The following is a 93,616-nucleotide window of genomic DNA, read 5'->3' on the forward strand; positions in this document are numbered from 1 at the left end:
ACTGCTCCTCGGCGATCTTGGCCTCCTGGAGGCAGAGCACGTCGGTGCCGCTGCTCTCCAGCCAGGCGAGCAGCCTCGGGAGGCGGGCGGTGATCGAGTTCACGTTCCAGGTAGCGATGCGCATGCCTCACAACCTACCTGGCGGGTGTGACAACCGGTCCGGCTCAGAGGTCGGCCGTCCCGCCCGGGGCGAGCCGCAGGTGGTCCGTGCCGCCCAGGGCGCCGATCTGGCGGTCGTAGATCGGGCGGGCCAGGTCGGTGAGCAGGGCGTCGTGGACGTCGTAGGCGCGCTGCGGCTTGACCTCGCGGACGTACTCGATGACCTCGGCGATCTTGTTCCAGGGGGCCATCACCGGCAGCATCAGCGTCTCGACCGGCTGGTCGGGAACGGTGAGCGCGTCGCCGGGGTGGAAGACCCTGCCGCCGTCGATCAGGTAGCCGACGTTGGTGATGCGCGGGATGTCCGGGTGGATCACCGCGTGCAGCTCGCCGTGGACCTGGACGTCGAAGCCCGCGGCCGTGAAGGTGTCGCCGTGGCCGACGGTGTGCACGCGACCGGGGAAGGCGGCCGTGATCTGCTCCGCCACGGACCTCAGGGTCCAGATCTCGGCGGCCGGGTTCGCCTCCAGCGCGGCCCGCAGCCGGCCCTCGTCGAAGTGGTCCGGGTGTTCGTGCGTGACCAGGATCGCGTCCGCGCCGATCGCCGCGTCCTGCTCGCTGAACCCTCCGGGGTCGATGACGAGGGTCCGCCCGTCCTTGTCGAGGCGGATGCAGGCGTGTGACTTCTTGGTGAGCTTCATGGCTCCCCATCCTGCCGGGTACGGCCCGCATCCGGGCTCACTCGGCGGGCGTGGTCTCCTCGCGGATGACCTGCTGGGCCACCCTGAACGCGCTGTTCGCCGCCGGGACACCGCAGTACACGGCGGCCTGGAGCAGCACTTCCTTGATCTCGTCGGGGGTGAGGCCGTTGCGCAGGGCGGCACGGGTGTGGAAAGCCAGCTCGTCCAGGTGGCCGCCGGCGACCAGTGCGGTGAGCGTGATGCAGCTGCGGGTACGGCGGTCCAGGCCCGGCCGGTCCCAGATCTCCCCCCAGGCGTAGCGGGTGATGAACTCCTGGAAGTCGCCGGAGAAGTCGTCGGCCTGCGCCAGCGCCCGGTCCACGTGCGCGTCACCCAGCACCTCCCGGCGGATCTTCAGCCCGGTCCCGTACCGGTCCGGCGGCCCGAGCGGCTGCGGCGGCACGACGGCCGGGGCGATCTCGGCGACGGGCACCACCTGCGGCGGCGGGGCGATGGCCGGGTTGACCGGGGCGGCCGGCAGGGCCGTCTGGCCGGTGTCGAAGGGCTGCTGCCAGGCGGTGGAGAAGTGCCGCACCAGGAGGTCGGTGACGGCGGCGGGCTGCTCGACCGGCACCAGATGGGAGGCACCGGGCACGACCGCGAGCCGGGCGTCCGGTATCCCGGCGACCAGGGTGCGGGCCTCGGCCGGACCGGTGACCTGGTCGTCGGACCCGACCAGCACCAGGGTCGGCACGCCGACCCGGCCCAGCTCGGGGCGGACGTCGAACCCGGCGAGGGCCTCGCAGGCGGCGATGTAGCAGCCCGGGTCGGTGGTGCGCACCATCTGGACGGCCCACTCGGTGATCGCGGGCTGGGCGGCGGCGAACCCGCCGGTGAACCAGCGGTCGGGCGCGGTCCGGGCGATCGGTTCGAGCCCGTTCGTCCGGACGATCACCCCGCGCTGGCGGAACTCGTCGGCGGTGCCGAACCGGGGCGAGGCGGCGACCAGGGCGAGCGAGGCGAGCCGCTCGGGGTGGCGCAGCGCCAGCTCGATGCCGACCGCGCCGCCCAGCGCACAGCCGCCGAAGCCGAAGCGCTGCACGCCGAGCGCGTCCAGCGTGGCCAGCAGGCGGGACGCCAGCTCGCCGACGGAGCCGGCCGCGTGTGCGGGGGCGCCGCCGTGGCCCGGCAGGTCGAACCGGAAGACCCGCCACTGCTTCGTCAGCTCCGGGACCTGGCGGTCCCACATGTGCCATGTGGTACCCAGTGAGGGACCCAAGATCAGGACCGGAGCGTCTTCTGGCCCGTCAAAGCGGTATTGCAGGGTGTTCGGGGGTGTCTCACTCACGCCCCAGACCCTCTCACGTCTCACGACTGCCCCTATGACGGGGGTTGCGACTGCACAGGTCTGACCAGGTGAAAGACCTCCCTGGCCGCGTAGCGCTTGAGGCTGCGGACTATCTCGCGCCGGGTCTTGCCCTCCTTGCCGCGGCGCTCGTAGTACTCCTGGGTGCGCGGGTCGACGCGCAGGCGGGTCTGCACGATCCGGTGCAGGGCCGCGTTCGCTTGCCGGTCGCCGCCGCGGTTGAGACGACGGTACTGCCGACTGCCCGACGAACGCTCGACCGGGCTGACCCCGCACAGCGCCGCGAACGACGCCTCACTGCCCAGGCGTTCCGGGTTGTCCCCGATCGTGATCAGCAAAGTGACGGCGGTGTCCGGACCGATGCCCACCACCTCGAGCAGCTGCGGTGCGTGGCGTTCCACCAGCCGGGTCAGGCGGCCTTCCAGGTCCTGGATCTCTTCGCTGAGCTGCCTGATGCGCCGGGCCAGGAGGCCCAGGGGCACGTGGGTGGCGTGGAGCACCGATCCCTCGCCGGTCTCGTGGTTCAGGTTGTCGTCGACGAGCCCTGCGCAGGTGCGGAGGAGTTCTGCGTTGCCCAGCCGGGCCAGTTCCTCCCTCAGTGGCGGATCGGCACGGATGAGGACGGCCTTGAGCTGGTTGATCGCCTGGGTGCGGGCCTTGACCGCCGAGTCCTTGGCCAGCTTGTACATCCGGGCGATCTCCACCGGCCCGTCGCCCGTCTTGGCCTGGGCACGCGCCCGTCCGCTCAGCACCGCCCGGGCCGCGTTCTCGGCATCGAGTGGGTCGGACTTGCCGCGCCGACGGCGGTCGGCCCGGTCGAACCGATTGACATCGAAAACGTCCACGCCCTGGGCCAGCAGGTAGCGGGACAGGGCCGCCCCGAAGGAACCGGTCCCTTCCGCTCCGGCCCGCCGCACCGTACCCGACCGCCCTGGCCCACCCCAGCAGGTTGCGGTAGCCGGCCGCGCTGGCCGGGAACTCCTGGGTGCCGATCACTTCCCCCACCAGGGAGAGCACGGCGGCCACATGGGCATCCCGGTGCGTGTCCACTCCCAGGACCACCTCCCTCGCCAGCCGACGCCAACGAGGACGCGAAGCGGTGGACGTGCCGGTCATGCTCGTTCCCTTTCAGGCCGACGGTTTATCGCGTGGCCGGTAGCGGGCCGTGCGGACGGTCACAATCGTGATGACGCCTTTCCGGCAAGCCCCTATCGAGACACGTCCATCAGCCCGAGACCAACAGTGCGCAGTCCCATGGCCGGCGGTCGACACAGTGTGATCAGGACACCTCGGTCAGAGATCTCAGGAGTCAGACTCCGCCGTAGGACAGGCACCCACTTACGGTTCTCGGCCCAACCGGCCTCCAGCCACGTCAGCCCGCTCGTTCGAGCGAATTGACTCGAAGCACCGGTCGCCTACCACCGGAACTGGCACCATGCCGCCGTCGTGCGTCACTTCGAGTCGAAGGCGGACCATTGGAACGGCGGGTCAATGAGCGGCAGCTGTCGGTGTTGCAGTGGGTGGGAGCCGGGTGCCCTGCAGGCGTATGGAACACAAGCTCCTACAAGACCACCTGCCAGGCACTCCACAACCGTGGCCTGGTGACGGTCTCCCGGAAGGCCGGGCAGTGGAGCGTCGCCCTGACGAGCGCCGGCCAGCACTACCTGGCGCACGGCACGTACCCTCCCCGCGGATCACGCCCGCGGAAGCCCCAGGCCGCCGCTCCACGGCCCCAGTCAGCCCGAACTCAGGAAACGTCGGCCGCCGAGCGGAAGCCAAGCCCTCCCTCACAGCCTCGTGTGACGCTCACGGAGCAGCTGTTACAGGAGCTCGCGGAGGCTGGCGGCAGGATCGTCAAGAGCGGCAGCGGTCCCGGCTTGGAGAAGTGGCCGTCCCGCGTCGCCGCCGCACGCAGGTCCGGAAGGGTTCCGGAGACGAAGGAGCTGTACGGAAACTGGTGCCGCGACGGGTACGAGATCAAGCTCGTCGACATCCCCGCCTGGCGCCTTGCCGTCCTCGACCCCGTCCCCGTGCCCTCGCGGCTCACTCGGCCGCACACCGTTATCCGGGCCATGCAGAACGAACGCCAGCCGCTCGGCCTGACCAAGCCCGTCCAAGGACGCGCTCTCCGACTCATCCAGGCACTGATCACCACTGCCGAGGCCGAAGGACACACCTGCTCGGCGGGGCAAACCGGCTTCGCACCCCCACCGCATCGCCGCCGCAGGGCAAATCCCCACTTCACCATCACCGCACAGGGCCAGCCAGTGGGGTTTCTCGTCCTCCAGGAACAGGATCGGGCCGAGCACGTCGCCACCGAGAAGGAACTCGCCGACGCCAAGAAGCACTCCTGGGTCAGGATCCCCCGCTTCGACTACACCCCGTCCGAACGCCTCCGCATCATCCTCAGCGGCGGCCAGCCACACCGGGCGAGCGAATGGGCCGACGCTCCCGGCCGCCCCCTCGAAAGGCAGCTCGCCGAGATCGCACAGGAGGTCACGCTTCGCGGCGAAGCCGCCGAACGCAGACGCCAGGACAAGGCCGAAGCGGCACGCCAGAAGCGCATCCGCTGGGAAGCCGCCATGGAACAAGCCCGCATCCGGTACGCAGAGGCGTACCGCGTCCGGCACCTCGAAGCCCAGGAAGCGGCATGGCGACACGCCACCCGACTGACCGAGTACGTGAGCGCGGTACGCACACGAGTCGAGGCCATGCCACCCGGGCAGACCAGAACCGAAGCCGAAGCATGGATCAGCTGGGCAGCCGCCACCGTGGAGCGCCTCGACCCACTGAACACACCGCCCCGACTGCCCGACATCCCCAACCCACGGGCCGACGACCTGAAACCCTTCCTCGGGCACTGGAGCCCCTACGGCCCCACCCACTGACGCCCGCTCCGCCAACCGTCCGGCCCGCCGCGCAGCCGAGGGGCCCCGCCGGACCGGGACGTGCAGGGTCCGGCCGGGGACGGATCGGAGGGCTCGGGGTGTTCGCCCTAACGGAGTTCTGCCATGGGGTGTCTCCCGACAGGCAGGGAGCGAGGGATCCGGGGTGCCCCGGACGCGGGGAGGCGGACCGGGGCCCAGGCCCAACGGTATGCCCGGTCTTCCCGGGTAGCGGCGTCCCTGACGGGATGCTGATGGTGATCGGGACAACCCTGACGGGATGCTGACGCCCCGGTGCGGGGGTGTGGAAAAGGGCCGCCAGAAGGCCACCAAGAAGCCGCCTACAGGCTGTTCAACGTCTTTGACCGGCCGGAAGCGGGACCTGTACGGAGCGCCCGCTCCTCTTCTACCTTACGGTTTCCCGTCATTGCGGCATACTCGCGGGTCAACGCACCCTTTCCCATGGCTTGAGCGGAATCCCAACGCTACAAACCGATGCACCCTATCGTGAGACTGTGGATGTGGAGTTGAAGGCAAAGAGGGGCATCGCCCGTGTCTGCGCAAGCCCGGATGACCTCCGCCAGGTCCTTGACGATTCGGCGCCGCTGGACGCGGTCCTGGATCTCCTGCGGTCCGCCCCAGGGGATCTGGCTTCACTGATCGGTGTACTCGACGCCCTCCACAGCGCCCTGCAGCAGGCCGGTGACCAGCTTGGTCTGTACGGGGTGGCGGCCCGGGGTGTCCCCAGCGGGCTGGGGCCAGGGCGCCGTACGGACGTCATCTTCCACTGCCCGCAGGGACGCTGTGCGCGGTCGGAGCGGCCCGGCCCGGGTGTGACTGAGCGCCCTCGCTGCACTTTGTTCGACGAGGATCTCCGCTGGATCGCCTGGACCGCCTCATGACCGTTCTGCTCGAGGAATTGGGCAAGAAGTTCGCCGAGCGTTGGTTCACACTGCTGGTCCTGCCCGGTGCTCTCTACGTGTGCGCGGTGGCAGCCGCGCGTCAGCTCGACGGTTTCGCCTTCGGACCTTTGACAGCATGGGTCAAGGGGCTGTCTGTACCGCACAACGGTGCCTCCGCGTTGCTGTACGTGGTGGTCTTCGGGGTGGTCGCGGCTGCCGCTGGACTCGCGGCCTCCGCCGTCGGCGCGCTCATGGAGCGCCTGTGGCTCGCCGAAGACTGGCTGTCCTGGCCGGGTCCGCTGCGTCGGGCGGCCCAACTGCGGGTCGAGGCGCGGCAGACTCGGTGGGTTGTGGTGGAGAGGAAGGAAGCCGACCTGCGCCAGCGCTACGGAGACGGCCTCACCCCTGACGCCACGCCCTCCGATGTCACCGAGCTGGATGTGCAGTTGGCCCTGCGCCGGGTCCTCGCCATCGCCGAAAGGCGGCCCGCACGCCCCACGTGGATGGGTGACCGCATGCACGCCGTCGTGGCCGGCTACTTGCAGGAGTGCGGCCTGGACCTGCCCAGTGTCTGGCCTCATCTGTGGCTCGCGCTGCCCGATACCGTGCGCGCCGAGATCAAGGAGGCGCGAGAAGCGGTCAGCAAGGCCACGACGCTGGCCGGCTGGGCCGTGCTCTACGTCGCCGTGGCCTATCTGTGGTGGCCCGCTTTCCTCCTGGTCGCCGGCCTGTTCCTCACGGCACGGCAGCGAGGGCGCCGGGCAGTGGAGGCGTACGCCCTGCTGGTGGAGGCGGCGACCCGACTGCACGCGGGCGACCTGGCCCGCAGTCTGGGCTTCGACCACACCGGTCCCCTCGATGCCCGGACCGGGCAGGCCATGACCCTGCTCGTCCAGGGGCAGGGTCATCTCATCCCGCTGACGATCGGCTGGCCCCGGCAAAGGTAGCCGGGACGAGTGCGGGATGGTCTGCCAAATCCTGTCATGGGATGATTGGTCATCGTTGTGACCGGGGGGTGACGGCGCGGTGGAACAAGACTTCCTCGCGGATATGGAAGCGCGGTTGCAGCGCTTCCGGACCAGTGGTGATCCTGCGCATCTGCTGGACGAACGCGCCCAGGGCGAGGCGACTGCGTTGGCCGCTCTCCTCCATGCCGATGCCGACCTCAGGTGCCACTTCACGCTGGGGTTGTTCCACTGGTACCGCAGTCGCCTCCTTCCTTGGCGCGACGCCATGGAAAACGCCGCGAAGGCCCATGACTTGCTGTTGCCCTGCTACGTCGCTGGACGGGAAGACCTCCCGGCATCCGTGGTGCCGGTCCTGGCCGCGCGCGTTCTCCGGTCGGTGACCGGCCGGCTGGAGGAGACGATCGCCGGTTCGGCCGGTCCTCCGCCCAGCGAGCTGGTGTCGCTGTGGGCGCGCAGCTTGGAGCTGGCGGCGCCCGGGGCTCGGGAGGAGATCATCGCCCGGGTGCTGCCCGCGGGCGGAACGTATACGCCGGAGCAGTTGGACCTCCTGATCGACGTGGGCCGCGCCATCGTCAAAGCCACTCCGCGGGGCCATGGCCTCGAAGCCCCCGGCATGTCCGTACTGGCCAGTTGCCTGATCGAGCGCTTTCGCGCCAATAACGCCACAGCGGACCTCGAAGCGGCCGACGAGGCGTTCCGCACGGCTCAGGGGATCACACCGCCAGACCACCCGATGGCCACCCAGCTTGAGCTCCAGCGTCGCCAGACGCGGCGCCTGCGACTAGCGCACATGGCAAGGAAGACAGAACTCGACGAGGCCGTCCGAGCCGCGCGCAACGCCCTGGCGGCTGACGAGTCCGCCCTCGATCGACAGTCCCGGCTCCACGACCTCGCCACCGCGCTGAACAGCCGTTACCAACGATTCCGGTCTGCCACCGACCTGCAGGACGCCATCAACGCATTCCAGGAGCTGAACGACCGTGCACCGGTCGACTACCCGGACGTGCTGCGCATCGACGAGATCAGCTCCTTGGCCGAGTTGTTGTCCGCGCGATACCAGCTTCACCAACGGTTGCCCGATCTGGACAAGCTGATCGACGCACTCACCGCGCTCGTCCACACCGTCCACATCACGTCCCCGCTGTACATCCCCTCCCTGCGCCATCTCGTCACCGTCATGGCGGGCCGCTCCGAGATCACCGGCCAGCCAAAGGACCTCGACGCAGCAATCACGCTACTCGAGACCATCGAGCGTGCTCTGCCCGCCAACGCGCCGCCGACCGCCGACGTTCTCATGCTCCACGGCCGCATCCTGCAGACACGGGCGAGCCGCCTGGCATTACCAGCGGACCTTGACAAGGCCATCGAACTGTACGGGTCGGCCGCGGCGGCTTCGGCGCCCGGTCGGACCGTACGACTCGACGCCCTGAAACATCTGGGGGCGGCCCTGGGCCAGCGGGCGCAATGGTCGGGAAGCCGGCCTGACGACATGGATAAGGCGGTGGCCGCCGCCCAGACGGCCGTCGACGAAGCTCCGCCCGATCACCCCTTACGTCCCTCGCTCCTGCACGACCTCGCCGGCGCCCATCATCTCCGACACCAGCTAACGCGGAGCACCGCGGACCTCGACGCGGAGATCCGCATCAACCGGCTGCTGCTGGATGCCGGCGGCACGGAGGACCCGGAATACCCGCTGCACGCCCGAAACCTTGGGATCGCACTGCTGTTGCGGTCCGAAGCCGTGAACGATCCGTCCGACGCGAACGAGGCGGTGGACGTACTGAGCGCGGCCCTCCAGTGGGCCGAAGAGGGCACCCCGCAGGTCGGTGTGCTGGAGCACATTCTTCGTGGGGCATACCGGTGGCGCTTCACATTCACCCGGGACTGGCGGGACGCGTGGGCCGGGGCCATGGCCACGAAAGGAAATCCGTCTCCTGATGAGTCATCCGCCGACCGGCTCTTCATGCAGGCGGACAGCTGGCCACAGTCTCCCTACCCCGTCCTCGTCGATGGACTGGGGGTGGCGCATACGGAGACGCCCGGCTGGAACGAAGGTCTGATTCCCTTCCTGACCCAGGTGGGTGAAGCTCTGGACAACGTGCCTCCAGGGACCCCCGGATGGCTCTACGCGCAGCGCTTCAGGCAAGTCCTGCGTGAGTCGCCGGCCGCCCTCGGCAGCCTGGCCGGGGTAGAGGAGCTGATCAACGCCTACAGAGCCGTTCTGCAGCCGATCAACCTACCAACCACGACCGCCGGCCACTTGGACTACGACGCCTCACTGGAGGCGCTCAGGCACGAGCTCCGTGACCCCGCCGTCCGCCCGTACGGCGCGCTGCGCGTCCAGACGCTGATCGACGCACAGCACAAGGCACTCGAAGAACCGGAGCCATCCGTGCCTGCGCGGTACACACACCAACTGCTGGCCTGCGCTCTGCTCACCACCTACGAGCGCTCCGGTGACCTGCACGAGCTCGACGCGGCCGTACGCGCCATGCGCACTGCACTGGCGGCCACCCCTTTCAACAACCCGGAGCGGGCCGCGCACCACTGCTTCCTGGCCGATGCCCTGTGGCAACGGTACGAGCGGACGGGCGAACAAGAGGACCTCACCGGCGTGATCGCCTCGCTGAGACACCTGAGCGAGCTGCTTCCACGCGGCGGCTGTGGGCAATGCCGGCGGTGCCGCCTGCGGGGCCGGCTCCACTTCAACCTCGCCTGCGCGCTGCGCCGCGTCTTCGAACAGACCGGGCGTGAGGAGGACGGGGCGACGGCCCTCCTGCAGGTGTACCTGGCACGGGCCTACGTGCTCCCGGGCCATCCCGACTGCGACCTGTACGGGGCACTGATCAACTGGTGGACCCCGGACTCCGCACAGTCCACAGAGGACTTGAAGGAACTGATCTGTGCCTACCGCGCCGTGATCGACGACCTGCCCGAGGGAGATGCCGATCGGACAGTGTGTCAGTCAAGTCTCGGAGAACTGCTGCGGCTGCTTCACCTACGCACCCAGGACAGCACGACCTTGGACGCGGCCATCGAGGCTACCCAGTGTGCCGTAGCGGGAACCGTGGTACCGCGGGCGGCGCACGCCCGCGACCTGACACGGCTGGCCGCACTGCTGCTCCAACGCCACCAACAAGAGCGCGATGAGGCCGACCGCGAAGCGGCGATCCAGGCGTACACGCAGGCGGCGGCCGTCCCCACAGCGCCCCCGTCCCTGCGCATTCACGCCGCCCAATCCGCCGCCGCACTCTGCGCCCCCGACCGCCCCAAAGATGCCGCCCAACTGCTCACCAATGCGATGCGACTGCTCCCCGACACGGCCCCTCGGCATCGGCCGCGTGCGTTGCAGGAAAGCGCCCTGTCCGCTTTCCCCAGCCTGGTGGCCGACGCCGCGGCACTCACGCTCCGCACCGCGGATGCGGACACCCAGGAGCCGCCTGCCTACCAGGCGTTGACCCTGCTGGAGTCGGGCCGTGCGGTACTGATCGGCCAGGCCCTGGAGGTCCGGGGCGACATCGCTCTCCTGCGGCACCACCATCCACAACTGGCCCACCATTTCGTAGAACTGCGCGCCGCGCTCCATCTCCCCGACGGCGAAGGCGAGGTGGAAGGAGAAGCAACCAGCTCAGCGACCCGAGCCTCCCAGCACAGTCGCCGCCTGACCGAAGAGCTCACCGAGGTGCTACAGGAGATCCGCAGGCAGCCCGGTTTCGCCTCGTTCGCGCGGCCGCCGACCCTGCGGCAGCTGACAGCCCAGGCAGCCCAAGGTCCCATCGTCGTCTACAACATGAGCGACTACCGCAGCGATGCCCTGATCATCACTGAAGACGGCATCACGAGTCTTGCCCTACCGACGCTCACTCCGCATGCCGTGAGACAGCAGGTGCGGGCTTTCCAGCAAGCACTGAGGCACGCCGCTGACCCGCAGCTGAGACCCGTGGATCGCAAGGACGCCCAAGGACGTATGCGGACCGTTCTCGCATGGCTCTGGGACAATGCGGCCGGTCCCGTGCTGCACCACCTCGGCATCGCCTCCGCGCACCGCACCTCGGCTCCGTGGCCCCGAGTGTGGTGGATACCGGGCGGCCTACTCGGGCAGCTCCCCTTGCACGCAGCCGGCCATCACGACGAGGCCCTCGACGCCCCCGATCGCCGCACGGTACTGGACCGGGTGGTCTCCTCCTTCTCGCCCAGCGTCAGGGCACTCGACCACTCCCGCACGCGCGACAGAAGCCAGCACCGGCCACTCGACAAGGCGCTGATCATCTCCATGCCGACGACCCCCGGCATGAACGCCCCGCTCCGCGCCGATGAGGAAGCCCGCCTACTGAAGTCCCGGCTCCCCGCGTCCCTCCGACTCACGGACGCCACGAGCGCCGAGGTCATGGAGCACCTTTCCGACTACCCGATCGTCCACTTCGCCTGCCACGCCGTGTGCCATCCGACGCATCCCTCGCAGAGCACACTGCTCCTCACCGACCACGCCTCCGCTCCCATGACCGTGCAGCGCCTGAATACCCTTCATCTCGGACAGGGCCGGCTCGCCTACCTCTCCGCCTGCAGTACGGCCGTCACCGCCGCCGATACCCTGCTCGACGAAGCCATCCATCTCACATCGGCTTTCCAACTCGTGGGCTTCCCACATGTCATCGGCACCCTGTGGCAAGTGGACGACACGACCGCCCTCCAGGTCGCCACGGCCTTCTACGGCCATCTCGCCGAGTCCGGCCCCCAACCCGGCGACATGGCTCTGGCACTGCACAATGCCCAGCGCGACCGCCGCGATGCCTATCCTCTGTTGGTCAGCACCTGGGCCGCCCACCTGCACACCGGCGCCTGAGCTTGTTCTTTATGGTCGGCGGCTTCATTGAGGCCAGCAGCGCACGCGGGCGGTGTCGCCGTCGATACGGACGATGCACTCTTTGAAGAGCGCCATGGGTCGACCTTCGTCTTCCGGAGCCAGCGCTAGTCCGAGGTCCATGATGGGCTTGATGGCCTGCGCTGTTCGAGAGCCGTCGGGGTCCGGGCCGTGCAGGTGCGCCCAGCTCTTGAACAGCACACGGACCCCTTCCCATCCAGGCCCGGGATGAAGTGGCAGAGGAACGTCGGCTGATCAATTGCGTACTGCCGTAGCTCGCCGATCCGGGTGTCGCCCTGTGTGAGCCACCAGGTCCCGTTCACTACCGCTCTCTTCAGCCACGGCTTCAAGCGGATTGTCTGAGCTCCCGAGCGCCGTAGTGTCAAATTGTCCGTCGAACCCCACGCGGAAGTTCATCAGACGGGTGGGCGGCCCCCGTCCGGTTCTGTGCTCCGCCCAAGGAATGCACCGAACCAGAACGAAGGCCGTGGGGATGAGCCTGCCGCACGTAGATGTCCCGGGAGAAGCGTTCGCCGAAGCGTCAGGCTTCCGGGACGACTTCTTCGACTGCCTGAGCGCCCGCGGGGACGAGCTGTTCGAGCTGGCCGACGCGTTGCTGTGTGCGGACGGGCCGGTAACCTCGCTGGTGGACCTGACGCTGGTGGCCGAGCACCGGCGTGGGCACGGCGCGATGTACGAGGCGTTGAACCACGGAAACGTGGACGTGCCCCCGCTGCGGCAGCTGGCCGGTCTACCGATGCCACAGTCCGCCGACGGGCGCCTGGTCCTGGCGGTCGACGTCAGCAGCTGGCTTCGCCCCGACGCACCGACCAGCGCGGACCGCCTGTTCTGCCACGTCTAGACCGCAGCGGACGGTCCTCGGACCAGTTCATCCCCGGCTGGCCCTGCTCCTTCGTCGCCGCCCTCGAATTGGGCCGGACGTCCTGTGCCAGCTGCTGGATGCTGTCCGTCTCGAGCCCGCGGACGACGTCGTCGAGGTCACCGCCACCCAACTCCGCCGTGTGGTCGCGGACCTGATCGAGATGGGCCGCTGGCAATTCGGCGACCGCGACATCCTCATCGTCTTCAACGCCGGTTACGACGCCCCGCGGAAGTCGAGGTAGTCCATCTTGGCCTCGTCCGCCCGCTGGACGTACTGGTTCAGAGCCTCGGCCAGGTGCGGTAGGCCGAGCTTGGCGGCGGTGGTGCGGGTGCTGGTCAGCTCGCTCAACGGGCCTCCTTGGTCGGGTGAAAGGGACGGGTGCCGGTCAGCTCGTCATAGACCGACAGCGGACGGCGGCCGACCTTGACGTTCGCGGCGGCAGCCCGATTCAGCAGAGCCTGCAGCGGTCCGGCCTCCGCCTTCGGCAGCTGGCCGCGGCGGGGAGAGGGCAGAACGTCGTCGCCGGTGGTGACGCGACGGCCGGCGCCGGTGGGCAGCCCGTCCCAGTGCGTCTCATCCACGATGCGGGCACCTCGGTGAACTGCCCGCGGATGCACGGCCAGCAGCATCTGGCCTTCGGCGTCGGCGACAGTGGAATGGAGGCTGATCTGCGATTTCGTGGTCCGGATCTCGACCAGCTGGCGGGGACGGACCTTGCGGGCGGGCACCGAGTAAAGGTTCGCGTCGAAGGCGACCAGGCAGTCCTTGCCGACATGTCGAAGACGCCGCTGAGTGACCACATAGGGCGTCTGCGGCATCGGACGGAGGGCCATGTGATCGCGCAGGGCCCGGTGCCCGATGAGGACGGTCTCTACAACCTGACAACTGTTGTGCCCTGTCGTCGCAAACGTCCGGCACGTACGACCGAGTCCGGCGTGCGTCACATGTTCAGCACCAACGGACGGTGAGCTCCTACTGCTCCCTGGGCCATCAGGCGCCAACGTGGAGATATGCCGCCCAGAAGGAGGGCAGCCGGGGCAGTTCGTCCCGCGCGGCGCGCACAGCATGATGCAGAGCGAGAGCCGATTTCTCGGTCGCGAGCGCCTTGTCATGTGCGAAGAGGTACTTGTAAAAGCGCTCAGCGAACGTGCAGGCGTAGGCATCATTGATCTCCCAGAGCGTGCCCACCACATGTGCGAAGCCTGCCAAGTGGAAGGCGCTGGTGAGATGAATTGCTTCGTCCTGCAGTTCAGGCACGGCTGAGAGTGCCGTGCCGCATGCGGAAAGGTAGGCAAGACGGGCGTGTCCTAGCTTTAGCTGTGCTAGTCGGGCCACGGTGAGCGGGCTCGTCTCGTGGTCAAGGAGGAGCAGTCGACTCAGGGAGGGATCCGAGGGATGGTCGTCACCGTGGCAGGCGAAGTGGACGATGGAAGACCGGGGCAGCTGTGCCAAGACGTTCTCGCCAGTAGGACGGAGATCTTGGGCTACCGTGCGATTGCCTCGTACCGTGTCGCTGTCCGCGCAACGTCCGCGTTCCTTTTCCATGAGCAGCACATGGGCGGACAGGAGGCCGCCCACGATGGACACTTCGGCGGAAACGTGTTCCAGGCGCCCGGGGACGCCTGGTGTGACGGGCATGGCGACGATTAGCGCGCGGTCCTGTGCGTACTCTGTTGCGGTGCCTGTGTTCCGGCGGGCGTGCCGCAGGGAGCGGACGGTCGGGGTGTAGGAGGAAACGACCCGGTCCATCACCGTCCGGCACCGCGGATCGTCCGATGGGTCGGAGTGATGACCTGCGGCGTGCAGAGGCAGGACGCTCAGCAGGCCGCCGGGCGCCCACCAGATGCGCGGCCACTCCACTCCGGGCGCGGGCGGCCCATGATGGCCCAGAGCGAGGAGCACCGGCTCTGCCACGGCGTCCCAGAGCCAGGCGAGCGTGTCAGTGATGTCGGCCTGGGCACGTCGTCTGCTGGTCGGCGTCGTTCCGTCCGTCGCGGAACGGAGTGCGTGGCGGAACGCAGTGATCCGCTCCACCACCTCTGAACGTGGCAGGCCAGGAAGCTCAAGGGACGTGATGCCATCTGCCGTGAGAAGCAGAGCGTCGCTGCGGTAGGTACTGACGTTCAGGGCGACGATGGACCCGTCCTTGGTTTGGGCGATCAGTTCTTCTTCGCTCAGAGGGAGTGCGAAGTCGGCGAAGCCGTCGATATCGCGGATCAGGGTCAGCATCGTCTCGAACTCGGCTGTGATATTTCGCCGCTGGTCCGCCGAGCGATGCAGCCAGGGTGGGGTTTTTTCGGTGTCGACGGACACGGTGTCGGAGAGGCTGTCCAGCAGATCGCGCAATTGCACGAACCGCGCCGCGAGCTCAGGGTGTTCCCGGCGGAGGGTACTGAGGTCGCTTCGAGTGTCGAGTGACTGGTTAAGGAGAACGGCTCTGCCCGTTTCCAACAGGTGCAGGGCTCGGGCAGCTCGCCGGTCCTCGGACCGTCGCCCGTCGGACAGGGCATGTGCCGCGGCTTCCGCGGGTAGCCCGGTGAAGATTGCGAGAGCGTGCTGTTGGTCCCCTCGTTGGAGGTGCCGAGGCGTCAACAGCGGGAGCAGCGTGATCGCGTCTTCAAGCAGGTCGGATGCCCGACCGAGGTTGGACGGGGCGATCAGCTGCGCCGCGGTGATGCCGCTGAACACGCGCAGGAGCGGCACGGCGGTGGCGCTTTCGAGTACGCCCGCGAGGACGGTCGACGCGACATCGCGATCTGCCTCAGCCCGGGCCGCTGCGTATCGAACGCTAAGGGCCAGACCGAAGTTGAACTGCGCCGCGTCTCGGTGCGGGTGGTCGCGTTCACCGGTGGCGGCGGCCAAGGCGGCCCTGGCCGTGTCGACGGCCTCGTCCATATCCCGTCCAGCGCCGGTCCGAACGGCGCGCTCCCGCAGAGCCCCGGCGAGGTTGTCCAGCCACTTCACCTGATCGGGGTGACCGGAGGGGGTTTCGTCGACAGCGCTACGAGCAGTATCAACGGCCTCGTCGAGGTCCGCCTGGTCCCCGAATCGCGTGAACCGGGATTCCAGCGCCACAGCGAGGTTCGACAGGCGTCCGGCGCGGCGAGGGGAGCCGTCCGGGGTGGCGTCGATGGCCATTCGAGCTGCCTCGACAGCTCCGTCGATGTCCGCCCGATGACCGAGTCGCGCGAACCGTGCCTTGAGAGTCATGGCGAGGTTGGACTGACTGCCCGCCCATGCAACGTGATCGGCCGGCATCGCGGCGATAGCGGCGTGCATGGCCTCGACCGAACCGTCGAGGTCTGCCAGGGCTCCGTTCAGCCGATATCGCCGTTCCAGAGCCACGGCGAGGTTCGACAACCATTCGGCCCGGACGGGATCGTTGTCCGGGATGTTCGAGAGTGCTGCCCTGTTCGCCTCGACAGCGGCGTCCAGGGCGGCTGGGTCGCCCTTGGCCTCCGATTGGAGCCGTAACGTGGTTGCCAGGTTGAGCAGCCGGGCGGTCCTGTCCGGATGGCCATCGGGGGTGGCGTCCAAAGCCGCCTGGTCCGCCTCTAACGTGGCTTCGAGGTCGGCTGGGTCCTGAGTCAACTCGAATCTCGCCCTGAGGGTCCCGCCGAGGTTGGAGAGCAGCGCCGGCCGGTGCGGGTGTCCGTCGGGCGTGATCAGGAGTGCCTCGCGACCGGCCTCGACGGCAGTAAGGAGGTCTTCCGCATTCCCGGTACGCTCGAACCGCGTTGACAACGCGAGGCTCAGATGGGTCAGGTTCGCCGCGCGGTCGGGATGGCCCGGTAGGGCGGCGTTCACCCCTGCCCGGGCCACGGCGATCGCTGCGTCGATGTCCGCGAGAGCGTCCGTCCGTTCGTACTGGGCTATGAGGGCGCTACCGAGGTTGACCAATCGTCCGGATGCCCTCGGATGGTCGTTGGCCGTCGCATTCACGGCGGCCCGCCCTGCCGCGACCGCTGCCGCCAAGTCGTCAGGTTCACCAGTCTTTCGGTATCGGCCGGCGAGCGCGATCCCCAGGTTCGACAGTCGCTCGGGCAGATCGGGGTGGTCTGCCCGGGTGACGGCCACGACGGACTGCCAGAGGGTCACGGCAGCGGTGAGGAGGCCGGGGTGCTGAGCGTCGACAGCTTGTTGGAGCACGGTGCGGGCCACAGGCTGCACGGCGTCCGCGACGTCTGGCAGCAGAGGAGGGGGGATGTCGTGGGCTCCCGATACGAAGCACAGCACGAACAAGGCGACTGCCGCATCGCGATGTCCTCGAGCCTGCTCGTCGGGCAGGGCGACCGAGCGGTACCAGTGGAACCAGGCCAACGCGTACCGGGCCCGCACGTCGTAGTCGTCATCGCTCAGCAGCGCGGACAGCCGTCGGGCTGCATCTGCAGCGGCCGGATCCAGTATGGCGGTTAGGTCGTGCTGTGCCACTACCCGTGCAAGCCTGGACTCAAGGTGCACTGTCCAGTGATGCCGCTCGTCCACACGCCCCCCACATTTTCGCCATATGACAGCGACGCTAGCCGAATCTGACCTAGGATTCGATGACTTGGGCGGATGTGATCGGATGATTCGTCATCTGATGCGTTTCACAGACCTGGCCTTGTCCGGGCCCAGGCCGTCGGAGTCCGTGTACGTCGGAGGGGGAGATGATGAGGGCTCTGCCGCAGCGTGCTGCCGATGGCCTTGCGGTCGTGTGTGCGACCCGGGAGGCCATTTGTGAGGTCCTGCGGGACGCCAATAACGGTGACGGCACGCCGCTGGGTCTGTGCTGAGCGCTGACAGCCACCGCTCGGCGAGCTTCTTGCCGAGTTCGGACAGGAGCTCGCCCACCGCTTACAGCCGTCCCCGGCGGAGCTTCTGCCCACTGATCGTACATGGGGGTACGGATGTGGCGACCTGCGGCCACCAATAGCGCGAACACCGGGCGGCCGGGCATAGGTACACGACTTCGGGCGGGCTCGACGAATCCACCCCGGCCAGGGGGAGACCACGGCCAACTGCACCCTTGCGGATGTTCCCGTAGATGCCCATGGCATCGCCGTCCGCCTGCAGGCGAGCGTGCAGCCGCTCGAGCGGACCGGCGAGGTCCCTACTGTCGCGTATCGCGGCCAGCAAGTGGTCCAGTGGCGCCTCGTCCCCGCCCGCACCGGCGCGCAGGTCCTCGCGAATCTGCTCCAACTTCGCGCACACGTAGGCCAAAGCTGCGGCCGTGCGCTGCGCCACCTCGTTCGGCCTGTCTGCCATGGCGTCCTCCCCCATACGGTGCCCTTGGCCCACCGGTAGATCGCTCCTGGTACCCAAAAAGACCGTATCGGGGAAACATCCCCTGATCTACCGATTGTGCGACTAACCTCATCATGCGTGAGTGAGCAGACGGAAGAGCGAGCGCGCAGACTCGCCGTCATACAGGCGCGGCTACACCGCATTATTGCGGGGGATCTCTCCGCAGCGGTGGAGCCTAAGGCTCTGACCGAGGCGCGACAACTCGCCGAACTCCTGCGGGGTAGCGACGAGGATTCCCTTGATGCCTTACGTAGTCTTGGATGGTTGCACTGGTTCCGGTACCAGGCGCTCCCCGAAGGCGAGGATCAGGCGGACTGGGAGGAGGCGGTGGAGTCGTTCGCGCCGATTTTCCTCGCTGGCGTTGACGACCTGCCCGAACCGCTGGTGCCACTTCTCGCCGACACGGCCAGGCCAGTTGCTGTCCACTTGCTCGAGCAAGCACTCGTCTCCACCGAACTGACCGTGATGTCCGCTGCCGTAGAGCTGTGGCAGCGTATTCTGCACGCCGCTCCCGCAGGCCATCCCGACCGGGCAGCGACGCTGTCCAACCTGGGCCTCGCCCTGCGGGTGCGGTTCGGGCGCACCGGGAGTCAGGAGGATCTGGACAAGGCGATCCGCGTCGGCCGGGAGGCGGTCCAGACCACCTCCGACGACCACCCCGACCGGGCAATGTACCTGTCCAACCTGGGAGCCGCACTGGCGGTACGGTTCGGGAGCACTGGGGCTCAGGAGGATCTGGACGAGGCCATCCGCGTCGGCCGGGAGACGGTCCAAACCACCCCTGACGACCACCCCAACCGGGCGGGGTACCTGTCCAACCTGGGAGATGCGCTGCGCGAGCGGTTCGGGCGCACCGGGAGTCAGGAGGATCTGGACGAGGCGATCCGCATCGTCCGGGAGGCGGTCCAGACCACCCCCGACGACCACCCCAATTGGGCAACGATGCTGGCCAACCTGAGCCTCGCCTTGCAGGAGCGGTTCGGTCGCACCGGGAGTCAGGAGGATCTGGACAAGGCGATCCGCGCCGGCCGGGAGGCGGTCCAGACCACCCCCGAGGACCACCCCAACCGGGCGCTGATGCTGTCCAATCTGGGGGTTGCGCTGCGCGAGCGGTTCGGGCGCACCGGGGGTCAGGAGGATTTGGACGAGGCGATCCGCGTCGGCCGGGAGGCGGTCCAGACCACCTCCGACGACCACCCCGACCGGGCAATGTACCTGTCCAACTTGGGAGTTGCACTGGAGGAACGGTTCGGGCGCACCGGGGCTCAGGAGGATCTGGACGAGGCCATCCGCGTCGGCCGGGAGGCGGTCCAAACCACCCCCGACGACCACCCCCTCTCAGCAATATTCCTGTCCAGTCTGAGCCTCGCCCTGCAGGAGCGGTTCGGGCGCACCGGGGCTCAGGAGGATCTGGACGAGGCCATCCGCGTCGGCCGGGAGGCGGTCCAGGCCACCCCCGCCAAGCACCCCAGCCGGGCGGGGTACCTGTCCAACCTGGGTGGGGCGCTGCAGGAACGGTTCGAGCGCACCGGGGATCAGGCGGATCTGGACGAGGCGATCGACGTCGTCCGGGAGGCGGTCCAGACCACCCCCGCCGACCACCCCAAACGGGCCACGATGCTGTCCAACCTGGGAATCGCATTGTGGGAGCGCGTCGTGCGCACCGGGGGTCAGGAGGATCTGGACGAGGCCATCCGCGTCGGCCGGGAGGCGGTCCAGACCACCCCCGCCAAGCACCCCAGCCGGGCGGGGTACCTGTCCAACCTGGGTGGGGCGCTGCAGGAACGGGGGCGCACCGGGGGTCAGGAGGATCTGGACGAGGCGATCCGCGTCGGCCGGGAGGCCGTCCAGACCACCCCCGCCGACCACCCCAAACGGGCAATGTACCTGTCCAACCTGGGCCTCGCCCTGCGGGTGCGATTCGGGTGCACCGGGGGTCAGGAGGATCTGGACGAGGCGATCCGCGTCGGCCGGGAGGCGGTCCAGGCCACCCCCGCCGACCACCCCAGCCGGGCGGGGTATCTGTCCAACCTGGGAGCCGCACTGCGGCAGCGGTTCGAGCGCACCGAGAGCCAGGCGGACCTCGACAATGCAGTGTCCGCATATCTAACTGGCCGTTCTCTATCCGCTTGTGTGCTCGGTCTGTTTCGAACGGGGTCCTGGATCGGGTGAGTTGGCCGACGGCGGGGCATGAAGGAAGGGCCTCTTGGTAGCTCGCGGTTGTCGAGTCCAGTGAGAAGCAAGAGGCCCTGTTGTCGAAGTGTCGCGTGGTCGTGGGTGCCGGGTCCAATCCGTCCACTCCTGGGTGTGACTGTCTCGCCCATCGGTTCGGGAACGCGGCGGACCGGCCAGAACGCCAATCCCGGTACGGCTCGGACATGAGCGAGGCCGAGTGGACGGCGGTGCGGGATCTGCTGCCGGTGCCGGGATGGCTGGCGGGCCGGGGCGGGCGGCCGGAGGGTTACTGCCACCGGCAGATGATCGACGCGGTGCGCTATCTCGTCGACAACGGCATCAAATGGCGGGCGATGCCGTCCGACTTCCCGCCCTGGCCGCGGGTGTATGCCTTCTTCGTCCGCTGGCGGGATGCGGGATTGGTGGCCGAGCTGCATGAACGGCTGCGTGAGGCCGTCCGCCGGGCGGAGGGCCGCAGCCCGGAGCCGAGCGCGGGGGTCGTGGACTCGCAGTCGGTGAAGGCGGACGCCACGGTCACCCTCGCTTCACGGGGATACGACGCCGGGAAGAAGATCAACGGGCGCAAGCGCCACCTGCTCACCGACACCCTCGGACTCCTGCTGGCTGTGCTGGTCACGCCGGCCTCCACGACCGACCGGGACGCCGCCCGGATCCTGTTGCCCGCAGCAAAGAAGCACTTCCGACGGCTGGCGCGGGTCTGGGCCGACGGCGGTTACACCGGCCACCTCACCGACTGGACCACCCAGCACCTCGGACTCGTCCTCGACATCGTCCGCCGCAGCGACGACGCCAGCGGCTTTCAGGTCCTGCCCCGCCGCTGGGTCGTCGAAAGATCCTTCGCCTGGCTCTTGCGCAGCCGGCGCCTGGTCCGTGACTACGAACGGCGCACCGATACCAGCGAGAGCGTCATCCTGTGGTCAATGACCATGCTCATGAGCCGCCGCCTGGCCGCCCAGCGCCGGCAGCGGCCTGCTCCGGCGCGGGCAGCATGAACCTGCCCGGCTTCTCCTCGACCAGCCAGCCCCGTTCCACCAGCCGTTTCAGCCGGGCCCTCGCGCCCTCGACACGGGAGGCGGAGGCGCTGTCCCAGCCCAGCACCACCGCTGCCCGTCGGGCACCCAGCCCATCGGCCCCCGCCTCCAGGGCGGCGGCCATCAACGCCTGGTAGTCCACCGACAGCACCTCGGTTCCTGCCGCTTCCTGGCGGTGAGGCACCGCCCGGCGCGGACCCACCTGCTTCCTCCGCGACGCGACGGCCTCGGCGGGCGCCTCCTCCTCGGCCAGCGCCTCCAGATATTGCTCCAGGCCGATCACCCGGCGCCTGAGCACTTCTTCCGCCTCAGCCAGAGCCGCCCGCACTCGCTCCAACTCGGCTTCGAGGTCCTCCACCCGCACCGCCGCGGTCTTCTGCCGCGCTTCCAAAACCGCCCGCATCGACGGCATCCGCCACCCCCACGACGTCTCGGTCAGCAACGGACCGAGACTTCCGTGCCAGCCGCCATCCCATGCCGGACCAGCGGAAACCGCACGTGAGGTTCGGAAAGAGAACGACCTCTAAGGGCGTGGGAGTCTGGGTCGGCGGCGCCTTCAGTGCGTGTGCGTGCGGCCAGGGCGGCGGCTCGGCTCCTGGCCCAGTCGGAAGCCGGGCGTGTACGGGCAACGGACATGTTAGAAGCGGCGGTGCGGCTGTTGCCGGAGGTGGCCCCGCGCCAGTTAGCCCGTGGTGACCAGCAGTATGCGCTCGGCGGGTTCGCTGGCCTGGCCGGCGATGCCGCCGCGCTGGCTCTCGCAGACCGCAGGAGGACGAATCAGGAATGCGCGGCCCGGGCGCTGCAGTTGCTGGAGACGGGCCGAGCAGTGCTGTTGAGCCAGGCCCTGGATACCCGCAGCGATCTCACTGACCTCCACGAGCAGTACCCGGAGCTGGCCGCACGGTTCGTTGAGCTACGTGACCAGCTCGACCAGCCGGAGACCTCTGCTCCCGCCGTCGTGCCAATTGATAACCCAGATACCCTGCACGAAGGCCAGGACCGTCTCATACAAGACCGGCATCGACTCACCCGCGACATCGCCGCCACCCTAGCCGCGATCCGCACCCAGGACGCGTTCGCCTCCTTCGGGCTCCCCCCCACGACAGAGGAACTTCTCACCCAGGCAGACCAGGGCTCGGTGGTGGTGTTCAACATCAGTGACTACCGCAACGACGCCCTGCTGCTCACCAAGACCGGCGTCACCGCCGTCCCTCTGCCCGGGCTCGGCTACACCACCCTGATCGACCGCATCAACATCTTCCGCCAGGCCCTGTACACCGCGGGCGCGGGCGCGAACGGAGCGCTGCGGCGCGAGGCCCAAGCCACCTTGTCCCGGACCTTAGAGTGGTTGTGGGATGTCGCCACCGAACCGGTGTTGACCGCGCTGGGCCACCATCGCCAGCCCTCACCGGAGGTCATCTGGCCTCGGGTGTGGTGGGCACCGGGCGGTCTGCTTGGCCTGCTGCCCCTCCACGCCGCCGGCTACCACACCGATCCAGTCGATGCCCCGCAGCGGCGCACCGTCCTCGACCGGGTCATCTCCTCCTACACCCCTACCGTGCGCGCCCTGCGCCACACCCGCCAACGCAACCCCGCGCCACCCTCACCCGCCCACGCGCTCATCGTGGCGATGCCCACCACCCCCCACCTCCCCAACGAAGGTCGGCTGGACCACGTACCCGCAGAAGTCGAGAAGCTGCATCACCACCTGCCCGATCCCGTGCTGCTGCGCGAACCCGACCCCGACCGCGATCCCGCCGACCTCTCAGCCACTCTCCCGACTAAGAACAACGTCCTAGCGCTCCTGCCCATGTGCCCGATTGCGCACTTCGCCTGCCACGGTGACAGCCACCCCACGGACCCGTCGGAGAGCCTGCTGCTGCTCCACGACCATGACACCGACCCGCTCACTGTCGCCAGCCTTGCCCCGGTCCAGTTGGGCCAGGCGCAGCTGGCCTACTTGTCAGCCTGTCGCACGGCGGCTATCGATGCCGCCGAGTTGCTGGATGAGGCCATTCACCTGACCTCGGCGTTCCAGCTAGCCGGTTTTCTCCACGTGATCGGGACCCTGTGGGAGATCGACGACCAGATCGCCGTCACCGTCGCTGACGCCTTCTATACCCACCTCACCACCGACGAGGGCGCCTTAGATGTCAGCCGGGCTCCCCACGCCCTACACGTGGCGGTCCAGGCTGTCCGCGATCGTTTTCCCCGCACGCCGTCCCTGTGGGCCGCGTACCTCCACGCCGGCGTGTGACCACGAACGCTCTGAACGCGATTGACGGGGCTACGAGGGTGGCGATCCCCTCGCTTGAGCGACTGGCAGATGTCCTCGGCCTGGCCCGTTCTTGCCGGATCAGCCGGAGTGGGCAGATTGGCACCTACTCCTACACGATTCATGGAGCGGGCTGCCGCTTCGTGTGCGACAACGGCACTGAGGTCGATGGGGACCTCGCAGCCGCCGGGAGCTTCGACCTCTAGGGCCAGAGGCCGCCGTCGGTTCAGTCCCGCAGTCGGCACTTCTCCGCGGGGGCATCACGCCACGCGACACCGGTCCGCAACACGTTACATGACGTCGGCGGTTGCCGGTCCACCAGGCAGCGATTTCGGCATACGAGCCCGTATTTCTAGATGTTTGAGCCACACTGAGAAGGGCCTTACGGCAGCATCTTGCCGCGCCAAGAACTGAACATGAGGGGGGCGCTGTGAAAGACGCGACAGGTGGCGATGCGCGGTATGTGGAGGAGCATGCCAAGGACGCGATCGACCTCATTGAGGAGGTCCTTCGTTGTTTGGCTCATGCCATTGAGTTGAAGATCAACTGGAGTGGGCATCCAGATCGCGAGGCGGGTTCTGTCCGTGCCGTGACGAACCAGCTGAAAGCCGTCCGGCAGGGCGAGTTGCGGATGGCCGTCGTCGCCCCCATGAAGGCCGGGAAGTCGACTCTGGTCAATGCGATCGCCGGCTACGAGCTGCTGCCGGCGCGGGCGGCGGCCATGACCACCCTGCCCACCCGGATCGTGCTGGAGCGAGCGGTCGGCCAGGATGCGCTGCGAAGCGGGGGCAACGACCCGTTCGGCCCCGTGCTGGAGGTGGCCGAGGAGGATGCGGAGCTGTTCGGAGTGCTGCTGGCGGCACTGCGGGAGCAGCTGAGGACCGATACCGCCGCCGTGAAGGATAAGTTCCCGCATTTGGAGGAACTGCTTCAGGACATCGCCGAGGGGCGGGTTTCCCCGGTGAGCACCCACTATGAGGGCAAGAGGGCTGTACAGCAGGCGCTGATGCTACTCAACGACCTGGTCAGACTGGCGGGTGTACTGCTTCCCGGCGACAGGGTCCGCGAACTCTCGGACAGCCCGGTCGTCCGCACCCCCTACTGGACGCCGGAGGCGGTCGAGGAGACCGGTCCGGGCCAACTGGTCATCGTGGACACTCCCGGTCCGGACGAGGACGACCTGTCCGCAGTGCTCGGCGACATCGTGAGCCGTCAGCTCAGCGAGAGCCACATCGTCCTGGTGATCCTGGACTACACCAAGATGGGCGGGCAGTCCGACGCCTTGATCCGGGACCTGATGGAACCGCTCCTTCGCGCCGTCGGCCAGGACAAGCTCTTCGCGGTCGTCAACAAGATCGATCAGCGGAAGAAGAAGAGCGACATGAGCGACGAAGAGCTGGCTCGCTCAGTCGCATTCAACCTCGGGCTGGGGGACGCCGCCCACGATCGGATCTTCACCACGGCGGCCGACCGGGCGCTGATGTCGGTCGGGGTCCTGGCTGACCTCGAGCGTCGCGGCTCCTCCTTCGAGGCCGCGCAGAGCGAGAGCGCACTGCAACTGCTCCAGCTGGCACACCCGCTTACCTGGGAGGACGATCTCGAGGAGGCGGACGCCGACGAGATGCGGAACCTGGCCCGGGTCGCATGGAAGCGAAGTGGCCTGCCGCGCCTGCTCTTCACGGACGCCCCTATAACGGGGGAACGCCGGGTACCGTTCTGACCAGGTTGAAGACCTCTCGGGCGGCATACCGCTTGAGGCATCGGATGATCTCACGGCGGGTCTTGCCTTCCTGGGTGCGGCGTTCGAAGTACGCCTGGGTGCGCGGGTCGTGGCGCAGGCGGGTGAACACGATGCGGTGCAGGGCGGCGTTGGCCTGCCGGTCGCCGCCGTGGTTGAGCCGTCGCGTGATGCGCCGCCCGGAGGAGTACTCGATGGGGCTGACTCCGCAAAGGGCAGCAAAGGATGCCTCGGAGTTCAGCCGCTCGGGGTTGTCTCCCATGGTGATCAGGAGAGTGACGGCGCTGTCCGGACCGATGCCCACCGGTACGAGCAGCTGTGGGGCATGGTGTTCGACGAGCTGGGTCAGGCGTTGGTTCAGCTCATCGATCTGCCCGGTGAGCTGTTCGATACGCTCCGCGAGCATTCTCAGGGTCATGTGGGTGGCCTGGGCTACCGCGCTCTCGCCGTCCTCGCCATCGTCTGGGCCGAGGCGTCTGCAGGTGCGGAACAGCTCGCGGTTGCCCAGTCTGGACAGTCGTTCCCGCAGTGCGGGATCGGCGATGACCAGGACGGCTTTGAGCTGGTTGATCGCCTGGGTACGGGCTTTGACTGCGGAGTCCTTGGCGAGTTTCAGTATCCGGGCGCTGTGCACCGGACCGTCGCCGGACTTGGCCCGGGCCCGGGCGCGACCACTGAGCACGGCCCGCGCGGCAGCCTGCGCATCGAGCGGATCCGACTTCCCCAGCAGCCGACGGGCCGAGCGGTCGGGGCGGTTCACCTCGTACACCTCGACCTGCTGCGCCAGCAGGTAGCGAGACAAGGCCGCGCCGAAGGTGCCGGTGCCCTCCACACCGGCCCGCCGCACCGTCCCCCGCCTGCGTGCCCACACGAGGAGCCGCCGGTAGCCGGCCGCCGTGGCCGGAAAGGTCTCGGTGCCCAGCATCTTCCCCAGCGGGGACATCACGGCGGCGATGTGCACCTCACCGTGCGTGTCCACGCCCAGCACGACCTCGCTCCGCACGGGAGGATCCGTACTGGAGGGGATGCTGCGTTGTCTGGTCGTCATGGTGGTTCGCCTCCCGCGTGGTGACGTGCTGGGTGAATGGCACCGGCCTGCTCGGGCGGTCTGAACCGTGATGGCGCCTGAAACTCGGCAAGGCCCCTATTGGGACACGCCCTGTGGCTCGGTGGCAGGCAGCATCCCGCAACGGCAGTCGACAGGTCCGTGACTGGACACTTCGGTCATAGATCTCATGAGTCAGACCCCCGTGCGGGACGGCACTGCGTAACCGTCCCATTGATCTCGGCACAACGGCATGACTCGATCACTGTCGGATGGCTTCTTCCGAACCAGCGCTCAACCTGGCCTGGGCAGGCTGACGATGGTTTGGCTAGTCGCCCACTAGTGACCGGCATTGACGGCCAGTCATTGCCGCTGCCTTACCGGCTGTCCTTCGTCGGCCACGGCACGAACGCAGGGCAGTCCTGAACGGTCCATGGTCGCAGCGAACTCGTCCGGTGAAGCCAGCCAGCAGTCGAATTCGGCGTTGCGGCAGCTGGCCGCAGGAGGCGTGGCGACTGGGTGGCGCTGGGGACCCGGGCCGAGGCCGCCTTGGCGTCGCGGCTGGGGATGATGCCCAAGGCGTCGGGATCGGCCGCCCCGGCGACGACCGAGGCGATCAGGCGGTGCGACGGCTGGTGCCGTCTCGTAGGCTGCGGGCCATGAGCGATATCCCCACTGCGACGCCCTCGGAAGGGTTCGAACTGCTGCTGGCCGGTAACCAGCGCTTCGTCACCAACGCCCCCGAGCACCCGAACCAGGACGCCACCCGCCGCGCCGAGATCGCCCCGGGCCAGCAGCCCTTCGCCGTGCTGTTCGGGTGTTCCGATTCCCGGCTGGCCGCCGAGATCATCTTCGACCGCGGCCTGGGCGACCTGTTCGTGGTGCGCACCGCCGGCCACGTGGTGGGGGCGGAAGTGCTGGGCAGCATCGAGTACGGCGTTGACGTGCTGGACTGCCCGCTGGTCGTGGTGCTCGGCCACGACTCGTGCGGGGCGGTCGGCGCGGCGTGCGCCGCGCTGGAAGACGGCATGGCCCCGGCCGGCTACATCCGGGATGTGGTCGAGCGGGTGACCCCCAGCGTGCTGGCGGCGCGAGCCGCCGGACGGGTGGAGCCACAGGAGGTCCTCGCCGAGCACGTAAGGCACACTGTCGACCTGCTGCTGGACCGCTCTCGCGTCCTCGCCGAGAAGGTGGCCGCCGGCCAGGCCGCCGTGGTGGGCCTGTGCTACCGGCTGGCCGACGGCAGCGCGCAGCTCGTTGCGGCCCGCGGCCTCGACACGCACGTCGCCACCGCGTCCTGACCACCCCGGCTGCGGCTGCGGCTGCGGCTGCGGCTGCCCCGAGAATGTGCCGCGGCCGGAAGGGACTCCACGGGCGCCATCAGGGTTGGTCGCGCCGACGGGAACACCGAGCGGCGTGGGTGCTGGTCACACCGTGGGCCGGGGCCCGGCGGCGCGGCGCAGCCGGTTGGCGATCGCCAGTCCCAGCCCCTCCTCCGTCGGCAAAGACACGATGATGAGGTCGCACCCTCGCTGGTCGAGTTCGCGCAGGAACCCGTACAGCCCGCGCGCGTAGGCAGGCGTCGAGGCGGGAAGGGCCACCACGGCGTGCACCTTCACGGGGGCGTCGGTGAGGGAGGGCGGAAGGAAGACGCCGACCTGGTGGCCCAGCTCCTGGGCGAGCTCCGCTTCAGCGACGACCTTCTCCGGTTCGACGAGGACGACCCGCGCCCGGGGCGCGTAGTGCGACGGATGCTGGCCCGGCACGCGGACCTGGCTCGTCGAAGGGACCGTGATCGGGCGCTTCAGCACCGCTTCGAGGTCCTCGCGGGTCACCCCGCCGGGCCGCAGGATGCTCGGGATGTCGCCCGTGGCGTCGACGATGGTCGACTCGACACCCACCTCGCAGGGGCCACCGTCCAGCACGAAGTCGACGGCATCACCGAGCTCCGCCCGGACGTGGTCCGCGGTGGTGGGGCTGACGGAGCCGAAGCGGTTGGCGGACGGAGCGGTGACACCGCCACCGAAGGCCGACAGCAGCGCCAGCGCCACGGGGTGGTCGGGGACGCGCACGGCCACCGTCTCCAATCCGCCGGTCGCTTCGAGCGGCACCCGTCGGCCGCGCCGCAGGACCAGCGTCAGCGGTCCCGGCCAGAAGTGCTCGGCCAGCAGGCGCGCGGTGGCGGGCACCTCCTGGACCCAGTCGTCCAGGTGCTCCGCGCCGCCGATGTGGACGATCAGCGGATGGGACGGCGGGCGCCCTTTGACCCGGAAGATGCGGGCAACGGCGACGGGATCTTCGGCGTTGGCGCCTAGACCGTAGACGGTTTCGGTCGGGAGGGCCACCAGGCCGCCGGTGCGCAGTACCTCGACTGCCTTCTCGATATCGGGGGTTCTTGCCATCACTCGAGCAATCCTCCCACCGCGCCCTCCGCGTCGTGCCTATCAGCGATCGCCGATCCGGACCGGCCGTCCTGGCGGCCATTCACCAGCTGCAGGGGCACGGACGAAGCCGCCTGATCTGCGACGTCCCTTGGCCGGTTACCGGGCCGGTGACGGCCAAGGGACGTCTGCCATGGCCCAGGCGCGACAGCAGGAAGCAAGGGGGGACCTCGGAGCGCCGGTGCACGCGCTCCGCCCAGCCCAACGTTGCCCGGACCGATCGGTCACCGGAGCGTCAACCGGCCGCGTCACCCTCTCCTGCTGGTCAGCGTCGTCAGCCCGGGCGGCCGGCCGTGTCTCCGAGGGCATCGTCGGCCAGCATCACCGCCGCCATCACCCGCTTGCCGACCGGCTCGCGGTGCACCTCGAAGTGCGAGCAGACGGCCATGACCAGCTCCAGCCCGTGCTGACTCACCCGGCCCGGATCCGGCGCATGCACCACCGGGAGGTGCGCCAGGAGGTGTCCACGGCCTGACACCGCGGCGGACTGTCCGCCCACCGACCCGGGTAACTCTTATTGCGATTAATATGCAACAGCTATAGATCAGCAATAAGGGTGTGAGGTCCATGACGGTCCGACGGATACGGACAGCCGCCGCGGCGGCGATACTCACGGGTGTCGCCGCCTGCTCGGCCCCCGGCAACGGCACGGGAGGCGGCGAGGCGGCCGACTCCGTCGTGATCGGCGTGGCTTCCGAGCCGGACACGCTCAGTCCGCTGCTCGGTTACGGCAAGGACGGCAACTCGAAGATTTTCGACGGTCTGCTGGCCCGGGACGCCAGCTTGAAGTTGAGACCGGCGCTGGCGAAAGCCCTGCCCGAGGTCACCGCCGACGGCCTCACCTACACCTACACCCTGCGCGACGGCGTGAAGTTCTCCGACGGCAAGCCGCTGTCTTCCGCCGACGTCGTCTTCACGTACGACACGATCCTCGACGCGAAGACCAACAACACCAACCGCAGCGAACTGGACGCCATCAAGGACGTGCGGGCAGCGGGTGACGACAAGGTGGTCTTCACCCTCAAGTACCCGTACGCGCCCTTCGCCGGGCGTACGGTGCTGCCCATCGTCCCCGAACACGTCGCGGGCAAGCAGGACCCCAACACCGGCTCCTTCAACACCAAGCCGGTCGGCACCGGCCCCTATCTGCTCGCCTCCTGGAGCAAGGGCGAGAAGCTCACCTTCAAGGCCAACCCCAACTACTGGGGCGGTGCACCGAAGGTGAAGAAGGTGACCATGGCGATCATCGAGGACGACGACGTGCGGGCCACCCGGCTGCGGTCCGGCGACCTCGACGGCGCGATCCTGCCGCCCAACCTCGCCGCCACCTTCAAAAACGACAAGGCGAAGAAGACGTACGACGCGAAGACGTACGACTTCCGCACGGTCACCCTTCCTCAGGAGAACAAGGTCACCGGCGACCGCGCCATCCGCCAGGCCCTGGACGCGGCCGTGGACCGGCAGGCCATGGTCGACAAGATCCTCGACGGCGCCGGGCGTCCGGCGTACGGGCCGCTGCCGGTCGACGACCCCTGGTTCGCCAAGGGCATCGAGCGCAAGCAGGACCTCACCAAGGCCAGGCGCGTCCTGGATGAGGCGGGCTGGAAGAGCGGGGAGGGCGGCATCCGTGCCAAGGACGGGCAGCGGGCCTCGTTCACCCTCCTCTACCCCTCCGGTGACAAGGTCCGCCAGGACCACGCCCTCGCCTACGCCTCCGACGCCAAGAAGGCCGGTATCGAGGTGAAGGTGGAGAGCGCCACCTGGGAGGTGATCGAGCCGCGGATGAAGACGGACGCGGTCCTGGCCGGCTTCGGCAGCAGCGGCGACCCGGACTACGGCCTCTACACGCTGCTGCACTCCTCCCTTGCCGGCGACGGATTCAACAACATGGCCCGCTATGACGACCCGGTCGTGGACAAGGCTCTCGACACTGGCCGCCACAGCTCGGACACGACGGCCCGCAAGGCCGCCTACGACAGCCTGCAGCGCGAACTGGTGAAGAACCCCGGCTACACCTTCCTCACCCACATCGACCACGTGTACGTCCTCGCCGACCGCTGGGAGGGCCTGACCACGCAGGTCGAGCCGCACGAACACGGCTTCGCCTCCGGCCCGTGGTGGAACCTCGAAGCCTGGCAGCCGAAGAAGTGAGGTTCTCCCTTCCCTGGGGAGCGATGGCACGACTGGCGGGGCGGCGGCTGCTGTTTGCCGTCCCGATCCTGCTCTTCGTGACCTTCGGCGTCTTCGCGATCGCCGCCGCCTCCCCCTTCGACCCGGTCAAGGCATACGCCGGCACGGCCGCCCTCGGCGCCGACGCCGAAACGCTGGAGCGGCTGCGCGAGAACCTGGGCGTGGGCCAGCCGTTCACCTCCCGCTGGTGGCACTGGCTGACCGCGGCCCTCACGGGCGACCTCGGCCAGTCCAGCGTGCTGAGGCAGCCGGTGGCCGACGTCATCGGCGAACGCCTCGTGTGGTCCTCGCTGTTGTGCGCGGTCGCGTTCGTGGTGGCGTTGGCGGCGGGCACGGTGCTGGGTGTGCTGGCCGCCCGCCGCCCCGGATCCGCGCTCGACCGGATGATCACCTCGGTGGCTTACTCGCTGGAGGCGGCGCCGGTCTTCTGGCTGGCCCTCCTGGCCGTCTGGCTGTTCGCCCTCCAGCTCGGAGTGCTCCCGGCCGGCGGTCTGACCGACACCGCGAGCGAGCAGGTCACAGCCCATCAGGTAGCCAGTCACCTCGTGCTGCCGGCCGGGGTGCTCGCCGTCTCCCAGCTGCCCTGGTTCACCCTGTACGTCCGTCAGGGCGTCGGTGATGCGCTCACCGAGGACCCTGTACGCGGTGCCCGCGCACGGGGGTTGAGCGAGCGAACGGTCCTGCTCGGCCATGCCCTGCGCTCCGGCCTGCTGCCGGTCCTCACCCTGGTCGGCTCCCGGGTGCCCGAACTCATCACCGGTGCCCTGCTGGTGGAGAGCGTCTTCAGCTGGCCTGGCATCGCGGCGGCCACCGTGGAGGCGGCCACCGCCGTCGACTTCCCGCTGCTCGCCGCGCTCACCACGCTCGCCACCGCCGCGGTGCTCATCGGCAACCTCCTCGCCGACCTGCTGTACGGCCTGTTCGACCCGAGGGTGAAGTTCAGTGACATGTGAACCCACGGCCACGGCGGATCCCGCCTGGCGGTCCTACGGCGCCAGCCGCCGCTCCACTCGGGCGGTACGCGTACGCGTCTCCGTCGCCCTCGTGGCCGCGATCGTGCTGGCCGTACTCCTCGTCCCGCCCCTGGTCCACCTCGACCAGCAGGCCGTCGACCTGTCCTCGAAACTACTGCCGCCGAGTTGGTCGCACCCCTTCGGCACCGACGATCTCGGCCGGGATCTGCTCCTGCGCTGTGTCTACGGTATGCGCGTGTCCCTCCTGGTCGGGGTGGCGGCAGCGCTCACGGCGACGGTGATCGGCACGGCCGTCGGGGCGATTGCCGGAGCGCTGGGCGGCTGGGCCGACCGCGGTCTGATGCGGGTCGTCGACACGTTCTCCTCCGTACCGCACCTGCTGCTGGGCATCTTCCTCGTGGCCATGTTCCGGCCCGGGGTGTGGCCGGTGGTCGTGTCGGTGGCACTCACCCACTGGCTGTCCACCGCCCGGATCGTCCGCGCCGAGGTGCTGTCCCTGCGCGCCCGGCCCTACATCGACGCAGCCGTCTCCGGTGGCGCCTCCCGGTGGCGGGTGGCGGTACGGCATCTGCTGCCCGCCGTGCTGCCCCAGGCCGCGCTGGCCGCCGTCCTGATGGTGCCGCACGCCATGTGGCACGAGTCCGCGCTGTCCTTCCTCGGCCTCGGCCTGCCCACCCACATGGCCAGCCTGGGCAACCTCATCCAGGGCGCGCGGGGCTCGCTGCTCGCCGGGCAGTGGTGGCCCACCCTCTTCCCCGGCCTGTTCATCGTCATCCCCACCCTCGCCATCGCCGGGCTCGCCGGAGCCTGGCGGGAACGGATCAACCCCCGCCGCCGATCGGAGCTGATGCTGTGACCGCCCGAACCCCGGTCCTCTCGGTACGCGGGCTGTCCGTGCGCTTCCTCATGCCGGGCGGACGGCGGATCGCCGCCGTCACCGACGCGCACTTCGACGTGGCGGCCGGCGAGTGTCTCGCCCTGATCGGCGAGAGCGGCTGCGGCAAGTCGGTCCTCGCCTCCGCCCTGCTCGGTCTGCTGCCCGCCAACGCCCAGGCTGCGGGCCAGGCCCGCCTCGGCGACCTGGACCTGCTCGCCGCCGACGAACGCACGCTGGCGCGAACGGTACGGGGCCGCCTGATCGGCCTCATCCCGCAGAGCCCCGCCGCGCACCTCACGCCCGTGCGCACCGTCCGCTCCCAACTGGAGGAAACCGTGTCCGCGTTGACCGGCGTGCGAGGGCGGGCAGCCGTACGATCCGCGGCCGAGGCAGCCGCAGAACGTGCCGCCTTTCCTGCCGGCCACCTCGACCGCCATCCGCACGAACTCTCCGGCGGCCTGGCCCAGCGCGCCGCCACCGCCCTCGCCCTCGTCGGCGACGCACCCCTGCTCCTGGCCGACGAACCCACCACCGGCCTCGACCGCGACCTGGTCGACCACACCGTGGACGAACTGCGCCGCCACGCCGACACCGGCCATCGGGGCCTGCTCGTGATCACCCACGACCTGGCTGCCGCCGAGCGCATCGCCGATCGCGTGGCCGTGATGTACGCGGGCCGGATCGTCGAACTCGTCGAAGCGAAAGCCTTCTTCGACGCCCCCGGTCCCCGCCATCCCTACAGCCGGGGTCTCCTCCAGGCTCTCCCCCACCGCGCCTTCACCCCGATCCCCGGCATGCCGCCCGAACTCGGCAATCTTCCCGACGGCTGCGCCTTCGCTCCGCGTTGCGAGCGGGCCACCCACGCCTGCACCGCACTGCCCCAGCAGGCCGACGGCATCGCCTGCCACCACCCGCACGTACCGGAGGACCTCCGTGCTTGAACTGCACGACATCACCGCCGGATACGGCAGAGGAGCCCCCGTCGTCCGCAACGCCACCCTGGCCCTCGCCCCCGGCGAGAGCGTCGGCCTGCTGGGGCCCAGCGGCTGCGGCAAGTCCACCCTCGCCCGGGTCGCGGCTCTGCTCCACCGCCCCGAGGCCGGCACCGTAACCCTCGACGGTGATCCCGTACGCGGCTGGCGCTACCGCGCCCCACGCACCCAGCGCACCGCCATCGGCGTGGTCTTCCAGCAGCCCCGTCTCTCCTGCGACCCCCGGCTGCGGCTCACCGACCTGATCGCCGAGCCCCTGCGCGCCACTGGCCGCCGCGACGAAATACCAGAGTGCCTGGCCGAGTTGGCCCCGGCCGTCGGCCTCACACCCGACCTTATGGACCGCCGTCCCCACGAGGTCAGCGACGGCCAGCTCCAACGCGCCTGCCTCGCCCGCGCTCTCGTCCTGCGTCCGCGCTGGCTGATCTGCGACGAGATGACCGCGATGCTGGATGCCTCCACCGCCGCCGCGCTGGTGGCAGCCGTCGAGGAGTACCGCGCCGCCACCGGCGCCGGACTCCTGGCCGTCGGCCACGACCAGGTGCTCCTGGACCGCTGGTGCGACCGCACCGTCCACTGGAAGAAACTGACCGCCGCAGTCCATGAGTAAACGGATGCAGTCCACGACCATCAAGCGCGCCGTCGCGCAGGACGCAGACCGCCTCACCAGCCTGATCCAGAACTCCGGCGCCTACCGGGGACCATACGCCTCGATCATCTCCGGCTACCGGGTCACCCCCGACTACATCGCCAGACACCGGGTTTTCGTGGCCGTCGATACGGCCGAACGCCCTCAGGGCTTCTACGCCCTGCTGGAACAGCCCCCGGAGCTGGACCTGGAGTTCATGGCCGACGACGTTCAGGGCAGGGGCGTCGGCCGGCTCCTCATCGAGCACATGAGCCGCCAGGCCCGGCCGCCGGCCTGACCGAGGTGCGGGTGGTCTCCCATCCCCCGCCGAGGAGTTCTACCGACGCCTGGGCGCCGAGCGAGTGGGAACCGTTGCCCCCTCACCACCGAAGGTCCCCTGGGAACGGCCCGAGCTGCGGTTCACCACCGCCTGAGCCCGCACCACAGCCCCCCACGCCGGCCTCTGCAACAAGAAGGCTCCCGCAGGCATCGGGCCTGCAGGAGCCTTCCCTTGTACCGCCTGCTCCGTGAAGGGTGAGAAGACGATCACGAGCAGGACGTCTGTGCGGCGCGGCTACGGCGTCACGGCTTGAGCAGCAGGCTGTCGCCGCGCTCCTTGGCGGCGGCGTAGCGCTTGGCCACGTCCTGCCAGTTGACGACGGCCCACATCGCGTCGATGAAGTCGACCTTCTGGTTCTTGTACTGGAGGTAGAAGGCGTGCTCCCAGGCGTCGAAGACCAGGATCGGGGTGGAGCCCTGGCCGACGTTGCCCTGGTGGTCGTAGACCTGCTCGACGATCAGCCGGCCGCTCAGCGGCTCGTACGCCAGGACGCCCCAGCCGGAGCCCTGCGTGGTGGCGGCGGCCTTGGTCAGCTGGGCCTTGAAGCCGGCGAAAGAGCCGAAGGACTCGGTGATCGCGTCCGCCAGGTCACCCACACCGTCCTGGGCGAGGGGCTCGCCGCCGCCGTCCTTCGGGCCGGTCATGTTCTGCCAGTAGATGCTGTGCAGGATGTGGCCGGACAGGTGGAAGACCAGGTTCTTCTCCAGGCCGTTGATCGAGCTCCACGACTCCTTGTCCCGCGCCTCGGCCAGCTGCTCCAGGGTGTCGTTCGCACCCTTCACGTACGCCGCGTGGTGCTTGTCGTGGTGCAGCTCGATGATCTCCGGGCTGATGACCGGGGCGAGCGCCGAGTAGTCGTACGGAAGTTCCGGGAGCGTGTAAAGCGCCATGTCCAACGTCCTCCGACGTTATTGCGAATCGTATGCAGGTGCACGCTAGCAGTAAGAACGGTACCTTGCGATCAGGCGTTGGACCTAGGACCCCCTCCCCCATGTCGCGCCGCCGGCCGGGGGCTGGCAGTCCGCGATCCGGACTTCTCGGCGGCGGCAAGGAAGGCAGACACGTGACCATGACCCAGCCGTCGGCACAGCACGGCGCGGCGACACCGGACCACTCGGCACTGCTGCGACGCCACGGCCTGCGCTGCACCGCGAGCAGGCTGTGCACCTTGAGGCTGCTGTCCGCGTCCGGGCAGCATGTGTCCACCGCCGAAGTCTGCGCTCAACTGCAGGGGATGGGTCTGCCGTTCGATCAGGCGACCGTCTATCGGACCCTGGAGATCTTCACGGAGGTGGGTCTGGCGCACGCCGTGCTCGGCCCGGGCCCCAAGCGCTACGGCGTCAGTTCCGTCCCGCACCATCACGTCGTGTGTGAGGAGTGTGGCCGCGTACAGGATGTTGCGATCGCTCAGATGAGTGAAGCCGTGGAACGGATCACCGAACTGACCGGACTGCATGCCGGTGCAGGAGGCTCGCTGCTGTTGTACGGCCGGTGTTCGCGATGCAGCACGTAAGTGAGTTTCCGTCACGGGTGCGGGACGGCGCCGTCGGAACGGACGCTGTCAAGGCATGACGACGTCCCGCACCCGGCCGATGGCGGGGTACCGCTTCAGCACCCCAGCCGGCCGACCCTCGTCGAATCTAGCCGTTATTGCGAGTCATTCGCAATAATCTCTCACCCGTCGCCCTCCAGGTTGCCCTCCGTCTCCAGGTACACCTGCCGCAGTTCGTCCAGGACCGCCGGGTCGGGCTTCGCCCACATCCCTCGCGACTCCGCCTCCAGCAGCCGCTCCGCGATGCCGTGCAGGGCCCAGGGATTCGCCTGCTGGAGGAACTCACGGTTGACCGGGTCCAGGACATACGTCTCGGTGAGCTTGTCGTACATCCAGTCGGCGACCACTCCGGTCGTGGCGTCATAGCCGAACAAGTAGTCGACCGTCGCGGCGAGTTCGAAGGCGCCCTTGTAGCCGTGGCGGCGCATGGCCTCGATCCACTTCGGGTTGACGACGCGGGCGCGGAAGACGCGGGAAGTCTCCTCCACCAGCGTGCGGGTGCGGACCGTCTCGGGGCGGGTGGAGTCCCCGATGTACGCCTCGGGGGCCGTGCCGCGCAGGGCGCGGACGGTGGCGACCATGCCGCCGTGGTACTGGAAGTAGTCGTCGGAGTCGGCGATGTCGTGTTCGCGGGTGTCGGTGTTCTTGGCAGCGACCGCGATCCGCTTGTACGCCGTCTCCATCTCCTCGCGGGCCGGGCGGCCGTCGAGTTCACGGCCGTAGGCGTAGCCGCCCCAGACGGTGTAGACCTCGGCGAGGTCGGCGTCGGTGCGCCAGTCGCGGGAGTCGATGAGCTGCAGCAGGCCCGCGCCGTACGTTCCGGGGCGGGAGCCGAAGATGCGCGTGGTGGCGCGGCGTTCGTCACCGTGGGCCGCCAGATCGGCCTGTACGTGGGTGCGGACGTGGTTGGTCTCGGCCGGTTCGTCCAGGGAGGCGGCCAGGCGCACGGCGTCGTCCAGGAGGCCGATGGTGTGCGGGAAGGCGTCGCGGAAGAAGCCCGAGATGCGCAGGGTGACGTCGATACGAGGGCGGCCCAGCTCCTCGTACGGGATGGGCTCCAAGCCGGTCACACGACGCGAGGCGTCGTCCCAGACGGGGCGGATGCCGAGCAGGGCGAGGGCTTCGGCGACGTCGTCGCCGGCGGTGCGCATGGCGCTGGTGCCCCACAGGGACAGGCCGACGGAGGTGGGCCAGTCGCCGTTGTCCGCGCGGTAGCGCTCGAGCAGTGAGTCGGCGAGGGCCTGGCCGGTTTCCCAGGCGAGGCGGGAGGGGACGGCCTTGGGGTCGACGGAGTAGAAGTTGCGCCCTGTCGGCAGGACGTTCACCAGGCCGCGCAACGGTGAGCCGGACGGACCCGCCGGGACGAAGCCGCCGGCCAGCGCGTGGATGGTGTGGTCGAGTTCGGCGGTGGTCGCCGCCAGGCGCGGGACGACTTCGCGCGCTGCGAAGTCCAGCACGGCGCGGACCTGTTCGCCGTGCTCGGCTGGTACGGCGTCCGGATCCCAGCCCGCGTCCTCCATCGCCTGGACCAGGGCACGGGCCTGCTCCTCGGCGGCGTCCGCTGTCGTGCGGGTCGCGGCTGACTCGTCCAGGCCGAGGGCTTCCCGCAGGCCGGGGAGGGCCTTGGCGCCGCCCCAGATCTGGCGGGCGCGAAGGATGGCGAGGACGAGATTGACGCGGTCTGCGCCGGTGGGCGGGTTGCCCAGGACGTGGAGTCCGTCGCGGATCTGGGCGTCCTTGACCTCGCACAGCCAGCCGTCGACGTGGAGGAGGAAGTCGTCGAAGCCGTCGTCGTCGGGCCGGTCCTCCAGGCCGAGGTCGTGGTCCAGCCTCGCCGCCTGGATGAGGGTCCAGATCTGGGCGCGGATGGCGGGCAGCTTGGCCGGGTCCATCGAGGAGATCTGCGCGTACTCGTCGAGGAGTTGCTCCAGGCGCGCGATGTCGCCGTAGGAGTCGGCCCGGGCCATGGGCGGCACGAGGTGGTCGACGAGGGTGGCGTGGACGCGCCGCTTGGCCTGGGTGCCCTCGCCGGGGTCGTTGACCAGGAAAGGGTAGACCAGCGGGAGGTCACCGAGAGCGGCGTCGGGGCCGCAGGCAGCGGACAGGCCGGCGTTCTTGCCGGGCAGCCACTCCAGATTGCCGTGCTTGCCGAGGTGGATCACCGCGTCCGCGCCGAAGCCGCCCTCCGACTGCGGGGCGGCGATCCAGCGGTAGGCGGCCAAGTAGTGGTGGGAAGGCGGGAGATCCGGGTCGTGGTAGATGGCGATCGGGTTCTCGCCGAAGCCACGCGGGGGCTGGATGAGGACGAGAAGGTTGCCGAAGCGCAGAGCGGCGAGGACGATGTCGCCCTCCCGGTTGCGGCTGCGGTCGACGAACATCTCGCCCGGCGCCGGGCCCCAGTGCTCCTCCACCGCCGTCCGCAGTTCCTTGGGAAGCGTCGCGAACCAGCGCCGGTAGTCGGCGGCCGGGATCCTGATCGGGTTGCGGGCCAGCTGCTCCTCGGTGAGCCAGTCCTGGTCGTGGCCGCCCGCCTCGATGAGCGCGCGGATCAGTTCGTCGCCGTCACCGGAGGCCAGGCCGGGGATGTCCGTGTGGGAGCCGAAGTCGTAACCCTCGTCGCGAAGGCGCCTGAGCAGGGCTACGGCGCTGGCGGGGGTGTCCAGGCCGACGGCGTTGCCGATCCGGGAGTGCTTGGTGGGGTACGCCGACAGGACGAGGGCCAGCCGCTTCCGGGCCGGCGGGATGTGGCGGAGGCGCGCGTGGCGTACGGCGATGCCGGCGACCCGGGCCGCGCGCTCGGGGTCGGCGACGTAGGCCGGGAGTCCGTCGGCGTCGATCTCCTTGAAGGAGAACGGCACGGTGATCAGGCGGCCGTCGAACTCGGGGACCGCGATCTGGCTGGCGGCGTCCAGCGGGGAGACACCCTCGTCGTTCTCCTCCCAGGCCGTGCGTGACCCGGTCAGGCACAGGGCCTGGAGGACGGGGACGTCGAGGGAGGTGAGCGCGCCCGCGTCCCAGGACTCGTCGTCGCCGCCGGCCGATGCCTCTGCGGGCTTGGTGCCTCCCGCCGCCAGGACCGTCGTGACGAGGGCGTCGGCGGCCCGGAGTTCGGCGATCAGCTCCGGCTCGGGGGCGCGCAGGGAGGCGACGTACAGGGGAAGCGGCCGGCCGCCCGCGCCCTCGATGGCGTCGCACAGGGCATGGACGAAGGCCGTGTTGCCGCTCATGTGGTGGGCGCGGTAGTACAGCACGGCGATGGTCGGAGCGCCGGCCGGACCATCCGGGCGCTCCAGCGGACCCCAGGCCGGAGCGGGTGCCGGCGCGTCGAAGCCGTGTCCGGTGAGAAGGACGGTGTCCGACAGGAACCGAGCGAGCTGTTCGAGGTTGGCGGGGCCGCCGTGGGCGAGGTAGGCGTGGGCTTCCGCCGCGATGCCGACCGGGACGGTGGAGGCGGCCATCAGCTGGGCGTCGGGGGCCTGTTCGCCGGTCAGGACGATCACCGGACGTCCGTCGGCGAGCAGCAGGTCGATGCCGTCCTGCCAGGCGCGGATACCGCCGAGGAGGCGTACGACGACCAGGTCCACGCCGTCAAGGAGGGCCCGGAGGTCGTCCAGGGGAAGGCGGGCGGGGTTGGCGAAGCGGTAGCCGACCGGGCCGTCGGCCGCGCGGGCGCTGAGCAGGTCCGTGTCGGACGTCGACAGGAGCAGGATTTCGTGGGCGGGTCGGACTCGCTCCCCGGACGGAGTGGGCATGCGTCGCCTGGCCTTCCTCGGGGTCCGCGCCCCGGGCGGTGTCGGAATGGGTCCCCCCTCGGACCAAGCCGAGGGCGAGGGAGGGGAGTTCCTGGCTCACCCGGCCTGGGGAGGCCGAGATCACAGTGGCGGGACCGCGCCGGATTCGCACCGGCTTCCTCTCCTGTCGCCGTGATGGCGGTTCGTGGACCGGGTGATCCACTGGGGAGCATAGTAAGGGTCACTGGAATAGCGCGGGGCATACATCGCCCATGATCGTAGGTATGCTCACCGCCATGCCCACGGCAGCCCTTCCTCCATCACCCCAGGCCAACCCGGCCACACGGGCGCGCGGTGACGCCTGCCCCGGAGCGCTGCGTCTGCACACGGCGGACGACGGTGCCCTTGCCCGTGTCAGGCTTCCCGGTGGAGTTTTGACGCTCGGACAGGCGGCAGCACTCGGCCGCGTCGCCCGGCGGCTGGGCGACGGCGACCTGCACCTGACGTCGCGCGGCAACGTGCAGCTGCGCGGCCTGGCAGCCGGGTGCGGCGGGGAGTTGGCGGAGGCGCTGGACACAGCCGACCTGCTTCCCTCGCGGGAGCACGAGCGGGTGCGCAACATCGTCGCCTCGCCCCTGTCCGGCCTGGACGGCGAAGGCGTGCAGGACGTGCGGCCCTGGCTGACGGCCCTGGACGCCGCTTTGTGCGCGAGCGATGCTGCCAGGAATCTGTCGGGTCGGTTCCTGTTCGCTCTGGACGACGGACGCGGTGACGTGACCGGCCTCGGCGCCGACGTCACGGTGCGCGCGACCGGGGACGGCCTAGCGTGGCTCACCCCCGGGTCGGTCCGCGTGGCCGCCGATGACGCGCCGCTCGCGGCACTGGTGGCCGCCGAGACCTTCCTTCAGGCCGCGCGGTCGCACACGGCACGCACCTGGAGGGTCTCAGAACTCCCCCTGCCGGAAGGCGAGCTGGACCGCCTGATACGTGATCGGCTGACGGCCGCGGGCATCGCGCACGATGAAGGTCCCGAGCCGGTCGGTTCGGCCGACGGCCCGCCCCCGGGAGTCGTGGGCGAAGCCTTGTCCGCGCACGTTCCCCTGGGGCGGCTCTCGGCCCTCCAGTGGGAGGCGTTGACGAGGGTCGCGGACACCGAGCTGCGGCTGACTCCCTGGCGTGGCGTCGTCGTCCCCAACGTGGGCGCCACCGCTGCACAAGTCTCCGAGTCGCTCGAACGTCTCCGTGCGACTGGACTGGTGACCGACCCCGCGTCCCCCTGGCTCCGCGTCGGAGCCTGCATCGGCCGCCCCGGATGCGCCAAGGCACACGCCGACGTCCGGGCGGACGCGGCGCGGACACTCGAAGCGACGGGCCGCCCCGCCCTCCCCTTGTACTGGTCCGGGTGTGCACGGCGCTGCGGACACCCGAGTGGTGAGCACGTCGACGTGCTCGCGACCCCGGAGGGCGGTTACCGCCTGTCGGTCGCCCCGGCGGACCGGGAGACGCGAACCGCCTTCGCAGCAGACCCCTCCCGGATGGGCGCCGCCCTGGCGGCGATCATCTCATGACCCGCACGACGACCGAGAGCAGTGAGAAGAGCACCGTGACCACCCACGTCTATGAGAAGGACGGAGCGGCGATCTATCGCCAGTCCTTCGCCACCATCCGGGCCGAGGCGGATCTCGCGGGTCTGCCCGCCGATGTCAGCCAGATAGCGGTACGCATGATCCACGCCTGCGGGATGGTCGACCTGGTCGAGGATCTGGCCTACACGCCCGAGGTGGTGGCCCGGGCCCGCGAGGCCCTGCGCGCCGGCGCCCCTATCCTCTGCGACGTGCAGATGGTGGCCAGCGGCGTGACCCGCAAACGGCTGCCCGCCGGGAACGACGTCCTGTGCACCCTGTCCGACCCGGCCGTCCCGGAGCTGGCCGAACGGCTGGGCACCACGCGCAGCGCCGCGGCGCTGGAGCTGTGGCGGGACCGGCTGGAGGGCGCGGTCGTCGCCGTCGGCAACGCCCCTACCGCCCTCTTCCGCCTCCTGGAGATGATCGAGGAGGGCGCGCCCCGGCCCGCCGCCGTCATCGGCGTCCCGGTCGGCTTCGTCGGCGCTGCCGAGTCCAAGGACGCCCTGGCCGCGCATCCTTCCGGGCTGGAGTACCTGGTGGTCCGCGGCCGACGCGGTGGCAGCGCCATCGCGGCCGCCGCACTCAACGCGATCGCGAGCGAGGAAGAGTGAGCGGCAAGCTGTACGGGGTCGGCCTGGGCCCCGGTGATCCCTCCCTGATGACCGTACGGGCCGTCGAGGTCATCGCAGGGGCGGACGTGGTCGCGTACCACAGCGCCCGGCACGGGCGGTCCATCGCCCGGTCGATCGCGGCGCAGCACATCCGCGAAGACCACATCGAGGAAGCACTGGTCTACCCGGTCACGACGGAGACCACCGACCACCCCGGCGGCTACAAGGGCGCCATGGAAGAGTTCTACGCCGAGGCATCGGCCAGACTCGCAGCCCACCTCGACGCCGGGCGCACCGTGGCCGTACTCGCCGAGGGCGATCCGCTCTTCTACGGCTCCTACATGCACATGCACAAGCGGCTCGTCGACCGCTACGACACCGAGGTCATCCCCGGCGTCACCTCCGTGTCGGCCGCCGCGGCCCGCCTGGGCGCACCGCTTGCCGAGGGCGAGGAGGTGCTGACGATCCTGCCGGGCACCCTGCCCGAGGAGGAGCTGACGGCCCGCCTCGCCACGACGGACGCCGCGGTGGTGATGAAGCTCGGCCGCACCTTCCCCAAGGTACGCCGCGCGCTGGAGACTTCGGGACGCCTGGCCGACGCCCGTTATGTGGAGCGGGCCACCATGAGCAAGGAGCGCGTCGCCGAACTGGCGGACGTGGACGCCCAGTCGGTGCCGTACTTCTCGGTGGCCGTGCTGCCCAGTCAGGTGGACGCCGAGCGGCCTGTACGTGAGCGGGGCGAGGTGGTGGTGGTCGGGACGGGGCCGGCCGGTCCGCTGTGGCTGACACCCGAGACGCGGGGCGCGCTGGCCGCCGCCGACGATCTGGTCGGCTACACCACCTACCTGGACCGGGTGCCCGAGCGGGCGGGCCAGGCCCGGCACGCCTCGGACAACCGCGTGGAGGCCGAGCGCGCCGAGTTCGCGCTGCAACTGGCCCGGAAGGGGCGGCGGGTGGCCGTGGTCTCCGGTGGCGACCCGGGGGTGTTCGCGATGGCCACCGCCGTGCTGGAGGTGGCGTCGCAGCCCGAGTACCTGGATGTGCCGGTGCGTGTGCTGCCGGGCTTGACCGCCGCCAACGCGGCCGCGGCACGGGCCGGCGCCCCGCTCGGACACGACTACGCCGCCCTCTCCCTCTCCGACCGGCTCAAGCCGTGGGAGGTCATCGCGGAGCGACTGCGGGCAGCAGCCTCGGCGGACCTGGTGCTGGCCCTGTACAACCCTGGCTCGCGCAGCCGGACCTGGCAGGTGGGCAGGGCGCAGGAGCTGCTGCTGGAGTACCGGGCGCCCGAGACGCCGGTGGTGGTTGCCCGGGACGTCGGCGGCCCGGGTGAGCGGGTGCGGATCGTGCGGCTGGGTGAGCTGGATCCGGCCGAGGTCGACATGCGCACGATCCTGCTCATCGGTTCCTCGCAGACCCGGGTGGTACGACGGGGGGACGGCGAGGAGATCGTCTGGACGCCCCGCCGGTATCCGGAGGCGTGAGGTGAGCGGTGCCGCGCCATGCGGGCGGCACCGCCTCCTGCTCTACTCGCCGTGCTCCTGAGCCGTGGCCGGCTGGGCCAGGCCGGCCGTCCACTTCTCCTCGATGCGGCCGACCTTCCACACCACCAGGGCGACGGCCCAGGTGGCGAAGAACAGGCCAACGATGACGTAGCCGATGATGTTGAGGTCGAGCCCCGCGATCCAGTCCCAGAACGCGCCGTGCAGGTCCGCCTTCTCGGCTACCAGACCGAGAAGTTCGACGGTGCCGATGATCAGGGCGACGGCGACGGACAGGCCGGTGATGGTGAGGTTGTAGTAGACCTTGCGGACCGGCTTGGAGAACGCCCAGCCGTAGGCGAAGTTCATGAACGAGCCGTCGATGGTGTCAAGCAGGGACATGCCGGCCGCGAACAGGATCGGCAGGCACAGGATGGCGTACCAGGGCAGGCCGGAGGCGGCGCCCGAGCCGGCGAGGACGAGGAGCGCGATCTCGGTGGCGGTGTCGAAGCCGAGACCGAAAAGCAGGCCCAGGGGGTACATCTGCCAGGGCTTGGTGATCGACTTCATCAGGCGGCCAAGGAGGCGGTTCATGAAGCCGCGGTTGTTGAGCTGCTCCTCCAGGGCCGCCTCGTCGAAGTGGCCGGTGCGCATCTGCCGGAACACCTTCCAGATGCCCACCATGATCACCAGATTGATGATCGCGATGACGTAGAGGAAGGTGCCCGAGACGGTCGTACCGATCCAGCCGGTGATGCTGTGCAGCGTGGAGTTGTCGTTCTCGACCGGGCCTGCCAGCGCTTTGACTCCGAGAGACAGCAGGAAAGCGAGCGCGAAGACGATCGACGAGTGCCCCAGGGAGAACCAGAAGCCGACCGACATCGGGCGCTGGCCCTCGTTCATCAGCTTGCGGGTCGTGTTGTCGATGGCAGCGATGTGGTCGGCGTCGAAGGCGTGCCGCATGCCCAGGGTGTACGCGGTGACTCCGATGCCTATGCCGAAGGTCTTCGTGCCGAGGCTGTAGTGCTCCGGGGCGACGATCGCCACGAGCGTGAACCAGCCGATGACATGCAGCGCCAGGATGAACGCGGCCATTCCGCCGACGCTCACCCATTCCTTGCGGGTCATTGACGTGCGGATGCGGTGCCACGAGATGCCGCGGCCGGTGGCCGGAGCGGTCGGCCTGGCGGATGCGGAATCAGGAGCGGTGGTCATGGAGCGTGACCCTTACTTCTCGGCGAGCGGCTGTTTTCAGCCGCGCCTTCCAGGTTTCTGCGACTTGGTTGCAGCTACAAGACAGCCGCAGCAAAGTCGGCGCCAGGTTTCAGTCAATGGCCGGAAAAACTCCCTGCTCAAGGTGCTCGCGGACCCACTGCGCCGCCTTCTCGGGATCCGGGAAGACGGTCACTCCCTCGGGAACGGGTGGTCTGCGGACCACGACGACAGGCAACCTCGCCTCGCGGGCAGCCGTCAGTTTCGGCGCCGTGGCCGCCCCGCCGCTGTCCTTCGTGACCACGACGTCGATGCGGTGGCGCCGCAGCAGCTCTCGCTCCCCGTCGAGGGGGAAGGGGCCACGGTCGAGCAGTACCTCCATGCGGGCCGGATGGGGTGGCTCGGGTGCATCGACGGATCGTACGAGAAACCACAGGTCGTCAAGGTCCGCGAAGGCGGCCAGGCCCATGCGCCCGGTGGTGAGGAAGATACGACGGCCGAGTGCGGGCAGCGCCCGTGCCGCTTCCTCCAGTGAACCCACTTCGTGCCACCGGTCGCCCTCGGCGGGGACCCAGCCGGGCCGGCGCAGGGCGAGCAGGGGAACATGGGTTGCGGCAGCGGCCTGTGCCGCGTTGAAGCTGATCTTCCCGGCGAAGGGATGGGTGGCGTCGACGATCACGTCGACCGTCTGCTCGCTCAGCCACGCCGCCAGCCCTTCGGCCCCGCCGAAGCCGCCGACGCGGGTCTCGCCCGGGGGCAGCCTGGGGCTGGCGACGCGTCCGGCAAGGGAGTTGGTCAGCTTCAGCCCCGGAGTGCCGTGGAGGAGTTCGGCAAGGCGGCGGGCTTCCGTGGTTCCGCCGAGGATCAGTACGTGCATGAGGGTGTGGGTCCGTTCATGAGTGGCAGTGAGGGTCGAGACGTGGTGCAGGCGGGCGGGGCGCATGGTTCCGGTCAGGTGAAGGGCGGTCGCCGCGCCCAGCTGGAGCACACGGGGCTGCGGCACGGCTGGACCACGGGGGCCTGCGCGACGGCGGCCACCACGGCCGCGTACACCGCCCTGCTGACCGGTGAGTTTCCCGACCCGGTGACGATCACGCTGCCCAAGGGGCAGACGCCGTCCTTCGCGCTGGCCGCGGAGGAGTTGACCGAAGGGGCCGCGATGGCGGGGATCGTGAAGGACGCGGGGGACGATCCCGACGTCACGCACGGCGCTCTGGTCCGGGCGACGGTCCGGCGGCTGCCCGCAGGCAGTGGCGTCGTCTTCAGGGCCGGACCCGGCGTGGGGACGATCACCAGGCCCGGCCTTCCATTGCCCGTCGGTGAAGCGGCCGTCAACCCCGTTCCCCGTCGCATGATGAGCGAGCACGTCGCCGAAGTGGCCGCCCGGCACGGCGGCAGCGGCAACGTGGAGATCACCGTCTCCGTCGACCACGGCGAGGAGATAGCCCGCTCCACCTGGAACCCACGGCTCGGCATCCTCGGCGGCCTGTCCATCCTCGGCACCACGGGCATCGTCGTGCCGTACTCCTGCTCGGCCTGGATCGACTCCATCCGGCGGGGCGTGGACGTGGCCCGCGCGGCCGGACGGACCCATGTCGCCGGGTGCACCGGGTCGACGTCCGAGAAGACCGTCGTCGCCGAGTACGGCCTGCCCGAGGACGCCCTGCTCGACATGGGGGACTTCGCGGGCGCCGTGCTGAAGTACATCCGCCGGCACCCGGTGGACCGCCTCACGATCTGCGGTGGCTTCGCCAAACTCTCCAAGCTCGCCGCCGGCCATCTGGACCTGCACTCCGGCCGCTCCCAGGTCGACAAAGGCTTCCTCGCCGAACTGGCCAGGCGGGGCGGCGCGGACGAGACGCTGGCCGCCGTCGTGGCCGACGCGAACACAGGGCTCGCCGCGCTCCAGCTGTGCCAGGCCGCCGGGGTACCGCTCGGCGACCTGGTGGCGAGGACGGCCCGCGACGAGGCGCTGGCCGTGCTGCGCGGCGCGCCCGTCGCGGTGGACGTCATCTGCATCGACCGTGCAGGGACGGTCGTGGGCCGCAGTACGGTGGCATGATTCACCCGCGCCGAGGCACCGGGCCCGCCGGTCACTCGTAGGCCGGCCCCACCCTGATGCGGTTCCCGTCGGGGTCGCGGAGTCTAGCTCGCGCCCCCACGGCGCCTCCTCGACACGGACCCCGAACTCGGCGGCCACGGCGTCCATATCGGCGACCCTCAGGTACACCAAGGTGTCCGGCCGTGCGTCGCCCTCGTGCTCCGAGTGGAAGACGCGTATCCGGCCCCGGGCGACCTCGGTGAAAACGGGGAGTCCCGGTTCGAACCGGTGCTCCCACTGCTGAGTGAAGCCCAGACGTGCGTACCACCTGACAGTTTCGGCGGCGTCGCTCACCCGCAGGACGGGGATCACCTCCTCAGCAGTTATGACGCTCCCGCTCCGGCGAGTACAGGTGGCTGTCGCGGAACTGTTCCGCTCCGAGCGTCCGCCCCACCATGATGACCGCGGTACGCAGCACGTCGGCCTCCTTCACCTTCTGGGCGATCTCGTCCAGCGTGCCCCGGATGATCAGCTCGTCCGGGCGGGAGGCGTAGGCCACGACCGCGGCGGGGCAGTCGGCACCGTAGTGCGGGAGGAGTTCCTCCACCACGCGGTCCACGTACTTGGCGGCCAGGTGCAGCACGATCAGCGCGCCGCTGCGGCCCAGCGTGGCCAGGTCCTCGCCTTCCGGCATGGCGGTGGCGCGGTTGGCAACACGGGTGAGGATGACGGTCTGGCCGACGGTGGGCACGGTCAGCTCCCGCTTGAGGGAGGCGGCCGCGGCGGCGAAGGCGGGAACGCCGGGGACGACCTCGTAGGGGATCCCGGCCGCGTCGAGCCGTCGCATCTGCTCGGCGACCGCGCTGAACACGGACGGGTCGCCCGAGTGCAGCCGGGCCACGTCGTGCCCCTCCTGGTGGGCGCGGAGCAACTCGGCGGTGATCTCGTCCAAATCGAGCTGGGCGGTGTCCACCAGGCGTGCGTCCGGCGGGCACTCGGCCAGCAGTTCGCGCGGGACGAGGCTGCCCGCGTACAGGCAGACCTGGCAGGCGGCGAGCGTCCGGGCGCCGCGCACCGTGATCAGGTCGGCGGCGCCGGGGCCGGCGCCGATGAAGTACACGGTCATCTGTCTGCTCCTGGAGGGGGGTTGGGGGTCTTCTGAACAGACCACTGGGTGACCGGCATGGCCTGCCGCCAGCCGGTGAAGCCGCCCACGGGCACGGCGTACGCCACCGCGAGCCGCACCAGCTCACCACCGTGGCGGCGGTGGGCGTCGGCGAGCAGCGCCTCGGACTCCAGCGTGACCGTGTTGGCGACGAGCCGCCCGCCGGGTGACAGGGCCGCCCAGCAGGCGTCGAGGAGACCGCGGGCCGTAAGTCCCCCGCCGACGAACACGGCGTGAGGCGCGGGGAGTTCGGCCAGCGCGCCCGGAGCGTCACCGGTGACCACCCGAAGTCCCGGCACGCCGAGTCGCTCTGCGTTACGGAGGATACGTTCGGCACGTACCTGGTCGCGTTCGACGGTGACGGCCCGGCACGACGGGTGGGTGCGCATCCACTCGATGGCGATCGAACCCGACCCGCCACCGACGTCCCACAGGAGTTCGCCCGGGGCGGGGGCCAGCGCACCGAGCGTGGCGGCCCGGATGTGCCTCTTGGTGAGCTGCCCGTCGTGCTCGTACGCCTCGTCCGGCAGCCCCGGCACCGCACCGAGTCGCAGGGCGTCCGGTGCCCGGCGGCATTCGACGGCCACGATGTTGAGCGGATCGCCGGACTGCTGGGTCCGCGCCCAGTCGTCGGCAGTGGTCTCGGCGGTCACACGCTCCCGGTCGCCACCGAGTTGTTCCAGGACACGCATCCTGCTCGGTCCGAAGCCGCGGTCGATGAGCAGCGCGGCGACGTCTTCGGGAGTGCGGGCGTCGGCGCTCAGGACGAGGAGTCGCCGGCCGTCGTGCAGGGCGGCGGCGAGGCGGGCGGTGGGGCGGCCCACCAGGGTGACGACCTCGACGTCCTCCAGCGGCCAGCCCAGCCGGGCGGAGGCATAGGACACGGACGACGGGTGAGGAAGGACGCGCAGTGCGTCGACCTCTTCGGCGAGCGTGCGTCCGATGCCGTAGAACATCGGGTCACCGCTAGCCAGGACGGCGATACGGCGGCCTGCGTGAGCGGCGAGCAGGCGGGAGACGGCGGGGCGCAGGGGTGAGGGCCAGGCGACGCGCTCGCCGGCGCACTCGGTGGGCAGCAGGTCCAGCTGGCGCGGACCCCCGATGAGAACGTCGGCACGGCGCAGTTCCGCTCGGGAGGGTTCGGCCAGACCCGACCAGCCGTCGGCTCCTGTCCCGACGACCGTGACGACGGAGGGCGGGCCTTGTCGGGCGGGGGTCACTGCTGGCTACCTCGAAGTTCAGGGGTGCGACAGGGGCGCACTCTACTAAGCGATCACCCGTGCGACCGAGTCCGGGTTCACATCCGGTCGGATCTTATTGCACACTGTTCGCAATAACGTAGATATCGCAGGAAGGGGAGGGCATGGGCTCTCCGATCGTGCTCGGGATCGAGTCGTCGTGTGACGAGACCGGTGCGGGGCTCGTCCGGGACGGGCGCCTGCTCGGGCACGCCGTGGCGTCGAGCATGGACGAGCACGCCCGCTTCGGCGGAGTGGTGCCCGAGATCGCTTCCCGCGCCCACCTGCATGCCCTGCGCCCGGTGGTGCGTCAGGCACTGGACCAGGCGGGGCTGCGGCTCTCCGACATCGGGGCGGTCGCTGTGACCACGGGCCCGGGGCTGTCCGGCGCCCTTCAAGTGGGCCTCGCGGGGGCGAAGGGCATCGCCTACGCGCTCGGCGTCCCGCTTCACGGCGTGCACCACCTGGCCGGTCATGTCGCCGCCGACACACTGGAGCACGGGCCGCTGCCCGACCCGTGCATGGTGCTGATCGTCTCCGGCGGCCACACCTCGCTGCTCCTCGTGCGCGACCTGGCCCGCGACCCAATCGCCCACCTAGGCGACACCCTCGACGACGCCGCCGGAGAGTGCTTCGACAAGGTCGCGCGGGTCTTCGGTCTGCCGTACCCCGGCGGTCCGGCCATCGACCGGGCCGCCCGAGAGGGCGACCCCGGCGCCGTTCCCTTCCCGCGCCCGCTTCCGGGGTCGTACGACTTCTCCTTCTCGGGGCTGAAGACGGCGGCGGCCCGCTGGGCCGAGTCCCACGCCGGCCGTGAGCTGCCCGTCCACGACGGGGCCGCGTCACTGCAGGAGGCGGTCGCCGACGTCCTGACCCGCAAGGCCGTGGCCGCCTGTGTGGAGCACGGGGTCGGCACGCTGGTCGTAGTCGGCGGGGTCGCCGCGAACTCCAGGGTGCGGTCACTGGCCGAGGAGCGCTGCCGGGCGGCCGGCATCACGCTGCGGGTGCCGCCGCTCAGCCTGTGCACGGACAACGGCGCGATGATCGCCGCCGTCGGCGACCTCCTCGTACGGGCCGGGGCCGAGCCGGCCCCGCTGGACGTGTCGATCGACCCGTCGGCACCGCTGGAGTACGCGGCCCTGCATCCGGTCGTGGCCGGAGCGGTGGCGGCGTGACGGACATCCGTGTCGTCCCGTACGACGCTCTCCTGCCTCACAGCGCGGCCCTGCGCTCCGTCTACGCCGACGCGTTCTGCGCGCCGCCCTGGAACGAGGACGAGGAAAGGGCGGACGCCTTCGTCGCACGGCTCGGCTCGGACGTACGGCGTCCGGGGTTCACCGCAGCGCTCGCCTTCGACGGGCCGGACGTCGTGGGTTTCGCGACCGCCTGGGCCACTCCCACCCCCTTCCCGGTCGACCGTTGCCATCCGCAAGCGGCCGCCGGTCTGGGCCCGAGCCGCACCGAGGAGTGGCTGTGCGGTGCCCGTGAGATCGATGAACTCGCCGTCCGTTCCACCGTCCATGGCACCGGAATCGCTGCCGGCCTCCTGCGAGCGGTGACCGAGGACGCGCCGGACGGCCGCGCCTGGCTGCTCACCTCCCTCAAGTCGACCCGGGCCATGGCCTTCTACCGTCGCCAGGGCTGGACCCAGGCCACCCACCCCTCCCCCGACGGGCAGGGCATCGCGGTGTTCCTCGGCCCCCGCCACCCCGCCCGAGCCCTGGCCGTCCAGCCTTTGTAGCCCCCGGAGAACACCGTGCGCACCGCCGAGATCCGCCGCCGTTTCCTCGGCTTCTTCGCCGAGCGCGGTCACACCGTCGTGCCCGGCGCCCCGCTGCCCACGCCCGACCCGACGTTGCTCTTCGTCAACGCGGGCATGGTCCCCTTCAAGCCGTACCTGACGGGCGAGGCACCGGCGCCGTGGCCGCGGGCGACGAGCGTGCAGAAGTGCGTGCGCACCCTGGACATCGAGGAGGTCGGCACCACCCGGCACGGCTCCTTCTTCCAGATGAACGGCAACTTCTCCCTCGGCGACTACTTCAAGGAGGAAGCCGTCGCCTTCGCCTGGGAGCTGTCCACCTCGCCGGTGGCGGAGGGCGGCTACGGTCTGGATCCGGACCGGATCTGGGTGACCGTGCACCACACCGACGACGAATCCCGTGCCCTGTGGCGGCGGCTCGCCGGACTGCCCGACGAGCGGATCGTGGCACGCGGCGACGAGGACAACTTCTGATCCATGGGGGTGCCCGGTCCGTGCGGTCCCTACTCGGAGTTGTACTACGACCGCGGTCCGGCGCTCGGCCTCCCGGGCGGCCCGGCGGCCGACCAGGACCGGTACATGGAGTTCTGGAATCTGGTCTTCATCCAGTACGAACGAGGCGAAGGTTCCGGCAAGTCCGGCTACCCCATTTTCGGCGAACTGCCCCGCCGCGACATCGACACCGGCATGGGCCTGGAACGCATGGCCACCCTGCTCCAGGGTGTCGACAACCTCTACGAGATCGACGAGACCCGCCCGATTCTCGATCGGCCCGCCGCGCTGGCCGGTGTCCGTTACGGCATGGACACCGAGACCGACGTACGCCTGCGGGTGGTCGCGACCACGTCCGCACCGCGCTGATGCTGCTCGCCGACGACACCTCCCCTGGCAACGAGGGCCGCGGCTACGTCCTGCGCCGCATCCTGCGCCGTGCCGTGCGCGCGATGCGCCAACTCGGCTACCAGGAAACCGCGCTGCCCGAACTGCTGGCCGTGGCCCGCGACTGCCTGGCGCCCAGCTACTCAGAGGTCACCGACACCTACGACCGGATCATCGACCGGGCGGCCGGCGAGGAGGACGCCTTCCGCACGACCCTCCGCCAGGGAACGACCGTCCTGGACACGGCCGTCGCCGAGGTCGAGTCGGGCGGCGGTCGCCGGCTGCCCGGCGCGAAGGCGTTGTTCCTGCTGCACGACACGTACGGCTTCCCGATCGACCTCACACGGGAGATGGCAGCCGAACAGGGCGTGGAGGTCGACCGCGAGGGCTTCACCACCCTGATGCGCGAACAACGCGAACGCGCCCGAGCCGACGCCCGCGCCCGCAAGTCGGGCGGCACGACGGACACAGCCATCCTGCGACGAGTCTTGGACGAACACGGTCCGGCCGACTGGCGCGCGTGGGACACCCTGACCACCCAGTCCCGTGGTCTCACCGTGCTGACCGCCTCCGGCCCGTCCCCGGTAGCGGGCGAGGGAGACATCGTGACCGTGGTCCTGGACCGCAGCCCGTTCTACGCCGAGTCCGGTGGCCAGGACAGCGACGCCGGCCGCCTCTCCGGCCCGCCGATGGAGGCCGAGGTCCTGGACGTGCAGCGTCCGCTGCCCGGCCTCGTGGCCCACCAGGTGCGCGTCACGGCAGGTGAACTCGCTGTCGGTGACGAGGTCACGGCGGCCGTGGATCCCGAGTGGCGGCTCGGCGCGCGCCAGGCCCACTCCGGCACCCACATCCTGCACGCGGCCCTGCGCCAGGTTCTCGGCCCCGTCACCGGCCGAGCTGGACGAAGGGAGCGGGAGCCTTCACCAGCTCCGGTACGCGCGGGACAGATGCGTCGACGGCAGGCTCCTGAGCCGTATGCCTTGCGGCGGTCGCCTGCTCCTGCGGCGGGGCTTGGTCAGCTGTGACGCTTCGTCAAGGTGGTTCCTGCGGACTGGTTACCGCCAGCCCCTCATGGCTGGATGGTCCGGGCTCGGCAAGTCGGTCACATATCTGCCGGGTTGCCGTGGCAGCGGTCGTCTGTGTACGTCGGCGCCATCAGATGACACTCCAAGCAGGAGGCGCCGGCCGCGTGGTGAAGTCGCCGCCGGCGCCCCGATTGTCACTTGTTCTCTCACTTCTCGGCGCTGCCCGCTTCGTGCTGGGCACCTGCGGACGCGTCGGCGTGCCCGCCGGGGCCGTCGGCGCCCTCCGGGGTCTCCGCCTGGCCGTGTTCGCCCGGCTGCTCGTTGTCGGGGGCGTTCTGGTCGCCGTGCTGGATGTTGTCGGTGTCCGGTCCGGTCGGCTCCGGCGGCGTGTCCTGTCGCACGACGGACGCGGTCGGAGCCGCACTCGTGCTGGACCCGGCGACGGCAGCGCCGATCCCTGCCCCGCCGAGGGTCAGGGCAGCGACCGCCGTGGCCGCGATCTTCCGGTGGAACTTCATGATGTCCGCCTTTTCGAACGGATCGATGTACTGATGCCCTCAGTGTGCGAAGCGGCTCGTGAAGCGACCGTGTGCGGCTGATGTGAACGCTGACATGCTGGGATTCGGAGTTCGGCACGGGCGCGACCGCGGCCGGCACGACACGGCACCGTCGAGCCGTTGGCCACGGTGAACACCGCCACGGGCAAGGTCTTGCCGGTTTCCGCAGGACGACCGGCCGAACGCCCGGACCAGAGGTCGACTGGATCACCGACGGGATCTTCCGAACCTGCAGGACAGTCTCCCGACCTGCTCCACGCCCGTACGACACCGCAGTGCCGTCGGGCCCGGGCGAGCTATGACATCTCACCGTGAGCCGGTCCCTGCTCATGAGCCGGGGCGAGCGGGATTTCCAGGCGGACCCGGGCGCCTCCTCCCTCTGGATTGTCCGCCACCACGCTGCCGCCGTGGGCCTCGGCGATGGACCGCACGATCGCCAGGCCCAGCCCGGCGCCGCCGCCTGCCCGGGCCCGTGCGGCGTCGGCACGCCGGAACCGCTCGAAGGCCAGCGGGAGGAACGCGGGCGGGAACCCGGGCCCGTGGTCACGTACCTCGATCACGGCGACGTCGGCTCCGGGCCCGTGACGGGTGCTGAGCGTCACGTCGATGACGGCGCCGTCCGGGCTGTGACGCACGGCGTTGTCGAGGAGGTTGTCCACCGCCTGACGCAGCCGGTCGGGATCGGCCACGATGCGCACCGTTGTGTCGGCGTGCAGGGTCAGGCGGACGCCGCGGGTCTCGGCGCGTGCTGAAGCCGCGTGGACGCCTCGGGCGAGGACATCGGCCGGGGCTATCGGTCCGGCTCGCAGACAGGCGTGACCTTCGTCCGCGCGGGCGAGCACCAGCAGGTCCTCGGCCAGCCTGATCAGCCGGTCGGTGTCGGCCGCCGCCGCGGTGATCGCGTCCACCAGTGCCTGGTGGGATCGGCCCGGCCGGCTCGCCAGTTCCAGCTCGGCCTTCAGCGTGGTCAGCGGAGTGCGCAGTTCGTGGCCGGCGTCGGCGACGAAGCCGCGTTCCCGCTCCAGGGCCCGGGCCAGGCGGTCCAGTACGGCGTTCATGGTGGTCGCCAGCGTCGCGATCTCATCGCGGGTCCTGGGCACCGGGAGGCGGGCTGCGGTGTCGTGCTCGGAGATGTCTGCCAGGCGTCGTCGCATGCGTTCCACCGGGCGCAGCGCGGAGCCGGTCAGGGCGTAGGCGCCGAGGCCGGCGAGGACGACGGCCGACGGTCCGGCGATCCACAGCGCGGTGCTGGTGCGTGCGGTCGCCTCTTCGGCCAGATGGGAGCCGGTGCCCACCACGACGAGGACGGGCCGGGCGCCATGATGGGCCGGCACGGCCAGCATCCGGTACTTTTCGCCCTCCACTGTGGTGGTGAACTTCACCGGGGCGTGCCCGGCGGCCCGCCGTTGCGCGGCGTCCACCAGAGGTTGCCGGACGGCCGGGTCGGTGGTCGCCAGCACCGCGCCGTCGCGGGCGAGGACCTGCGTGATGTCGTCCGATACCGGGTTCTGGCCGTGCTGGTCTCCCTGCTGGCCACTGTCCCGGCTCTCGGAAGGCGGGGGCGGGGCGAGTGGCGGCAGCGGCCCGGCGGAGGCGAGGCGCGCGACTTCCGCCTCGGCCCGCACGCGCAGCGTGGAGGCCAGGGAGCTGTTCAGACCTGCCGTCAACTGCTGGAGGAACAGCAGCCCCGCGGCGGCGATGACGACCGCGGTGCCCAGCGCGAACACCAGCGCCAGCCGCCACCTCAGGGTCATGACCGCTCATCCGCCCTTCGCGGGAGCCTGGGGCCGCAGCCGGTATCCGGCTCCGCGCACGGTTTCCAGATGGGATTCTCCGCCCGGCTCGTCGATCTTGCGGCGCAGGTACGCCACATACTGGTCGACGACGTTGGACACCCCGTCGTAGGCGAAGTCCCACACGTGCTCCAGGATCCGGGTGCGGGTCAGTACATCGCCGGGATACCGCAGGAACAGCTCCAGCAGGGCGAACTCTTTGGGCGACAGCTGTAGCTCCGACGGCCCCCGCCACACCCGCCGACTGGACGGGTCCAAACGCAGATCACCCACGGCAAGGAGCGCGGGCCGTTCCCTGGCCCCCCTCCGTACCAGGGCCCGCAGCCGCGCGAACAGCTCGGCGAAGCTGAAGGGCTTGGTCAGGTAGTCGTCCGCGCCCGAGTCCAGCCCCCGCACCCGGTCGGTGACCGCGTCGCGGGCCGTCAGCAAGAGCACCGGCGACCAGCATCCCCCGGCCCGCAGCCTGCGGCACACCTCGAAACCGTCGAAAACCGGCAGCATCACGTCCAGCACGATCACGTCGTAGGGGCTCTCCTGCGCCCGCCACACCGCCTCCGGACCGTCCACGGCGACATCGACGGCGTACCCCTCCTCACACAGCCCGCGCTGCAGCAGCGCCGCTGTGCGGACCTCGTCCTCGACCACCAGCACCCGCACACCACCACCGTAGGAGCCCCTGCATGTGAGCAGCATGTGAGGACAGCCCGTGGCCATGCCGCGCTCTGGCCGTCGCGGTGTGGGCGGGGCCGACTGTTCCGCACGCTCCTCCGCTCTCACGCGCACGCCAGACGCTGTGGACCTGGCCAGACGCCTGACCGACCCTGCTCTCAGGCCGGCCGACCGCCGCCCTCGCGCGGCCACGCGCACTCTCCGCCCGGTGTCGGGCTTGCTGCCCGTCGTCGGCGCTGCGGACGGCCTCCGCAACCGGGCTGCGGTCTCGCAGCTGGCCGCCGTTTCCGTAGTCGTCCGGCCGAAGGCCGGACGTGTCCGGGACGCAGGCCGCGTTACAACTCGGACGCGAACTCGGCGACGCGAGCAGCTCGTCGCCATCGCTACCACGCTCGCCGCCATCACTAGGCTGGCGCAGTGGACGCGGTGCTGAGTTGGCAGCAGCCCTGGCGGCGCGGTCGGGACGGTCCGTGAACGTCTGCTGAGGCCCCGCGCCGATCTCCCGGTGGGCGACCTCCTTCAAGGCAAGCCGCTGGATGGCCACCCCGCCCTCGACCTGGCTGACGCGTGACCCCGTGATGGAGGCGAGCACCGCCGGGCGGCGAAAGAAGGCAAGGTAAGAATCAAGTACGTGGGGGCCTGCCCGGGTGACTGCGGCTTTGCGACATACATGTACTCCTCTGCGCCGGTTCCGACCGCTTCCGAGTCGCCGCGCGGACGATCCTGGTTAAACCTGGAGGGGCGCGATCGACCTTGTGGGGCGGACGCGCCGCAGGGGGAAATCCGTCGCCCAACGGGAGACCACCATGCATGCCTCTCTCCGCAGCCGCTGTGTCCGTGCGCTCGCCGCAGGCGCCCTGTCCGCCGCGCTGGTATCGGCCGGATCGGCCGGAGCCTTCGCCGTCGGCAACGCGCCGATGCCGACGCCGAGCGCCACGCACAGCAAGACGCCGATGACCAAGGCCTCGATCACGATCAAGGCCAACCAGACGTCCGTCAAGGCTGGGCAGAGCGTCACGTTCACCGGTCAGACCACCGGGCTGAAGTCCGGCACGAAGCTGGTCCTGCAGCACCTGCGCAACGGCAAGTGGACCACGCTGAGCTCAAGCACCACGGTGACGAAGGGCCACACCTATGCGCTGACCGGCAAGCTCAGCACCAAGGGCACGCAGCACCTCCGGGTGTCGACGTCCGGCACGACGCACTCCCCCACGGTGATCGTCAAGGTGTCCTGACCGAGGCCGGGGCCGCAGCCCACGACCGCAGTCCCCGCAGCAGCAGGTCGAGGGCCGCCTGGAACTCGCCCGCGACTGGCCGCTCCCACTCCCGCGCATACGGGTCGAAGCGGCCGGTCGTGTGGCCTTGTGCGGGGCCTGGGGGTCGGCAAGCCCGTCACCCGTCCTTCGCGACCCGGCAGGCTTCTCCAAACCCTATACAGCCGCCGCCCTACCCGACTTCCTCCACCAACTTGACCGAGGCGCTTTGCGCGCGGTGACCACCAGGGAGCTGCTGAGCTGATGCATCGCGCGACCATCGCCCGGCTACTGATGACCGGCGCCGCCCTCGCCACGCTCGCCGGCTGCAGCAGTGCAATCGGCCACAGGGACGAGGCTCTTGCCTCCAAGGCCCCCTTTGACCCCGCCCAGCAACAGAGGATCCGGGGCCTGAGGGGCATGCCGCCCGTGCTCGACCCGGACGACCTCTACGCGGCCGACCGCCCGAACCAGCTCTCGCCGGCGGTCAAGGACTTCCCGTCCCGCGTGTACGTCCCCAACACCAACTCCGACACCGTGTCGGTCATCGACCCGAAGACGTACAAGGTCATCGAGACGATCCCGGTCGGCAGGCAGCCGCAGCACGTAGTGCCGTCCTGGGACCTGAAGACGCTGTGGGTCAACAACGACCTGGGCAACTCGCTCACCCCCATCGACCCAAGGACCGGCGAGGCGGGCAAGCCGGTTGCCGTGCATGACCCGTACAACCTGTACTTCACGCCGGACGGCAAGTACGCGGTCGTGATGGCCTCCAACGACCGGCAGCTGGTCTTCCGCGACGCCCACACCATGAAGATGGTCAAGGCTGTCCCGGCCAGCTGCCACGGCGTCAACCATGCCGACTTCTCCATGGACGGCCGCTACTTCATCGTCTCCTGCGAGTTCAGCGGCGAGCTGCTCAAGGTCGACACCGAGAAGATGGAGGTGACCGGCCAGCAGAAACTGCCGTTCCACGGTGCCATGCCGCAGGACGTGAAGATCTCTCCGGACGGCAAGAAGTTCTACATCGCCGACATGATGGCCGACGGCTTGTGGGTCCTGGACGGAGACGCCTTCTCCAGGCCGTCCCTCCTGCCCACCGGAAAGGGCGCGCACGGCCTCTACATCAGCCGTGACTCCCGCGAGATGTACATCTCCAACCGGGGCGAGGGCACCATCTCCGTGTTCGACTTCAAGGAGGACCGGCTGACCAAGAAGTGGCGCCTGCCGAACGGCGGCAGCCCCGACATGGGCGGCGTCTCCGCTGACGGCAAGGTCCTGTGGCTGTCCGGCCGCTACAACTCCGAGGTGTACGCCATCGACACCGCCACTGGCGAACAGCTTGCCCGCGTCAGGGTGGGCAGCGGCCCGCACGGCCTCGCGGTCTATCCGCAGCCGGGCCGCTACTCGCTGGGTCACACGGGCATCTTCCGCTGATGCAAGGGCGCTGATCTGGGGCGACCACCAGACGCACCACGAGCTGCGCCGCTGGCCTGGGCAGACAGGACGGCTCCCGGGAAGGAGTCACTCCTCACGCCGGAGGATGACCGTGTGTCTCCCGCCCCTGCCCGAGGCACACTGGAGTATCGATACAGGTGGCGGCGGTCCGAGCGGTCGACGCCGGTACGAACCCGGCCGTCAGTGATCGCCCGGTCTCCGCTTGTGCCCACAAGCGCAGGGACTCCACCGGCGAGGCCCTGCGGTCGGAAAGGGGGCGCCGTGAGGAACCCGCTGTTCCTGGACCCGGCAGGCGCCACTGGGGCGCGCCATACCCGCCTGCCGGTGAACGAGCCTCGGCCCATCGTCGTCGACCGTAGTGACAGGTGCCCGGCCACCACGGCCTCGGGACGGCCCCGCCCTCCTGCCACGCCGAGTCTGAACGCGGTCCGGCATCCTGCCGCGGCGGGCTCATGACCAGAGCCGGGCCGTTCCGCACCACCGGGCTGATGGCGCTGACCGGCTGGCCGTTCCTGGCTCTGCTGTGCACGTTCTCGATCGCGCTGATCACCGTGACGATGACGATGTGGAACCGCTGGCCGACGGGCTGGGCCCCGGTGCTGCGACTGGGGTGCCTGTTGCTGCTGATGGTGGCGGGCGCCGTGGTGACGGCCGATGTCGTCAACCGCGAGTTCGGTTTCTACACCTCGTTCGACGACCTCCTCGGCCGACTGCCGCCCGTCACCGCGACGCCCTGCTCCGCCGGCATCGACAGGCCGCCCGCGGCGCCGGCGCACGGACGCATCGAGCACGTTCGCCTGGCCGGTTCCGTCTCCGGCATCTCGCGCGACGCGTTGGTCTACCTCCCGGCCGTATACGCGTCACCGGCTGCTGCCCGCAGCCGCTTCCCGGTGATCGAGCTGTTCCACGGCTACCCGGGCGGGCCCGGTGCCTGGCAGCGCCACCTGGACCTGACCGCCGTGCTGGACCGGGAGATCGCCGCGCGCTGCATGCCGCCGGTGATCGTCGTCATCCCGACGGACAGCGATCCGGGGCACGACGGCGAGTGCGTGGACGCGCTGGGCGGCCGACGCAACGAGACCTATCTGGCGGTGGACGTACCAGCGCAGCTGACGGCCCGCTACCGTGTCTCCAACGCGCCCCGCAGCTGGGCGGCGATGGGGTACTCCACCGGCGGGTTCTGTGCCGTCAACATCGCCTTCCACCACCCGGCACGGTACGCGGCCGCCGCAGCTCTGTCCGGATACTTCACCCCGGTCACCGACCCCTCCACCGGGGACCTCTACCGGGGCAGGCGTGGTGAGCGGCAGTGGAACAGCCCACAGTGGCAGGCCGCACACCGGCACATCGACGTGCCCCTGTACGTCGTGGCCGGACGAGCCGACCCCGAGGCACAGCGCGCCATCGAGCATCTGAAGGCCGCTGCCCGGGGCCGCGTTCCCATCACCACAGGTGAGTCCCCGGCGGGCGGGCACAACTTCACCGTATGGTCCAAGGCATGCCCAGCCGCGTTCGACTGGCTCGCCGGCCACCTCCCGGTGTCCGTGCCCTCGCTCGCACCCCAACCCCAGGACCTGGGTGGGTGAGCCATGGGAACCACAACAGGACCTCACATCAGGACCTACGCCTTCGGGCTCGGCGCCGTCCTCGGGATGATCGGCGCGCTCGCCTACAGCTCGTTCGTGCTGCAAGCCCTCCTCCACACGGGCCTCAGCCCGCTGCGCTCCTATGTCAGCGAACTGTCCGTCGCCAGCAGGCCGTACGCATTCCTCTTCCGCGCGGGCGATATCACCGCAGGCTGCGGCCTCCTGGCCTTGGCCATGGCCCTCGCCCGGCGGCTACCCGCCACTCGCCGGGGCGCGAGTGGATGCGTGGCTCTGGCCGTCACCGCGGCGGCCTCGATCGGCGATGGCCTGTGGCCCATGCCCTGCGCCCCGTCCGTCGACCCGGTCTGCCGCGCGACCGACGGCGCCGACCTGGACCAGCAGCTCGGCCAGATCCACACCCTGTCGAGTCTGGCGGAATTCACCGGCGCGATACTCGTCATGCTCCTGCTGAGCAAGGTCCTTCAGCGCACCGGCCACCGCCGCCCGGCCCGGTGGAGTCTCACCGCAGGCGTCGCCACCGCCGCACTCGGAGCTCTGGAGATCGCCATGGCGCTCACGGGGGTGCGCTGGGTCGGCCTGCCCGAACGCGCACAGGTCCTGCTGGTCTCGGCCTGGTGCGCCGCCATGGCACGCTTCCTCATGCGCATACCCCCGGTGCCGGCGCACGGCATGATCCGACGGCCGTCCCCCAGCGCACGTCCCTCACCCGCTTCCGCCGCATCAACCCCTGCCGATCGTGAATGCGACATGCGTTCGTCAGATGGGCAGCGGGGCCGCCGGGCTCCTGCAACGGATGATCCAGCGTCGCCGGGCCCGATGTCGTCGATGCCCTGCCGGAATGTTGCAGGCCCTCACCGAGCACTACGGCACTGTGCCGCTGCTGTTCCGCCCGCCCTACGGTGTGTACAACAAGGACACCGAGACTGCGGTGAGAGCGTGCGGGCCCCGGGCGATCGTGTGGTGGCGGGAGACCGTGCGGATCACCAACCTCCAGTACCAACGGCCGGACAAGAAGTTGCACGCGGGCGACATCATTCTCGTCCATTTCCGCGGGCCCGAGCAGCTCCGAGGCGCCACCATGACACAGATGTTCGCCAGCCTGCTCAGGCAGATCGAGGAACAGGGATTCGCTGTGGCACGCCTGGAGGACTACATCCGTGCACCGAGCGGGTGAGGGATGAGGGAGGCTGGACGAGGCATGCGGCGGCCTCATCCGCTAGGCACCGCACTCCAGGCGGTACCCGTGTCCTCGCAGCGTAGTGATGTGCGGCAGTCGGCAAGGTCGGGCGGACTCCTCGGCCGCCTGGGTGAGACGACGGCGCAGGCCGGCCATGGTGACGTCCAGGGTCTTTGTGGGGCCGAACCAGTTCTCGTCCCACACCTGTGCCATCAGGGATTCCCGTGAGACGGCGGTGCCGGGATTCCGGACGAGCAGGGTGAGCAGGTCGAACTCCTTCGGCCGCAGGGGGATGTCCGTGCCGTGGAGTGTGCAGCGGCGTGCCGTGGTGTCGATGACGAGGTCGCCGATCCGTAGGGGCTGCTGTGGTTGCGGCGTGGTGGTCTGGCGGCGCAGGTGGGCGCGGAGGCGGGCCAGCAGGACGGTGAGGCTGAAGGGTTTGACGAGGTAGTCGTCGGCGCCGGCGTCGAGGCCGGCGATGACGTCGATGTCGTCGGTGCGGGCTGTGAGGATCACGATCAGCAGGTCGGGGAAGCGGGCGCGCAGGGTGCGGGCGAGGTCGAGGCCGTCGAGGTCGGGCAGGCCGAGGTCCAGGAGAACGGCGTCGTAGGCGGTGCGGGTGGCCTCGGCGAGGGCCGAGGTGCCGGTGCGGCTCCAGGTGGGGACGTAGCCGTTGCCGCGCAGGCCGGTTTCCAGGTGGCGTCCGATGGTGTCGTCGTCCTCCACGACGAGGATGCGGAGGCGGCTGCGGTCCGGTGCGGCGGGCGTACCCATGGTCGACAGCGTAGGCCGGGGCGGGGTGACCGGCACGGCCCTTCCGTGTCCGGACTGCTCACAGGTCCCGGAGCTCTTCCACGGCGGGGCGGCGGGCGCGGCGGATGCCGTTCAGGGCCGCGGCCAGTACGGCGAGCAGGGCGGCGGTCGCGGTGAGCGCGAGGTAGGCACCGGGCACGGCCAGGCTGCTCGGTGGTGGGTCGAAGACGCCCGTCAACACCTTGACCAGCATCTCGGACAGAGCCCAGCCGATCGCCGCGCCCCCGGCCAGGCCGGCCGCGGCCAGCAGGAGGGCCTCGGTGAGGACCATGCCGCGCAGCTGGCCGCTCCTGGCGCCGAGGACGGTGGCGAGGGCGAAGGTGCGGCGGCGTTCGGCGAGGCCGAGGGCGAGGACGAGTCCGCCGGCGCCGGCGGCCAGCAGGACGGCGAAGGCGAGTTCGATGCGGGTGAGTCCGGCCAGGTCGACGGAGGTAAGGCTGGTGCCGACGGTGCCACGGGTCTGGGTGAGGTCGGTGACCGTGGCGCCCGTGCCCAGCTTGGCCCGCAGCTGTGCGGCGATCTGCTTCTGGTGGGTGCCGCCGGTGTCGAGGAGGAAGGCGCCGACCGCGTCGCTGCCGGTGGCCTTGGCGATGTAGGAGGCGTTGGCGACGAAGAAGCTGTCCTTGGGGGCGGTGGGGAACTCCTTGGCGATGCCGGCGTAGTGGAAGGGAACGGTGCGCAGGGCCTTGGTGCGGGCGTCCTGGATGCGCAGGTTGACGGTGTCGCCGGGGGAGAGCTGGAAGTCGTTGACGGTCTCGACGCTGACCAGCAGGTTGTCCGGGCGCTGGGCCAGCTTGCGCATGAGCTGCTGGGCCGTGCCGCCGGCGAAGTAGGCGTCCTGCAGTGAGGTGGCCTGGGCGATGGTGTCGGGGTGGACGCCGTAGAGGTCCTGCAGGTCGGGGCCGACGTAGGCGAAGCGGTGCTGGAGCGGTTCGACATGGCGTACGCCGGAGATCCTCAGTGAGCCTGCGGCACCGGGCGGGATACGGGCGCCGGGTGGTTCGGTGACGGTGACGTCGGCGCCGTTGGTCAGGCGGGCGTCGACCTCGGCCTGTTGCTGGTAGGTGGCGTTGAAGACGGCGGTGGAGAGGGCGAAGGACACGGCGAGGGCGAGCAGCACCACCGAGCGGGCGAGTGGGCGGCGGCGCCGGGAGAGGGTGGCGGCGGTGGTGCCGGCGAGTGTTGCGGTCAGGGGCCGGGCAAGCCTGGCCAGGGCGGGGCGGCCGTGCGTGAGGGCGAGGAGAGTCAGGCGCCACAGCAGCAGGGCGGCGCCGATCCACAGCAGGGCGGGGCCGAGGAAGGCCCAGTACGACACGGAGATGCTGGGCACGCCCTCGGGGGCGAGGACGAGGGCGTACTGGTTGCCGGAGGAGGCGCGGAAGACGAGCCAGGAGCAGATCAGCACGGCGAAGTCCAGGCCGTACCGCATCCACCAGGGGGAGCGGGTGCTGCGGGCTCCGGCTTCCTTGCGGGTCTCGGCGACGGTCACCGCGCGCAGGTCGCGCAGGGCCGGGAAGAGGACGGCTGCGGCGGCGACGGCGGCACCGAGGACGAAGGCGATGCCGTACCAGGCGGCCCAGGTGCTCGCGCCCGCTCCGAAGGACGCACTGCCGAAGGCGAGGTGGCCGGTGAGCGCGGCGATACCCAGCCCGGTCATGCCGCCGGTGAGACCGATCAGGGCCGCCTCCAGGCCCGCGAGCGTGGTGATCTGGCGCGGGCGCAGGCCGCGCAGCCGCAGCAGGCCCTGCTCCTGGCGGCGCCGTTCGCTCCCGGCGGAGGCGACCGCGGCGGTGAGCGCGGCGGCCAGGACGGCGCCGGGGACGCCGAGGAAGAGGAAGAGGATCTGGGCGTAGAGGGCGTCCTGGCGGGCGGAGTCCAGGGCGGCGCCGAGGTTGTTGCCCACGAGGGCGGCACCCGAGGAGCGGGCCTCCAGGTTGCGGGCCGCGCCGGTAACGGCGGTGTAGGCGGCGGCCGGGTCGGAGGGCAGGCGCGTGGTATCGCGGGCGGCGTGGATCTGGGTGGTGGCGCCGGTGGAGCCGTGCGTGAGCGCGGCGAACCGGGCGGCGGGCAGCAGGACGACGTTGTCCGGGGGCGCGGTCGGCTGGGACTGGCTGGGGGCGCCGACCGTCTGGAAGAGGGAGTCGGCCTGGGGCAGGTCCACCACGCCGTCCACCTTCACCTGACGGGTTCCGGCGCCCGGCAACCGGACGGTGATGGTGTCGCCGGGCGCGGCGTGCAGGTTGGAGGCGGTCTGCTGGGCCAGCAGGACGCCGGTGGAGGAGCCGGAGAGGGTGCGGATCGCGTCGGGGAACAGGGCGCGGTAGCCGTCGGGCAGGCCGAGGGCCATGCCGGGGCCGGTGGTCTGGGAGCTGCCCTGCACGCGGGCGGTGAAGCCGCTCGTGCGGGCGTAGCCGACCGGCACGGCGGCGCGGGTGCCGGGGGCGCTGCGGACCAGGGAGAGCACGCTGTTCGGGTCGGCGCCGGGCTGCACCTGGACCTGCCAGTCGACGGCGACCGAGCGCACGGCGCGCTGGGTCATGGTCGCCTTCGACGCGGTGAGGAAGGAGCCGAGCGCGGCGACGAGGCCGACCGCGAGCGCGATGCCGGCCAGGGCGGCCAGCAGACGTCCGGTGCGATGGCGGGCGAGACCCCGCGTCCAGGCAGTGATCATGACACCCCTTCTGGTGCGAGCAGCCTGCCGTCGCGCATGGTGCGCCGGGCGGTGAGGCGCGCGGCGATGGCGGGGTCATGGGTGGTGACGACGAGGGCAGCGCCCGTGTGGTCGGCGGCTGTGAGCAGGGCGTCCAGCACCCGGGCGCCGGTGGTGTGGTCGAGGCGGCCGGTGGGCTCGTCGGCGAGGATCAGGCGCGGCGCCTGGGCCAGGACCCGGGCGGCGGCCACCCGCTGGGCCTGACCGCCGGAGATCTCCTCGGGCAGCCGGTCCGCCAGGTCGGCGGCATCGACCAGCGCGAGCGCCGCGAGGGCCGCCTGCCGGGCCTCGTCCTCCGGCCGGCCGGCGAGGACCAGGGGGAGAGCGGTGTTCTCTGCCACGCTCAGGGCGGGGATCAGGCTGTCGCCCTGGAAGACCAGTCCGATGTCGTACGGCCCCAAGGAGGCAGCCCGCCTCACTGTGCCGGTGGTGGGCTGCTCCAGCCCGGCCAGCAGGTGCAGCAGGGAGCTCTTGCCCGATCCGGAGGGGCCGACGACTGCGAGCCGGTCACCGGGTCCGATCTCCAGTTCGGCGCCGTGCACGGCCACGACCGCCTGCGGCCCGCGGCCGAAGGTGAGGGCCGCGTTCCGGCAGACGACGAGGGGCTCATCCGGTGGCATTCGGGGCCTCCTGCCGTTCTAGTGCCGTCACGGCACTGTCTGTCACTCCATCCGCCAGGCCGACGACCCGGTCGGCGACGCGGACAACCTCCGCGCTGTGCGTGACGATCACCACCGCGCAGCCCTGGGCGGCCCGCTCACGCAGCAGCGCGAGGACGACCTGCTCGGTCTCGCCGTCCAGTTCGCCGGTCGGTTCGTCGGCAAGCAGGACGTCGGGCGAGTTGGCCAGCGCCACGGCCAGTCCGGCGCGTGCCAGTTCGCCGCCGGACAGTTGCCGGGGCAGAGCGTGCGCCCGCCCGGCGAGGTCGAGTTGGCCGAGCAGCTCCTGTGCGCTGAGCGGGGGCCGGCCGGGGCGGGCCCGCTGGGCCAAGCGGATGTTGTCGCGGACACTCATATGGGGCAGCAGGTTGCGGGTCTGCAGCAGCACCCCGATGTGCCGGGCCCGCACCCGGGCCCGCTCGGCCTCCGGCCGGTGGCTGATGCGTACGCCGCTCACGCGCACCTCGCCGCCGGACGGTTCGTCGAGTCCCGCCAGGCACGCCAGCAGCGTCGACTTCCCCGACCCGGACGGCCCGACCACCGCGAGCGTCTCGCCGCGCCGCACCTGTAGGGACACCCCGCGCAGTGCGAGCGTCTCCTCCTCGCCGGCCCGGTAGAACCGGTAGAGCTCGCGGGCGGTGAGGACCGTGTCGTCCGCCATGGTGCTCACCGCCAGGCGAAGGAGTCGCTGATGACGCGCCAGGGGTCGACGTTGTCGGCGTTGACCGGCCCGGACAGCGTCAGGTCCACCTCGTGACCGGAGCGGTAGAAGGCGTACCGCTCGAAGGCGTCCCGCACGACCTTGCCGGTGACCGGGTCCTTCGGCGAGTCACCCTGGTAGGTGAGCAGCACGACCCGGCCGGCGTGCCGGGTCACCTCGGACACCTTGGGCGCCGCGAACTTCGGTACCTGCACGCGCAGTTGCGGAACAACTGTGTTGGTGACGGAGCCGGTCGTGGAAGCGGTGGAGGCGGAGTGCGCGTTGATCCGTACAGTGTTGAGCTTGTCCGTGAACGCGGTGGCGCCGCCGTCCCGCTGGGTCTGGGCCCAGCCCTCGGGGACCTTCACGGTGAAGCCGGGCCCGTTGAAGGGCACGTACGCCTGGTTGTCGGGGATGTCGCCGGGCGGGTTGGACTCGGTGGGGGCCGCGTTGTTCTGCGCGCCGCCCGACGACGAGGACGGCGCCGCGGTCGCGGGCGGGGAGCTCTTGGACGCCGTCGAGCCGGACCCGGAGCCGGAGCAGCCGGCGGTCACCGCAGCGACAAGCGCCAGCCCCACAGCCGCGGACGTCCTTACGTGTGCTGCCATGCCACTGCCCTCCAGGGAGTCGCCGGAGCGGACGGTCATGGCACTCACGCTAGGAAGAGGCCGGTTAACACCACGCTCGGCGACGGTTAGACGACGGCAAAAACGCGAGGGTGGCGTCCCCGGATCCGCGGCGGGGGTCAGGGCTCCTGGGCGGGGAGCAGGACGACCAGCCGGGCTCCGGGGTGGTTGTCCTCGACCAGGGTGCGGCCGTGGTGGGCCTTGACGACGTCGCGGGCGATGGCCAGACCGAGGCCGCTGCCGCCGGTGTCACGGGAGCGGGCGTCGTCCAGGCGGGTGAAGCGTTCGAAGACGCGTTCCCGGTCGGCGGCCGGGATGCCGGGGCCGTCGTCGGCGACGACCAGGCGGGCGGTGCCGTCCTGGGTGTGCAGGCTGACCGTGACCCGGCTGCTGGCGTGGCGCACGGCGTTGTCGAGGAGGTTGCGTACGACGCGGGCGAGGGCGTCCGCGTCGCCCAGTACGCGTGCCGCGCCGACGGCGCGCTGGTCGATCGGGAGCTGTGTGCGGTGGCGGGCCTCGCGTACTGCGGTGAAGACGATTTCGTCCAGGTCGACGGGGCGGGTCCGGATCCGGGGCCGGTCGTCGAGCCGGGCCAGCTGGAGGAGGTCGTCGACGAGCCGGGTGAGGCGTTCGCCGTCCCGCAGCAGGGACACGGCGAGGGCCCGTGTCTCCGGCGAGCGGGCGTGCCGGGCGGCCACGTCGAGACGGGTGCGCAGGGCACTGAGGGGGCTGCGCAGTTCGTGGGCGGCATCGGCGATGAAGCGTCGCTGCCGCCGGGTCGCCGTGTCCAGGCGTTCCAGCAGGTCGTTCAGTGTGCGCGCGAGCCTGGCGAGGGCGTCCGCGGTGGGCGGCACATCCAGTCGGCGGCCGAGGTCGGAGGCGCTGATCTCCGCAGTCTGGGCGCGCAGGACCTCCACGGGGCGCAGCGCGCGGCCGGTGAGCTGCCACACCACCGCCGTGAGCAGGACGACGACGGCCGGTGTCCCGACGGCCAGGCCGGCGGTGAGCCGGGCCAGCCCCTGGTCGACACTCTCGGTGGGAACGGCGACGTACACCGTCAAGGGACTGCCGTCCGGACCGGCGGGGACACCGACGGCACGCCAGGATCCGTTCTCGCCCACCGGGATGCCGTGAACGGTGTGCGCCCGCGGCGTGCTGGACCGGCTCGCCGGGAAGAAGAACGCCCGCGGTCGGCCGCGCAGGTTTCCCGAGCTTGCGACCACGGTGCCGGTGCGGTCGACGATCTGTACGGCGACCTCTCCGTGGTCGGCGGCCGGGATCTCCGCACCGGCCGGAGTGGTGTCGGCGTCCGCCGCGACGACCTCGGCGCGCTGGAGGGCACTGGTGTCCAGGCCCTGGATCAGGCTGGCGTGCAGCCAGAGGACGAGGAGGACGGCGGCCGAGGCCAGGCCGGCGGCGATGACCAGGGCAGCGGCGGCGGTCAGCCGCAGCCGCAGCGACCTGCGGGCCCACCAGGACCGGGCGCCGGCGGTCACCGCTCACCCTGCGGGGCTGCGCAGCCGGTATCCGGCGCCGCGGACGGTCTCGATGGTGCTGCGGCCGAACGGGGCGTCGATCTTGCGTCTGAGATAGCCGACGTACACCTCGACGATGTTGGTGTCGCCGTCGAAGTGCTCGTCCCATACGTGGGTGAGGATGTCCGTCTTGCTGAGCACTTCGTCGGTGTGTCGGGCCAAGTATTCCAGCAGGGCGAACTCCCGGGCGGTGAGCTCGATGTCCCGCTCCCCGCGCCGGCAGCGGTGGCGGGCGGGGTCCACGCTGAGGTCGCCGGCCCGGAGCACCGCGGGCCGGGCGGGTGCGCCGCGGCGCAGCAGTGCCCTGAGGTGGGCGACGAGGACGACGTACGAGAAGGGCTTGCTCAGGTAGTCGTCGGCGCCGAGGTCGAGGGCGTCCGCCTCGTCGTACTCGCCGTCCTTCGCGGTGAGCACCAGCACGGGCGTCCAGACCCTGGCGTGACGCAGCCGCTTGAGGACCTCGTAGCCGGACAGGCCGGGCAGCATGATGTCGAGCACGATCACGTCGTACGGTTCGTGCAGCGCCCGCCACAGCCCCTCCGGCCCGTCGTGGGCGATGTCCGTGACGAAGCCCTCCGCGGCGAGTCCCTCGGCGATCGCCGCGGCGAGTGAGCGCTCGTCCTCGATGATCAGCGTCCGCATGGCAGTCTCTGCTCTCCCGTCCACCATAGCCGTGAACGGTGACGGCCGTTCGGCTGAGAGGGAGCTGAGAAGCGGGGCTCCTCTCAGCCTGCTCTCAGTACCCGGATCGCAGGCTGGAGTCCTCAATGAAGTCACGGAGCAGGCAAGGAGGAGGACGACGATGAACGACCTCAGGGAGCAGCGCCGGGACCGGGGCGAGGACGCCTCGCGGCGCTCGCGGCAGCGGGAGCGCCACGGCCGGCGTGAGACCGGGGAGCGGCGCGACGACCGGCGGCGTGACGAGGGACGCCGGGAGACGGAAGACGAGCGGCGGGAGCGTCTGGTGCGCTCCGCGTTCGTGGCCGAACGGCCCTTCGGATAGGGGCTGCACTGGAGACAGCGGCGGCCCCGCACGGCTGACGGCACCGGTGGACGGTGCCGTCAGCCGTCGCGTACGGCGATCGCCGCGGCTCGCGTCGGGTCGACGGTGACGTCGGTGATGGTCCAGCCCGCGGGCTGCGCGGCCGTGCCGGCGCCCGTGCCGACGTAGTCGGTGGACAGTCCCCGGGTCAGGCCGGTGCCGATCCCCTTGAGCCAGGCTTCCTTGCGCACCCAGGCCCGGGTGAAGGCCAGGGCCCGCTCGTGGCCGGGCAGGCGGTCGAGTTCGGACTGTTCCCGGGGGTGGAGGGTGGTGGTGAGAGAGGCTACGGCCTCCGGGGGCGGGACTCGTTCGAGGTCGACGCCGACGGGAGTTCGGGCGAGCGCGATCAGGCAGAGGTCCTGGCTGTAGGCGAGGGAGAAGTACGGGGGGCCGTCCGCGAGCGCGGGCGAGCCGTGCGGGCCGCCGCACACCGGGCACGGCTGCCGGATGAGGGCCACGTGCCGAGGGGCCACACCGGTTCCGGCGCAGAGCACCAGGCGGAGTGCGGTGTGCGCGGCGACGTACCGGAGGCGGTCCTGCGGCCGGTCGAAGGCGCGGGCACGTCGCCGCTCCGCGGCGTCCAGGAGCATCGGGTCGGGCTGCCAGGTGCCGGGTGCGGTGTGTACGAGCCACAGACGGAGGCCGGGGTCTGCCATGGGCTCACTCCCGCCACGTCGATTCCACCAGGTCGCGGGCCAGGTCCAGGGTGTGGTGCACGGGCAGGCCGTGGTCGGTGTACCAGTCGTCCGTGGCCTCGGGGTGTGGCCCTGCGACGGCCACCCGGCCCGCACCGAAGCGGGCCACCACAGCGGCGGGCGCGCCGTTGTCGTAGCGGGCGAGGATCCGCGCGCCGGCGTCCTCGTGGAGGACGAAGACGGGGCCGTCCTGGAAGTACACGCTGCGCGGGGACCCCCGCCAGGTCACACGTACCACGGTGGAGCCCTCGTCGTGGACCGTCGCCCCCGGCGTGGCGACGTACTGGTCGGTGTCGCCGGGCAGGAGGCCGAAGCCCGGTGTGGCTCCGGCGAGATAGCCGCCCAGGCAGAAGCCCAGGTAGTGCCCGCCGCCGTGGACGAAGTCCCGGACCGCCCGGCGCTGCGGCCGCAGGATGCGGTAGGCGGAGTCGAGTGTGCCGCCGCCGGGCTGGGCGTACAGCACGGCCGGGGACAGCGATGCGGCCGAGAGCGGGAGCGTCTCGTGTGGCCCGGTGTAGCGGACGTCCAGGTTCCACGGTCCAAAGGCCAGGAGGTCCGCGACCGCCTCCGGGCAGCCGGGCAGGGCGGCCGGCCCGCGGTAGACGAGGGCCAGCGGGCGGCGTGCCCCGGACGGATTCGTCATGGCCGGTGCCTCCCGGCCGGTTCCCCCGCCGACGGCAGCGCCGGCCCGGTGCAGCCCTCGGCCGGCAGGCCCTGCCAGTTTGTGCCGTCGGGCAGGTGTTCCCCCTTCATGACCAGGGACAGTGCGCCGAGCCGGACCCGGGCGCCGACCACGGCGTCGTACAGCACCACCGTGCGCGGGCCGACGCTGGCACCGGGGCCCACGCGCACGGTGGACATCTTCATCACCCGGTCCTCGAAGAGGTGCGTCTGCAGGGAGACGTGCATGCCGATCGCGGCATCGTCGCCCACGTCCACCAGGTCGAACTCGGTCAGGTACGTGGTGCCGATCCAGGTGCGCCGGCCGATGCGGGCGCCGAACAGGCGCAGTACGGGCGGCAGGAAGGGGGTTCCCACCAGGGCGCCGACGCCCGCGGGTACCGCGGCGGCCTCGAACAGGCCGGTGACGAACTCGGTCCGGCGGACGAACAGGCTCCACAGGGGTTCGACACACGGCCGGTACCGTCCGGCCACCGCCCACTTGGCCAGCGCGCAGCACCCGACGACGGCAGCCGTGGCACCCATGGCGAGCAGCGGGGACACCAGTAGCGTGGCCCCCGGCCCGGTGCGGCGGGCCAGGTGGGACAGCGCCAGCAGGTACCCGGAGCCGCCGGCGGCGAGCAGCGTGGCGGGCAGGGTGGCGCGGAAGAACTCGACGGCCAGGCGGCCGAGTACGGCCCCGCGGGTCGGCCGGAACGTCAGATGCTCCGGGTAGCGTCCGCTGTCCTGGCGCACCGGCAGCCGTAGCGCGGGCGAGCCCAGCCAGGTACTACCGGCCGGCACCCGGCCGGCGGGCGGCACGCTGCCGACACCGACCAGGCAGCCCGGGCCGAGCCTGGTACCTGCGGGCACGAGTGCCGCGTTCCCGACGAAGGCGCGCTCGCCCACCTCGGCGGGTGCGACGGCCATGCGGCCGCCGGCGAACGCGGCGACGCCGACACCGGCCATGTCCGCGACGAAACTGCCGTCGCGGAGGGTGAGCAGGTCCGGGTCGATGTGGGCCACGGTGGACACCTCGGCACCGCGACCGACCCGTGCCCCAAGGAGCCGCAGCCAGGGGGCGGTGTAGAGGGTGGCGTACAGCGAATTGGTCAGGGCCAGGCTCTCCTCCAGGAGCTTGTCCGCAATCCACTTGCGCACTCCGAGCCCCGACCGTACGCGGTGTACACCCACCGGCGTCCTGCGCAGCACCGCCCGCCTGCCCAGGCCGACGATCAGGCACACCGTGGCCACGAAGACGGGCCCGAACAGCGCGGCCGCGGCGGGCTCACCGCGCCGCCACGCCCACCAGCACAGGGCGGCGCCCGGCGCCGCCGCGACCACGGGCACCGCTTCCAGCAGGACCAGGCCCAGCAGGGTGGCGGCCACGACCCCTGGCCGCCGGCGGTCCGCCGAACGCGGGGCGTTCAGCAGTGACTCGGCGAGCGGCGAGAGAGCCTCGACGGGCCGGGCGGGCGATCCGGCCCGTCGGTTTCCGGCGGGGATCGTCTCGCCCGGTCCCGCCAGGGACTGCTCGCCGAGCGCGGCGCCGGGGCCCAGCTCGGCACCCGGTGCGCAGACAGCGCCCGCGCCGACGTACGCCCGCGTCCCGACGGTGATCGGAGCGACCGTGACCCATCCGTCGGTGACCTGCCAGGGGCGAAGGACCGCTCCGTAGCCGATCGCCGCGTCACCGCCGATGTGCAACAGCGCCGGCAGGCCGATCACACTCGTGGCGATGGTGGTGCGCGGGCCGACCCGCGCCCCCAGCAGTCGCAAGTACGGGCCCATCAGCGCGGACCCGCTGAGCACCCGTAGCGGGCTCACACCGAGCAGCAGCACGTCGAGCGTCCACAGCCGCAGGTAGGTGGCCCCCCACAGCGGGTACCGGCCGGGCCTGATCCCGGCTGCCAGTGGCCGGGCGAGCAGGACGGGGGCGAGCCAGCGTACGGCCGTGTAGCCGGCCAGTACGGCGAGCGCCGGTGTGGCCGCGCCCGAGGCCGACAGCCGACCGTGATGGCCCGCGTACGAGAGGACCAGCGGGGTGGTGAGCAGCAGCAGGAGGGAGTAGAGCGCCGCCGCCTGGGTCAGCCCCGCCCGTGCGATCCGCGCCCGGCCGTGCCTCAGCGGCGGCTCGTGACGGTGCTGTACCGCCTGGCCGTCGCGCCGCTGTGCGCACAGGTGGGCCGTGAAGGTCCGGACGGTGGGGTTCTCGTACAGGTCGCGCAGCGTCGGGCTGCTGCCGTGGCCCTCTTCCCGCAGCAGCGACACGGCGTGGGCCGCGAGCAGGGAATGCCCGCCGAGGTCGGTGAAGAAGTCGGCCTCGGCCGACACCTCCTCGGGAGATACACCGAGCGCGCGGGCCCAGGCGTCCCGCACTCGCGCCTCCCTCTCGTCGCGGACCGGAGCCACGCGGCCGGACGGCGCGAGGCGGCGTCCGGACGGCCGGGGCAGCCGCGACCGGGCGGTCTTGCCGCTCGGCGAGAGCGGCAGCCGGTCGAGGAAGTCCAGCGTCTCCGGGACCATGTAGGCGGGCAGCGCACGCCGCAGGTGTTCACGCAGCCGGACGGCCAGCGCCGCCTCGTCGGCTTTGCCGCCGTCGGCCCGCACGACGTACCCGGCCAGGGCCTGCTTCTCCCCGCCGTCGCGCGGGACGAGCGCCGCGGCCGCCTGCGCGACGTCCGGGTCCTCCATCAGAACGCTCTCGATCTCCTCCAGCGACACCCGGTAACCGCGGATCTTCACCTCCGCGTCGGCGCGGCCGAGATACTCGATCTCGCCCTGCGCGGTCATCCTGCCGAGATCCCCGGTGCGGTACAGGCGCCCGCCCCCGGGTGCGAGGGCGTGACGGATGAAGCGTTCGGCGGTCAGGTCCGGGCGGCCGACGTAGCCCCGGGCGATCCCCGGCCCGCCCAGACAGATCTCCCCGACGGCCCCCCGCGGCACGGGCTCGCGCCGCTCGTCGAGGAGGACCACCGTGTACGTCGGCACGGGGCGGCCGATGGTCACCGGACGCTCCGGACGCAGCTCCTGCACGGTGGCGGTGACGGTCGTCTCGGTGGGCCCGTAGGTGTTGAGGATGCGCCGCCCCGGCCTGCTCCAGCGTTCGACCAGCGCGGCGGGGCATGCCTCGCCGCCGACGAAGATGCTGCGCAGACGTGGCAGGTCCCCCGGGATGGTCGCGAGCAGCGTGGGCACGCAGTACAGGGCGGTCACCCCGTGCCGGTCCAGGAAGTCGGCGAGTTCGGCGCCCAGCCGTGCGGGGCCCGACGGACCGGCGATCAGCGTGGCACCGGCTGCCCAGGTGGGCCAGATCTCCTCGATCGAGAAGTCGAAGGAGATGGCCATGCCCTGGTACACGCGGTCCGAGGGACGGATGCCGTACACCGGGGAGACGACCCGCACGAAGTTGTCGATGCTCGACCGGGCGATCTCGACACCCTTCGGTCTGCCGCTGGACCCCGAGGTGTACATCACGTAGGCCAGCGGGTCCGCCCCGGTGTCCGCCTCACGCGGCGGGCGCGTGGTGGGCAGCACGGCCAGATCCCCGGCGCACGAGTCCACGTCGACGACCCCGCACGCCCCGCGCGGCATCGCGTGCCTGGCGTCGGCCGCACGGGCGGAGCCGGTCAGTACCGCCTCGACACCGGCGTCCCGGACCATGCGGGCCACCCGGTCGGCGGGCGCTTCCGGATCGACCGGCACGAACGCCGCACCCGCCTTGCACACGCCGAGCAGGCTCGCGTACATCTCCACGGACCTCGGCAGGAGCAGAGCCACGCGGCTGTCCGGGCCGACGCCGAGACGGCGCAGCAGGTGGGCGACCTGGTTGGCCAGGGCGTCCAGTTCGGCATAGGCCATACGCCGGGCGCCGCATTCGAGGGCCACGGCGTCGGGATTTCGGGCACAGGCGTCCTCGAAGAACCGCTCCAGACCGGCGACGCCCTCACCGGCCGGTCCCCCGCGGGCCAGGGCCGAGGCGACCGAAGGAGCGGCGGTGTCGGAAGTCATGGCGTTTCCCCTGAAGCGCGGTCCGGGAGTGATGCGGTGGGGAGCCCGGGCGCGCACCTCTCCCAGGCACCTCTTCAGCCTGGAGGGCACACGCTGAGAGGACGCTGAGAGGCGATCCCGGCGCCGCCGTCCGATGGCGGTGGGACGGACGCCGCTTCGCGAGCCAGGCGAGGGAGCATCATGAGGGCATGAGACAGCGCGTGGTGCGAGTCGCCGTCGTCGCCGCCCTGGTCGCCGTCGTCCTCCTCGCCGTCCCCCTGGCCCTGGCCGTCCGCTCCGCCCTGTACGCCGGCCAGCGCGACAGCCTGGAACGAGCCGCCCTGGCCGCAGCCGTGCGGGTGAGTCCGGACTACGCAACCGGCGACCCAGTGGAGCTCTCCGCACCCCCGGCCGGCGGGCACCTCGGCCTGTACGACCCGCAGGCGCGGCTGCGGGCGGGTAACGGCCCCGCGACCGCCGACGCCCCCGTCCACCGGGCCCTCGGCGGACAGGCCGTCCGCGGCCAGGCGGCCGGTGACCTGGTCGCGGCCGTGCCCGTCTCGCACGCCGAGCACGTGATCGGAGTCGTACGGGCGTCCTCCCCTGCCGCTGCCGTACGGGACCGCGTCCTAGTGGTATGGGCGGCACTGCTGGGCGTGGCCGGGCTCGCGCTGACCGTCGCCGTCCTCGTCGCCCGCCGCCAGGCACGCGTACTGGCCGCCCCGCTGGAGGATCTCTCCCGTCACTGCCGCGCGGTCACCGAAGGCGACCTGAACGCCCGGGCGGCCCCCAGCAGCATCGCCGAGATCGACCAGGTCGCCCGCACCCACAACGAGATGCTGCACAGCCTGTCCGAACTCCTGCGCCGAGAACGCGACTTCACCGCCAACGCCTCCCACCAGCTGCGCACCCCCCTCACCGGCCTGCAACTGGCCCTGGAGGCCGGCATCGCCCAGGAGGACGACGCCCAGCTGAGACCCCTACTGGCCGAGGCGCTGGCCGCCACCCACCGTCTTCACCACACGGTGGAGGAAGTACTGCGCCTGTCCCGCCCCTCGGACCGGCCCCGCCGCCACGCTGCCGGAGACACCACGGTGGCACAGCTTCTGCGAGAGACGCAGGAGCGCTGGCACGGCCTGTTCGCCGACGACGGCAGACGCCTGGAGTGCGGCACCCGTGACGCACCCACAGATGTCCGGGTCCTCGGCGGTCCGGTGTCAGAGGTGCTCGGCATCCTGCTGGACAACGCGCGCGTGCACGGGCACGGAACCGTGCGGGTCATCGTGCGGGACCTCGACGACGCCCTCGCCTTCGACGTGAGCGACGAAGGAACCGTCGAGGGCGAGCAGGCCCGGCTGTTCGAACGCGGCCACACCGGCGGCCGGCAGGGCACGGGCATCGGCCTCGCCCTCGCCCGCGACCTGGCCGACTCCCTCGGCGGCCGGCTCTCCCTGACCAGCACTGCCCCGGCCACCTTCACCCTGCTCGTCCCGACCCCCGCGGGACGGTCGTGAGCACATCTGAAAGTCCTCATTCACCCGGGCCGAGGGGGGAACTGTCTTCGTCTGCCGATCGTCTACAGTTCCGTAGACCGTCTACATTTCTGTAGTCGGTCGTTGCTGTCTGTTCACCTACGCAGGGATGGGGACAAGTGATCCTGGCCTTGGACGGGTCGTCCGTCGACGGCTCCGCCTACATGGACGTGGTGCGGCTGGCACAGCACGCGCCCGGCTGGCTGGACGACACGGTGTCGGCCTGGTCGACATACGGGCTCGCGGTGTTCGCCGTCCTGGCAGCCTTCGGCTGGTGGCGAGCCAGACGCGCGGGGGCCGCCGCCGCGGTGACGGCGCTGGCCGTGCCTCTGGCCGTGGTCCTGGCGTACGGTGTGGACGCGGTCCTGAAGCTGGCGGTGCGCGAGGACCGGCCGTGTCAGAGCCTGCGGGTGAAGACACTGGAGGCGTGTCCGGCGCCCGGAGACTGGTCCTTCCCCAGCAACCACGCGGCCATAGCGGCCGCGGCCGCTATGGCGCTGGTGTTCGTCTCGCGCCGTCTCGGGGCGGTGGCGGTCGTGGCGGCGCTGGCGATGGCCGGGTCCCGCGTATGGGTGGGCGCGCACTATCCGCACGATGTCCTGGCGGGTGTGGCCGTCGGCGCCCTGGTGGGACTGATGTCGATGCTCGCGATGCGGCGGTGGTCGCAAGCCCTGGCGCGGCGGCTCACCGCCAGGCGTCTGGGTGTTCTGCTGCTGACCTCACGAACGGTCGTGACGCCGGTCGGCGGTTGATCGTTCGCCGTGGGCCGGCCAGGAGGTCCCCGTGGACGATGACCCCAGGGGCTGCCCGAACGATTCGCACGTACGACCACGGCCTGGGGCCGGCGGAGGAACGTGCGTCCCAAGATCCTGGTTGTCGAGGACGATGACGTGCTGCGGGACGTGCTGCGCCGCGGACCGCACGACGAGGACTTCGGCCTCGTCCTCGCAGGCCGACACGCGCCGCCGCTCTGCGTGGCGTAGGCATCCTCCTATCCGGTCGGAACGACAGGGCGCTCGCCCCAGGAACCGGGACGAGCGCCCTGTGAGATGAGCCGGCCGCCGATGGCTGCCCAGATTCCCGGCCATTGCAGCCAACCGTGAATGCATCCTGAACGCGGGCCGAGTGGCAGGTCAGACCGCCTGTCGGTCAGTACCCTCCAGCTCGGTGACGTCCTTGCGCGTCACGCCGAGGTACACGACCAGCCCCAGGATGACCGCCAGGAACACGCCGCTGGTCACCACGGTGCCCAGCCCGAGACCGCCGCTTCCGGTCGGCTGGGAGAGGTAGTCGCCGATCGACGCGCCGAGTGGGCGGGTGAGGATGTAGACGATCCAGAAGCTCCACACCGCGTCCAGGCCCAGCCCGAAGTGGGCGATGGCGACCGCGGCGATGGCCGCAGCGCACAGGCCGGCCGACAGCCAGTACCCCAGGTCCATGCGCTCGGAGACCAGGTCACCGGCTGACGTGCCGAGGGCGAAGGTGAGCAGGACCGCAAGCCAGTAGAAGGACTCCCGGCGACCCGTGTCGATGCTGTGGATGGAAAGGGTGCGCTCTGCGCGGTACCAGGCCGCGAAGACGATCACAAGGATGACGGCGAACACGGTGGTGGTCGTCTCCAGCGCCACGCCCATGTTGTCGGTGAGGTTGTCGCTGACGAGCGTGCCGACGACGCTGATCAGGGCAACGGTCGGCCAGTACACGCCCGCGCGGTACGCCTCCGTGCGGAACTGGACGACGAGGACGACGGCGAGCAGCGCACTCATCAGCACCGACACGCCGGTCAGGCCCAGGCCCGCCTTCTCGTTCAGCAGGTCGGCCGCGGTCTCGCCGACCGTCGTACACAGCACCTTGATGATCCAGAAGTGGACGGTGATCTCGGGCACCTTGTTCCAGCGCAGCCGACGTCCCGCCGGAGCGGCGGGCACGGCGCCTGCGGGAGCCGCGGAGGTCCCGGCAGTCTCGTAGGCCATGGAAAGCGACCGTGCCAGAGGAGACCTGAACGCATCCTGACTGCTCTGCGGCACCACGCGCGCCGCTCGTCCCGCGTGAGCATCATGGGGGCATGATCCGCTACGTGCCCCTGCACATACCGGCGTTCCTTCCCGCCCCTGCCCGTGTGACAGAAGAAGGACGCCTTGACCACCCGAACCACCGCCCAACCACCTGCTGACCGGGGAACCCACTGGCTGCGACGCCGGCTCGGCCGCGCGGTCGTCCTGTCCTACGCCGCCGCGGTGTTCCTGCCAGGCCCCGGACTGTGGTTGCGCCGAACCCACGCGCTCCCCGTCGGTGCGGCACTCCACCTGCCCTTGTCCACCACACCCCTGCTGCTCTCCCTGGTGCTCTTCGCGGCCGGGCTCCAGGTGCCCCTGTCCGCGCTGGGCGGCCTGCTGCGACGCCCGATCGCCCTGCTGGCCGGCCTCGCCCTGCATCTGACGATCCCGCTGCTGGCCATCCCGGCCGTCGCGTTCCTGCTGCGCCGGACTCCCGACTCCGACGGCGGCAGCGGTCTGGTCACCGCGATGATCCTGATCGTGGCGATGCCTGTGGCTGCCGGGGCCACCGTATGGACCGGCAAGGGCGACGGCGACCAGCCGACCATGGTCGGGCTCGTCCTCGTCTCCACCCTGCTCAGCCCCCTCACCATCCCGCTGGTCATCAGTTCCTTGCTGCCGCTCCTCAGCGACGGCTACGCGGACAAGCTCACCGAGGCCGCGCACACCACCCACGGCGGATTCGCCCTCCTCAGTGTGGTCCTGCCGTGCGCGGCGGGCATCCTGTGCCGCCTGGTACTGCCCGCGCCGTGGCAGAACCGAGCACTCGGCGTCGTCGTCCCCGTCGCTCTGTACGGCTCGCTCGTCCTGACCTACATCAACGCCAGCGGCGCCCTCGGCTCCTTCCTGACCCAGCCGCGCCCGCTGCTGCTCGCCGCCGCACTGGCCGTGGCGACCCTGGTCTGTCTGCTGTCCTTCACGGCCGGCCGCTGCGCCGGGCGCCTGCTGAGACTGGACGCTCCTGCGGCGTCGTCCCTCACGCTCGCCTGCGGCATGAACAACAGCAGCGCGAGCGCGGTCCTGATCACCACCACGCTGCCCGACAAACCCCACCTGCTCCTGCCCGTCCTCGCCTACGGACTGCTGCAGAAAACGGCCGCCGGGCGGGTGGTACGCGGACGACAGCCGCGTACCCACTGCTCGCATCCGCCGGCTCACTCCTCCTGACCAGCGGTCGGGCGGGGCCGCGCAGGCTCACAGTCGCTCCGTGCGCACAGCGCCGGGTCGTAGTATCCCGGCCCCGTACCACCTGCTCGGCACTCTTCAGTCGTCGGTACCCCGCCGCTGCACGGACAGATGGCTGGTCCCTGTCCGCCAGTGACCGTCTCGGCTTGCGGCGACAGGCGCCGCCCTCACGCCCCGGATCGGCTCCGCCTGCGGCGGTGGACCGCCCGGTCGGTTCGACCGGAACATCCCCCCGCCCGACAGGCCACGCACCCGGATTCGTTGTCCTTGCGTCGTCGGCGGCATCCCGGTCCTGGTCGCCGCCCTCGGTCTGATGCCCGGACGGTCTCCCTGCTGCCACCTCGTGGCGGGGCGACGTCGGCCCCTGCCTGCGCGAGCCAGGCAGGTGAGCCGATCTTCGCGCTCACCCACGACTCGACCACCCTGTCGCCCCCGCGGGGCTGCTGGTCTTCCTCGGCTGGACGACACTGGAGGGGCGTGTGGGCGGCGTACCGGCTGCTGTGCAGCGACAGAGCGGTTGGGCCGGCGTATCCGCCACTCGGCGGAGCCGAGCGCAGTGCCGCCCCACGGAGGGCTAGGTGGGCGACGGCCCATGGTGGTAGACGAAGCCGGGTTGCAGGCCGCCGGCCGTGGCGAACATCTGGGGGACGGTGATCAGGACATAGCCGCGGGCCTTCAGCGCGTCGATGATGTGGGGGACGGCTGGTGGGGTGGTCGCGTACCGGTCGTGCAGGACGATGATCGCGCCGGGGCGCACACGGGCCAGTACCCGCTGCTCGATGAGGTGGGGGTTGTGGTACTTCCAGTCTTTGGCGCTGACGTTCCACATGACCACCGACAGACCTTCCGCACCGGCTGCCGCACGCACCTTGGCGTTCCACGCTCCGAAGGGCGGTCTGAACAGGGTCGGCCGATGCCCTGTGACGGAGGCGATCTGCCCCGCCGCGGTCTCCAGCTCGTAGTCGATCCGGGCGGCTGGGAGGCGGGTGAGGTGGGAGTGAGTGACCGTGTGGTCGCCGATCGCGTCGCCGTCCCGCTGCTGTCTCAGTACATCCTTCCGGTACTGAAGAGCGTGCGGCCCGATCAGGAAAAACGTGGCCACGGCGTGCTGGCGCTCGAGTACGTCGAGTATGGCAGCTGTGTACTGGGTCGGTCCGTCGTCAAAGGTCAGCGCGACACACTTGGTGACCCGGCAGTCGACGACGGGAGCCGGTGCGCCGAGCCGGGCGGGCCCGTGGGACAGCGCGGCGGCGGTCGATGATGTCAAGCCTGGCACGGCTGTGCACGCGCCCAGCGTGGCCGCGGCTGCGACCGCCGTCACGCGCCGCCATCCTGTTCCGGAATGCATCACGGTGGCCTCGATCCCAGGAATCGCTTCTCCTGTCCCAACTGGAAGGTGATGGTCACGATCCGGGAATGGGCGGAACCGGACGAGACGCGGTGGTGCTGCGTGCCCTTGCCGCTCGGAAGGGTGCTATGAGCGTGAGCGCTGCCCTTTTTGGCGTGGATGCCGATGTTCAGCGTGGTCCACGTGCGCTTCGTCTCCCGCTGCAGCACCGAAGCACCGGTCGCTCCCCCCCCCCCGCCGTCCTTCGAGGTCCGTCTCCCGCCGCTCCTCGGGCTGCCTGCCAGCGTGAGGGTCGCCGGTTGTCCGACGGTCACAGCCGTCGTCGTGCCGCGTCCGTTCCCCCGGGAGTCCGCGTCCCTGTCTTCTCCCTATTTGTCCCTGACTGCTTGACGCCTCCAGCCTGCGACCGGAGCACTGAGAGGAGGCTGAGAGCCGGCCTGCTCCCCAGCAGGCCGCTGATCAGGGCAGATGGAGAATTGGGACGGGAGTATCTAGGGTCGGCCCGTGGCTTTCATCATGGTGTGTGAAGACGACGCGGCGGTCCGCGGTGTCCTCAGGCGCGCCTTGGAGCACGACGGCCACACCGTCTCCGTCGCCGCCACGGCCGACAGCCTGCTGCGGCAGCTCGCACCGGCGCCCCATCTGGTCGTCCTGGATCTCGGGCTCCCGGACGCCGACGGCCGTGACGTCTGCCTGGCCCTGCGGGCTCGCGGCGTCGACGCGCCGGTGTTGATGCTCACCGCCTTGGACGGCCTGCATCACAAGGTGGGCGGCTTCGAGGCCGGCGCCGACGACTACATGACCAAACCCTTCGACATCCCGGAACTGCTGGTCCGCGTCCGGGCGCTGCTGCGCCGGGCCACCGTGGCGCCCGCACCGCACGAGGTCGTCCTCGATCCGGCGAAGCACGTGGTGACCTACGATGCGGTGAGCATGAGCCTGACCCCGACCGAGTTCCGGCTGCTGGGCCGCCTGATCGCCTCGCAGGGCGACGCGGTACGCCGCCACGCCCTCGTCGCTGCCGGCTGGCCGCACGGGGCGCAGGTCAGCGACAACACCCTCGACTCCTATGTGCGCCGGCTGCGGGCCAAGCTGAGTGCGCTGGGTGTGGCCGAGCGTCTGGCGACCGTCCGCGGCGTGGGCTACCGATGGCAGTGACGGGATTCCGTAAGCGGGTCGTCGCACTCACCGTGCTGATCGCCACCACCGTGGTCGCGGTCCTGGTCGTGGTCTCGCACGTGCTGCTGAGCCGGGTGACGGACGCCGACGCGCACGATCTGGCACGTACGCGCGCCGAGGCGGTGGCGGCGAACGTCACCGCCAAAGGCGGCCGTGTCGTACTGACGGAGAACGGCAGCGAGGCGCTGGACGAGGTCGCCTGGGTGTATGCCGACGGCCGCCTGATCGACGGGAACGTGCCGCCGAGCCTGGTCGATCGCGTCGAGGAGCTGGCGGACTCGGGGCGATCGCAGACCGCGTCGGTCGGCCATTACCTCCTGTACGCGCGGAAGGTCCCGATCGACGGCCACCACGTCATGGTGATCGTCCGGGTGGACCTCACGCCCTACGAGACATCCGAGCAGCGCAGCCTGACCTTGTCGCTGGTACTGGGCGGCCTCACGATCCTCCTCGCCGGCGGTGTCGCACACCTCGTGGTGCGCCGCGCGCTGCGGGTCGTGCACGAGATGGCCGCCCTCGCCGACGACTGGGGCCAGCACGAACCCGGGCGCCGCTTCAACCTCGGGATCCCCCGCGACGAGTTCGGGGAACTGGGGCGGACCCTGGACCATCTCCTGGAGCGCGTCGACAACGCGCTGGCGGACGAGCGCCGGCTCACCGATGAGATCGCCCACGAGCTGCGGACACCGCTCACGGTCCTGCGGGCCGAGGCGCAGCTGGCGCAGCTGTCCGGCGAGCCGGTGCCGACGGAGGCGGTGCTGGGCGAGGTCGACCGCCTCGATGCCGCGATCACGACGCTTCTGCGCGCCGCGCGCGCACGGACGGACAAGGGGACCCGGTGCAATCTGCGCTCCGCCGCGCGGCAGGCGATCGCCGGCCGCGCGGTCGAGGTCGCCATTCCCTCGGAGGTCGAGGTCGCCGTGGCGGCCGACGTCGCCGTGTCGCTGCTGTCACCCCTCCTGGAGAACGGCCTGCGGCATGCGCGGTCGCGTGTGTGGATCACCGCGCGCAACCAGGGCGAGGCCATCGTGGTCGATGTCCTGGACGACGGCCCCGGATTCGATCCCGCGGAGGTCGACCGGGTCTTCGAAGCGGGTGTGACCGGCGGCGGCGGGTACGGGCTGGGGCTGCCTGTGGTGAGGCGCATCGCCGCCTCGGCCGGTGTGGAGGTCCGCGCGATCGCGGACGGCCGCGGCCACGTCGAGGTGACACTCCCGGCCGCACGTGCGGCCACGTAGTCAGGTTATGTGCAGGTTCCCCGCGTAAGTCTCCCCGCATGACAACGACAACGGAAGCACGCACGCGCAGCGGGCGGCTCATGCTCAACAAGGTCCCCGAGGTCACCATCTGGTTCTGGGTGATCAAGGTCCTGTGCACGACCGTCGGTGAGAGCTTCGCCGACTGGATCAACATGAAGCTGGGCGTCGGCCTGGTGAACACGGCCTGGATCTTCACCGCGGTGTTCGTGGTGGTCCTGGCCGTCCAGCTGCGGCTGAAGCGGTACGTTCCGTTCCCCTACTGGCTGACCGTGGTCATTGTCAGCGTCACGGGCACCCTGTACACCGACATCCTGACCGACCAGCTGAACGTGCCGCTGTGGATCAGTTCCGCGGTCTTCTCGGTGCTGCTCGCGGTGGTCTTCGGCGTGTGGTGGGCGCGTGAGCGCACGCTGTCGATCCACTCGGTCACCACGCTGCCACGTGAGTCGTTCTACTGGCTCGCCGTCCTCGTCACCTTCGCGCTCGGCACCGCGACCGGCGACTGGACCCTGGAGCTGACCGGCTGGAGCCCGGGCGTCTCGGTGTTGCTGCCGCTCGGCCTCATCGCGGCGATCACGGCCCTGTGGAGGTTTGGCGCGAACCCGGTGCTGTCCTTCTGGCTCGCCTACATCCTGACCCGCCCGCTGGGCGCCAACATCGGCGACTGGCTCGCCTCCCCCAAGGTCGCCCAGCCGGGCGAACCGACCGGTCTCGACCTGGGCACCTTCACCACCAGTCTGATCTTCCTCGGCCTGATCCTGGCGACGGTGGTCTACCTGACGGTGACGCGCTCGGACGTGACCGAGACCTACGAGGCTGCCCACGTCGCACAGGTCACCGGCGACCCGCGCAAGGAGCGCGTCGCGTTGGCCGGCTTCGGCCTGCTGGCCGTCGCCACCACGGGCCTGCTGGTCTGGGCCCACGGCCAGCCGCACGTCGGCCCGGCGCCGGAGACCGACAACACCTCCGCAGTCCAGATGGCTCCCGGCCAGGCGGTGAAGAAGTTCCCGCCTGCCAAGGTCTCCGCGCTGCGGACCCTCGCCTCGACCTCGCTCAAGGACGCACGCTCGGGGAACGCGACCGGAGCGCACGCGGCCGCCCAGTCGCTGCGTGACCTGTGGGACGCCGACCAGGCATCGCTGCAGCCGCTGGACCAGACCGGCTGGACCTCCATCGACGCCCAGATGGACAAGGTGCTCAAGACTTTCGGCATCGATCACGCGAACCCGCCGATGGCGCCGGCGCAGCAGGAGAAGGAACTGAACGCCCTCCTGACGGACATGGGCTGACAGACCGCACTTCGCCCGGCCGGCCCCGCCCGGCCGACGGGCTCAGTGTGCCGGGCTGTACCGAGAACCGCGCTGCCTCGGCACACACCGGCGAGCCGCGGACAGCACAGGCGGTCGGGGGCCTCCTGTGGCAGCGCGGGCATGTTCGCAGACTCCCGTGGGGCGGTCGAAGCCTGAGTCACTGGCTTCGACCGCCCCGCTGTTGCCCCAGGCTGGCAGTCGCGGTGGTGGCGGATGCGCCAGAAGCAGGCGCCGGTGACCACTCGGACCCGGACCCTGCACACCTGCCTACGCCGGCGCAACACCAGGGCCCGCCACGCCGATGTCCTCGCCGCCCGACGACGCGAACGCGTCCGCAGCGAGAAACGCATCAGCTGGGGGCGCACGCCCTCTCGCCGCGGCAGCCTGACCAAACCGGTCAACCTATGCGGTCAAACCACCGCTAGCCAGCCAACGACGTGACCACCATGGCTGTCACCATCACCGGGCCCTCACCCGGCAGCGCGCGGACACCGCCCCCTGAGTGAGCCCCAGGAAGACCTCGTCGCGAAGGCCGACGGCCACCATTCTGCAGTCACACTGCGCATCCCGACTGACCCCGCGAAGATGCTCTACGCGTTCCCAAAACTGAGGAGGGGCGTTCCAGGGCCCCGCGGCGACATACCCCTGACGTGCGGCTCAGCAATTGTCCGCAAGGCCCCTATAACGGGGGATCGGCGGATACCGTCCTGACCAGTTCGAAGACCTCTCGGGCGGCATATCGCTTGAGGCATCGGATGATCTCACGTCGGGCCTTGCCCTCCTGGGTGCGGCGTTCGTAGTACGCCTGGGTACGGGGGTCGTGCCGCGGCCGGGTGAAGACGATGCGGTGAAGGGCGGCGTTGGCCTGCCGGTCGCCGCCGTAGTTGAGCCGACGCGTGCTCCGACGGCCAGAGGAGTACTCGATGGGGCTGACTCCGCGAAGGGCAGCAAAGGACGCCTCGGTGTTCATTCGCTCGGCGTTGTCTCCCATGGTGATCAGGAGGGTGACTGCGCCGTCCGGACCGATGCCGACCGTTTCGAGTAGCTGTGGGGCGTAACGTTCGACGAGCCGGGTCAGGCGTTGGTTCAGCTCGTCGATCTGAGCGGTGAGCCGCTCGATGCGCTCGGCGAGCAAGCGCAACGTCAGATGGGTGGCCTGGGTCACCGTGTCCTCGTCTCCCCCACCGTCGTGTGGGCCGAGGCGCGCGCAGGTGCGGAACAGCTCGGCGTTGCCGAGGCTGGACAGCCGTTCCCGCAGGGCGGGGTCGGCGATGACCAGCACGGCCTTGAGCTGGTTGATCGCCTGGGTGCGGGCCTTGACCGCGGAGTCTTTGGCGAGTTTGTAGATCCGGGCGCTGTGCACGCGGCCGTCGCTGGTCTTGGCCCGGGCCCGGGCGCGGCCGCTGAGCACAGCCCGCGCGGCGGCCTGCGCATCGAGCGGATCCGACTTACCCAGCAGCCGGCGGGCCGAGCGGTCGGGCCGGTTCACTTCATATACCTCGACCTGCTGCGCCAGCAGGTAGCGGGACAGGCCCGCACCGAAGGTGCCGGTACCCTCCACACCCGCCCGACACACCGTCCCCCGCTTACGGGCCCACACCAGCAGCCGGCGGTAGCCAGCCGCCGTCGCCGGAAAGGGTTCGGTCCCCAAGATCTTGCCGAGCGGGGAGACCACGGCGGCGACATGCACCTCGCCGTGCGTGTCCACGCCCAGGACGACCTCGCGCCGAACGGGAGGATCCGCGCTCGAGGAGGCAGCTGGCTGCGGGCGGTGCGTCCCGCTATGACGGCGGCCAGCACGGCGAGCACGTACGGGAAGACACCGGTGCCCGTGGCGGTCAGCCCCCGCAAGAGCGTCACCGCCATGTCCGGGCGGTGGCCGACCGACCAGGAGAGCAACCCGCGATCCAGGAACAGCGGCGTCCCGTCGCCGCCGACCAAGACCATCGCCAGTACGCCGAACGCGGTCCACGCGCCGAGGCCCGTAGTCCCCGCCAAGTCGGCCGTAGCCCTTCGCCTCATGACGCTGCCGACGGCAGCGGTAGCCACGTGGCGGCTCGGCAGCGGCCACGCTGCGTCAGCGCCGCAGCGCCACTCACGGCCATGATGTCCAGCGGCCCCGGCGAGCGCCGGGTGAGGTCCGTCGCCTCGGCGCGGACCCGAGTGTCAGGGGAGGGGATCATCCGCGAGCCTCCTCCGCCTTGGCGCTGCGGTGGGAACGGTACAGCTCCGAGACAAGTGGCAGCAGCGACACGACGACGATCAGCGCGACGATGGGCAGGAGATAGTGGTCCACGTTCGGAATGGACGAGCCCAGGGCATAGCCGGCCAGGGTGAGCCCCAGACTCCAGACCAGCCCCCCGACCGCCTGGCGCAAATCCGGGGCCCAGTGTGCAGTCGTTACGGTCCGTAGCTGTCGTTGTCGATCTGGCGGTGAGGTCGATCTTGGTGGGCTGCACCGGTTCAGCCGCCGAGGCCGACAAGTGACGAAGGGGGCCTGCAAGGTCCGCGATCATTGTGTTTTCTGCGATTGCAGGTGCTTTGGCTGAGTTCGGTCAAGATGTGCTGAAATCCTGTGCGGGCTGCGGCTGGTGGGGCACACTCGGTCGCGGAGGGGGATCGCGTGCGGTGGGCCGTTGGCCGCCGTGGCGTTCCGAGGTGTCGCGCTGCCCTGGGGAGGGCGGTGGGCTGATCGGTGGGGGGATGTGTGACGCAGTCGCTTCCGGGGCGGCACGCTGGTCACGAGCGGGCGGTCGGCGGGCGCGGAGGGCTTCCGGTGGTGGTGATCGGCGCCGGCCCGTACGGGTTGTCGGTGGCCGCTCATCTGCGGGCCGCCGGGGTCCCGGTGCGGATTTTCGGGGAGGTGATGGACAGTTGGCGGCATGCTATGGCGACGGGGATGTTCCTGAAGTCGACCCCGGACGCCACCGACCTGTCCGCACCCGAGCCGGGCGGACGGCTGGCGGACTTCCGCAAGGTGCGCGGTGAGTCGGAGCTGACGGAACTGACGCCCATCCCGTGCGATGTGTTCGTGCGTTATGGGCAGTGGTTCCAGAAGCGGTACGTCGGTGACGTAGAGCCGGCCAAAGTCGCCGGCGTCGACCGGGACCCAGGCGCTCCCGGGTTCGTCGTGGGACTCGACGACGGCCGGCAGCTGACGGCGGCGGCCGTCGTGGTGGCGACCGGATTGAACGGACTGGCGTACCTACCGAAGGAGTTGCTGCGCCTCACGCCCGAGGGGCCGGCAGCTGGCGCCTTGGTGTCGCACACCAGCCACCACAGTGACCTGTCGCAGTATGCCGGACAGCGGATCGCGGTCATCGGAGGAGGCCAGTCGGCGCTGGAGAGCTCCGCACTGCTGCATGAGGCCGGAGCCCACGTTGAGGTGCTGGTGCGGGAGCGGCGCGTTTTGTGGGGGTCGGTTCCGCGGCTTGACCGGCCGTGGCCGCAGCGGCTGGCGCAGCCTGCTTCGCCCCTGGGGACGGGCTGGACACTCGCTGCGATCTGCGAGGCACCGGGCGGGGTACGGCTGCTCCCCGCTGCCGCCCGGCTGCTGTTGTTCCGCCGGGCGCTGGGGCCCTCGGGGGGCTGGTGGCTGCGCGACCGGGTCGAGGGTGTCGTGCCGGTGCGCACCTCGTGCCGCGTTATCCGCGCCGAGGCGTCCGGCTCCACAGCCCGGCTGGAGATCACCAGGCCGGGTGGTTCGGAACGTCTGGTTGTCGACCACGTGCTGGCCGCCACCGGCTACCGCCTCGACATCGACGCGCTCGCGTTCCTCGCCCCGGCGCTACGGCGCGGTATCGTCTGCGTGCCCCGATCCAAGGCACCTCAGCTGAGCAGCACGTTCGAAACAACCGTGCCTGGGCTGTACATCACTGGTTCGCTTGCCGCCCCGATGTTCGGCCCCATGATGCGCTTCGTCGCCGGAACGGAGTACGCCGCGGCTCGCATTGCCCGCGATGCCTCCCGATGGGTCGTCGCTCCATGAGCCTGGACCAGTCTCCACGGAAAGAGAGGGGTGGAACGGTGGGAGTATGGCCAGCGTGACGGCAAGTACCAGTGATATCGAGAAGGCGGCCGGCGTGCTGCGTGCCGGGGGCCTGGTGGCCCTCCCGACCGAGACCGTCTACGGTCTGGGCGCCGACGCCGAGGACCCCGCCGCTGTCGCGCGCATCTTCCAGGTCAAGGGGCGTCCGCCCTCCCATCCGCTGATCGTCCACATCGGCGGCGCGGAGCAGCTGGACGACTGGGTCCAGGAGGTGCCCGCGGCGGCGCGCCTGCTGGCCGAACACTTCTGGCCCGGACCCCTCACGCTGGTCCTGCGGCGAGGTTCCCGCGTACCCCTCGAAGCGACCGGTGGCCTTCAGACGGTGGCCGTGCGCGTGCCCGACCACCCGGTCGCACTCGCGCTGCTGTCGGCCTTCGGTGGCGGTGTCACGGCCCCGTCCGCCAACCGCTTCGGCTCGGTCAGCCCCACCACGGCGGACCATGTCCGTGCCGAGCTCGGCGACGGGGTCGACTTCGTGCTGGACGGGGGCCCCTGCGAGGTCGGCGTCGAGTCGACCATCGTCGACGCCACCGGCGGTGCCCCGAGCATTCTTCGGCCGGGCGGGGTGACGCGCGAGGACCTCGAAGCGGTGCTGGGGTGCCCGATGGCGGTTCCCTCGTCGAGCCGTGTCCGGGTGCCGGGCCAGCATCCGTCGCACTACGCGCCGCGTGCGCGGGTCGTCCTGGTCGAGCCGGAGAAGGTCGTCGCCGAGGCGGAGCTAGCGCAGGAGCTGGGGCATCAGGTGGGTGTCTTTCTGCCCGACGGTTTGGCCGACACTGCGGTGAAGGTGCACGCCGTGGTGGCCCTCCCCGGTTCGCTGGCCGCCTATGCGCGCGGGCTGTACGGGTTCCTGCGAGAACTCGACCAGCAAGGGTGCGATCTCATCATCGCGTCCTTGCCGGTGGAGGAGGGGCTGGGACTGGCGATCGCCAACCGGCTCCGCCGCGCCGCTGGACCCCGGCCCATCGCGTGAACAACACAGACGCCACGCTCTTACTGCTCAGCGGGCACGGGGGCCGGGCGGATTCGTGGGTGATTCGACTGAGCACCCAGTGGTCTGGCAGGCCGGGCACAGCTCGTGCCGCCCCTCGTCGGTGACAACCGTTCCCCATCCCCGGCACACGTCACAGCCCGCGGCCCGCGCCGGGTCGGCGCGAGGGACGGCGCTGGGCGCGCGGTCGCCTCCGTGAGCCATGACTGCCCTCCACGGGTGATCATGCGATGAACCCGATGGGTTCCTCATCCACGTATACGGGAGTCCTCCGACCACGGCAAACTCCCGCTGAGCAGCCACGGCGCGGCTCCGGCGGGGGCCGTCAGGACGCGGCGGGGACCGCCGCGTCGAGGCCGCGGGAAGCGACGAGCTGTGCACTGCCGTCAGCCAGGCGGTAGCACAGGCCCACCACGGCGGCCTGGCCGGCGGCGACCTTCTCGGCCAGGAGCCGGGAGCGGTCCAGCAGCAGGTCGACGGTGTGCCTTATGTGCTCGGCGAGGATCTCCTCGGGCTCGACCTGTCCGGCGGCCCGTGCTGCCAGCACGCTGGGCGTCACACGCTCGACGACATCCCGGATGTATCCGGCCGGGGTCATGCCGTCCTCAAGGGCGGCGCAGGCCGCGCCGACCGCGCCGCACGAGTCGTGGCCGAGGACCACGACCAGCGGGCAGCCCAGGACATCCACGCCGTACTCGATGCTGCCCAGCACCTCCGGGCCCACGACGTGGCCTGCGGTGCGCACGACGAACAGGTCGCCCAGCCCGCGGTCGAAGATGATCTCGGCGGCGAGCCGGGAGTCGGAGCACCCGAACAGGACGGCGAAGGGCTGCTGGGACGGTGCGATCTCGGCGCGGCGGGTGGCGTCCTGGTTGGGGTGCTCGAGGGCGCCGGCGACGAAGCGCTGGTTACCGGCCAGCAGCAGCTCGAAGGCGTCGCGGGGCGTCGGGGTCTTGATCTCGGTCATGACCGCAGCCTACGAGCCGGATCGTTCGTTGGCAGTGCGTGGATGCTCACAACGCTGACACGGACGCCCCTATAACGGGGGGTCGGTAGAGGCCGTCCTGACCAGGTTGAAGACCTCGCGGGCGGCATATCGCTTGAGGCATCGGATGATCTCACGCCGGGTCTTGCCCTCCTGGGTGCGGCGTTCGTAGTACGCCTGGGTGCGGGGGTCGACGCGCAGCCGGGTGAAGACGATGCGGTGCAGAGCGGCATTCGCCTGCCGGTCGCCGCCGTGGTTGAGCCGCCGTGAGCTCCGACCGCCCGAGGAGTACTCGAGGGGGCTTACTCCGCACAGCGCGGCGAAAGACGCCTCGGTGCTCAGCCGCTCGGGATTGTCGCCCATGGTGATCAGGAGCGTGACATCGGAGTCCAGGTCGTGCGGACGCGGTGTGGCCGGGCGGGGCGCCGCCAGAGTCGGGCGCTGTCACGGGCGACGTCCGCGGCGACCTCGATGACGACGTCGGGCTGCACCAAGTGCAGCGCGCGCTGGGCTCCCCACCCTGCCGAGAACGTCCACCTCGTCTACGGATGCGCGCCCCAAGGCGGGGTCAGTTGGTCGGCCAAGGCACGGCCGACGGCTTGCGACAGTGTGGTGCCGTGGTGCTGCGGCCGACGAACTACAGGCGGCCCGCGGTGTCGTACCGGGTCAGCCACAGCGGATGTACCCAGGCAGGAGTGCCCCTGGCCGTGGACACCGCTGGTGCTCGGTAGGCGTCCGACCGGGTGGACCACACGCAGGTCCACGGACCGTCACTCCGGGGTGGGGCAATGTCTGCTGGACGGGCCGGACCCGGCCCTGACACGACCCAGCGAGAGGCGGATACACGATGGGGCATGGCGGAAATGTGCTCGAGGAGTTGATGGCCGACCACCGGGAGGTCGAGGAGTTCTTCGGCCGGATCGAAGCTATGACCAGGGGGCAGGAGCTGCGTGATCTCGTGGATGAGGTCACCATCGAGCTGGTGCGGCACTCGGTCGCCGAGGAGGAGTACCTGTATCCGGCGGTGCGCGAGTACATCGATGGCGGTGACCGGCTCGCGGACAAGGAGATCGCGGATCACGGCCGGGTCGAGAAGCTCCTCAAGCAGCTGGAGAAGACGGGCGCAGACGACTCCCAGATGATGTTGCTGCTGCAGCAGCTCATGGACGAGGTGACCGCCCACGTCCAGGACGAGGAGGACAACCTCTTCCCCATGCTGCGCCAGGCGTGTTCCCCCGAGGTGCTCGACGATCTCGGGGACAAGGTCCGCCGGGCCAAGGCCATCGCCCCGACTCGTCCGCACCCCTCCGCCCCCGACACCCCGCCCGCGAACAAGCTCCTTGCCCCGGGCGTCGGCCTGGTGGACCGGGCCCGCGACCTCATCACCGGCCGCGGCAGGTCCTGACCCCGCAGCGCCGCTCGCGGGCGGGACGGGCTCCGGGGCGGGCCGCACTCGTTTGGTCCGCCCTGGAGCCGATGTGGTTTTCCCTCTTCCAGACCGGCTGCCAACGCTGGCGCGCCACGAGCGGGGCGGCGCGGCTCCGCGAAACAGCTACGCGGGAGCGATCAGCTTGACGCTGGCGATACCCGTCTCCGGCTCCCTCTCGAGGAGTAAGTGCGGGAGTTGTGGATCGCTGGACTTCGACGTTCCGGGCTGAGTTGCGAGCGAGGCTACTGGTGGCGCACCGTGGAACAAGCTGGGTTGGGTCTCGATGGCCTTGAAGCCTGATCAGGCGCTGCTGAGCCGGAAGCGATCAGGCCGTGACTGTGCACCTCCTGGGCAACCCGCGCGTCGTAGGCGTTCAGGACGGCATTGGTGTTCTCCTCGGACCAGGCACAGATCGCGTGTCCTCGAGACTGTAGCCGTCTTGGTTCACCGATGGGGGGCTCCGATGCGATTGTGTGCGCGGGGGTGCCTTCAGAATCCGAACCGATGAGAGGGGATGTCATGAGTACCTCCGAAGAGAACGACACCCCGCAGGTTGACGAGGAGACGAGGAAGCGGTCCGCGGAGCAGCGGAACATCACCGCGCCCACCCCGCCGGACGTGCGGGCCAAGGGCGAGGACGACGACGAACCCAAGCCTCCGCCAGCCGAGACTCAAACCCCGTAGAGCGCGGCGGACGCTCACGGTGATGGCGCCTGCCGCTGAATGGGCGCGCCCAGCAGGGGGCGCTGAACACGCCCGGCGGCGCAACGCCCAGGCGAACCCCGGCGTCAGGCACCGAGTCCAGCTGTCCTCCGGGCTGCTGCCCGTCATCTGCGCTCATGCGTCACATGCTGTGAATGCCTGCACCCTCAGCGTTCAGTGTGGGTGTGGACGCGCGGCCCGCGACGGGCCATCCCGATCATATGGCGCAGATGCCGGTCGGCGGCGCAGCATCGCCGGAGCGCGGCAACGGCGGGCCGGGGCTGTCCTCGGGCGTTCGGTACTCCGCGTGCGGCTGCTGGCATCGAAGCCCAGACCAGGAAGGGGCGGAGTGATCAGAGCGGCTACTGGCCGCCGCTTCATTCGGATCCTCCGCCCGAGCGGTGTGGAGCCCTTGTTGGCTGACACCCACCAGGCGGAGCATCCGCTCGGCGGCCCTGTGAGGGGAAATCCGATGAATGATGTACCCAAGATCGCTCTTGCCGCCGGAGTTCTCGGCGGGTACGTCCTCGGCCGGACGAAGAAGGCGCGGGTCGCCTTCGCCGCAGCGACCTACCTGGCCGGCCGCCGGTTCGGTCTGGAACCACAGCAGCTGCTGGCGGAAGGGATCAAGAGGCAGGCGCGCCGGTGATCGTCAATGCCGCAGTGCGTGT

The 93,616-nt window shown here is 70.5% G+C and carries 71 protein-coding genes, 12 pseudogenes and 1 riboswitch (1 of these 84 running past the window's edge); of the genes and pseudogenes, 42 read left to right on the forward strand and 41 right to left on the reverse strand.

The window, feature by feature from the left end; genetic code table 11:
* The 4 genes and pseudogenes from AQI88_RS03185 to AQI88_RS03200 all read right to left on the reverse strand — a co-directional run.
* Positions 1–124: the 5' portion of an exodeoxyribonuclease III gene (locus tag AQI88_RS03185; protein ID WP_066991296.1), read on the reverse strand. It extends 656 nt beyond the left edge of the window; the window shows 124 of its 780 coding nt (coding positions 1–124); its start codon is at positions 122–124; its stop codon lies off the left edge, out of view.
* 40 nt (positions 125–164) lie between these two features.
* The gene (locus tag AQI88_RS03190; RefSeq protein ID WP_066991299.1) at positions 165–800 is read right to left on the reverse strand and encodes an MBL fold metallo-hydrolase; all 636 of its coding nucleotides are present in this window, start codon (positions 798–800) and stop codon (positions 165–167) included.
* 37 nt (positions 801–837) lie between these two features.
* Entirely contained in the window at positions 838–2,127 is a 1,290-nt protein-coding gene (pcaDC, locus tag AQI88_RS03195; RefSeq protein ID WP_066991302.1) for a bifunctional 3-oxoadipate enol-lactonase/4-carboxymuconolactone decarboxylase PcaDC, read from the reverse strand.
* A 32-nt stretch (positions 2,128–2,159) separates the two neighbouring features.
* Positions 2,160–3,261 (reverse strand): annotated as a pseudogene (locus AQI88_RS03200) (IS110 family RNA-guided transposase).
* Positions 3,262–3,944: 683 nt separating this feature from the next.
* Between AQI88_RS03200 and AQI88_RS47405 the strand changes: the two are divergent.
* The gene (locus AQI88_RS47405; RefSeq protein WP_244184019.1) at positions 3,945–5,033 is read left to right on the forward strand and encodes a hypothetical protein; all 1,089 of its coding nucleotides are present in this window, start codon (positions 3,945–3,947) and stop codon (positions 5,031–5,033) included.
* A gap of 650 nt (positions 5,034–5,683) precedes the next feature.
* Here the strand turns inward: AQI88_RS47405 and AQI88_RS48430 are convergent.
* Entirely contained in the window at positions 5,684–5,818 is a 135-nt protein-coding gene (locus AQI88_RS48430) for a hypothetical protein (RefSeq protein ID WP_279616519.1), read from the reverse strand.
* Positions 5,819–5,928: 110 nt separating this feature from the next.
* Here AQI88_RS48430 and AQI88_RS03215 point away from each other — a divergent pair, with 110 nt between their 5' ends.
* Together AQI88_RS03215 and AQI88_RS03220 are read left to right on the forward strand one after the other, a co-directional pair.
* Positions 5,929–6,879 carry a hypothetical protein gene (locus tag AQI88_RS03215; protein WP_066991308.1) on the forward strand — a complete coding sequence of 317 codons (951 nt, stop codon included), beginning with the start codon at positions 5,929–5,931 and terminating at the stop codon, positions 6,877–6,879.
* A gap of 79 nt (positions 6,880–6,958) precedes the next feature.
* On the forward strand, positions 6,959–11,743 hold the full coding sequence (locus AQI88_RS03220; protein ID WP_066991311.1) for a CHAT domain-containing protein: 4,785 nt from the start codon (positions 6,959–6,961) through the stop codon (positions 11,741–11,743).
* 24 nt (positions 11,744–11,767) lie between these two features.
* On the opposite strand, the gene AQI88_RS47410 is transcribed toward AQI88_RS03220, so the two are convergent.
* Entirely contained in the window at positions 11,768–11,962 is a 195-nt protein-coding gene (locus tag AQI88_RS47410; protein WP_244184020.1) for a hypothetical protein, read from the reverse strand.
* A 292-nt stretch (positions 11,963–12,254) separates the two neighbouring features.
* On the opposite strand from AQI88_RS47410, the pseudogene AQI88_RS03230 reads away from it, so the two are divergent.
* Positions 12,255–12,873 (forward strand): annotated as a pseudogene (locus AQI88_RS03230) (transposase); the annotation flags it as partial.
* Here AQI88_RS03230 and AQI88_RS44750 read toward each other — a convergent pair.
* The 4 genes and pseudogenes from AQI88_RS44750 to AQI88_RS03245 all read right to left on the reverse strand — a co-directional run.
* Positions 12,873–12,992 (reverse strand): annotated as a pseudogene (locus AQI88_RS44750) (AAA family ATPase); the annotation flags it as partial. The pseudogenes AQI88_RS03230 and AQI88_RS44750 overlap by 1 nt on opposite strands.
* On the reverse strand, positions 12,989–13,462 hold the full coding sequence (locus tag AQI88_RS03235) for a Mu transposase domain-containing protein (protein WP_449657827.1): 474 nt from the start codon (positions 13,460–13,462) through the stop codon (positions 12,989–12,991). The gene AQI88_RS03235 and the pseudogene AQI88_RS44750, both read right to left, overlap by 4 nt.
* A gap of 172 nt (positions 13,463–13,634) precedes the next feature.
* Complete coding sequence (locus tag AQI88_RS03240; RefSeq protein WP_066991313.1) at positions 13,635–17,075, reverse strand: CHAT domain-containing tetratricopeptide repeat protein; 3,441 nt, start codon at positions 17,073–17,075, stop codon at positions 13,635–13,637.
* Between the two features lie 405 nt (positions 17,076–17,480).
* Positions 17,481–17,891, reverse strand: a complete 411-nt coding sequence (locus AQI88_RS03245; protein WP_159050288.1) for a hypothetical protein — start codon at positions 17,889–17,891, stop codon at positions 17,481–17,483.
* Positions 17,892–18,008: 117 nt separating this feature from the next.
* Here AQI88_RS03245 and AQI88_RS03250 point away from each other — a divergent pair, with 117 nt between their 5' ends.
* Positions 18,009–20,102: a tetratricopeptide repeat protein gene (locus AQI88_RS03250; protein ID WP_159050289.1), complete on the forward strand. Its 2,094-nt coding sequence runs from the start codon at positions 18,009–18,011 to the stop codon at positions 20,100–20,102.
* A 206-nt stretch (positions 20,103–20,308) separates the two neighbouring features.
* Positions 20,309–21,118: an IS5 family transposase gene (locus AQI88_RS03255; protein WP_107118443.1), complete on the forward strand. Its 810-nt coding sequence runs from the start codon at positions 20,309–20,311 to the stop codon at positions 21,116–21,118.
* Here the strand turns inward: AQI88_RS03255 and AQI88_RS03260 are convergent.
* Positions 21,057–21,560 (reverse strand): hypothetical protein, encoded by a 504-nt coding sequence (locus tag AQI88_RS03260; RefSeq protein ID WP_066991676.1) that lies wholly within the window; start codon positions 21,558–21,560, stop codon positions 21,057–21,059. The two genes, AQI88_RS03255 and AQI88_RS03260, sit on opposite strands and share 62 nt — an antisense overlap.
* Positions 21,561–21,791: 231 nt before the next feature.
* Between AQI88_RS03260 and AQI88_RS03265 the strand changes: the two genes are divergently transcribed.
* The 3 genes from AQI88_RS03265 (at position 21,792) to AQI88_RS03275 (ending at position 25,152) form a co-directional block, all read left to right on the forward strand.
* Positions 21,792–23,414: a CHAT domain-containing protein gene (locus tag AQI88_RS03265; protein ID WP_066991321.1), complete on the forward strand. Its 1,623-nt coding sequence runs from the start codon at positions 21,792–21,794 to the stop codon at positions 23,412–23,414.
* Positions 23,415–23,452: 38 nt separating this feature from the next.
* The gene (locus tag AQI88_RS48985; RefSeq protein WP_425264547.1) at positions 23,453–23,638 is read left to right on the forward strand and encodes a DUF6896 domain-containing protein; all 186 of its coding nucleotides are present in this window, start codon (positions 23,453–23,455) and stop codon (positions 23,636–23,638) included.
* Positions 23,639–23,862: 224 nt separating this feature from the next.
* A complete protein-coding gene (locus AQI88_RS03275; RefSeq protein ID WP_159050290.1) occupies positions 23,863–25,152 on the forward strand; it encodes a dynamin family protein in 1,290 nt (429 codons plus the stop codon).
* Here the strand turns inward: AQI88_RS03275 and AQI88_RS03280 are convergent.
* Positions 25,121–26,218 (reverse strand): IS110 family RNA-guided transposase, encoded by a 1,098-nt coding sequence (locus tag AQI88_RS03280; RefSeq protein WP_066991327.1) that lies wholly within the window; start codon positions 26,216–26,218, stop codon positions 25,121–25,123. The two genes, AQI88_RS03275 and AQI88_RS03280, sit on opposite strands and share 32 nt — an antisense overlap.
* Before the next feature lie 656 nt (positions 26,219–26,874).
* Between AQI88_RS03280 and AQI88_RS03285 the strand changes: the two genes are divergently transcribed.
* Entirely contained in the window at positions 26,875–27,516 is a 642-nt protein-coding gene (locus AQI88_RS03285) for a carbonic anhydrase (RefSeq protein WP_066991330.1), read from the forward strand.
* A gap of 126 nt (positions 27,517–27,642) precedes the next feature.
* On the opposite strand, the gene AQI88_RS03290 is transcribed toward AQI88_RS03285, so the two are convergent.
* A complete protein-coding gene (locus tag AQI88_RS03290) occupies positions 27,643–28,617 on the reverse strand; it encodes an L-threonylcarbamoyladenylate synthase (RefSeq protein WP_066991333.1) in 975 nt (324 codons plus the stop codon).
* 313 nt (positions 28,618–28,930) lie between these two features.
* Positions 28,931–29,104: pseudogene (locus AQI88_RS42590) on the reverse strand (ATP-binding protein); the annotation flags it as partial.
* 119 nt (positions 29,105–29,223) lie between these two features.
* Here AQI88_RS42590 and AQI88_RS03295 point away from each other — a divergent pair.
* The 6 genes and pseudogenes from AQI88_RS03295 to AQI88_RS03320 all read left to right on the forward strand — a co-directional run bounded on the left by AQI88_RS03295 (position 29,224) and on the right by AQI88_RS03320 (position 34,751).
* Positions 29,224–30,807 (forward strand): ABC transporter substrate-binding protein, encoded by a 1,584-nt coding sequence (locus tag AQI88_RS03295; protein ID WP_066991336.1) that lies wholly within the window; start codon positions 29,224–29,226, stop codon positions 30,805–30,807.
* Positions 30,808–30,830: 23 nt separating this feature from the next.
* Positions 30,831–31,799: an ABC transporter permease gene (locus tag AQI88_RS03300; protein ID WP_066991339.1), complete on the forward strand. Its 969-nt coding sequence runs from the start codon at positions 30,831–30,833 to the stop codon at positions 31,797–31,799.
* A complete protein-coding gene (locus tag AQI88_RS03305; protein ID WP_066991342.1) occupies positions 31,789–32,676 on the forward strand; it encodes an ABC transporter permease in 888 nt (295 codons plus the stop codon). Before AQI88_RS03300 ends, AQI88_RS03305 begins: the two co-directional genes overlap by 11 nt.
* Positions 32,673–33,638: an ABC transporter ATP-binding protein gene (locus AQI88_RS03310; protein ID WP_066991346.1), complete on the forward strand. Its 966-nt coding sequence runs from the start codon at positions 32,673–32,675 to the stop codon at positions 33,636–33,638. The genes AQI88_RS03305 and AQI88_RS03310 overlap by 4 nt, the downstream gene beginning before the upstream one ends.
* Positions 33,631–34,299: an ABC transporter ATP-binding protein gene (locus tag AQI88_RS03315; RefSeq protein ID WP_066991348.1), complete on the forward strand. Its 669-nt coding sequence runs from the start codon at positions 33,631–33,633 to the stop codon at positions 34,297–34,299. Before AQI88_RS03310 ends, AQI88_RS03315 begins: the two co-directional genes overlap by 8 nt.
* Before the next feature lie 4 nt (positions 34,300–34,303).
* Positions 34,304–34,751: pseudogene (locus AQI88_RS03320) on the forward strand (GNAT family N-acetyltransferase).
* A gap of 148 nt (positions 34,752–34,899) precedes the next feature.
* Here the strand turns inward: AQI88_RS03320 and AQI88_RS03325 are convergent.
* Complete coding sequence (locus tag AQI88_RS03325; RefSeq protein ID WP_066991350.1) at positions 34,900–35,547, reverse strand: superoxide dismutase; 648 nt, start codon at positions 35,545–35,547, stop codon at positions 34,900–34,902.
* A gap of 179 nt (positions 35,548–35,726) precedes the next feature.
* Between AQI88_RS03325 and AQI88_RS03330 the strand changes: the two genes are divergently transcribed.
* Positions 35,727–36,170, forward strand: coding sequence for a Fur family transcriptional regulator (locus AQI88_RS03330; protein WP_066991679.1), 444 nt, complete (start codon positions 35,727–35,729; stop codon positions 36,168–36,170).
* Between the two features lie 161 nt (positions 36,171–36,331).
* Here the strand turns inward: AQI88_RS03330 and cobN are convergent, their stop codons facing one another.
* Entirely contained in the window at positions 36,332–39,961 is a 3,630-nt protein-coding gene (cobN, locus tag AQI88_RS03335; RefSeq protein ID WP_066991351.1) for a cobaltochelatase subunit CobN, read from the reverse strand.
* Positions 39,962–40,046: 85 nt separating this feature from the next.
* Positions 40,047–40,122, reverse strand: a riboswitch (cobalamin riboswitch).
* 102 nt (positions 40,123–40,224) lie between these two features.
* On the opposite strand from cobN, the gene cobG reads away from it, so the two are divergent.
* Genes cobG through AQI88_RS03350 form a run of 3 tightly spaced genes read left to right on the forward strand, consistent with a single transcriptional unit; the run spans position 40,225 to position 43,660 of the window.
* Positions 40,225–41,508 carry a precorrin-3B synthase gene (cobG, locus tag AQI88_RS03340; protein ID WP_398697570.1) on the forward strand — a complete coding sequence of 428 codons (1,284 nt, stop codon included), beginning with the start codon at positions 40,225–40,227 and terminating at the stop codon, positions 41,506–41,508.
* Complete coding sequence (locus AQI88_RS03345; RefSeq protein WP_208615701.1) at positions 41,505–42,176, forward strand: precorrin-8X methylmutase; 672 nt, start codon at positions 41,505–41,507, stop codon at positions 42,174–42,176. The genes cobG and AQI88_RS03345 overlap by 4 nt, the downstream gene beginning before the upstream one ends.
* Positions 42,173–43,660: a precorrin-2 C(20)-methyltransferase gene (locus AQI88_RS03350; protein ID WP_066991368.1), complete on the forward strand. Its 1,488-nt coding sequence runs from the start codon at positions 42,173–42,175 to the stop codon at positions 43,658–43,660. The genes AQI88_RS03345 and AQI88_RS03350 overlap by 4 nt, the downstream gene beginning before the upstream one ends.
* Before the next feature lie 42 nt (positions 43,661–43,702).
* Here AQI88_RS03350 and nicT read toward each other — a convergent pair whose 3' ends face one another.
* Positions 43,703–44,872, reverse strand: a complete 1,170-nt coding sequence (gene nicT, locus AQI88_RS03355) for a Nickel transporter NicT (protein WP_208615702.1) — start codon at positions 44,870–44,872, stop codon at positions 43,703–43,705.
* Between the two features lie 109 nt (positions 44,873–44,981).
* Entirely contained in the window at positions 44,982–45,746 is a 765-nt protein-coding gene (locus tag AQI88_RS03360; protein WP_066991685.1) for a cobalt-precorrin-6A reductase, read from the reverse strand.
* Between the two features lie 18 nt (positions 45,747–45,764).
* Between AQI88_RS03360 and AQI88_RS03365 the strand changes: the two genes are divergently transcribed.
* Positions 45,765–46,931, forward strand: a complete 1,167-nt coding sequence (locus AQI88_RS03365) for a cobalt-precorrin-5B (C(1))-methyltransferase (RefSeq protein WP_066991374.1) — start codon at positions 45,765–45,767, stop codon at positions 46,929–46,931.
* A 186-nt stretch (positions 46,932–47,117) separates the two neighbouring features.
* On the opposite strand, the pseudogene AQI88_RS48990 reads toward AQI88_RS03365, so the two are convergent.
* From AQI88_RS48990 to AQI88_RS03375, 3 genes and pseudogenes are all read right to left on the reverse strand, one after another.
* Positions 47,118–47,282 (reverse strand): annotated as a pseudogene (locus AQI88_RS48990) (glyoxalase superfamily protein); the annotation flags it as partial.
* Positions 47,283–47,286: 4 nt separating this feature from the next.
* Positions 47,287–48,036, reverse strand: a complete 750-nt coding sequence (cobM, locus tag AQI88_RS03370; RefSeq protein ID WP_066991377.1) for a precorrin-4 C(11)-methyltransferase — start codon at positions 48,034–48,036, stop codon at positions 47,287–47,289.
* Entirely contained in the window at positions 48,033–49,295 is a 1,263-nt protein-coding gene (locus tag AQI88_RS03375; RefSeq protein ID WP_066991379.1) for a bifunctional cobalt-precorrin-7 (C(5))-methyltransferase/cobalt-precorrin-6B (C(15))-methyltransferase, read from the reverse strand. Before AQI88_RS03375 ends, cobM begins: the two co-directional genes overlap by 4 nt.
* A 143-nt stretch (positions 49,296–49,438) precedes the next feature.
* Between AQI88_RS03375 and tsaD the strand changes: the two genes are divergently transcribed.
* The 3 genes and pseudogenes from tsaD to alaS all read left to right on the forward strand — a co-directional run.
* Positions 49,439–50,488: a tRNA (adenosine(37)-N6)-threonylcarbamoyltransferase complex transferase subunit TsaD gene (gene tsaD, locus AQI88_RS03380; RefSeq protein ID WP_066991382.1), complete on the forward strand. Its 1,050-nt coding sequence runs from the start codon at positions 49,439–49,441 to the stop codon at positions 50,486–50,488.
* The gene (locus AQI88_RS03385) at positions 50,485–51,054 is read left to right on the forward strand and encodes a GNAT family N-acetyltransferase (protein WP_066991385.1); all 570 of its coding nucleotides are present in this window, start codon (positions 50,485–50,487) and stop codon (positions 51,052–51,054) included. Before tsaD ends, AQI88_RS03385 begins: the two co-directional genes overlap by 4 nt.
* 15 nt (positions 51,055–51,069) lie before the next feature.
* Positions 51,070–52,865: pseudogene (alaS, locus tag AQI88_RS03390) on the forward strand (alanine--tRNA ligase); the annotation flags it as partial.
* A 317-nt stretch (positions 52,866–53,182) separates the two neighbouring features.
* On the opposite strand, the gene AQI88_RS46980 reads toward alaS, so the two are convergent.
* From AQI88_RS46980 to AQI88_RS03405, 3 genes are all read right to left on the reverse strand, one after another.
* Positions 53,183–53,494: a hypothetical protein gene (locus AQI88_RS46980; RefSeq protein ID WP_066991388.1), complete on the reverse strand. Its 312-nt coding sequence runs from the start codon at positions 53,492–53,494 to the stop codon at positions 53,183–53,185.
* A 335-nt stretch (positions 53,495–53,829) separates the two neighbouring features.
* A complete protein-coding gene (locus tag AQI88_RS03400; protein ID WP_066991391.1) occupies positions 53,830–55,287 on the reverse strand; it encodes an ATP-binding protein in 1,458 nt (485 codons plus the stop codon).
* A 6-nt stretch (positions 55,288–55,293) separates the two neighbouring features.
* Positions 55,294–55,983, reverse strand: a complete 690-nt coding sequence (locus AQI88_RS03405) for a response regulator transcription factor (RefSeq protein ID WP_066991394.1) — start codon at positions 55,981–55,983, stop codon at positions 55,294–55,296.
* Positions 55,984–56,801: 818 nt separating this feature from the next.
* On the opposite strand from AQI88_RS03405, the gene AQI88_RS03410 reads away from it, so the two are divergent.
* The 5 genes and pseudogenes from AQI88_RS03410 to AQI88_RS03430 all read left to right on the forward strand — a co-directional run bounded on the left by AQI88_RS03410 (position 56,802) and on the right by AQI88_RS03430 (position 61,487).
* On the forward strand, positions 56,802–57,230 hold the full coding sequence (locus AQI88_RS03410) for a hypothetical protein (protein ID WP_066991397.1): 429 nt from the start codon (positions 56,802–56,804) through the stop codon (positions 57,228–57,230).
* Between the two features lie 282 nt (positions 57,231–57,512).
* A complete protein-coding gene (locus AQI88_RS03415) occupies positions 57,513–58,685 on the forward strand; it encodes a YncE family protein (RefSeq protein ID WP_066991400.1) in 1,173 nt (390 codons plus the stop codon).
* A gap of 473 nt (positions 58,686–59,158) precedes the next feature.
* On the forward strand, positions 59,159–60,292 hold the full coding sequence (locus tag AQI88_RS03420; protein WP_066991402.1) for an alpha/beta hydrolase: 1,134 nt from the start codon (positions 59,159–59,161) through the stop codon (positions 60,290–60,292).
* Positions 60,293–60,358: 66 nt separating this feature from the next.
* A pseudogene (locus tag AQI88_RS48995) lies at positions 60,359–60,931 on the forward strand (DUF998 domain-containing protein); the annotation flags it as partial.
* A 220-nt stretch (positions 60,932–61,151) separates the two neighbouring features.
* Entirely contained in the window at positions 61,152–61,487 is a 336-nt protein-coding gene (locus AQI88_RS03430) for a polysaccharide deacetylase family protein (protein ID WP_398697597.1), read from the forward strand.
* A gap of 42 nt (positions 61,488–61,529) precedes the next feature.
* Here AQI88_RS03430 and AQI88_RS03435 read toward each other — a convergent pair whose 3' ends face one another.
* The 7 genes from AQI88_RS03435 to AQI88_RS03465 form a co-directional block, all read right to left on the reverse strand.
* Positions 61,530–62,264, reverse strand: coding sequence for a response regulator transcription factor (locus AQI88_RS03435; RefSeq protein WP_066991687.1), 735 nt, complete (start codon positions 62,262–62,264; stop codon positions 61,530–61,532).
* 58 nt (positions 62,265–62,322) lie between these two features.
* Positions 62,323–64,974 (reverse strand): FtsX-like permease family protein, encoded by a 2,652-nt coding sequence (locus AQI88_RS03440; RefSeq protein WP_066991406.1) that lies wholly within the window; start codon positions 64,972–64,974, stop codon positions 62,323–62,325.
* Entirely contained in the window at positions 64,971–65,633 is a 663-nt protein-coding gene (locus AQI88_RS03445) for an ABC transporter ATP-binding protein (RefSeq protein ID WP_066991409.1), read from the reverse strand. The genes AQI88_RS03440 and AQI88_RS03445 overlap by 4 nt, the downstream gene beginning before the upstream one ends.
* Positions 65,620–66,333, reverse strand: a complete 714-nt coding sequence (locus AQI88_RS03450) for an ABC transporter ATP-binding protein (RefSeq protein WP_066991412.1) — start codon at positions 66,331–66,333, stop codon at positions 65,620–65,622. Before AQI88_RS03450 ends, AQI88_RS03445 begins: the two co-directional genes overlap by 14 nt.
* A gap of 5 nt (positions 66,334–66,338) precedes the next feature.
* A complete protein-coding gene (locus AQI88_RS03455; protein WP_317931813.1) occupies positions 66,339–67,019 on the reverse strand; it encodes a hypothetical protein in 681 nt (226 codons plus the stop codon).
* Between the two features lie 98 nt (positions 67,020–67,117).
* Positions 67,118–68,494: a HAMP domain-containing sensor histidine kinase gene (locus AQI88_RS03460; protein ID WP_107118445.1), complete on the reverse strand. Its 1,377-nt coding sequence runs from the start codon at positions 68,492–68,494 to the stop codon at positions 67,118–67,120.
* A gap of 3 nt (positions 68,495–68,497) precedes the next feature.
* Positions 68,498–69,175, reverse strand: coding sequence for a winged helix-turn-helix domain-containing protein (locus tag AQI88_RS03465; protein WP_066991415.1), 678 nt, complete (start codon positions 69,173–69,175; stop codon positions 68,498–68,500).
* 160 nt (positions 69,176–69,335) lie between these two features.
* On the opposite strand from AQI88_RS03465, the gene AQI88_RS03470 reads away from it, so the two are divergent.
* Complete coding sequence (locus AQI88_RS03470) at positions 69,336–69,536, forward strand: hypothetical protein (protein WP_066991418.1); 201 nt, start codon at positions 69,336–69,338, stop codon at positions 69,534–69,536.
* A gap of 59 nt (positions 69,537–69,595) precedes the next feature.
* Here AQI88_RS03470 and AQI88_RS03475 read toward each other — a convergent pair whose 3' ends face one another.
* From AQI88_RS03475 to AQI88_RS03485, 3 genes are read right to left on the reverse strand one after another with little or no spacing between them, the layout of a single operon-like run.
* Entirely contained in the window at positions 69,596–70,231 is a 636-nt protein-coding gene (locus AQI88_RS03475) for a 4'-phosphopantetheinyl transferase family protein (RefSeq protein ID WP_244184022.1), read from the reverse strand.
* Between the two features lie 4 nt (positions 70,232–70,235).
* On the reverse strand, positions 70,236–70,913 hold the full coding sequence (locus AQI88_RS03480; RefSeq protein ID WP_066991421.1) for a BPL-N domain-containing protein: 678 nt from the start codon (positions 70,911–70,913) through the stop codon (positions 70,236–70,238).
* On the reverse strand, positions 70,910–74,941 hold the full coding sequence (locus AQI88_RS03485) for a Pls/PosA family non-ribosomal peptide synthetase (RefSeq protein WP_079057368.1): 4,032 nt from the start codon (positions 74,939–74,941) through the stop codon (positions 70,910–70,912). The genes AQI88_RS03480 and AQI88_RS03485 overlap by 4 nt, the downstream gene beginning before the upstream one ends.
* Before the next feature lie 188 nt (positions 74,942–75,129).
* Between AQI88_RS03485 and AQI88_RS03490 the strand changes: the two genes are divergently transcribed.
* The 3 genes from AQI88_RS03490 (at position 75,130) to AQI88_RS49000 (ending at position 77,435) form a co-directional block, all read left to right on the forward strand.
* A complete protein-coding gene (locus tag AQI88_RS03490) occupies positions 75,130–76,434 on the forward strand; it encodes a sensor histidine kinase (RefSeq protein ID WP_066991424.1) in 1,305 nt (434 codons plus the stop codon).
* 137 nt (positions 76,435–76,571) lie between these two features.
* Entirely contained in the window at positions 76,572–77,204 is a 633-nt protein-coding gene (locus tag AQI88_RS03495; RefSeq protein WP_066991427.1) for a phosphatase PAP2 family protein, read from the forward strand.
* Positions 77,205–77,306: 102 nt separating this feature from the next.
* Positions 77,307–77,435, forward strand: a complete 129-nt coding sequence (locus AQI88_RS49000) for a hypothetical protein (RefSeq protein WP_398697090.1) — start codon at positions 77,307–77,309, stop codon at positions 77,433–77,435.
* Positions 77,436–77,585: 150 nt separating this feature from the next.
* Here the strand turns inward: AQI88_RS49000 and AQI88_RS03500 are convergent, their stop codons facing one another.
* Positions 77,586–78,425: a COG4705 family protein gene (locus tag AQI88_RS03500; protein WP_066991435.1), complete on the reverse strand. Its 840-nt coding sequence runs from the start codon at positions 78,423–78,425 to the stop codon at positions 77,586–77,588.
* 165 nt (positions 78,426–78,590) lie between these two features.
* Between AQI88_RS03500 and AQI88_RS03505 the strand changes: the two genes are divergently transcribed.
* Positions 78,591–79,676, forward strand: coding sequence for a bile acid:sodium symporter family protein (locus AQI88_RS03505; RefSeq protein ID WP_066991438.1), 1,086 nt, complete (start codon positions 78,591–78,593; stop codon positions 79,674–79,676).
* Positions 79,677–80,268: 592 nt separating this feature from the next.
* Here the strand turns inward: AQI88_RS03505 and AQI88_RS03510 are convergent.
* The gene (locus AQI88_RS03510; protein ID WP_244184032.1) at positions 80,269–80,970 is read right to left on the reverse strand and encodes a polysaccharide deacetylase family protein; all 702 of its coding nucleotides are present in this window, start codon (positions 80,968–80,970) and stop codon (positions 80,269–80,271) included.
* Between the two features lie 576 nt (positions 80,971–81,546).
* On the opposite strand from AQI88_RS03510, the gene AQI88_RS03520 reads away from it, so the two are divergent.
* Genes AQI88_RS03520 through AQI88_RS03530 form a run of 3 tightly spaced genes read left to right on the forward strand, consistent with a single transcriptional unit; the run spans position 81,547 to position 84,769 of the window.
* The gene (locus tag AQI88_RS03520; RefSeq protein WP_066991444.1) at positions 81,547–82,200 is read left to right on the forward strand and encodes a response regulator transcription factor; all 654 of its coding nucleotides are present in this window, start codon (positions 81,547–81,549) and stop codon (positions 82,198–82,200) included.
* Positions 82,191–83,459, forward strand: coding sequence for a sensor histidine kinase (locus AQI88_RS03525; protein ID WP_066991446.1), 1,269 nt, complete (start codon positions 82,191–82,193; stop codon positions 83,457–83,459). The genes AQI88_RS03520 and AQI88_RS03525 overlap by 10 nt, the downstream gene beginning before the upstream one ends.
* A gap of 38 nt (positions 83,460–83,497) precedes the next feature.
* Complete coding sequence (locus AQI88_RS03530; RefSeq protein ID WP_066991449.1) at positions 83,498–84,769, forward strand: COG4705 family protein; 1,272 nt, start codon at positions 83,498–83,500, stop codon at positions 84,767–84,769.
* Positions 84,770–85,469: 700 nt separating this feature from the next.
* Here AQI88_RS03530 and AQI88_RS03535 read toward each other — a convergent pair.
* The 3 genes and pseudogenes from AQI88_RS03535 to AQI88_RS03540 form a co-directional block, all read right to left on the reverse strand.
* Positions 85,470–86,498 (reverse strand): IS110 family RNA-guided transposase, encoded by a 1,029-nt coding sequence (locus AQI88_RS03535; protein WP_066991452.1) that lies wholly within the window; start codon positions 86,496–86,498, stop codon positions 85,470–85,472.
* A 50-nt stretch (positions 86,499–86,548) separates the two neighbouring features.
* Positions 86,549–86,812 (reverse strand): annotated as a pseudogene (locus AQI88_RS47420) (phosphatase PAP2 family protein); the annotation flags it as partial.
* A 157-nt stretch (positions 86,813–86,969) separates the two neighbouring features.
* Positions 86,970–87,161: pseudogene (locus AQI88_RS03540) on the reverse strand (DedA family protein); the annotation flags it as partial.
* A 405-nt stretch (positions 87,162–87,566) separates the two neighbouring features.
* On the opposite strand from AQI88_RS03540, the gene AQI88_RS03545 reads away from it, so the two are divergent.
* On the forward strand, positions 87,567–88,778 hold the full coding sequence (locus AQI88_RS03545; protein ID WP_341849514.1) for an FAD-dependent oxidoreductase: 1,212 nt from the start codon (positions 87,567–87,569) through the stop codon (positions 88,776–88,778).
* A 46-nt stretch (positions 88,779–88,824) separates the two neighbouring features.
* Entirely contained in the window at positions 88,825–89,811 is a 987-nt protein-coding gene (locus tag AQI88_RS03550; protein WP_066991459.1) for an L-threonylcarbamoyladenylate synthase, read from the forward strand.
* A 343-nt stretch (positions 89,812–90,154) separates the two neighbouring features.
* On the opposite strand, the gene AQI88_RS03555 is transcribed toward AQI88_RS03550, so the two are convergent.
* The gene (locus AQI88_RS03555; protein ID WP_066991462.1) at positions 90,155–90,796 is read right to left on the reverse strand and encodes a carbonic anhydrase; all 642 of its coding nucleotides are present in this window, start codon (positions 90,794–90,796) and stop codon (positions 90,155–90,157) included.
* Positions 90,797–90,865: 69 nt separating this feature from the next.
* Positions 90,866–91,189, reverse strand: a pseudogene (locus AQI88_RS03560) (transposase); the annotation flags it as partial.
* A gap of 472 nt (positions 91,190–91,661) precedes the next feature.
* On the opposite strand from AQI88_RS03560, the gene AQI88_RS03565 reads away from it, so the two are divergent.
* The 3 genes and pseudogenes from AQI88_RS03565 to AQI88_RS42615 all read left to right on the forward strand — a co-directional run.
* Positions 91,662–92,219: a hemerythrin domain-containing protein gene (locus AQI88_RS03565; RefSeq protein ID WP_066991468.1), complete on the forward strand. Its 558-nt coding sequence runs from the start codon at positions 91,662–91,664 to the stop codon at positions 92,217–92,219.
* A 543-nt stretch (positions 92,220–92,762) separates the two neighbouring features.
* Positions 92,763–92,927: a hypothetical protein gene (locus AQI88_RS45740; RefSeq protein ID WP_159050292.1), complete on the forward strand. Its 165-nt coding sequence runs from the start codon at positions 92,763–92,765 to the stop codon at positions 92,925–92,927.
* A 490-nt stretch (positions 92,928–93,417) separates the two neighbouring features.
* Positions 93,418–93,579 (forward strand): annotated as a pseudogene (locus tag AQI88_RS42615) (histone protein); the annotation flags it as partial.
* Between the last annotated feature and the right edge of the window lie 37 nt (positions 93,580–93,616).

Source organism: Streptomyces cellostaticus, from assembly GCF_001513965.1.
In the GTDB taxonomy this organism is placed as follows: domain Bacteria; phylum Actinomycetota; class Actinomycetes; order Streptomycetales; family Streptomycetaceae; genus Streptomyces; species Streptomyces cellostaticus.

Coding starts and splice junctions, on each gene's coding strand:
- AQI88_RS03255 (WP_107118443.1), top strand. CDS start 20,309: ATGAGCGAGGCCGAGTGGACGGCGGTGCGGGATCTGCTGCCGGTGCCG.
- AQI88_RS03330 (WP_066991679.1), top strand. CDS start 35,727: ATGACCCAGCCGTCGGCACAGCACGGCGCGGCGACACCGGACCACTCG.
- AQI88_RS03300 (WP_066991339.1), top strand. CDS start 30,831: ATGGCACGACTGGCGGGGCGGCGGCTGCTGTTTGCCGTCCCGATCCTG.
- cobG (WP_398697570.1), top strand. CDS start 40,225: ATGCTCACCGCCATGCCCACGGCAGCCCTTCCTCCATCACCCCAGGCC.
- AQI88_RS03190 (WP_066991299.1), bottom strand. CDS start 800: ATGAAGCTCACCAAGAAGTCACACGCCTGCATCCGCCTCGACAAGGAC.
- AQI88_RS03565 (WP_066991468.1), top strand. CDS start 91,662: ATGGGGCATGGCGGAAATGTGCTCGAGGAGTTGATGGCCGACCACCGG.
- AQI88_RS03260 (WP_066991676.1), bottom strand. CDS start 21,560: ATGCGGGCGGTTTTGGAAGCGCGGCAGAAGACCGCGGCGGTGCGGGTG.
- AQI88_RS03470 (WP_066991418.1), top strand. CDS start 69,336: ATGAACGACCTCAGGGAGCAGCGCCGGGACCGGGGCGAGGACGCCTCG.
- AQI88_RS03360 (WP_066991685.1), bottom strand. CDS start 45,746: ATGCACGTACTGATCCTCGGCGGAACCACGGAAGCCCGCCGCCTTGCC.
- AQI88_RS03455 (WP_317931813.1), bottom strand. CDS start 67,019: ATGACCGTCCGCTCCGGCGACTCCCTGGAGGGCAGTGGCATGGCAGCA.
- AQI88_RS03485 (WP_079057368.1), bottom strand. CDS start 74,941: ATGACTTCCGACACCGCCGCTCCTTCGGTCGCCTCGGCCCTGGCCCGC.
- AQI88_RS03490 (WP_066991424.1), top strand. CDS start 75,130: ATGAGACAGCGCGTGGTGCGAGTCGCCGTCGTCGCCGCCCTGGTCGCC.
- AQI88_RS03530 (WP_066991449.1), top strand. CDS start 83,498: ATGACAACGACAACGGAAGCACGCACGCGCAGCGGGCGGCTCATGCTC.
- AQI88_RS03555 (WP_066991462.1), bottom strand. CDS start 90,796: ATGACCGAGATCAAGACCCCGACGCCCCGCGACGCCTTCGAGCTGCTG.
- AQI88_RS03420 (WP_066991402.1), top strand. CDS start 59,159: ATGACCAGAGCCGGGCCGTTCCGCACCACCGGGCTGATGGCGCTGACC.
- AQI88_RS03445 (WP_066991409.1), bottom strand. CDS start 65,633: ATGCCACCGGATGAGCCCCTCGTCGTCTGCCGGAACGCGGCCCTCACC.
- AQI88_RS03525 (WP_066991446.1), top strand. CDS start 82,191: ATGGCAGTGACGGGATTCCGTAAGCGGGTCGTCGCACTCACCGTGCTG.
- AQI88_RS03285 (WP_066991330.1), top strand. CDS start 26,875: ATGAGCGATATCCCCACTGCGACGCCCTCGGAAGGGTTCGAACTGCTG.
- AQI88_RS03435 (WP_066991687.1), bottom strand. CDS start 62,264: ATGGGTACGCCCGCCGCACCGGACCGCAGCCGCCTCCGCATCCTCGTC.
- cobM (WP_066991377.1), bottom strand. CDS start 48,036: ATGACCGTGTACTTCATCGGCGCCGGCCCCGGCGCCGCCGACCTGATC.
- AQI88_RS03475 (WP_244184022.1), bottom strand. CDS start 70,231: ATGGCAGACCCCGGCCTCCGTCTGTGGCTCGTACACACCGCACCCGGC.
- AQI88_RS03245 (WP_159050288.1), bottom strand. CDS start 17,891: ATGGCAGACAGGCCGAACGAGGTGGCGCAGCGCACGGCCGCAGCTTTG.
- AQI88_RS46980 (WP_066991388.1), bottom strand. CDS start 53,494: ATGAAGTTCCACCGGAAGATCGCGGCCACGGCGGTCGCTGCCCTGACC.
- AQI88_RS03415 (WP_066991400.1), top strand. CDS start 57,513: ATGCATCGCGCGACCATCGCCCGGCTACTGATGACCGGCGCCGCCCTC.
- AQI88_RS45740 (WP_159050292.1), top strand. CDS start 92,763: ATGAGTACCTCCGAAGAGAACGACACCCCGCAGGTTGACGAGGAGACG.
- AQI88_RS03465 (WP_066991415.1), bottom strand. CDS start 69,175: ATGCGGACGCTGATCATCGAGGACGAGCGCTCACTCGCCGCGGCGATC.
- AQI88_RS03400 (WP_066991391.1), bottom strand. CDS start 55,287: ATGACCCTGAGGTGGCGGCTGGCGCTGGTGTTCGCGCTGGGCACCGCG.
- AQI88_RS03345 (WP_208615701.1), top strand. CDS start 41,505: ATGACCCGCACGACGACCGAGAGCAGTGAGAAGAGCACCGTGACCACC.
- AQI88_RS03500 (WP_066991435.1), bottom strand. CDS start 78,425: ATGGCCTACGAGACTGCCGGGACCTCCGCGGCTCCCGCAGGCGCCGTG.
- AQI88_RS03325 (WP_066991350.1), bottom strand. CDS start 35,547: ATGGCGCTTTACACGCTCCCGGAACTTCCGTACGACTACTCGGCGCTC.
- AQI88_RS03480 (WP_066991421.1), bottom strand. CDS start 70,913: ATGACGAATCCGTCCGGGGCACGCCGCCCGCTGGCCCTCGTCTACCGC.
- AQI88_RS03430 (WP_398697597.1), top strand. CDS start 61,152: ATGTTGCAGGCCCTCACCGAGCACTACGGCACTGTGCCGCTGCTGTTC.
- AQI88_RS03450 (WP_066991412.1), bottom strand. CDS start 66,333: ATGGCGGACGACACGGTCCTCACCGCCCGCGAGCTCTACCGGTTCTAC.
- AQI88_RS03215 (WP_066991308.1), top strand. CDS start 5,929: ATGACCGTTCTGCTCGAGGAATTGGGCAAGAAGTTCGCCGAGCGTTGG.
- AQI88_RS03235 (WP_449657827.1), bottom strand. CDS start 13,462: ATGCCGCAGACGCCCTATGTGGTCACTCAGCGGCGTCTTCGACATGTC.
- AQI88_RS03280 (WP_066991327.1), bottom strand. CDS start 26,218: ATGACGACCAGACAACGCAGCATCCCCTCCAGTACGGATCCTCCCGTG.
- AQI88_RS03265 (WP_066991321.1), top strand. CDS start 21,792: ATGTTAGAAGCGGCGGTGCGGCTGTTGCCGGAGGTGGCCCCGCGCCAG.
- AQI88_RS03365 (WP_066991374.1), top strand. CDS start 45,765: ATGAGTGGCAGTGAGGGTCGAGACGTGGTGCAGGCGGGCGGGGCGCAT.
- AQI88_RS03410 (WP_066991397.1), top strand. CDS start 56,802: ATGCATGCCTCTCTCCGCAGCCGCTGTGTCCGTGCGCTCGCCGCAGGC.
- AQI88_RS03440 (WP_066991406.1), bottom strand. CDS start 64,974: ATGATCACTGCCTGGACGCGGGGTCTCGCCCGCCATCGCACCGGACGT.
- AQI88_RS03290 (WP_066991333.1), bottom strand. CDS start 28,617: ATGGCAAGAACCCCCGATATCGAGAAGGCAGTCGAGGTACTGCGCACC.
- AQI88_RS03550 (WP_066991459.1), top strand. CDS start 88,825: ATGGCCAGCGTGACGGCAAGTACCAGTGATATCGAGAAGGCGGCCGGC.
- tsaD (WP_066991382.1), top strand. CDS start 49,439: ATGGGCTCTCCGATCGTGCTCGGGATCGAGTCGTCGTGTGACGAGACC.
- AQI88_RS03295 (WP_066991336.1), top strand. CDS start 29,224: ATGACGGTCCGACGGATACGGACAGCCGCCGCGGCGGCGATACTCACG.
- cobN (WP_066991351.1), bottom strand. CDS start 39,961: ATGCCCACTCCGTCCGGGGAGCGAGTCCGACCCGCCCACGAAATCCTG.
- nicT (WP_208615702.1), bottom strand. CDS start 44,872: ATGACCACCGCTCCTGATTCCGCATCCGCCAGGCCGACCGCTCCGGCC.